We start from the raw sequence: 115,343 nt of genomic DNA, 5'->3' as shown, positions 1-115,343 counted from the left end.
CCTCGGCAACGGCCTCGCCGTTGAACTCGGGCTGGAGGAGCACATCCCCTTCCGTACCGCCAGCCTCGCCAAGGCATTCGCCGGCCGGGCGGGGATCGTCGCGTGTGACCAACGGGTGGTCGACTGGCTGCCGTTCCACTCGCTCAACGCGATCTACAGCTCCACGCTGCTACCGCAGGACATCGCCGGCCTGCACGCCGCCCTGCACGTCATCCGCACCGACGACGTACGCCGCAAGCGACTGTGGCAGGTCACCGACCGGCTGCACACGGCTCTCCGGGACGTCGGCTGCGACACCCGGCCCAGCGCGAGCCCGATCCTGCCACTGCATGCCGGCCCGGACGCCAATCTCGCCGAGATCCAGCACCACCTGGACGAACGCGGCATCCTGGGCGCGGCGTTCCTGCCGCCCACCACCCCGCGCAACCGCGCGATCCACCGGTTGACCGCCCACAGCGAACTCACCGACGAGCACATCGACCGGGTGGTGGAGGCATGCGCGGGCATCGCCCACCTGATCCGTCCCCGCCCCCAGACCCGCCGCGCCTCCCAGCTCACCTGACCGCTGTTTCGGAACGCGTCGACGAGGCCTCGCTGTCCGGTGCGGTGCGGTGCGGTGCGGTGCGGTGCGGTGCGGTGCGGTGCCCGGCAGGGCACAGGGGCGCCGGAGTACTGGACGTACTCGGGTGCCCCGACCACGCCGCCAGGTGCGGTACCGGACATGGCGGCGTACGTCCGCGGCCACATCTGCCGGAACTGTCGGTTCGACACCGTCCCGGCCGTACTGGACCGAGCCGGGCACCAAGGTATGGAGCATTGGCCAGGCGGGAGCGAGCCGCCGCTCAGCGCCGGCAGGCGGCCACGATGGCGAGCAGGACGAGCGCGACGGCCGCCAGCCGGAGGCACCCGTGACCTGTACCCGGGTCCCTCCTGCGGGTCTCGACCTGGCCGCCGGGGGGAGTGCCCGGGTGCCTGCCGGCGTAGTGCTCGATCTGCCGGCGCAGCCCCTCGGACTCCCCGAGCCAGGGGGTCTTGAAGCTGCACTCGCCGCACCAGTAGCGGTTCGCCACGTCCACTCCTCGCCGTCCCTCGGTGTGCGCACCGGACCCGACGGTGACCTTTGTCATGTTCGCTGTACAGGCCAGGGAACCGGCCATCCGTGACCGGCTGCCGCGGGTAGGCTCACCGCCGTTCGTACTGGTGGGGAGGGAGACGCTCGGTGACAGACGACCTCGGCTCGTTATTACGTACCCTGCGCGGTGCGGCGGACCTGACGCAGGAACAGGTCGCCGAACGCTCCGGGGTCAGCGTGCGCACCATTCGCCGGCTGGAGAGCGGTAGATCCACGAACCACCGGATGGGAACGGTGAACCTGCTCGCGGACGCCCTCGACCTCCAAGAGGACGACCGTCGACGTCTGGCGGCAACCATCGCCGGACCGCGTGGCGGACCGGCCGCCCGGACAACCGGACCCGAGCCGGTGCCCCCGCCCCGAACAGGATCCGGACTCCGCCCCGGACTCCGCGCCGAACACCGACCGGAACGCCACCTTGAACGCCGACTCGCGCGTGAACCCGGGCTCGCCACCCCCGGCACCCACGCCCGTCACCCGGGCGACGCCGGACCGCCGACACCCGCCGTTGCCGCCACCCGGGCGACGCTCACCCCACTCCTCGTCCACGAGGCTCCGGCAGGACTCGCCGACGTCGCGCGCGAGCTGGCGACGGAAGTGCGACGGCGTTGGCGCCGCGAGGAGGCGCAACGACGGGTCCACGACCCGTTTCCCCTGCCGGTCCGGTGGAAGCCGGCGCCGGCCGGTCTGACCGACCGCGCGGAGAACATCCAGCGCCTCGGGCCGGGGGAGACGCCGCGTGAGGTGGACCTGAACGGCGACCTGCGGCGCGTGGCCGACGTCTACCTTCGGATCCCCTCCGGGCGACTGGTGATCCTCGGCCGGGCGGGCTCGGGCAAATCGATCCTCACGATCAGGTTCACCCTGGACCTCCTGGAGACCCCGGCCGAGCACGGCCGCGTACCGGTCATCTTCAGCATCGGCTCCTGGGACCCGACGACCACCGCACTGCGGGACTGGCTGATCGGCCTACTGCTGCGAGACCACCCCCACCTGGCCCGCCGCGGCCCCCGGGGAACGACCCTGGCCGCCGCGCTGGTCGACGCCGACCTGATCCTCCCGGTCCTGGACGGGTTCGACGAGATCGCCGAAGGCCTGCGACGCGAAGCCCTGGAAGCACTCAACGCCACCTCCACACCGCTCGTCCTCACCAGCCGACGCGCCGAATACGCCGAAGCGGTCCGGGCGGCGCACACCCCGCTCGTCTGGGCGGGAGGCATCGAGCTCACCGATCTCACCCTCGACGACCTCGCCGATTACCTGCCCCGCACCATCCGCACCACCCGCACGATCCCGCCCGACAAGAACACCAAGAACACCAAGAACACCAAGAACACCAAGAACGAAAAGAACGGTGAGGACGGTGAGGACCAAAGCGCGGACGTCACCACCGGCGTCCCCGCGATGACGTGGGACACGGTCCTCGCGGAGCTGCGCACGCGGCAGACCGAGGCGGGCGCGAACCTCGCCACCGTGCTGACCACTCCGCTCATGGTCATCCTCGCCCGCACCCTGTACAGCGAGACACCCGGCCGCGATCCCGCCGAACTCCTCGACGCCACCCGCTTCCCCGAGGTGAAGAGCCTGGAGGACCATCTCCTATCGGGCTTCGTCCCCGCCGTCTACCGCCACCGCGCCCCCGAACGCGACGCCGCCGGTCGGCAGCCGAAAGCACCGTACGGGGACCCCGCGCGCGCCGAGCACTGGCTCGGCCACCTCGCCCACCACCTGGTCCGCCTCGACCGCGATCGGCACGACCTCGCGTGGTGGCAGCTCGGCGACTCACTGTCCCGCCCGACCCGCACCCTGGTCGTGGTCCTGGCCACGGCCCTGAGCATCACCCTGGCCGACTGGCTGGTCGGCCTGCTGCTCACCCCGCTCGCAATCGGCGAACTCCTTCTGCAGGGAACCCTCATGGGACCTGCCGCAGGCCTCGCATTCGGATCCGTCTACGCTTTGGCGGACAGGACCGGCGGCGGAGCGGCCGTCGAGCCGGCCCGTGTCCGGCTGACCCTGCGCGCCTCCCACGAGGGCCTCGGCCGCAGACCCCTGCACACATTCACCGTCCGGTTCGGACACGGTCTGTTCGGCGGGGCCGTCATGGGAATCGGCTGCGCCTGCGCACTGACCCTCGAACGCACGCTGTACACGAAGATGTCGCTCATCGATCCGCGCGTCGTCGAAGGCACCCTGATCGACATGCTGGTCTTCGGGTTGATCTTCGGCTCGGCCGCCGGTCTCGTCTTCGGGCTCATGGCCGCGCTCGAAGCGCCCGTGGACGTCACCGCGGCGGCCACCCCGGCCAGCCTCCTGTCCTCGAACCGCGCGACGGTGGGTCGCCAGTTCCTGATCCTCGCCACAGCGCTCACCCTCGCCATCGCCATCGGTGGTCACCTGATCGTCCAACTCCTCCAAGGCTCGATGGGACGGCTCAACTGGGGTTTCCGGGACGGTCTGTTCATCGGAGCCGTGGGCGGCCTCGGGGGAGCGGCCTCCTACGTGCTCGCCTTCACCGCCTGGGGACAGTGGCTCGTGCTGACGCGCCTCTGGCTGCCCCTGACCGGCCGGCTTCCCTGGGACCCCGCCGCCTTCCTGGACGACGCCTACCACCGCGGGGTGCTGCGTCAGACCGGCGCCGTGTACCAGTTCCGCCACGTCCGGCTCCAGCACCATCTCGGAAGCACCTTCCGCCGACGACACGCCGACTTCGCACCGGCCACCTACCCGCCCCCTCCGACCGGCGCCACGTGACCCGGGAGCATGACACCGACCGACATCGAAGCCTCGGGGACCTCGTGTGCCTCGGGTGCGGGCCCGGACAGAGCGGGCTCCCGGGACGGCCGGTCACGAGTGGCCGGTGGCATGGCCTGTCCGTCGAGGGGTGCGGGGCTCCAGCATCGGGGCGTCCGCTCGCGGCGGTTCACCCCGCCGCGGGCCCTCCTCGACGAAGGGCTCCCGATGACGTCCCTGCGCCTCACCGTGTTCGGCGCGGTACTGGCGTTCGCCGCGCTGACGAGCACGGGCGCGGCACACGCCGACGCCCCGAACGCCGACGCCCCGAACGCCGCCCCCGCAGCCACCATGCCCACGGCCTCCGTCCCCGCCTCCGTCCCCGCGTCCCTTCCCGCCTTCAGTGACGGCCAGGGTCTGACCCTCGTCCCCGAGGCAACCGAGGTACACAGCCCCGTCGACTTCACGCTCACCGTCACCACCAAGGAACTCTCCGGGAAGCACAAGATCCGCGTCCTCCTTCCCGCCGGGTACGACGCCGACCCCGGCCGACGCTGGCCGGTGACGTACTTCCTGCACGGCGGTGGCGGAACCGTGGACGATGTCGCGGCGGCACCGGCGCTGCACGCGGACTCGATGATCACAGTGGTGCCGGACGGCGGGCTGAAGGGCTGGTACGCCGACTGGCAGATGCAGAACACCGCCGAGGGGAAGGCGAACTGGGAGACCTTCCACCTCACCCAGGTCGTTCCGTTCATCGACGCGAATCTGCGCACCCGTCCCGATCGTGCCCACCGGGCCGTCGTCGGACTGTCCATGGGCGGCTACGGCTCCCTCCACTACGCCCAGGCCCGGCCCGACCTGTTCGGCCATGTGGCCGCGCTGTCGGGAGGCATCGACTTCGGCATGTGGAAGATCCGCGCCGCCGTACTGGCCACCGAGCTCAACATCACGGGAGCGTGGTGCGCGGTGAGCAGCTCTTCCGGCTCGTCCGGATCCGGTGACTGCACCGGCTACGGCCCCTACGTGGACAGCGACGCGATCTTCGGCTCCCCCTACCCCGTCTTCAACGCCGACCGGGTGTGGAGGGCGGTCGACCCCGCCGCGCCGGACAACCTCGCCAAGCTGGCCGGAACCGGGATCACCCTCTACACCGGCAACAACGACATCATCGACGTCCACACCGAAGCGGCCTCGAACACCGTCAAGGGCCGCTTGGACCGGCTCGGCATTCCGAGCCGTCTCGTCGACTACGGCAACGGTGCGTCTTTGGCCCCGAGCTGCAACGGCGGCCACAACTACGGTTGCTGGGCCCCGGCCTTCGCCGACTACGTCCCGCGCCTCGAAGCCGCCTTCGCCGCTGCGGGTTGAGCGATCCGCAGGGCACGGCCCGCACGCCCGCCCGCGCCGAGCGACCCGTCCCACGCCACCGCACACGTCCACACCCGTCCTCTCCCGCGGAGGAAGAACCATGCCCGAACCGTCCCGACCCGGCCGCCGCCCCCCGGTCTCGCGCCGTACCGTCCTCAGGGCCGGCGGTGGCCTCGCCCTCGGTGCGGGCCTGGCCGCCTTCGCCCCGGCCACCGCCGCCTGGGCCGCGCAACGCGGCACCCCCCTGTGCGACGAGCCCGGCGACTCCGCCGCCGCCCAGGGGCTGGGCTCCGGCGACCTGGGCATCCCGTACCACCGCGAGCACGACGGCACCTGGGGCTACGTCTTCGGCGACAGCTGGTCCGAGATGCAGCAGTACGGCGACTATCTCGGCTCGCCGGTCATGCTGTGCCAGTCTGGCTTCGACCCCTCGGGCGCGACCCCCGTCTCGTTCACCTGGGCGATGCCCACCGGCGGCCGGGCGGGGCAGATGTTCGACTACCGGACCAACGCGGACAACGGATTCGGCTTCGAGGTGAGCCGGATCCCCAACGACTGCATCGAGTTCGGCGGTCGTACGTACATCCAGTACACCTCGGTCGGCACCTGGGAGCCGCCGGCGGGCCACGACGGATCCGTGATGTCCGGCGTCGCCTACTCGGACGACCACGGCGTCACCTGGCACGACCACCCGTACCACTGGGCGGGCGACATGCAGGGTGTGAACCAGTCGATGTACGGCATGTGGTCGTTCGCGGGCATCGACCCCGACGGCTGGTTGTACGTCTTCTCCAAGCGCTGGAACGGCACCCATCGCAACACGGCCGACGGCGGGGCGATCCAGCTCTTCCGGATCCGACCCGACGACTTCCGGGCCGGGAACTTCGGCGCCCAGCAGAACTGGGCCCACCTCGACGGCCGCTGGCAGTGGACCGTCGCCGCCGCGCCCTCTCCCCTCCTGACCGGCGACAACATCGGCGAGTTCTCCGTCAAGCGGGTCGGCGGCCGGTACTGCATGAGCTACTTCAACGTCACCGACTACTCGATCTGCACCCGGACCGCGTCCCGGCCCGACGCCGTGTGGAGCGCCCCCAAGCCACAGATCGTCGGAGACAACCGTTGGCCCGCGAGCCACTGGGGCAAGCCGCAGGTCCCGACCCTGTACGGCGGATACATCCACCCGGGCAGCGCGAGCCCGGACTCGCTGACCCTCATCGTCTCCCAGTGGCCCGGCGGAATGCACCAACCGCCCTATCGAGTAGTGCAGTTCGACGGCATCAACCCTTAGGCCACTGAGCGGACAGTCCGCCCATTCTCGCCCGACAGAGGAGAACAGAGTGAAGCACAACGGAAACCGTCTCTCGGCCGTCATCGGCGCGGCGGCAGCGGCGGTCGTCATGCTGACGACGACAACGGCACACGCCACCCCGGCCGATGACCACCCCGCCACGCGTGAGGCGCTGAAGACGTTCCAGGCCGCCGCCGGCCCCGGCGCCGCGGTCCACGCCGGCGACAGCGCCGGCTCCTGGACGCTGTCCGCCGGCACCGGCACCATCAACACCACCAAGCCGATCCAGTCCGACGAACACTTCCGCATCGGCAGTCAGACCAAGACCTTCACCGCGGCGACAGTCCTGCAACTGGTCGACGAGGGAAAGGTCTCCCTGGACACGTCCATAGACACCTACCTGCCGGGCATCGTCACGGGCAACGGATACGACGGCACCCGCATCACCGTGCGACACCTGCTCCAGCACACGGGCGGCATCGCGGCGTACGACCCACTGGCCTCCATCGCCCTCGTCGAACCGGACGGCACCTACAAGCCGGCCACCCTCGTGAAGGAAGGTCTGAAGCGCGCCCCGGTCTCCGCACCCGGCGCCGGCTTCACGTACTCGAACACGAATTATCTGATCCTGGGCATGCTCATCGAGAAGGTGACGGGGACACAGGTCCACGAGGCCGTCACACGCCGGATCATCGAGCCCCTCGGCCTGACCGGAACCGTGTTCCCCGCCCCCGGTGACCGCACTCTGCCCGCACCCGCGGTGGGCGGCTACCACGGCGCCCGGATCGGACCGTTCTACTTCTGGAGCCCGGTCCTCTCCTACGACCCGTCCCTCTTCAGCGCCGCCGGCGCCGTGGTCTCCACGTTGGAGGACCTGGGCACCTTCTACGGGGCGCTGACGGCCGGCCGGGTCGTGTCACCGGCGGCGCTGGCCGAAAGGGAGAAGGTACGAGACCTGAACGGCGCCGGCTACGGCCTCGGCATCACCAAGGTCGCCCTGTCGTGCGGTGGTGAGGCGTGGGGGCACAACGGCGCGGTGCCGGGCTATCTCACCGAGACCATGGTGACCAAGGACGGTCGGCACGCCGCCGTGATGACCAACGCCTACCTCGCCACCAACCCGCCGCTCCGGCAGTTGACCACCCTGCTGGACGCTGCCCTGTGCGAGGGCCGCCCCTAGGCTCTGTCGTCGAAATGTCGACTGGCCCGCGGCGTCCGCTGCCACTTCGAGGACAGGGCCGGGAGACCGTTCCCGCGTTCCATCCATCGACTTGTTCCGGGACCACGCGCTCGCATCCGTCCTTGCGGTCGGTGGCCCCACCCACGCCGCATCGGTGACGCCCGGCGACCATCGGCCCCACCGCTGGTCGCCGGGGTACGCCGTCCGGAAGACAGGCGCTGGACACCGTCATACCCGGGAAATGGTGTACTGCGGACCCGCCTCGGTCGGGGCCCGGGGCGACTACGGCACGGCACACGCATCCGGGGGAAGGCGCGGGGCTCATGTACCGACGCACCCGACGCGTCTGGCTGGTCCCGTTTTGAGCTTGGAGGAGCCGGGGCGCCGCAGTTCTGCGCCGGCCGGATCTACCCGGCAGTGCCGCGGTCGCGATCCCCGGCAGCATCCCCGGCAACCGAAAGGGCCCGACGGGCACGGGCTCGGTCGCGGAACCACGCAAGCGCCCCCACCAGCACGGCCACTCCCACTCCGTACATCGGAAGCCACAAGGTCGTCGTGGCCGCCAGGCACTCGCCGACGGCGTTGCGCGCCTGGGTGTCCTGTGCGAAGGCCAGGGCAGGGCCGTCGGCTTCGGCCAGGCTCCCCAGCGCGGCCTTCACCTGGAGAGCCTGGTACCTGCCCATCAGGTCGCACGTGCCGCGCGTGCCCGGCATCGGGAACAGCCAGGCCTGTCGCTGCAGCAGGGGCGCGAGTGCCACCGCGACGCACAGGCCGACGACCAGCGCGTACGCGACCAGGCCGCGTATGTACGCCGAGCGGATGTCCGGTGTCCACTGCGCGCGTCGTTGGAAGGCGACCATCACCGCGAGGAGCGTCACCCCGATGAACGTGGCGAACCACTGCCACGAGCCCTGGGCGAGCGCGAACGTCAGTACCGCGGCGAGTCCGATGCCGATGACTCCCGGAGCGGGAACGCCATCGCTCACCGTGCCGAAGGTCGGTCTCGGGGTCACGCGAGGGCTGGGATCGCTCACGGGCCTCTCCTGTCGCGGGGACACCAGCATCCGCCGCAGGGCACCGTCGCCCCCGGCACCATGCCCTACGGGCGCGGGGCCTCGCCCGGATGGCGCGCACACGGTCGGCCCTTCGGGCCACCGGACGGGGGCGCACAGCGGGCATGCCTCCCCCCTCGGGCGCCTTCGTGACCGACCAGAGAACCGGGTCCGGCATCCGCCTGTGCCCTGCCGCAGACGGACTGTCGTCCCCGGGCTCGCAGGGGGTGGATACGCGCAAGGATCAGCGCCGGCGGCTGAACTCGACGTTCTCCAGGACGCCGAGCCCGTCGGGCTCGAGGACCGCGACCGAGTGAATTCCGATGTCGAAGGGGCGCACCGACCTCGGAAAGCTCAGAGAACGGCGTACGGAGTTCTCCTCACCCCCGCACCGACCTGTTGCCCATCCATGCACGTGCTCGCCCCGGGGGCTGTCACCCACTTTGGGCGCGTCGTCAGTACCACCCCGGCGCCGACCCGAGGAACGCGCCGCTCGCGTTCGTGTCCCGTGCCGCACCGGGCAACGTTCGCCCGTCCCTGCGGACGGAAATCGAGCTGCCAGGGCTGACGTTGCCGCATAGCCTGCGTCCAACGGCAGAAGGCATCAGCCGGCGACTGGGCCTCCTGGGCTGCCGATGTCAGTCGCCGTGCCCCGGAGAACCGATGAAGCTACCCGTCACCATCCACCAAGCACGTTTCGGAGCCACGGAGTTCAAGGTCATCCGACCGGCCCGTCCCCTGGTCCACGCAGTGCTCTACGAGGACGGACCGGCCCAGGGCGTCCGCAGACCGTGACGCTGCCCGGCCCAGGACACACCGGTGAAGCCTTGATTGATCACGAGGCACGGCACTACAAGGAGAACCGGGATCTGTTTCACCAGCATCTCCACGCCGAGACCCTGTTCATGACCGGCAGCGCGAAGGTGTTCAGGGACACCGCCCGGCACTTCTTCGACGTGGCCCGAAACGGTCCCGGTTACGTCCCCGTCCATCCGGGCTACCCGCACTTCTGCACCGAACTCCACGCCAACGACGGCATTCTCGGCGACGCGCGCGAAATCCACATCGAGTACTGCGACCAGTGGGACTCACGCCCCCGACCGACAAGACCCCACCGAGCATGACGTTCGGTCACCTCCGGCATCTCGTCGAGGGCCCCCGCTGTTCATCCCCGTCACGCCTGCCGTTCCTCTTGGGCGTAGCGCAGCAGGAGCAGGGCGATGTCATCGGTACGGGGGGCTCCGCCGCGGCCCTGGCTGATGAGGCTGTCCGCCAGGGCGCTCACCGGATGGAGTGCAGGGGCCGCGGTGATGCGGGCGGCAACGGCCGCGATGCCGACCTCCAGGTCTTCGCCGGGAACCTCGACCAGCCCGTCGGTGTAGAGCGCGAGCAGGGTGCCGGGCTCGAACGGGATCTCGACGGCTGTGTAGGAGGCGTCGGGGTCGATGCCGAGGAGCAACCCGGGAGGCAGGTCCAGCCTCTTCGCCGGGCCGCCGGCGTGGAGCAGGAGCGGCGGCGGGTGGCCGGCCGTGGCGAGGTGGGCGGTGCGGGCCGCGAGGTCGATGTGGGCGTACACGCAGCTGGTGAACAGCCCCGGTTCGAGGTCGGTCAGGAGCCGGTTGGTGCGGGCGAGGACCTCTGCCGGATGCGCTCCGGCGGTGGCGTGGACGGCCGTGCGGACCTGACCCATGAGGGCGGCGGCGTTCACGTTGTGGCCCTGGACGTCTCCGATGGCGGCCGCGACGGTGGTGTCGTTGATCCGGATGAGGTCGTAGAAGTCGCCGCCGATGTCGAGTCCGTGCGCTGCCGCACGGTAACGGGCGGCCACTTCGAGGTGGGGCACGGTGGGCAGGGCGCGCGGCAGCAGGCCGGTCTGCAGGCTGTGCGCGAGCTGGTGAGTGGCGTCGTAGAGGCGGGCGCGGTCCAGGGCCTGGGCGATGAGTCCGGCCAGGGAGGTGAGGATCGCGCGTTCACCGGGGACGAACGAATGGGGACGCGCGTAGGCCAGGATGAGGGTGCCGATGGGCCGGCCGGACGCGATGAGGGGCAGGAAGGCCCACGCCGCCATGTCGTCCCCGATCACGACGCTCGGGAAGGCGGCCGCGAGTTCACCGGCGTCCGCGAAGAACAGCGGCTCGCCCGTGCGCAGGCCATGAGTGCTGGCCGTGTGGATGCCCAGCGGGATGCCGTCGTAGCGGGCCATGAGCTCGGCCGTGTAGCCGCGGGAGCCGACGATGCGCAGGCGTTGTTCCTCGGCCACCAGAAGGGCCAGCGCCTGGGCGCCGAGCGCGGGGACGAGCAGGTCTGCGGCGTGGTCGACGACGTCTCGGGCGTGGACGGCCTCGGTGAGGGCGGCTGCCAGGTGCATGAGCTGGTAGAGGGCCGTCGCCCGACTGGGTGAGGGTTCCTCGGGGGCGGCCGTCGGCGCGGGGGACGGGGCGACGGGCTCGTCGGCGGTGACCGGGGTGATGCGGACGCTGATTCCGGTGTCGTCCGGGTAGAGGTCGAAGCGCAGGTAGTGGCCGATCGGGGGCGCGGCGGTGAAGCTCCGCGGCAGCCGGCTGATCGCCGCGGCCCGGTAGTGGTCCTCGATGGCGGGGGTGTCCATCCAAGGCAGCGCTTCCCAAGGCAGGGCTCCACGGAGCCGCGAGACGGGCGCGCCCAGCATCTCGGCGGCCTCGGCGGTGATGAAGTTGATCGTGCCGTTCAGATCGAGGGAGCAGTTGCCTCCGGGCAACCGGCGGATGAACGCCATGGCGGCGGCCGCCTCGACCGGTCCGGGCGTGGGAGGGGGAAGCGGCCGCAGCATGACCGGTTGAGCCGGTGGACGGACCGGGTGTCCGGCGTCGGCGGCCCAGCGCAGATGGTTCGCGAGGCGGCCACAGGCCGAGTCCACGGCGTCGCGTTCCGGGTCGGTCAGGTGGGGGGAGTGGGAGCCCGGCCACAGGAGAACGAGACCGGCTCCGTTGGGTTCGGCGGCCTCGGGCGCCGGGTGGGGGACGAGCGGAGCGGCGGCGAGGGCGAAGTCATAGGGCAGGACGAGGCCGAGGCGGGGATAGCGGCGAGCCGTCTCCTCTTGGCCGCCCAGCCATACGAACCGCCCGTCGCGGACCGCGTCGGCCACCGGAATGGAGTCGTCCATGGCGACCCGGGACCAGGGCAGCGCGAACTCGCGGGCCAGACCGAGGGTCATCGCCAGATGTAGGACGCGCCGGGTGGGGTCGGGCAGGTAGAGCATCCCGATGGACGCCCCCGTAGCCGCGCAGACCTGGATCAGGGCCTGGCCCAGCGCCCGCCGGCCGGCTCCCTCGGCGGGTCCGACGAGTCCGGCGGGGTCGGGTGACTCTGCCTCCTCGTCACGCCCGGGAAAGTTCTGCATCCGTCCATGATCCCCTCACACCCCGGCCGTGCTTCGGTACCCGCCCACCTCGGCGAGCCCACACCCGCATGGCTGCGTCCGGGCGCGAACAGTGGCCGTTCAGCGCCGCGCAACGGCCGAGGCCGGCCGAGCCCCTCGGGTGACGGTGACGGTGACGGCGTTCTGCGGCGGTCGGAGGGGTCGGGGGAGCGCCGGCCCTGGGCGACAGTAGCGGAATCGGCCGGACAACCCGGCTGGTCCCGGCGATACTGCGACGGGCGCGTCGTACATGTCCGTTGACCAGCGACGGAGTTCGGGGAACACGCCCGCGCGGGAGGGTGCATGGCCGGCTGGTGGCGGCGAAAGCACACACCGGAGAAGGACGTACCGGGGGCCGCGATGCCCGAGGTTCCAGCCGGTCCGGTGTACGGCACGCTGTCCGGGGAGATCGTCGGGCCCGGCGGGCCACGGGCCGTGGTGGTCTCCGTCCTCGGCGACGGCGTCGTGCCGGACGGCACGGTGATCACGCAATGGATCCACGTGCTCCGGCTGGAGTTCACCGACGGCACGGTCGTGGCCTCGAGACTGGCAGACCCGCCCGTGGTCACACCCGAGCCCGTCTTCCGCTCGGGCAGGATCTCGCCCTCGCCCCCCTCCGTGATCGCACCGCTGCTGAAGCGCGTCAGTGAACCGGTGACCGAACTGCACCTCGACAGGGCGAGAGAGTCGCTCGTGGCCGGCGAGCAGGTGGACTTCGGCCCGCTGACCGCCACCCCGGACGGGCTGCGCCATGACGGTGGACAGATCCCCTGGCGCGACGTCACCTCCTGTCGCTGCAGCGTCGTCATCGCCGACGAGGACGAGAGCGAGCTGGGCGCGATGCTCCGTATGGAGTACCGCGTCGAGGGTGGAGCGCACGGGCTCCCGTTCGACTGGCTGCGGATCCCGGCACTCGACGTACCGGACATGGACGTCGTGGTGCGGCTCGCCGAGGAGAACCGCACGTAGTCGAGGGCGGCGCGCGGGCACGCGCCGCGCGGAACACGACGCCGCCCCAGGGGCCCATGGCACTCCCCGACTCCTCCAAGTGCCGCCCAACGAGGAGCGGGTGAGTACCGGGAACGGTGCGTCGGACTCCTGTCGAGAAGGGATCCGCCCCGTTCCCTCCTTCGAGGTCGCCCGTGCGCGACTACTCCCGGATCGACGGTACGGGGAGCGGTGAGTAGCGAACGCCGGTGAGCCGCTCCGAGAGTTCCCACAACCACCTCGCCGTGGCGCGGTCTCGGGAGGCGCGGTCTCGGCTGCGGAGGACGGGCTCGCCGCGGAGCTGGAACGGCCCGTCCGGGACGACATGGCTCCCGCCGGCCAGGTGCGGGACGGTCGCGGCGTACAGCGAGGTCTTGGCGCCCTCCGGTGTGGGGCGGAACGCGGTACGCAGGAGCAGGCGGGTGAACGATCCGTACACGCGTCCTCGGGCCCTGTTCGCACCGCCGGTGAGCACGTTGGAGCGGGTGAGCCCGGGGGCGACCACCATGCTGCGCAGCCTCAGCCCGGCCGCGTCCGACCACATCTGCAGTTCCATGGCGAAGTGGAGATTGGCCCGCTTGGACTGCAAGTAGGCGCCCATCGCCCGGTAGCGGCGCTCGGCATTGAGGTTCGCCAGGTCGAAACGGGCGAATCGCTGGCCCTCGCTGCTGACCGTGACCACGCGCGGCTCGGCGGAGGCCAGCAGGTGAGGCATGAGAAGGCCGGTCAGCGCGAACGTGCCGAGGTGGTTGATGCCGAACTGGGACTCGAAACCGTCGGCGGTCCGGGCGAACGGGACCATCGCGATGCCGGCGTTGTTGACCAGGAGATCGAGCCGGTCGTGATCCCAGCCGTCGGCGAATGCGCGGACGGACTTCAGGTCGGCGAGGTCGAGCGGGCGCCACTCGACGTGGGCGTCGGGGACTTCGGCTCGCATCCGCCGGACCGCCTCCAGTGCCCGCTCACGGCTGCGACAGGCCAGGACGACCTGGGCGCCGCGGCGGGCTAGTTCGCGCGCGGTGACGTATCCGATGCCGCTGTTGGCGCCGGTGACGACGGCCAGGCGGCCGGTCTGGTCGGGAATGCGATCCGGCGTCCAGTCGACGCTCGCAACGCCGCGAGGACCCGCGTTCGTCGACCGCGGGCCGACCGGGCCGGGGCGGGGCTGGACGTCGTGGGCGGACGAGTCGTCGTGGTCGGTCAGGGGGGCTCGGGCAACGGCCCGGGAGTCGCGGGTCATGAGGACCTCGATCCGTACGTCAGCAGTGCCCGCGGGTCCGAGGGAACGCAGCCACATTGCAACACCGTGTTGCGATAGGCTGATCCTGTCATTCGTCTCGCCATCAACGCAACTGGGAGTTGCAATGGAGCCTGCCGGTTCGACCCCGAAGCGTGCCCCCGCCGTCGGGCGAGGCATCAGGATGCGCAGGGCCGTGCTGGAAGCAGCCCTGATCGAACTCACGACGACGGGGTACACGGCCCTGACCGTGGAGGGCGTCGCCCGACGAGCAGGTGTGCACAAGACGACGATCTACCGGAACTGGAAGGACTCCGACGGCCTGGTCGTCGACGCGCTGACGAGCCACTTCGCCACGGACATCCCGATTCCCGACACCGGTGCCGTCGAGAGCGACCTGCGCGTCCTGGCCCGCTCTCTCGTCGCCACCATGACCACGCGGGCGGGCCGGGCCCTGCTGAGCACCGTCCTGTCGGACGCCGTGCGCATCCCCCGGCTCGCCGAGGTCAAGCGGACCCTCTTCGAGGACCGGTTCCGGCGGGCGGAACCGGTCGTCACCCGAGCCGTCGAGCGCGGCGAACTGCCTGAGGACACGGATCCCGCCGAACTCCTCAAAGCCCTCGTCGCACCGATCTACTTCAGGCTCGTGTTCACCGGCGAGCCGGTCGACGACACGACGGCGGACCGCTCCGTACGCGTCGTACTGGCCGCCGCGAACGCCGGTGCGCTGACGGCCCCGTGAGCCGGCACCGGCCGCTTACGCGTGCGTCGCCGGGTCCGGCCACCGAAGCCGCTCGCGGGTCCGGCCACCGAAGCCGCTCGGCGGGGTGGGGCCATCACCGCTCACCCCCGACGGCCGCCCGTCCTTCCGCCTGCCTTCCGGCGCGCCTTCCGTTCCGCCTTCCGCCCCGCCCTCCTCTCCTCGGCGCGCCGCCACTCCTCCGCCCGCCGGGCCCAGGCCGCCGAGTCGATCCGCGGCGGGTGCGCCTTCGACGCCTCCAGGTGCACCGTCCGCATCCACAGGACGACTGCCGCCAGCAGGAAACAGCCCGCCAGCCCCAGCACGGCGTCGACACCCTCGGACCGGGACGCGGCGTCCGCGCCGAAGAACGCGGGCGGACCGTCGACGACCATGCTCACCCACCAGGCGAGGGAGGCGTTGAACGCGAGCAGGGCCGCCCAGTACAGGACCCGAAGGGACCTCGCCGGGCCGCTGCCCAGGGGGCGGATCAAGAGCAATCGCCGCAACCTCCCCGGCCCTCCGTCCTGGCGGTTCGTCGCGGCCTCGAACCGACGCACGGACGCGTAACACTCGTCCAGCCAGCTGCCCGGCCCCGGGTCCGCGGTCGGGGCCGCGGCCGCGGTCGGGTCCGCGGTCGGCGCGAGTTTCTTGGCCTCGATCCAGCTGATGATGAACTGGACCTCCATCTGCGCCTTCTCCAGGCGTCTGCGGTAATGATGGTCGGCGCTCCGCGCCTCGCGACGGTCCCTGATGACGATGCTGATCCCGCCCACGAGGCCGGTGATCACGGGCACGAAGAACGGTGCGAACGACACCAGGGACTCCACACCAGGCACCCGAACGCCTCCTCCCCGGTCCGGCTTTGACTCAGGGCTTTCCCTCCAGCCTCGCACCCTCCACGACAGGCGCCACCGCGCGGCTCGGTGCCCCGGGCACGCGGACGGTGGGCGAGGGCCCGAACCGAGCGCGGGGCGGGTTGTGGCGCGGCGCGTGTACCGGAGGGGTGAGGGGCCCGTCGGAGATCTGCGAAGGCGCCCGGCGGGGACAGGCGCGTGCGAGGGGCCGCGTCGTCCCCGTGTGTCACTCCGGGTTCACGGGGGTGGGGGCGGGCCACGGGTGGTCGGGGGTCACGATGGAGGTGACGGTGTGCGCGACGAGGGAGGACAGGTTCTTGTCCTGGTGGTTGACGTTGGAATTGAGAAGGATGACGAGTACGGCCTTGTCGTCGGGGTGCCGGACGGCCACCGCCTCGTATCCGGGCAGGTCTCCGTTGTGGCCGATCCAGCCGGCGGTGTCGAGGACGCCGAGGCCGTAGGAGATGCCGGGAACGCCGGTGGGGAGGGTCTTCAGGCGTTCGGCCTGCGTCTTCTTGGTCAGGAGCTTTCCGTCCAACAGGGCCGGCGTCCAGGCGCGCAGGTCGTTCATGTCGGAGACCGCCGCGCCGGTGGCCCAGGCCCAGGAAGGGTTCCAGGCGGTGGCGTCGGTGATGGCGCCGTCGGGCGTGAAGTCGGTGTATCCGTGGGCGTGCGGGTCGGGGATGGCGGCCCCGGTGGGCAGTGACGTGCTCTTCAGTTTCAGCGGCGCGAACACGTGCTCCTGGAGGTAGTCGGAAAGGTGCCGTCCGCTCACCTTCTCGACCAGCATGCCCAGCAGGATCAGGTTGGTGTTGCTGTACTGCCATTTCGCGCCGGGCTTGAAGGTGGGCGGGTGGGCGAAGGCGATGTCCAGGAGACGGCGCGGGTTGTAGGCGCGCTCCGGGTCGTCGCGCAGGTCGGTCTGCCACTGCTTGTCGTCGATGTAGTCGAACAGGCCACTGCGCAGTTCCGCGAGTTGGCGAACGGTGATGTGCTCCCCGTTCGGGACGCCGGTCACGTAGCGGGAGATGGGGTCGTCGAGGCCTACCTTGCCCTGGTCGACGAGCTGCAGGACACCCGTGACGGTGAACGTCTTGGTGATGCTGCCGACCCGCGAGTAGAGGTCGGTCTTCATCGGTGTGCCGGTCTTGGTGTCGGCGACGCCCAAGGACTTCACGTACGAGCCGCGGCCCGGGATCCACAGCCCGACCGTGACACCGGGCAGGCCGGTCTCCTTCAGTAGTTTCCCGAGGGCCCCATCCACCCTCTCCACGGTGGTCGCGTCGAAATCCTTCGCGGGTGCGGAGCCGTGTCCCGCGGGGGCGGTGCCCGTGCACAGGGCGGCGAGAAGAACGGCCACCGTGGCGGGCACGGCCGCGCGGCGGCGGCGGGGCGCGCGGGCGGGCCGGGACCTGGACATGGCCGGTCACCTTCGATCCGGAGAAGCCCGGACGCCATCGGACCCCCGAGGGCGTCCCACCCATCGTAGGTCTGTTCCGGAAGGGAGGCAGGACTGCCCGTCCCAGGCAACGCTGCGGGCTGTTCGCCCCCACGGCTCGTCCGGATCTCGCCCACCCGCTCACCGCATCCTGCGTCCACAAGGAAATTTCGATGTCGGGGTCGCGAATGCACGATGAGACCCCAAGACCATGCTCAAGTGCGACTTCGTATGAGGGGTGCTCGTCGAAGCCCTTCGCCCGGATCCCCCAACGTCAGGAAGACAAGGAGGGCAGTGCCTTCGTCCTCGGCCTCGGTCTGGGACTGCTCTACGTCCCCTGCGCCGGACCGGTCCTGGCAGCGATCGGCCCTGCGCGGGAAAGCGGTTCTCATCGACTTCTGGACGTACTCCTGCATCAACTGCCGGCGGAGCCTGCCCCACATCCAGGCCTGGGACCGCGCCTACCGCGATGAGGGCCTGACCTTCGTCGACGTCCACTCACCCGCGTTCGCCTTGCCGTCGCCCGCGCGAACCTTGACCGGGTGGTGAACTCATCGGGCGTCGTCAGGCGGCGGGTTGCTCGGTCGCGGGCTCTTCGGTGCTGTGGGAGTCGGTCAGGCTCAGCGCGCCACCAACCGTGATCAGACCGACGGCCACTGCGAGCAGGGCGTAGGTGATCCGTTCGCCGTGGAAGAACGACGCGACGAGGTCACTGCTCCAGGTGCCTGCCGGGAGCTGAGTGGTGACCAACGCGGCGATCAGGGTGCCGACGACAGCGGTTCCGACGCTGGAGCCGACCTCCTGGGCGGTGTCGTTGAGGGCCGCGCCGATGGAGGTGCGGTTGCTCGGCATGGCGTCGACGAGTGCGATGGCGCAGATCGTCATCACGGTGCGCAGCCCCACGGTCATGAGCACCATGCAGACGGCGATGGCGGCGTAGCCGTGGTCGACCCCCCAGGAGAGACCTGCCAGCGATCCGGTCAGGCAGGCCGCGCCGGTCAGGCAGGCGATGCGGTGGCCGAAGCGGCGCGCGAGCCACTCGGACAGGGGAGTTGCGGCGATCATCGTGACGATGATCGGCAGGTTGGCCAGGCCGGCCCGTACCGGGCTCCATCCGTAGGCGTACTGGAAGTGGAGGATCAGCCCGAACATCACGCTGGCCATCGCCATCGACGTCCCGATCTGCGCGATGGCCGCACCGCGGACGGTGCCGCGTGAGAACAGGCTCAGATCCAGCATGGGTGCTGCGTTGCGCCGCTCGTGTCGTACGAACGCGATGGCGGCCGCGACGGCGCCCGTGATCGACGCGAGGGTGATCGCGGAGAGCCAGCCGTGTTCAACACCGCTGGTCAGCGAGTAGCAGGCGAGTCCGATGGCGCTGACGCTGAAGGCGGCGCCGGGCAGGTCGAGCGGGTCCTTGGTCAGATCCTCCGGTCGGTCGGCCGGGACGCCGAGTCGCACGCCGATGCAGGCGGTCACTGCGATGGGAGCGTTCACGACCAGCAGCCACTCCCACCGCAGATGAGCCAGCACGGTGCCACCGAGCAGCGGTCCGAGGACGAAACCGGACATGCCGACGATGATCATCAGTGTCATGGCGCGCATCCGCAGGGCTTTGTCGTCGAACAGGCGGAAGACGAGAGAGTTCGTGATCGGCGCCATCGCCGCGGCGGCGATGCCGAGCGCGGCCCGCAAGGCGATGAGCTCGCCGGCCGTGGTGACGAGGACCACGCACAGGCTCAGCGAGCCGAACACGGTGAGACCGATCAGGAGCACCCGGCGGCGGCCGAGGCGGTCGGCCATCGAGCCGGCCGTGAGCAGCAGCCCGCCGAAGGTGAGGGAGTACGCCCCGGTGACCCACTGCAGTGCGGTCGTCCCGCTGCCGAGGTCGCGGCCGATCGTGGGCAGTGCGATGGACAGCAGCGTGTTGTCGACCATCTCGACGAAGAAGGCCAGGCAAAGGGCGGCCAGTGGTACCCACGCGGCGCGCAGGGACGGATAGGTGCGTGGCGGGGTGTGAAGTGTGGCGATGCTCATGGAGGCCCTTCCATCGAACGGCGTTCGGTCATCGAACGACGTACGAGAAGATAGAACAACGTTCGATGCTGCGCAAGATGTGATTGGATGCAAGCCATGGCACGCCAGCAAAACCGATCAAGCGAGGGACGCCGACGGGCCTCGCACTCGATGGAATCCGTCCTCACCGAGGCGGTCGCCCTGCTCGACGAGGCCGGCGCACCGGCGCTGACGTTCCGGGCCCTCGCGCAGCGCCTCGGCGGCGGCGTGGCCAGCATCTACTGGTACGTCGCGAACAAGGAGGAACTGCTCGACCGCGCCACCGACCACGTGATCGGCGCGGCACTGGCCGACGTGGAGAAGCTCCCGGGCAGCGGCGACCCGATCGACGACCTCCGCGCGATGGCGGTGACGCTGTTCGACGCGATCGTGGAGCGGCCGTGGCTGGGCTCCTACTTCATGCGCAACACCGTCGTCCAGAGCAACTCCTTGCGCCTGTACGAGAAGCTCGGCCAACAGACCCTCCGTCTCGACCTCAGCGCGCAACAGCGGTTCCACGCCGTGTCCGCGATCGTGGGAGTCGTCGTCGGCTCGGCCGTCGACCTGGGACAGGAACCGTCCCAGGAACTCCTCGACGGCGCCGTGGACCGCGACGAGTTCCTGGGCCGCCACGCCCAGGCCTGGCGGGAACTCGACCCCGAGGACTTCCCCTTCGTGCACGAGATCGTCGACGAGTTCGACGGCCACGACGACGTCGACCAGTTCCGCTCCGCACTGGAACTGACCCTGACCGGCCTGCGTCTTCAGGCAGGAGCCTGAACAGCCCCGCTTCCATGCCGTCGCCGAGCCGAGGCTCGCCACGCCGCTCCTGCGCCTCGGCCTCAACGGCGCCCAAGTCGCCCCCGCGCGCGACATGGCGTTCGAAGCCGACGGCGGGGCGCAGGGAACGTGGTCTTCCGTTGCCCCGACTGTCAATCACCTGTCAATTACCACGGTGCTGTTCGAGCGACTGGATCGGCCCGGCCGACAGCATGCTGGTGTGGAAGGTGCGGCGGTAGGACCTGGAAGCGACGCATTGGCGGGCGGGAACGATCGGGAACGATGACGCTTCGCATCCGGGCACGGGTCGTGGTCGCGGTGACGACGTCGGCGCGGGCAAGGGCAGGAGCCGCGGCCGGCACGCCAGTCCACGCCTTCGCGGGCCCACCGGACGCCCTGCACTCCGGAGCCCGCGGCCTGCCGGCCGCACGCGATGCCTGACGCCCGGTCACCGGGCCCCTCAGAACGGGGCGGGAGACGCCGTGAACCGGTCCCGGACGTCCCCGGCGAGGTCGATCCCCGCGGGGTCCAGCGTCAGGACGGGAGAGCCGGGCGACAGGTCGAAGCGGTCGAGCTCGGCCCACAGCAGGCCCGGGCTGGTGGCCAGTTCGAAGAAGTACCGCTTGTGGGTCAGGTCGCAGACGGTGCGGTATTCGGTGTTGTAGGTCCGGAACCGCCCCTCGCGGTACGGCGCCCCGAACGGGACCGAGGAGTTGCGGGTGACGGCCAGGATCCCGGCGACGGCTTGCCGGTCGTCCGCCGGTTCGGGCAGCAGCGCACTGAAGTAGGCGGCGCGCTGGAACCGGTCGACCGCGTTGACGTTCCCGGGCAGCGGGACCTCACTGCTCGGCCCCTCGTGCCCGAGCTCCCGCACCAGACGCACCTGTTCCCGCAGCAGGCGGAGCTGTTCCTCGTAGGCGGGCTCGTTCGTCATGATCGTGTAGCCGCGGTCGTGGTGGACCTGCTGCCGGCCCCCGACGTACTCGATGATCGCGGAGTCGCCCGACGCGTCCTCCAACGCCACGTGCACCGTGGCCCGGAAGCCGCGCAGCTCGACCGGTACCAGCTGGCAGGCATCGAGCAGGTCCAGGGCCTCCCGCACGGTGCCCGCGACGTCCAGCAGGTACTGGATCCACAGGGCGATCTGCAGGCCCGGTCGGGCGGGATCGCGGGGGCCCAGGTCGGTGCTGTCCAGGTACAGCATGTGGGCCGCGAGACCGGCTTCATTGAGGCCGTCGGCGGTGCCCTCGCCGTAGACGGTCGTGACCAGACTGCCGTACCGGCTCGTCCACAGCAGCGGGTTCTCGCCCACGACGGTGGTGCCCGCCAGTGCGCCGCCGTCGCGATCGAGGCCGCGGGGGAAGACGGTCAGGACCGGCTCGGTCGACTCCGGCCAGTCCATCGTCCGGCCGGAGAGCACGGCGTGCTCGTTGGTGTTCCACAGGATCCGCGTGCACATGATGGGTCCTCTCTTTCCACGGATCAGGACTGCCACGCGCGAGGGGGATCCGCTACCCGACCGGCCTCGAAGTACCTGATCGGCCCTCACGGCGGACGCCTGGCGCGGCGCCGGCAGCGGCGGGCGCCGTGTAGCCACACCCTCGGAACTCGCGGTCGAGAGCCTGCAAGGCCGGCGCACCGCCGATACCGCCGCCTCCCGCCCACCTCCGTGGCCCAGCCGTGCGACCCTGGACGCAGGGGTCAACGACGACACCGCCGCCTGGCCGTCAGCGTGTCCCACTTCGAACGCGAAGAGCAGCTGCGAGCCGGCTGGAAGTCCGTTTCCCGCCGGTGAGCCGGCGTCCCCGGCATCGCGAGCACAGGAGCCGTCGGAGAATCCATCGCCAGGTCGGCGGGTACTACGGCTCGGCCTCCAACCGCCTCTGACGACGGCCCCTACTGCGAGACCCGGGTCGAAGCGCAGACATCAGTTCCTGCTGGTGATGGCTGTGTCGGGGGTTTGGTCCTGTTGGTAGATGTCGGGGATGCCGTCGTGGTCGGCGTCGACCGTTTCCTCTTCGTACAGGTGGCGGTAGATCTTGTTGCGCCGTCGCAGCAGGACGGCCGCGACCGCGGCGGCGGTGAGGGAGGCGATGAGGACGGCGGCCTTGACGTGCTCGCCGGTTTCCTGGCCGGGGAAGGCGAGTTCGCCGACGAGTAGCGCGACGGTGAAGCCGATGCCGGCGAGGACGGAGAGGCCGAGTACGTCGGCCCAGGCCAGGTCGGGGTTGAGGCGGGCCTTGGTGAAGCGGGCGGCGAGGTAGGTTCCGGCGAAGATGCCGATCACCTTGCCGGCGACCAGGCCGATGACGACGCCGAGCGGTTCGGGCGTGGTGAACACCTTCGCCAGCGCCGGTCCGGAGACGCTGACGCCCGCGGCGAAGAGCGCGAACAGAGGAACGGCGACGCCCGCGGAGAACGGGTGGAGCAGGTGGGATACCCGGCCGGCGGGGGAGACGTTCTCGTCCTTGTCGCGGGTGGTGCGCAGGATCAGGCCCATGGCGACGCCGGCGACCGTGGCGTGGACGCCGCCGTTGTACATCAGCGCCCAGATGGCGATGCCCAGCGGTACGTACCACCACCAGCCGCGGACCCGGAACCGCTGGAGCAGGTAGAAGAGCCCCAGTCCTGCGAAGGCTCCGCCCAGCGCCCAGAAGTTCAGATCGCTGGTGAAGAAGACCGCGATGATGAGGATGGCGCCGAGGTCGTCGACGACGGCGAGGGTGAGGAGGAACGCGCGCAGGGCGGAGGGGAGGTGGGTGGAGATGACGGCGAGGACGGCGAGGGCGAAGGCTATGTCCGTGGCCATCGGCACCGCCCAGCCGTCGAGGTTTCCGCCGCCGAGAGCGGACGTCATGGCGTAGAGCGCGGCGGGGACGGCCATGCCGCAGACCGCGGCGATGACGGGGAGTGCGGCGGTGGCGGGGGTGCGGAGTTCACCGACGACGAGTTCGCGTTTGAGTTCGATGCCGGCGACGAGGAAGAAGACGGCGAGGAGACCGTCGGCGGTCCAGTGGCCGACGGACAGGTCGAGGCCGAGGGCCGGTATCCCGAAGTGGAAGTCGCGGATCTGCTCGTAGACGTCGCCCAGTGGGCTGTTGGCCCAGATCAGGGCGACCAGGGCGGCGCCGAGGAGGACCATGCCGCCGACGGTCTCGGTGCGTAGCGCGGTGGCGATGGCCTGGCGTTCGGGCCAGGGCAGGATGCCGAGGAACGGTGCGCGTTCGCGTGGGGCGGCCATGGGCGTTGTACCTCCGGGGCGTCGGCGGAAGAGGGCATACGGCCCCTGGGACGCCGACCAGACTTCCCGGCACACCCCGCGCCCGGCTGACCAGCAGCCTCTTTGACGCGTTCTTTACACTCTAGCCGGGTGCTGTCGATCTCACCAGAGGGCTTTCCACCTGCTGAAACGTGTACGTGTGGGTGAGCGGGCCCGCCGTCCACCAAGGCGCGAGGTGGAGGGCGAGCCCGCTCGAGGAGCCGGGCCGCGGGGGCGGTCAGACGGTGGTCTTCACCGGCTCCTGGTCTTGGTCCTCGGGGGCTTCGGTGTGCTCGCCGGCGTCGCGACGGCGGACGAAGTCGAGGAAGCTGTTCAGTTCGCGCTTGACGACGGGGGCGAGCAGGTACAGGCCGATGATGTTGATGACGGCCAGCATGAACAGCACCGCGTCGGCCATGTCGATGAGGGTCTGAAGCGTGAGCAGCGAACCGGCGACGGCGAACAGGGTGTACATGACCTTGAAGGTGAGCTCGCTGCCCTTGCTGCGGCCGAACAGGTGCGTCCAGGCCTTCATGCAGTAGTAGCCCCAGGTCAGCACCGTGGAGATGGCGAACAGCATCACCGCGATGGTGAGGATGTAGGGGAACCAGGGCAGGACGGTGCCGAAGGCGTCGGAGGTGATGGTGACGCCGCCGATGGACTCGCCCTTGCGGGCCTCGCCCCAGCTGGCCGGGTTGGCGATCACGATGGTCAGCGCGGTCATGGTGCAGATGACGACGGTGTCGATGAAGGGCTCCAGCAGGGCGACGAGGCCCTCGCTGGCGGGGTGCTTGGTCTTGACCGCGGAGTGGGCGATCGGCGCGGAGCCGAGGCCGGCCTCGTTGGAGAACGCGGCACGCTTGAAGCCGATGATCAGCGCGCCGAGGACACCGCCGGCGACGCCCTCGGGGTTGAACGCGCCCTCGATGATGCTGGAGAGCGCGGCGGGAACCTCGGCGACGTTGACCAGGATGACGACGAGGCAGGCGGCGATGTAGATGCCGGCCATGGCGGGGACCAGCTTGCTGGTGACGGAGGCGATGGAGCGGATGCCGCCGAGAAGCACGATGCCGACGACGGCGGCGATCAGGATGCCGAAGAACAGGGCGCCGGAGGAGGAGCCGATCATGCCGTCCTCGCCGCCGGTGACGGACACCAGCTGGGCGTAGGACTGGTTGACCTGGAACAGGTTGCCGCCGAAGAGCCCGAAGAAGAGGATCATGACGGAGGCGAGCAGGCCCAGGACCTTGCCGAGCGTCTTGCCCTTGGCTCCGAAGCGTTCGGCCAGGCCCTTGGGCAGGTAGTGCATCGGGCCGCCGGAGACGGTCCCGTCGGCGTGGACCTCGCGGTACTTCACGCCGAGGGTGACCTCGACGAACTTCGTGGCCATGCCCAGCAGGCCGCAGAGGATCATCCAGAACGTGGCGCCGGGGCCACCGATCGAGACGGCGACGGCGACCCCCGCGATGTTGCCGAGCCCGACCGTGCCGGAGACGGCGGCGGTCAGTGCCTGGAAGTGGTTGACCTCGCCGGCCGACCCCTTCTCGTCGTACTTGCCGCGCACCACGTTCACGGCGAGCCGGAACTTGCGTATCTGGACCAGGCCGAACCAGCCGGAGAAGACGAGGCCGGCGACGACGAGCCAGGCCACGATCAGCGGGAGATCGGTGCCTCCCACGGGCACGGAGTAGAAGACGATCTCGCCGAGCCACTTGGCTATGGGCTCGAAGAAGCCGCTGACGGCATCGTCTACGGAGCTGGTGATGGAGTCGAGTGACATCAGGCTTTACCTCGATGGCGCAGAACCGGCGCTGTGCGGTGCGACGGTTGTGAAGGCGGGGCATGAGCGAACGCCGATGTCCGATCGGCGACCCGGGCTGTCTCGGTCCGCGGACTCGGACCGTGACCTCCTGGTCGTGCAAAGCCGGTGCGTGCCGGCATTCCGCGGTCCGGCGAGGGGTGGGCCGAAAGCGGAGTTGGGCATTCTTAGCACGCCCTTTACCGATCCTTTAGTGACGTGGATCACGGGAATGCTTGCCGGTCGCAACTTTCCGGGGGTCGGTGATGCGATCGTTATCCGGATCTGAGGTTCTGCTGAGCGAACGGATCAGGCTCCGGAGGCGCCTCGCAGAACCCCGAAGGCCTCGTCGACGAGGTCCGGCAACTCTCGGGCGCCGTCGTTCTCTACCCAGAGGGTGAGTGCCGTCGTCACGGCCGCCAGGGCGGCGCCGGCAAGGACCCGGACGGTCGGCTCGCTCTGCCCGCGGCGGGTGACGCAAGTGGATCACCGCACGGCATCCTGAGACCGTGTCCTCGATACCCACGCACCCCCAACAGCCCTACGCCGCAGGCCGGATGGTCATCTGCGGCGACGACGGCCTCGCCCGCCGACTGGCAGCCGAGCTGCGCGACGTCTACCGGGAGCACGTGACCCTCGTGGCCCCCGCGACCGTTGGTCCCGAGCCGAGCGCGGCGCGGCGACCGGACCTCCTCGGACGCGTGCCCGTCGCGAGGGGGCGGTCCCGGGTCGGGGCGCGCCTTGCCGAGGACGCATTGCGGGTGCTGGACGCCGCCGAACCGGACGAGGAGGTGCTGACCGCGGCCGGGGTGGCGGAGGCCGCCGCGCTGGCCCTCGTCTACGAGGACGACGAGATGAACGTACGGGCCGCCCTGGTGGCGCGGCGGCTCAACCCCCGGCTGCGCCTGGTGATCCGGCTCTACAACCGCAAGCTCGGCCAGCACCTGGAGGAACTCCTCGACCAGGCCGCCATGGTCGCCGAACCCGGCATCGACCTGCGCGAGCTGGATTCCTCCACCACGGTCCTCTCCGACGCCGACACGGCCGCGCCGGCCCTCGCCGCCTCGGCGATCGCCGGCACCGGCAAGGTGGTACAGGCGGACGGCCTGATCCTGCGCGCGGTGGAGCGCACTCCGCCCGGTCGGGGCGAGGTCGCCGACCCCGGCCTGTGCACCCTGGCCCTGCTCTCGGCTACCACGAGCGACCCGGCAGGAAGCGAAGGCTCGGAACTGAGCGGGGACCGCGGCCCCCAACTCCTCCCCGACGCCGGCGCCGTGACGGCCGCAACCGGGCGCGGCATCGTGGCACTCGAAGCGGTGGCGTACGAGGGACCGGCGCGCGGGGGCAGGGGGCCGGCTCCGGTGTCCTTCCCGCTCTCCTCGCTCTTCTCCCGACGACTGAACTGGTCCCTCGCCGGAATCGTGGCCGCCGTCGCCGCGCTTGCGGTCGGCGCATGGGTGGCCACCGGGGTTCCTCCGCTGCACGCCGCCTACGTCACCCTGCTCGACATCTTCGCGATCAACGACCCGGCCGTCGAGGAGCCCCCGGAGCGGAAAGTCCTCCAAATCCTGGCCGGGTTCGTGGGTCTGCTCCTCCTGCCGGTCCTCGTGGCGGCGGCACTCGAAGGCCTCGGCGCATTCCGCACGGCCACCGCCCTGCGCCGACCGCCGCGCAGGCTGTCCGGCCATGTCGTACTGCTCGGGCTGGGCAAGATCGGAGCGCGTGTGTTGGCCCGGCTGCGGGAGCTCGACATCCCCGTCGTGTGTATCGAGTCCGACCCCGAAGCCCGGGGCGTCGCGCTCGCTCGCCGCCTGCACGTCCCGGTGGTCATCGGGGACGTCACCGACGAAGGCGTGCTGGAAGCGGCCCGCATCCACCGTGCCCACTCCCTGCTGGCCATGACCAGCTCGGACACCACGAACCTCGAGGCCGCCCTGTACGCGCGTTCAGTGAAGCCCGAGGTGCGGGTCGTGATGCGGCTGTACGACGACGACTTCGCCACCGCCGTCTACCGCACGCTGCGCGCCGCCCATCCGGGCGCCCTCACCCGCAGCCGCAGCGTCACCCATCTCGCCGCACCCGCTTTCGCCGGCGCGATGATGGGCCGCCAGATCCTCGGCGCCATCCCGGTGGAACGCCGCGTCCTGCTGTTCGCGGCGGTCGAGGTGGCCGGGCATCCGGAGCTGGACGGGCGCACCATCACGGAGTCCTTCCGCCCCGGCGCATGGCGGGTCATCGCCCTGGACACCGCGTCCCCGGACGATCGTCGCCCTGACCTTGCCACGGCACCCGGCGACGACGCCGTACGGCATCCTGCCCTCGTGTGGGACCTACACCCCGGCTACGTCCTCAAGCCCCAGGACCGCGTGGTCCTGGCCGCCACCCGCCGCGGCCTCGCCGAGCTGCTCGGCCACGGACGGGTGAGCCCCCCGGTGCCTGAGCGGCCGGCGTGATGAAGCGCGGCCGAGGAAGACGCCGGCGGTCGGATCCAACTCGGCGTCCACTACCCGTGGGACGCCGCCGACGGCCTCGGCCTCGGTGGCAACGTCGTGGGCCACGCGTTCACCACCAAGCGCCGCACCTTGTGACGCGCGCCGAGGGGGGCGGGCCTGTACCCCGCCCCCGCGGCATGGGACGCTGGGCCTGCCTGTTCCTCCTCCCTGCCAGGAGATCCTTCGCATGCCACGCCGAGCCCGGCCCGGTCCGCTCTCGCCCCTGCTCGCCTTCGGGATCATCCTCACGGCGGCCGGAGCGGTCATGTACGTGCTGCCCGGCACCCCGGGGATGCCACTCCTCGCGCTAGGAGCTCTGGCCCTGGCGGCCGCGGTCGCGGTGTGGCTCGCTTCGCGCCGGCGTTGAGGCGGAGCGGCCGTAGGAGCTGCGCCATCGGCCCGGGCACGGCCGAGCCGAACCCGTGCCGACCAAGACCTGACGCCCCTTGCGAGGAGGCGCTCGCCGGCCGTGGCCCCGTGGCCTTGGCGCGATGGCGTACGGAGTGCCGTCGGTTTCCGTCACGAACGGGCGGGCAGATCAGAGCCGGCTCGGAACTTCGAAGGGACGTCCTCACTCCGTGGCGCCCTCAATCGCTCCAGCCGAGAGGGTGGATCGCACGGTCCTGAACCGGTGGTTCCCCGCCGGCGTCGCTGAACGCCGTGAGGGCGTCGACGAGCGCGGTGCGCTGCATCGGATCCATGCGTTCCACGATCGAAGTGATCTCCGCACGCCGACGCGCGGTGACCTGTTCCACGAGACGTCGTCCGTTGTCCGTGACCGTAAGCGCCGTCTCGCGACGGTTGGTCGGATTCGTCTGCCGGTCGGCCAGACCTGCCGCGATCAGCCGGTCCACCATGCGCATCGCGGTCGACGGATTCACCCTCAGCAGCTCCGCCAGCCCAACCAGCTTGGTCGCTCCACGCGTGGTCAGCACCACCAGCATGCGGAACTGTGGGAGGGTCACCCTGTCCTCGACCGAGGACAGGGAACGGGCCGAGACGGCCACAAGGAGCCGAGAGGCGGTCAGGACGGCGCGGGTCACGTCGTCCACGTCGGTGCCGGACACGGGATCCGCCGGCTGCGGGTGCTGGGTCATGCCTCTCTTTGTACCGCTCGTCGGCCCTTCCCCGCTGACCGGGCTGCCATCAGCAGCGCAGAAGCGACAGGGCGGTCACCGGACCTGATCATCAGGGCGGGGCCACGGGAAGGGACCGTCGAGCCGTCCCAGAGCCCAACGGAGTGCGGGTACCAGGAATCCGACGGCCGGGGTGCGGCCATCCGCCGGTCCGCCGGGCGGTGTTCGGTAGTTCGGGTACCGGGTGCGCGCGGCGCATCGCGGACGCGTCGGCCGGCGGGCAGCAGCCGGACAACGCCGCTCCGGATGGGCACCATGAGGCTCGATCAGGCGGTGGGACAGCGGTGTCGGGCACCGGAAGCGGTGACGAAAGCGGTCAGCAGACGGTTCAGCGGCGCCCGGTCGTCAGTGCCGGGCTGCCCGGAAGTGCCGTCCGACGAACGATCGTTGGTGCGGGCGAGTTTGAAGTACGCCGTCCCGATGCGATACCGGCCCGGCGCGGAACTCACGGCCGCCGGAACGTTGCCGACACCCGGCAGCCACCGCGAATCGGGCCCATACACGTCGCCTTGACCGTCGCCACGCAGGGCAGCCGCGACATCCATGGTCTGCGGGCAGGCGCCTGCCAGGACTGGCGCAGGATCGTCCACCTGATGGCTGCCCGGCGGGCCGCGTCATCGCGCCGTCGCCGCTCTCATGCGACGGGTGCGGGGGTATGTGTTCCGGTGGCGCCGTGACGGAGCGCCCGTTGTGCCCGTGCGAGCCTGCGGATCCCTTCGGTCAGTTGCTCGGGTGAGAGCGTGTACGGCAGTCGGATGTTGCGTTCGAAAGCGCCTCCGACCCCGAAGCGTGGGCCTGCCGCGATCGTCACCCCGTGGTCGGGCGCCACGGCTGCGAGTCGCGAACTGATGGGCTCGCGGAACGTCGCCCAGAGCGTCACACCCCCGACCGATTGCAGGGTGTGGACGTCCGGGAGGTATTCGGTGAGTGCTTGCCTCAGGGCTTCACGTTGCGCTTTGAGGTGCCGGAGCGAGTCGGACCGCCGCGTCTGATGTCCATTCAGAAGCACTGCTGTCGCGAGCTGTTCAACGACGGGGGTGCCCAGGTCCGTGGTGGGACGGGCTTGCGCGACGCGGTCCAGGAGGGAGGGCAGCGCGCGGATCCACCCCGTGCGCAGGCCGCCCCAGACGCTCTTGGACACCGAGCCGATACTGATCGCTGTCGGCATGTGCAGGGCCAGGGGTTCCGGTCGCGGAACGTCCAGAGCCAGATCGGTCATCGTCTCGTCGACGACGGTGGGGCACGTGAGCGTGAGCTCTCGGCGTACGCCCACGGGCATGCACATTCCCGTCGGATTGTGGAAGTCGGGGATCAGGTAGGCCAGGTGCGCGGCTCGCCCCGCGGCGTAGAGTTGCTCGATGTCCCAGCCGGCAGAGCCCACCGCGGCTCCCACGGGGACGGGCAGGAGACGGGCGCGCGCCTCGGTGAAGGTTGTGATCGCGTGCGGGTAGGTCGGATGGTCGACGAGGACCGTGTCGCGCGGCGAGACGAGTACGCGCGTCAGGAGCGCCAGCGCGTGCTGCGCGCCGTTGGTGATCAGGATGTGATCGGGTCGGGTGGGCAACCCCCGCCGTTCGTACCACCGGGCCACTGCTTCGCGCAGCTCCGCGGTGCCGTACCGGTCGTAACCGTGCCGCTCGAAATGGCGTGGCAGCTGTTCGAGCGCCGTCGCGAACGCCGCGTGGAGGATCTCGACGGGCGCGGCCGGCGCGGCGAACGACAGGTCGATGGTCTCCGCGTCCGTGCGCGGCGGGTTGCGGGGTGTCGTGTCGCCGGGCAGCCGTACCGTCGCCCTGGTACGAGCCTGAGTGGCGAGGTATCCGTGTTCGACCAGCGTGCGGAACGCGGCACCCACCGTGGTCCTGCTCGTGCCGAGTGCGGTGGCCAGGTCGCGCTCGCTCGGCAGGACCGCACCCAGGCAGACGCGTCCGTCCAGGATGAGCAGACGCAGCCGGTCGGAGAGCCGTTGGTGCGCCGGCCCCGGCCCCTCCTGCCACGTCCCCAGCATTCGGGCCACCGCGTGCGAGCTGATCTTCACCCGACCAGCATAGGCAATCTGGCTATGGAACCCAGGGCCAGATGACCCGGAGACTCACCGCATGACACCTCCGGCACTTCCTTCCTCCACGGAACGCACCCCCGCCACGGCTCCTCACGACCTGCCCGTGACACCCCTGATCCCGCGCATGAACGCGTTCGCCCAGGTCCGGGCAGCCCGGAAAGCGCGTCGCATCCCCCAATTGCTGCTCGGCCTGGCGGGGTACGGGGCCGCCGTGATGCTCCTCGTCCAGTCCGGACTCGGCGCCGCCGGCTGGAACGTGCTCACGGAGGGGACGGCCAAGTCCGTCGGAATTTCCTTTGGTTGGGCGACCAACCTGATCTCACTGCTCGTGCTCCTGGCATGGATCCCCCTGCGGGAACCGCCCGGGCTCGGCACGCTCCTCAACGTGGCGATCGTCGGGTTCGCCGCCGATGCCACGGCTGCCGTGCTACCCCAACCCCAGGGGCCACTCACCCGGATCGGATACCTCGTCCTCGGCCTGGCCGCACTCGCGTTCTTCGACGCGCTCTACCTCGGCGCGCAGTTCGGCTCGGGACCACGCGACGGCATCATGACCGGACTCGTACGCCTCACCCACTTGCCTCTCGCCGTGGTCCGCACCGGCATCGAAGTCATCGTCGCCGGCGCCGGCTGGCTACTGGGCGGAACCCTCGGAGTCGGAACGGTACTGATCGCACTGTGCATGGGGCCTCTCGTCGGCTGCTTCCTGCCCCTGGTGGCGGTCCGCCTTCCCGAGGCTTCCGCGCCCACCACACGGCGCAGCCGATGAACTCCCACCGCACCTACCGCTCTCACCCGCCCCCGACCGTCACGAACGGCCGGCCCAGGCCTTGGCTCAGCGGTCGCGGATCGTGTGGGAGTGCGCGGATGGGCACTCGGTGACGGAGGTGTCGCGCCGGCTGCGGATCGCTCCCGACACGGTCCGCAGCCGGCGGCGTCGTTTCGGCTTCTTGACGCAGGTGGTGCCGGTCATTTGGGAAGGGTGGACGCGACATCGTCCAAGGTGGCATCAGTGACCAACCCGGTGTCCTCCAGCACATCCATGTGGTCCTGGACGGTGGTGTTGGCTTGAGTCGCAAGTCGTCTCACCAGGGAGTTCTTGGTGGATGCGCGGACCTCACCGATGGTGATGAACACCTTTCCGTGGGACGAGCGGAGCAGGTCCACGAAGAGTTGGTCGAAGGCGCTTCCCCGAGTGCTTCGCAACTGGTCAACCCAGCGTTGTTGTTCGGCTGTGGCTTGGTCGGGGATGGGTACGTGGAGTGCCTCGGAGTCCTCGCGGACCAGTTGATCGAGCTTGCTGTGTCCATCGAGCAGATGCAGGCCGGCCCGCTTGATCGCTTCGCTCGATGCGTTCGTCTGGGCGAGGCGGCCCGCCGGTATCTCCCACAGTCCGGCCTGTCGGACCTTGGTGAGGAAGGTCTTGTCCAACGCGTTGACCGCGTCGGTGTCGGCGGCCTGAGGCACTGCGAGGCCTGAGCTCGACGTCGGGAGGTTGGCGGAAGCCGACTCGTCGACTGAGTCGTTCTTGAGCGAGAGCCACCCGGCCGCAGTGGCGATGACCGCCACGGACGCGACAGTCGCGGCCATCAGGCGGCCACGGCGATGACGGGACGGGGGCCGGGTACTGCGCGCATGAGATTTCATCATGCCTCCTGGAGTGCACGACGGTTCGCCGGCGCCGGCGCTGTGGCGCCCGGAACCTTGGGCACGGCCACGCTAACCTTTGCCCTGGGCAAACAAATTGATTTAGCGATCGTGCACAAAAGCTGGAGGCGGGTGGCGGACACCGGATAACATCCCGGCTCGAAGCGCCGACCGTCCCCCGCCCCTTGCGCTGAGGGCTCTTCCCCGCACGGTGGTTTCCAGGCCCTGTCGTCACAGTGGCGCCGCGGGTCAGGCGAGCCTTTGACGACAGAGCCCGGGGGCCTTCTTCCTGGGTGCCGTCGGTCATCAGCCGAGGTGTTGCTCGTCGACAGGGTCGACGTGTGCACCCTTCGACGGTGAGGTCGGCTCGAACCGTCGCCTGTAGCGCGCGTGGACCAGGACGGCGTAGAGGACGGCGAATGCCGTCCAGGCGAGGTAGAGGCCGGGAAGACCGAGTCCGGTGTGGAGGCCGAGGAGCCATCCCAGGGGGATGAGCAGGACGTAGTCGCTGGTGACCGAAGCGATCATCAGGGCCCGGGTGTCTCCCGCGGCCCGTAGCAGGGCTCCTCGGGACATCGCCGGCACCATCGGCGCCATGCTCAGCAGCGCGAGGGGCGTTGCCCGCCAGGCCAGTTCGGCGACCGCAGGGTCGGAGGTGACCAGCGAGATCAACGGCCGGCCGAGGGTGAGCGTGAGGGTGGCGGGCACGGCGAGGAAGAGCAGGAGGAGTCGTGCCCCGCAGCGGTGCCAGGCGTCGGCCCGTTCGCGATCACCGCTGCCCAGCTCCTGCCCGGCCAGGATGGTGACGGCGGAGGCGCCCGACGCCAGGACGGTGAAGACGACGAGGAGCAGGTTGTCGACGATCCGGTACGCCGCCAGGTCGAGGGTGCCCATGCGGGCGGCGAACCCGGCCAGCAGGGCCTCGTTGAGGTAGCCGATGCCCATCGTGCTCATCTCCGGCCATCCGATCCGCCACAGCGCGCGCCGGATGTCACGCGTGTCCCCGGCCCCCGGGGCGGCTCGCGGCAGCCGGCTGCGGCCGTACAGGAGGAGGTAGCCGGTTCCTGCCGCGGTGGCGGCGAGGGTCGCGAGGGCGGCGCCGGTGACGCCGAGGTCCGCGCGGAAGATGAGGAGCAGGCCGAGGGGCAGGTTGACCAGGTTGACCAGCAGGGCGTGGTACATCGCGACCCGCGTGGCGCCGATGCCCGCACAGGCTCCTTGCAGGGTGAAGGAGACGGCGGCGAAGGGCACGGCCCAGGCGAGGACGCGCAGGTACGTGGTCCCCTGGTCGAGTACGTCGTCCGGTGCCCCGAGGAGTACGAGTACCGGTGTGGCGGCGGCGTACAGCACCGTCCCGACGGCGACGCCGGCGCCGAGCGCGGTGAACACGCCGGTACGCACGACCTGGGCGACCTCGTCGGGGCGTCCCGCGCCGTGGCGCTGGGCGACCTGGACCTGTACCGCGGTCGACCAGCCGCGGACCACGATCAGCGCGATCAGGTACACGGGGGCGGCGAGCGCGAACGCACCGAGTGCGTCCGTGGAGAGCCGGGCGAGCAGGACGGTGTCCACGATGTTGAGGGTGATCTGGGTCAGGCCCGCGATCAGCAGCGGGTAGGCGAGGTTCCAGACCCCGCGCACGCTCGGTGGCCGGTGTGCGGTCACAGGGCGGCCTGGGCGGCTTCCAGGAGTTCGGTGTCGCGGCTGAGGAGGACGAGGGTGTCGACGCGGGAGTCCTTCCAGGCGAGAATGCGGTCGACGATGGCGGGCAGCGGGCCGGGGAGGGCGACCTCGTCGAGCAGGGTGTCGGGGACCGCGGCGAACGCGTCGGCTTTGTGGCCCTTGGCGATGTGGGCGCGGATGGTGCGCGCGGGGCCCTCGTAGCCCATCTGGCAGGCGACGTCGAAGTAGGTGTTGCGTCCGCCGGGGCCGACCGCACCGATGAGGTGTGCGAACAGGGGGCGCAGCTGGTCGCGGCCTTCTTCCACGGTGCCGGCCCGGGCCACGTAGAGGATCGGGCTGATCTTCACGTCGGTGGGCTTGCGGCCGCTGAGGGCGAGGCCCTCGTCCAGGGGCGCGGTCAGCGCGGCTTCGTGTTCGGGGGCGTACATGCCGGCGAGCCAGCCGTCGCCGATCTCGCCGGTCAGGGTGACGTTGCGGGGTCCGATGGCGCCCAGGTAGAGGGGGATGTCCGGGCGCAGCGGTGTCATGTCCGACTTCACCGGGCGGGCGGTGCCGCTGGAGCCCGGGCCGCGGTAGGGGACCTGGTAGATCCGGCCGTCGTGTTCCACGCGGGTGTCGTGGGCGACGGCTTTGCGGACGATCTCGACGTACTCGCGGGTGCGGCGCAGGGGTTCGGCGTAGGGCTGCCCGTGCCAGCCCTCGACGATCCACGGGACGGAGAGGCCGAGGCCCAGTTGGAAGCGACCGCCGGAGAGCATGTCGAGGGTCATGGCGGTCATGGCCGTGGTGGTGGGGGTGCGGGCGGGGATCTGCATGATGGCCGTGCCGAGCTTGACGCGTTGGGTGACGGCGGCCAGGTAGCCGAGGATGCTCACCGCGTCGGGGCCGTACTCCTCCACGCTCCACACGGAGTCGACGCCGATCCGCTCGGCGCGGTCGACGATGGGGAGGAGTTCTTCGATCGGCTCTCCGCCGTAGCCCAGGGCCAGCCCGAGGTGCATGCAGGTGCTCCTTCTCGTGTGGGTGGAGGTGTACGCCCGGCCCGCCCGGTGTCAGGAGAACGGCAGGGGCGCGAGGATCAGGTCCGACTCGTGGGTGGGGCGGGGGATCCAGCCGCGGGTGACGGGTTCGCGGTGGAGGCGCCGGCCCCCGAGGAACGGGAAGGCGGCGGGCGCGTTGCAGGACAGGCCGGGCACGATCACGCGGGCGACGTACAGACCTGCGGTCCGGACCTGCGGGTGGGTCAGGTCCACGGCGATGGCGCGCAGTTCTTGGGCGGCCAGCAGGCCGAGGTACTCCTGCAGGCCTGCCTGCCGGCCGGCGTCGTGCGACGCGTATCCGCGGTGTTCGGTGCGGGGGGCGCGGAGGCGGTGCAGTCGGGAGTCCTGCATGCGGGGGTCGAGGTGGACCTGGACGTGGAGGCGGACGTCGTTGACGTCGCGCCAGTCCGGGCGGAAGTCCCGCAGGTAGGCGCGGTCGTTCCGGTGGCGCCGGTAGGGGCGGTGGTCGATGCGGCCGGCGCGGACGGCGGTCCAGAAGCCGCTGCCGCCCTCCAGTAGGTCCAGGGAGGTCTCGTGCATCCCGATGGCCTCGGTGAGGGCCTTGGCCGCGGCGGCCTCCGGTGTGGCGCGGCAGGCACTGCCGAAGGCGACCAGACGCCGCGCCGGATCCTCGATGAAGGCACCGACGACCGTGATGTTGAAGGTGGAGGGGATCCGCAGGAGCGTCACGCGCAGTCCGGAGGCCGCGGCCTCGCCCAGTGCGAGGGTGAGCCGCTCGTCCGCGGCCGGCGGCAGCGGGGCGGCCGGGGCGCCACTGAGCCACCACAGGGTGACCGCGTCGCGTTCCAGGACCTCGCGCAGGGCCGCGAGTCGGGCATGCTCCGGGGTCGGGCCCGCGGCCGTGCCGGCCAGGACGGGATAGTTGGTCGGCGGTTCACCGCGACGCGCACCCCGGAAGTAGTTCACGTACGCCAGGGAGGCGGGGACCAGGACCTCCTCGCCGTCACGGAGATCGCGTCCGGTCGTCCAGGCGATGGGCAGGTCGGATGTCATGGCGACGAACGGAAAGCCGCGTTGGGCGTACTGGGTGGGGGAGTACAGGGCGAACTCGCGCGGATCCACGGCCGTGCGACCGGCTGCGACCAGCTGGGTGTGGGAGGCGGTCGGCAGCGCATCGGGGACGAGATTGCCGCAGTAGCGCTCCACCGCCTCGCCCACCGCCGCTCGGCGTGCCGCCGCGTGGTCCCCGAGGGCGGCGCCGCCGGTGACGGTGTCGACCGCGGCCGACGCGGCTGCGGGGTCCGTGGACAGGTGGGCGCTGTACGAGACGCAGCTCGGCACCGTCTCCACCCGCGGACGGTCCTGGACGACTCCTCGGATCAGGCGCAGCCCGGCGTCCGCGAGCCGGTCGGTCACCTCCGCGTCCTCGGTCGTGCGTTCCGCCGGTGTTGTCCGGCCGGAAGGGGCCACAGGCATCTCCACACTCCTCGGTCCGCAGAACAGGTGATGCGCTCACGGGGCGACTTCGCCCGCAACGACATGCGGTGGGAAGCGACGCGAGGTCGCCTCCCACCGCACGGTTCAGCTGCCGCTCTGCTCTTCCTCGGTGTCCTCGCGCCACTCGAACGGCGCGTCGACCGCCGGGGTGTGGGACTTCAGGCAGCCCGATTGCGGCTCTTCCGGCTCGGCCCAGCCCGCATGCGCCATGTGCGTCCTCCTTGGGATCGGCGCAGGAGACGCTGTTGCATATCCTGCGCAATAACAAGTGACATGCGGAAATGTAGGGGCGGGGTGCGCGGCGGCTCAATACCCCCTGTGGGAGCGTGGCGCCATCCGGCCGTTCCCACTGACGGGGACGCTCGTCTTGCGCACCCGGCTGCCGTGACGGGTTCGTAGCGGATGGGTCGGGGGTGGCGGGCGACAACGCATGAGCCGTCGGCAGTGCCGATCCGCAGGCTCGGCCCGCCTCGCCCCTCCGCAGAGTCATGGAGTCCGGTTGGCTTGATTTCCTCCGTCTGCCCGATTCATGTTCGAGTGGCGTGATTCAGGAAGCACCGTGACTTGGGGGATCCCGGTGCCCGGATGCGGGGAGACCTCCGCCTCGACACGGTAGATATCGGCCAGCAGGTCCCGGGTGAGGACCTCCTCGGGTGTTCCGGTCGCGACCGCGCGGCCGCCGTCCAGCACGCAGATCCGGTCGCAGAAGGACGCGGCGAGGTTGAGGTCGTGCAGGGCGATCACGGCAGTGACTCCGACCCTCCGGACGAGCCGGAGCGCGTCGAGTTGATGGCGTAGGTCGAGGTGGTTCGTCGGCTCGTCCAGGACCATGGTCCCGGTGCGCTGGGTCAGTGCGCGGGCGATCAGGACCCGCTGCTTCTCCCCGCCCGAGAGACGGTCGAACGGGGCGTGCGCCAGGGCATCGACGTCGAGTTCCTCCAGCGAGTCCATGATGATCGCGCGGTCCTCGGCGTCGTCGCCCGCGAAGGCGCGTTTGTGCGGTGTGCGTCCCATGGCCACGACGTCGTAGACGGTGAGTTCGAAGTCGCCCGCGGACTCCTGAAGTACGGCCGCGAGGCGCTGCGCGAGGCGTTTGCCGGGCATCCGCCACACGTCCTCGCCGTCGAGCAGAATCCGTCCGGAGGTGGGGCGCAGCGCGCGGTAGAAGGTCCGCAGGAGGGTGGATTTGCCGGCGCCGTTGGGCCCTGCGAGGGCCAGCACCTCGCCGGGTGCCACGTGTAGGGAGACCCGGTCGACCAGGGCCCGGCCGTTCACCACCACGGTGACATCCTCGGCATCGAGGGTGCCGGGCTCGGGTGTCGGGCGGTCGGTCATCGCACCGCCTTGCGTCGCATGAGCCAGAGGAAGAACGGGCCGCCGACCAGGGCGGTGAGGATGCCGACGGGTATCTCCTCCGGGCTCATGAGCGTGCGCGCCCCCAGGTCGGCGGCGATCAGGAAGCTCGCGCCCAAGAGGGCGGCGGCGGGTAGCGCACGCCGGTGGTCGGCGCCGACCAGGAGGCGTACGACGTGCGGCATGATCAGCCCGACGAAGCCGATCTGGCCGCTGACGGCGACGATGGTGCCGATCATCAGGGCGACCAGGGTGAACAGGGCGCCGCGGAAGCGGTGGACGTCCAGGCCGAGCGCCGCGGCGGCTTCTTCCCCGGCCAACAGCAGATTGAGGGAACGGCACACCCCGAGCAGGACGGCCGTGCCGAGGAGCACGGCGGCTACGGGGATCCATACCGTCGTCCAGGCGGTGCCGGCGAGTCCGCCGAGCATCCAGCGCAGGGCCGACTGGGTCTTCTGCGGGTCGTTGGAGGTGACGATCAGGAAGCTGGCCACCGCGGAGAGGACCTCGGCCATGGCCACGCCCGCCAGCACCAGCCGTACGGTGGTCATCCGTCCGCCGGTGCGCGCCAGGAAGTACACCGCGACCAGCGCGGCCAGGGCTCCGCAGAATGCCGCCAGGGGCAGGGAGAACATTCCGAACAGGGTCACGTGGAAGACGAGGACCAGTACCGCGCCGACCGATGCACCCGAGGAGACGCCCAGCAGCATCGGGTCGGCCAGCGGGTTGCGGACCAGGGCCTGCAGCGCCATCCCCGACACCGACAGGCCCGCGCCCACCACACCGGCCAGCAGCACGCGGGGGAGCCGGACGTCGACGACGATCGTTTCGCGGACCGGCGTCCAGGTCGGATCGGCGAGGACCGGATGGATCCGGTGCAGCAGGATGCCCCAGACCTGGCCGGCCGGGACGTTGATGGAACCGATCGCGATGCCCGCTGTTGCCGTCGCCGCCAGCAGGATGGCCAGTGCGGCGAGCAGCAGCGAGTAGGGAACGGCCCGGCGGCGGGCTGCCCCGGACGCCGGGGTCTTCGCCGGATCGGCTACCTGTGCGGGCGCCTTGGCCGGGTCCGTGCCCATGTCCGTCACATCGGTCACTGGAATCGGTCCGGGTGGATCTGGCGGGCCAGCGACTCCACGGCCGCCGGGACGCGGACCCCGAGCACGGTCGACGACAGCGGCAGCACCGCGAACCTCTTGTCCCTGATCGCGGGGACGTCCTTGAGGGCCGGGTTGGCGAGGAGGAACTTCTTCTTGTCCTCGACCGGCTGGTCACCGTAGTCGTAGATGACGATGACGTCGGGAGCGCGCTCGGCCACCTGCTCGAACGACACGTCACCGAAGGCCTTGTCCACGTCGGCGAAGAGATTGACCCCGCCGGCCCTCTTGATCAGCTCGTTGCCGATGCCCTTGCTGCCTGCGGTGAAGGCGGTCTTGTCCCCGCTGTCGTAGACGAAGAGCTTGGTCGGGGCGACGCCGGCCAGTTCGCCGTCCACTTGGTCGAGGGTGCGGTGCAGCTTGTCCACCTGCTGCTCGGCTCGGTCCGGCACCCCGAAGATCTTGGCGAGGGTGCGGATCTCCTCGTCGATGGTGGCCATGGTCACCGGCCCGGCCGGGCACTCCTCGATGTTGAGGTGGGTGTTGATCCCGGCCTTGGTGAAGGCCGCGCGGCTGCGGCCCTCCTTCTCATCGAAGGTGGAGGCGAATCCGCCGTAGATGAAGTCCGGCTCGGCGGCCAGTAGCGTCTCGAAGGACGGGTACTCCTTCGACAGCACCTTCACGGAGTCGAAGGCGGCCCGGTATTCGGGCAGGATCCTGTCGTCGAGATAGCCGGTGCCCACCATCGACCTCTCCAGCCCGAGCGCCAGCATGACCTCCGTGGCGTGCTGGTTCAGGGATACCGCGCGCTGCGGCGGCCGCTGGTAGGTGGTCTTCACCCCGCAGTTGGTCACCGTGACGGGGAATCCCTTCGCCCCCGGTCCGTGCGAGTCGGCGCGGTCCGGGATCTTGCTGCCGCAGGCCGGGACGAGTAATACGGCGGCCACGGCCAGTAGCGCAGGCAGCGAGCGTGTGCCCCTCATGCGGTGGGTCCTCTCACCGGGTCTGTCGGATGGTCACGGAAGACCACGGAGCGATCCTCACCGGACGCGGCGGGCCCACTGATCTCCTGACTTCGGACTCCTGCAAGTTATGCGCAACTGCACGCCCCCTGCAACGAGTTGGATTGCAGAGGAGGGGCGTACGGCTGCACGGCGGGTTGTGCGCGGGAGCGTGTTCGTCGTGCGAAGAGCCGGCTTGCCCGTCGGATGGCCCCCTCGCAGCCCGCGCCGGCGACTACGCCCCGGCGACCAGAGGGCCCAGCCCGGCGAGTGTGCCCGGGAGGTCGGACGCCGGGATGCCGCCGCCCTGTGCCACCTCCGCCGAGCCGCCACCGCGCCCGCCGAGAAGGCTCTTGACCAGGTGGCCGGCTTGCAGTCCCGCCTCGCGGGCGGCGCTGTTGAGGGCGAGGACCACGGCGCCCTTGTCGCCGGTGGCCGCACCGACGGCCACCACGGCGGGCTGCCCCGCGGGGAGCCGGTCGCGTACGGCCAGTGCCAGGGCCCGGGCCTCGGCGGCGCCCCCGTCGTCCGTGGCGGTGACGACCAGGGTGCCGTTCACGTCGGTGGCCCGGTCGGCCAGTTCGGCGGCCCGGGCGCTGGTGGCCTGCTGCTTGAGGCGGGCGTTTCTCCCGGTCGGCGGCCTTGAGCCGGTCCAGGAGACCGGCGATACGCTCGGGCAACTCGGCGCGCGGGGCCCCCAGCTGCTCGGCGATCCGCGCCACCAGGTCCCGCTCGCGGGCCAGGTAACCGAAGCCCTCGATGCCGACGGCCGCTTCCAGTCGGCGCATGCCCGCGCCGACCGAGCCCTCGGAGGTGAGCGCGACCGTGCCGACCTGAGCGGAACGTTCCACGTGCGTGCCGCCGCACAGCTCGCGCGACCAGGCGCCGCCGATCTCGACGACGCGGACCTTCTCCCCGTACGTCTCGTCGAACAGGGCCAGCGCCCCGAGTTCCTTCGCCTCGGGCAGGGTCATCCACTGCACGCCGACCGGCAGGTCGCGGCGCAGCGCGCGGTTGGCGGCCTCCTCGACCTCGCCGCGTACGGTGGCGGACAGGCTGCCGCGCCAGGGGAAGTCGAGGCGGAGGTAGCCGGGCCGGTTGTAGGAGCCGGCCTGGAGGGCGGTGGGGCCGAGGACCTCGCGCAGGGCGGCGTGCAGGACGTGGGTGCCGGAGTGGGCCTGGCGGGCGCCGAGCCGCCATTCGGCGTCGACGGCCGCGTGCACGGTGTCGCCCGGGGCGAGCTCGCCGGCCGTGATGCGGACCTGGTGGGCGACGAGCCCGGGCAGGGGCCGCTGGACGTCGAGGACTTCGGCCTCCACCGAGGTGCCGGAAAGCAGTCCGGCGTCGCTGTCCTGGCCGCCGGACTCGGCATAGAACGGCGTACGGTCCAGGACGACGGTGACGAGGTCACCCGTACGGGCCGCCGGCACCGGACCGGCCGGTCCGAGCAGCGCGAGGACTCGGGACTCGGTCTCCAGGGTGTCCCAGGCCCGCCAGTCGGTGGGCCCGTGCGCGTCGAGGACCGTGCGCAGGGCCGTGGTGTCGACGGCCCCGCCGGCCTTGCGGGCCCGGGCGTCGGCGCGGGCCCGCTCGCGCTGGGCGTTCATCAGGGCGGTGAAGCCCTCACGGTCGACCTCGACACCCTGCTCGGCGGCCATCTCCAGGGTGAGGTCGATGGGGAAGCCGTACGTGTCGTGAAGCAGGAACGCCTTCGCGCCGGGCAGTGACCGCCCGCCGTCGGCCTTGACCTGGGCGACGGCCGTGTCGAGGACGGTGGTGCCCTGCTTGAGGGTGGCCCGGAAGGCGTCCTCCTCGGCGCCGGCCTGGTCGGTGATCCGCGCGAACGATTCCGCGACCTCCGGATAGCTCGGCGCCATGCAGTCACGGGCCACCGGCAGCAGCTCGGCCAGCGCCAGGTCCTCGTAGCCCAGCAGCCGCATGGAGCGGACGGCGCGGCGCAGGATCCGGCGCAGCACATAGCCGCGGCCCTCGTTGCCCGGGGCGGTGCCGTCGGCGAGGAGCATCAGGGCGGTGCGTACGTGGTCGGCGACGACCCGCAGCCGGACATCGGCCTCGGCGTCGGCCCCGTACCGCACCCCGGCGAGGTCGGCAGCCCGCTGCAGGACGGGGCGGGTCTCGTCGATCTCGTAGAGGTTGTCGACGCCTTGGAGCAGGGTGGCCATGCGCTCCAGGCCCATGCCGGTGTCGATGTTGCGGCGCGGAAGCTCGCCGAGGATCGGGTAGCCGGTCTTGCCGCTGCCCTCGCCGCGCTCGTACTGCATGAAGACGAGGTTCCAGAACTCCATGTAGCGGTCCTCGTCGACCGCCGGCCCGCCTTCGCGGCCGAGGGCCGGGCCGCGGTCGTAGTACAGCTCCGAGCAGGGTCCGCACGGGCCGGGGACGCCCATGGACCAGAAGTTGTCCTCGTCGCCGCGCTCCACGATCCGCGCGTCGGGCAGGCCTGCGATGCGCCGCCACATGCCGCGGGCGTCGGTGTCGGAGTGGTGGACGGTCACCCAGATCCTGTCCGGGTCCAAGCCGTAGCCGCCGTCGGCCTGTGCCTTGGTGGACAGGTCCCAGGCGTACGCGATGGCCTCTTCCTTGAAGTAGTCCCCGAAGGAGAAGTTGCCGTTCATCTGGAAGAAGGAGCCGTGCCGGGTGGTGCGGCCGACCTCCTCGATGTCCAGGGTCCGGACGCACTTCTGCACGCTCGTCGCCCGCTCCCACGGGGCCGTCACCTCACCGGTGAGGTACGGCTTGAAAGGCACCATGCCCGCGTTGACGAACAGCAGCGTCGGGTCGGGCGTCGGCAGCGGGGCGCTGGGGACCACGGTGTGGCCCCGGGCGGCGAAGTGGTCCAGGAAACGCTGGCGGATGTCGGCGGTACGCATGGCGGTGCTGCTCCGATGGTCGGTCGTCAGATGGGCAGGGGGGCGGCCGTGCGGGCCGGGTGTCGGGGGCCGAGGAAAGCCGCGTGACCGGCTCCCCCGGGTGTGGGGTGGGTGGCCTGGCTCCAGCCGAGCCACCGGTAGAAGCCGGTGGCAGCCTGCGTCCGTACGGGAGCCATCAGCCGGCACCGCCCGTCATCGGCGGAACGCGCAGCTCGATCCCCGTCGCCGCACACCGCTCCTCCGCCAGGGCCCTGACCCGCGAGTTCGCGGCCACGCCGCCGACCACGATCAGCGTCGTCACGTCGTCGGCGCGGCAGGCCGCCGGCGCCTTGCGGGTCAGCACATCCGCGACGGCCATCGGGTCGCCGGCGCGCGGCCCGGTCGATGGCGGGCCCGCCGGGATACGGCAGGCCCAGGATCCGGGCGACCTTGTCGAAGCACTCGCCGGCCGCGTCGTCGAGGTGTCCCCGAGGTGCAGGATCGGCTCGCGCACGAGATCGCGCGCGAGATCGCGTACGAGGAGCAGCGAGGTGCGGCCGCCGGGGACGATCAGCACCACGTACGGCTGGGAGCTCACCACAGCACCCCTCTTCCCGCCTGAGTGACGTTATTGCGACCTCTTCGCAATAAGGATAGGGCACGGCTCTCGGTGGCGACGGGCGTGTTTCCGCTGGTCAAAGTCTGACCGCCGCTTTACTGCACATATGTTGCAAGTACTCGACGGGCGCAGAAGGGTACTGGTAGGGCCTGACCGCACCAGGCTGTGCTGTCCGAGGAAGGTCGTTCGCCCGTGGTCACCACATCCGGCCCCCGGGGCCGTGTCCGTCGCATCCGTCATTCCCTGACCCGCAGGGAATGGGCCGGCCTGGGCGGGATGGCGGTCTTCATCCTGGCGCTCCACCTCATCGGCTGGTTCACGCTCATCGCGATCGTGACACCGGAGCACTACAGCATCGGTGCGCAGACCTTCGGCATCGGGATCGGCGTGACCGCGTACACCCTCGGGATGCGGCACGCCTTCGACGCCGACCACATCGCGGCCATCGACAACACCACCCGCAAGCTCATGAACGACGGGCAGCGCCCGCTGTCGGTGGGCTTCTGGTTCTCCCTGGGGCACTCCACGATCGTCTTCGGCCTGGCCGTCCTGCTCTCCCTCGGGATCAAAGCGCTGGCCGGGCCGGTCCGCGACGATGATTCCGAGCTCCACAACGTCACCGGGCTGATCGGGACCAGCGTCTCGGCGACGTTCCTCTACGTGATCGCCGCGATCAACCTCGTCATCCTGGCCGGCATCTGGAGGGTCTTCCGCCAGATGCGTTCCGGTGCGTACGACGAGGCCACCTTGGAAAAGCACCTGGACAACCGCGGCCTCATGAACCGGCTCCTCGGCCGCACCATGAAGTCGATCACCAAGCCCTGGCAGATGTACCCGCTCGGCCTGCTCTTCGGCCTCGGCTTCGACACCGCCACCGAGATCGCCCTGCTCGTCCTCGCAGGCTCGGGCGCAGCATCCGGACTGCCCTGGTACGCGATCCTCTGCCTGCCCGTCCTCTTCGCCGCAGGGATGTCCTTGCTCGACACGATCGACGGCTCGTTCATGAACTTCGCCTACGGCTGGGCCTTCTCCAAGCCGGTCCGCAAGGTCTACTACAACCTCACCGTCACAGGCCTGTCAGTGGCCGTGGCCCTCATCATCGGCACCGTCGAGGTCCTCGGTCTCCTCGCCGAGAAGCTCGACCTCCACGGCCCCTTCTGGGACTGGGCCGGCGGTCTGGACCTCAACACCATCGGCTTCGTCATCGTCGGCCTGTTCTTCGTCACCTGGATCCTGGCGCTGGTGACGTGGAAGTACGGCCGTATCGAAGAGAAATGGACCGCCCACCTCCAACCTGCCGGAGAGGCAGCTCCGCAGGGGGAAGCCGAGTAGAGGGAAGTGAGGACGTCGGCCGGGCATCCGCGGCATATCAGGCGTGCGAACCGGTCACGGGGCTCTCCGGTGAGGCGGCGGCATGCCCGTGGCCTCTGGTTCCTGCGGGGTTGAAGCGGATGGGGGCTTGGAAGCGGGCCTTGCGGGCCGCTCGGCGGAAGGTGGTCAGAACCGCGGGGCCGGCCAGGCAGATGCAGATGAAGTTGGTGACGGCGCGGCCGGTGTCCCAGCCCAGGGACGTGGCCAGGTCGAAGGCCAGGTACCGCTGGAACTGCTCGGTGAAGGGGAGGCCGGGCAGGTAGGCGATCGAGCTGTTGGGGTCGAGGGAGAAGGGCCAGAAGGAGAGGTTGAGGAGGAAGCCGAAGAGGTAGCCGGAGACCGATCCGTACACGGCGAGCAGGGCGATCTCCTTGCGACCGCCGGCCCTGGGGAGGAAGCCGGCGAGCATGCCGACGAAGGCGCAGCCGAACATCTGGTACGGCATCCAGGGTCCGACCCCGCCGGTGATCAACGCGGAGGCGAAGAGCGAGGTGCAGCCCAGGGTGAACCCGAAGCCGGGGCCGTAGACGCGCCCGGCGAGGACGAGGATGAAGAAGACCGTCTCGATGCCGGCCGTGCCCGCGCCCAGGGGGCGGATCGCGGCGTTCACCGCGGACAGCACGCCCAGCATGGCCAGGGCCTTGGAGCTGATCCCGCCCTCGGCGATCTCCGAGATGACCACACACAGCACGATGACCAGCAGGACCCCGAAGATCAGGGGCGGCGCGTAGTTGGAGCCGAACTTCCCCGGCGCCACCAGGAACGGCCAGAAGAAGGCGACGATCCCCAGGAAGGCCGCCATGGCGATGACGATCCCGGCGCGCGCGTTGATGCGGATGGCAGCGGTGCGTGCGGCCATGGTCATGAGGCGGGGTCCGTCTCTTCGTCGGGGAGGGCGGAAGTCACCTGGGCGACCGTGAGGTAGGGGAGCGGGGAGAGGATTTTGGCGGTCTGCGGGGCGAAGACGGGGGAGGCGACGATGACTTCGGTGGTGGGCCCGTCGGCGACGATGTCGCCCTCGGCCATGACGACGACCCGGTCGGCGGCGCGGGCGACGAACTCGACGTCGTGCGTGGAGATGACGACCGCACGTCCTTGCGCCGCGAGGCCGTCGACGATGGTGATGAGCTGTTCCTTGGCCCGGTAGTCGAGGCCGCGGGTGGGTTCGTCGAGGAGCACCACCCGGGGGGCCGCCGACAGCTGGATGGCGAGGACGAGGGCGAGTTTCTGGCCCTCGGACAGGTCGCGGGGTGGGTGGCGTCGTTGATGCCGGGCGCGAGGCGGTCGAGGATCTCGCGTGCGGTCGGCGCGTCGGCGCCGACCTCGGATTCGGTATCGGCCTGGTCGAGTTCCTGCTTGACGCTCTCCAGGTAGAGGAGGTCGGTGGGCGTCTGTGGGACCAGGCCGACGAGGCGGCGGGCCTCGGCGGCGGACAGTTTCTGCGGGTCGGTGTCCTTGCCCCCGTCGGTGGAGGAGATGTGCACCGTGCCGGCCTTGCGGGGTCCGGAGCCCTGGAGCGCCCACAGCAGGGAGGACTTGCCCGAGCCGTTGCGGCCCATGAGCGCGGTGATCTCCCCGCCCCGGAGGGCGAGGTCTGCCGCGCGGACAGCCGGGACACCCTGGTAGGTCACCGTCACTCCGCGGGCCTTGAGCAGTCCGGGGCGGTCGGCCTGTGGCGCGGGCCGCACCGGCGGGGGAACCGCATCGGCCAGCCGGGTGCGCAGGGGTGCGGCGGCGCGGCGGGCGTCGCGGATCGAGAGCGGCAGCGGGTCCCAGCCCGCCGCACGGCCCAACCGCACGATCGGCGGCGCGATGGACGAGGTACGGAAGATCTCGGCGGGCGGACCGGACACCACGCGCCCGTCGCCGGGCAGGTGGATGACGCGGTCGGCGTACTGGACGACGCGCTCCAGGCGGTGTTCGGCGAGCAGTACGGTGACGCCGAGGTCGTGAACGAGGCGGGTGACCGCAGCCAGGACCTCCTCCGCGGCCGTCGGGTCCAGGGCCGAGGTCGGCTCGTCCAGGACGAGGACACGGGGATGCGCGGTGAGGACGGAGCCGATCGCGACCCGCTGCTGCTGGCCGCCCGAGAGTTCGTGCAGGGCCCGGTGACGGAGGTCGGCGAGGCCCAGGAGGTCGAGGGTCTCCTCGACGCGCTTGCGCATGGTGGCGGGCGGCACCGCCAATTGCTCCATGGCGTAGGCGAGTTCCTCCTCGACGGTGTCGGTGACGAAACCGTCGAGGGGGTCCTGTCCGACGACTCCGACCACGTCGGCGAGTTCGCGGGGCGGGTGCTCGGCCGTGTCACGGCCGTCGACGAGGACGCGGCCGTGGAGAGTGCCTCCGGTGAAATGCGGGACGAGCCCGTTGACCGCGCCGAGGAGGGTGGACTTGCCGACGCCGGTGTGACCGACGACCAGGCACAATTCGCCTTCCTCGACGGTGAGGTTCACGTCGCGCAGGACCGGTTCGGCCGTGTCCTCGTACTGGACGGTGACCTGGTCGAAGTGGATCACTTGGGTTCCTCGGTGCGCTGTGCGGGAACGGCCGGCCGGGCGGTGGCCGTCGGGGGTGGTGCCAGGAATCCGGCCGTGCCGGCGAGGAGGATCGCCGCCGCCGGTACGAGCGGCAGGGTCGGCCAGCTGAGTGGGTAGATGGAGGGGTTGAGCTCGGCGGCGTTGAAGCCCGCATTGCTGAACAGCAGGACGGCGGAGAGCACCCCGCAGCCGGCGACCGCCCATTCCGCGGCTCGCCACGGGTCGGGCCGGTAGGTGGTACGGGTGATGCGGCGCCCGCCGAGCCGGAGCCCGGCGAAGCACAGCAGGGCGCCCGCTGCCATCGCGGGGAGCCCCAGCAGCTTCGGGGCGGTCGCGTCGAGGAGTCCGTAGGCCCCGGCGCACAGACCGCACATGCCGAGCAGCATGAGCGCACCGGTCAGGCGGCGGGAGCGGCGGGTTGCGGTGCCGGCGCGGCCGTAGCCGCGGGAATCCATGGCGGCCGCGAGGCGCAGCGACCGTTCCAGGGCGTCTTCGAGTACGGGGACGATGATCCCGCGCAGGGCGCGCAGCCCCTTGGAGCGGCCGGCCCGCAGCCGCCGCGCGCGGTGGACTCGCTGGACGCTCGCCACCAGCTGCGGGGCGACGCTGATGGAGACGGTGACCGCGACACCCAGTTCGTACAGGGCACCGGGCAGGACGCGCAGGGCCCGCTTCGGGTTGGCGAGGGTGTTGGCGGCGCCGATGCAGCACAGCATGCAGGCGAGGCGGAGTCCGTCGGTGGCGGCGGAGAGCAGCGCTTCGAGGGAGACCGGGCCGCCGAGTTGGATGCCCGCGTACCAGTCGGGGGTCGGGATGTGGGGGAGCGAGAAGAGGAAGTGGTCCCGGGGGGTGATGCCGGTGGCGAAGATCGCACGGAAGGTCACCCGGATCGCCACGACCGTGAGGGCGAGGTACAGGTAGTACTTGAAGCCGCGCGCCCAGGGGGCCTCGGTGCGGCGCATGGTGATGACGTACCCGAGGACCGCGAGGACGAGGAACAGCAGCAGCGGGTTGTTGGTGCGGCTCACCGCGGTGGCCAGGGCGAGCGCCCAGATCCACCAGGCGACGGGGTGCAGGGTGCGGGGCAGACGGCGGCCGCCCACGTCCGGCGCGAGGCCGGACACGGGCGGCTCGACCGCGGCTGTCGTGGCGGTGCGTGACACGCGCGGCTACTCCGTACGGCGGCGGCGCTTGGCCGCGTACACGGCGGCGGCGCCGATCAGGAGCACCAGTGCTCCGGTGGCGACGGCGGGCAGGTACGAGCCCACGTCGTGCTGCGCGTCCGCGGCGGGAGCCGCCTCGACGACCTGGGGCCCGGGGGCCGGAGCGGCCACTGCTGCCGTACTGGTCGATGGCGACGGTGACACCGAAGGAGTGGGTGAGGCGCTGTCGGTGGGCGAGGCCGAAGGGGACGCAGAGGCGGCGGGCGTGGTGCCCGTTGCAGGCGGGGTGACCGCGGGGGATGTGCGGTCGGCCGGTGGCCGGTTCTCGGGCTTCGGGCCCGTGTTGACGTTGGGCGGCAGGGGAGCCGCGGTACGGGTGTCCTCGGGCTGTGGCGCGCCGGTGGGCCGAGCGTTGTGGGCGCGCAGTTGGTCCGGGGTGACCTGCGGCCGGCCCTGGCTGCCCTCGATGTCCGTGGCGCCGAAGGTCCACAGGTCGACGCTGCCGGGCTTCGGCTTGTAGAGCATCGCGCCGAGTTGGCTGTACTCCCAGGTGTTCTGGCCCGGGTTGGCGTGCCAGTACGACCAGTAGGCGGAGGCGGGCGGGGTCAGTACGCAGTCGTCCTGCTGCGGCGTCGGGTACTGCTTGCCGCCCTGGTGGCCGCTGTAGCCGATCCGGCAGATGAAGGCGGGGCCGTCGTGGCCGGTGCCGGTGGTGGCCCAGCCGCCCTGGTTGAGGAGTTCGTAGCCGGTGGTGGGGGCGGTGCCGCAGGAACGGTAGACGGGGCCACCCCAGTGGCTGAAGTCCACCGCGAGGACGGCTCCGGAGGAGGTCGTGCACTGGCCCATGGGCTGCGGGGCGGCGCCGGCCGGGGGCGCGGTGGCGGCGAAGGCCGCCATCGTCAGCCCCAGGGCGGCCGCCGCGCGAGCCAGGGCACGCGTGACGCGGAAGCTCATCGGCCGGCCTCCGCCGGGTTGCGACGGGAGCGCGCCATGACGACGAGTCGCCAACCGGCCAGGGACAGGGCGGCCGCGGCGCCGGCGAGGATACCGACCTGGACGCCGGTGGACGCGAGGCTGCCACCGGTACCGCCCTGTGCGACAGTGCCGCCGCTGCCCGATCCCCCCGTGGTCTCCCCCGGAGTCACGATGACAGGGGTACCGCCCGACGTACCCGCACCGCCCGTGATGTTGGGGATGGGCTGCGGGGTGGTGCCTTGCAGGCTGCGGGTGAGGGTGGCGAAGGAGATGCCGGTGGTTCCGCCGATGGCTTGGGTGGAGGCGCGAACGTCGGAGCCGGGCTCCTTGTCCGCGGTGATGTTGAAGCCGCCGTCGCTGTTCTGTTGGGTCGCCAGGAACTTGCGGGCCTTGGCGATCTGCGCACCGTACCTGGGCGTGTCCAGGGACAGTCCCTGGATGGCGAGCGCGGCGGAGTTGACGGAGATGCCCGAGGCGCCGCGGAATCCGCCGTCCGCCAACTGCTCACCCGCGAGCCAGGCAAGCGCCTTGTCCACGGCGGCCTGCGAGTCGGCGTCCGGCAGCAGGTCCACGGTCATCGCGGCCATGGCCGTGGAGTCGACCTCGTCGGGGCTCTTTCCGACGAGCATGCTGCTCCAGGACCCGTTGGGGTGCTGAAGGCTCTTCAGATAGGCGATCGGCTCGACCGCGGCGGTGTTCTCACCCGCTCGGACCTGGGCGATGACGCCGAGGGACTGGTCGAAGACGGACTTGGCATTGCCGTAGGCGCCCTTGCCCCCGCAGTAGGGGACGACATCGGTGTTCTTTCCCGCGCAGGTGTCCTTGGCGAGCGCGGCGATCAGGTTCTGGCCGCCGAAGCTGCGCGGATCGCGGCCGACGCTCTCGGCCAGGAGCGCGGTCTTGCCGATCGCGCCGCCGACGGCGTACTTGGTACCGATCATGGTCCAGGCGTGGATGCCTCGGCCCTCGCCGTCCTTGCCGCCCTTGTCCATGAAGTCGACGATGTTGCGCAGGGTGGTGTCGTCCCCGCCGGTGGCGGCCAGTGCGTAGGCGCCGTCGATGGTCATTCCGTAGTCCGCGCGGGCGGGGGAGCCCTCGTAGTAACGGCCCTGGATCAGATTGCCGGGCCTGGTGAGGTACGCCAGCCCCTTCTTGATGTCCGGTCCGTCGCCCGGCGGGACCGTCGGCTTGGGGTCGGTGGGCTTCGGGTCCGTCGGCTTGGGGTCCGTGGGCTTCGGATCGGGCTGCTTCGTGGTCAGTGCCACCAGGTCGCTCTTGGCGGCCGCGACGACGGCCGGCGCGGTGGGGTACAGCCGCGACTCGGTGTCGCCCTCCTCGAAGCCGAAGCCGCCCGCGGGGAACTGCTGCTTGGAGAGCCAGAAGAGGCCCGCGTCGGCGTGCGCGGTGTCGCCGAGAGCGCGCAGGGCCTGGGCCGCCCAGCCGGTGGCGGCCGGGCTGCCGGTGGTCATGTAGGCGGCGGCGGGCCAAGCGCCGGTGGGCAGCTGCGTCTTCCGCAGGTTGGCGCGGGCCTTCTCGACGACCGCCTCGTGGCCACCTGCCCGCTTGAGGGCCAGCACGATCAGCGCGGTGGAACTCGCGTCGCTGTCACACCACCCGCCGGTGCGGATGAGAATGCCGGTGAATCCGCCGTCCTCGCATTGGAGTCCGGTCAGTCGCTTCACGGCGTCGGCCGGGGGCGTCACACCGCCGTTCAGCAGGGCGATGACGGCCATGGCCTGGGCGTCGGACTGGCCGGTGGTGCGGAAGTCGCCCTTGGTGAGGCAGCCGTCGATCGTCTCGCCGTCGCCGATGTCGCGCGGGCAGACGTACTTGACGAGGTCCCCGAGCAGGTCGTGGCCGCCGAAGGCACGGGGATCCCTGCCGGTGGCCTCGGCGACGAGTGCGAGCCGCGCGGCGGCGGTGGCGTCGGGAATCCCGTCCTTGCCGGCCGGGTAGGCATACGCGTCCGTCTGCGCGGGCGTGGCCAGGAAGTCGGCGGCCTTGCGGGCCGCCGGGCTCTGCCGATCGGCGCCCGCGAGGGCGTAGACGACCTCGGTGGTGAGGAGGTGGTTCGGGGTCGTGGCGCCCTCGTCGACGATCCGTTCCCCGTCGGTCAGCCTCCCGCTCACCCAACGCGTGGCAGCGGGCAGGTCCACCGTGCCCGGGGGAACGGACGGGCCCGTGGGGCCGGTCGGGTCGGGGGAGGGCTGTGCGCCGCCCGCGCGGACGTCGTCGGGGGTGAACGTGGGTTTGCCCGACGAGCCGCCGATGTCCGTGCCGCCGAACACCCATGCGTCCACGTCGCCGGGCTTGGGCTTGCGTGCCATCGCTCCCAGGGAGCTGTAGGTCCAGTTCTTCTGGCCGGGCGAGGCGACCCAGTACGACCAGTAGGCGGTCGCCTGCGGGGTCAGGACGCAGTCCTCCTTGTCCGGGGTGGGGTACTGGGTACCGGAGTTGAAGGAGCCGGTGCCGATGCGGCAGATGAAGGCGGGGCCGTCGTGACCGGTGCCCTCGGTGGTGAAACCGGCGTCCCGGAGCAGTTCGTAGCCCGTTGTGAGAGTGGTGTCGCAGCCCCGCTCGACCTTCCCGCCGAAGGGCCCGAAGTCGACGGCGACGATCGCGCCGGTCGTGGCGGTGCACCCCTCGATCGGGTCGGCGACGGCAGAGGTCGTCCCGGTGACGAAGGCCACGCCCGCGCTGACGGTCAGCAGCGTCGCCGATATCAGCGACACCAGCCTCTTTCTTCCCATACGTCGCTCTGCTTGCTCTGCGGTCCCCACCACGGCCCCTCGTGTCAGCCGGGCGGACCAGTACGTGGCAAAGGGCGTCCCTCGCAGGCAAACGCAGCGGGAGCCTTCGAACCACGCCGTAGTCCGCGACGGCGTTTCTCGCTGAAAAACTTGGCTCCAGGCATTCCGGCTCGCCCGGTGGTACCGGGCCTACGGTTGCGGGTCAGCGCCGGAATTCGACCGGCTTCCCCTGGGGCTGAGTGCGTATCAGTCGGAGTGGAACACGCGGATAAAGACAGCGTCAAGGTGGCCTGCGTCTCAGGGCACAGCCCCCGATCGATTCCTTTCGACCTTCCTGACGGTGGCTGGCGGACCCTTGATCACTCGGGTAGCGTCCTGGGCTGCCAGATGGGGGAATCCGGTGGGAAGCCGGAGCTGACGCGCAGCGGTGTGGGACGGCGGGGGCCGTCTCCGAGCCCGAATGCCCATACGGCGTTTGCAGTACAGGAAGCCGTACCACGCGTTCCGGACGGCGGCCCCTCCGGCATGCCCGGCCGTGCGTCCGCACGGTGCCGGGGCGACGGATGCGGTCGGCGTCCGCCGATTCCAGGAGCAGGCCATGTCCCGTCCCCGTACCTCCCGCCGCCTCGCGCTAGCCGTACCCGCCGCGCTCGGCGCGTTCACTCTCACCGCGCTGCCCGCGTTCGCGACCTCGTCGCCCGCGCAGATCGCCACGTCCAAGACCAACGGCATCGCCTACCTCAAGTCCCTGCAGGCGGCAGATGGTTCGTACGCCGGCAGCGGTCTGTCCAACGAGTGGGCGTTCAGCACCTTCGCGGCAACCGGTACGGCCGTCGTCGACGTCTACCCCGCCGGCGACACGACGAAGAATGCCCGTACCGTCTACCGCAACCTGCTGTCGACGGCAGGCTGGCCGTCGGCTTCCCCGGTCGTCACCGACTACGAGCGCGGCACCCTCAACGCGTACGCCGCCGGCATCGACCCGGCCCGCGTCTCGGCCTCCCGCAACCTCGTCGCGAACATCTACTCGCACTGGCAGACCGCGGAGGCGGGCTACTTCGGACCGTCCGGCAACTTCAACGGCACCGTCTTCGCCGCCCTTTCGCTGGGCGGCGCCAAGACTCAGGCAGGGGGCGCCCGTGTCCCGCAGGCACTGACCACCTCGATGGTCACCCGCATCCGCGCCAACCAGCACGTCGACGGGGGCTGGACCTACCAGAAGGGCGAAGGCAACCCCACCGTCCTGAACTCCGCGAGCGACGTCGACATGACCGGCGCCGCCATGGCGGCCCTCTGCGCCTCCGGCGTCCCCAACACCGACACCGACGTCGTCCAGGCGAAGAACTTCCTCAAGAGCACGCTCGTCTCCAACAGCGGCGCCTTCAACTCCCTCTACGGGATCAACACCAGCTCCAACGGCTGGGGCGTCGCGGGTCTCAACGCATGCGGATTCAACCCGCAGACCGGGGACTTCCTCACCGGCAGCGGCAAGACTCCGATCGACTTCCTGATCGCCAACCAGTACAACCCGGCCGGTGGCTTCAAGTACAAGCCCTCCGACACCGTGCCCTCCGCCTATTCCTCCATCGACGCGCTGCGCGCCGTCGCGGGCGGGGGCTTCACGACGGCCCCGCCGGTGCCGGTCACCCCCGGTGCTCCGCAGTGGGTCGCCCAGAGCACCTTCACAGCGGGCACCGCGACCAGGTTGGCGCTGACCGTCGACGACGGCGCGGGCAACCTCAAGGTCTGCTCGGTGGCTTTCACGCCCACCGGTACGACCACGACCCTCGGGGACGTCTTGGCCGCTGCTACCAGTGGTGCAACCCCGTCGGGCTGCGTCACGAGCGTCACTCCCTCCTCGGGCACCGGCACCATCACCAACATCAACGGCAAGGCCAACAGCGGCTCCAACACCTGGAAGGTGAGCGTCGACGGCGCGGCCTTCGCGGGCGCGGCTCGCAACAAGGTGATCAACGTGGGCGACACCATCGCCCTGCGCTGGGGCGCCTGACCTTCGTACACCGGTCGGGGCTGCGGACCTTCGGGACCGCGGCCCCGCCGTGTTCGGATTGGTGAACACACATGCCGAATCAGGGCTGTTTACCCATGAGCCCGGGAGGTCCAAGTTGACGAAGATCGTGCCGCGTCCCGTCGTCATCGACGGGGTGCGGCTGGTGGCCCTCACCGAGGGAGAGTTCGAGAGTCTCGCGGCCTCGCGACGTCAGTTCGGCTCCCACGTCGTACGGTTGCGGATGACGCGTGAGGCACTGATCTCGTTGACCGAGGTCGCCGAGGCCATGTGTTCCCTGCTGAGAGCGGGAGAGCCACCGGCGGGGTCAGCGACCCGGGCTTCCACGAAGACGACGGGTGTGCCTCCGACGGGCCTGCTCAGCGCCTTGGAGGGAGCTGTGGAGCGGGCCCGTCGGGTGGTTGGGACGCGTCCGGACGGGCCCGCTCCAGGAGACCGCAGGCGAAAGCGCTGAACGGGTGACCGTGGCCGACTGGGGCGTGTATCGGAAATGCCTGGTCGCAGATCTCCGCTCGGCGGGCTGTGCTTCCATGCTTTGGTGAATAGCGAGAGTGGTCCTGGAGCCGGCGGAGCGCCGATCCGGCATGTCCGGCGTCGAACAGACTCCGACCTGGGCGCGTGCGTTGAGGTACTTGCCGACGTCCATGGGCAAGACGGCTACCCAGTGAACTGGCCGGACTCTCCCGGCGGCTGGCTGTCCCAGCCGGCACTGCTCGCGGCCTGGGTAGCGGAGCTGGACGGGCGGGTCGTTGGTCACATCGGTCTGTCCCGCAGTGAGCCAGGCGATGCAGCACCGGTCCTGTGGAGCAGTCGCGAGGGCGCGAGCAGCGCACCAGCCGTTGTGGTCAACCGCCTGTTCGTCGCTCCGGCGGCACGAGGCCATGGGATCGGCGCACTCCTGCTGGCCCAGGCGATGCGTGACGCGCAGGAACGCGATCTGCATCCCGTGCTCGACGTCGTGGCCTCCGACGCCTCAGCAGTAGCTCTTTACGAGCGTCTGGGCTGGGAGTTGTTGGCCGCGGTCGAGCAGCAGTGGAGCCCGGAGCAGGCGGTAGTCGTGCATTGTTATGCAGCAGCCGGTTGACCAGGCAGGTCGTAATCGCCAGGTCATGGGCACTCGTTGATGGCCTGAGGCCACACATCGCGAAAGGGGACTGGTGCAGCCACCGCAGTGTGCGAGAGGCTGATCCATCCCAGAGGATCTTCAGCACACGGACACTACGCGCTCATGGCGATACCTGGAACGTCAGAGCAGTCTTGTCGTCCACGTGGATGAGTTCGCCGGGCCGCTCGCGTTCGTAGCGGCAGCTGCCTACCGAAGACGGTCAGGCGGGCACTACGGTGGGAAACGAAGTCAAAGGCGGGCCGGATGGCGAGCGTGATGAACAGCCGTTGGATCTCGTTGCAGGTGAGCGGTATGAGGGCGTCTGGTGCGGGATCGCGGTCGTGTTCGTTCGCGCGGACGACGGCGAGGAAGGCGTGCGCGAGCATGGCCAGGGTGACCCAGCGGGACCAGGACGGGTAGCGGCGGACCTGGTGCTCGTCCAAGGCCGCCAGGCCCTTGCCGGACTGCAAAAACTCCTCGACCCGCCACCTTGATCCAGCGACGCGCACCAGGGTGGTTAGCGGCACTGCGGCGGCCGGCGAGTAGCAGCGGTAGTAAGCGAGTTCGCCGGTGCTGCGGTTGCGGCGGATCAGCAACTGCCGGCTCCCGGGCCGGGGGTCGGTGAGGTCGATGACGGCCCAGTCGTAGAAGCGGTGGCCCTTGGCTCCGCTCCCTGCGGACAGCTTCTGTCAAGCCCTCTTGGGCACCTTCCTGGCCAGCGTGTCCGCGCGGAACTTCCCGGCGCCTGTGGTGACTTCGTGCGAGCAGGCCACCGCGAGGACGTAGCCGGTGCCGCGTTCTTCCAGCGGGGCGCGTAGCGTCGGGTTGCCGCCGTAGACCTCGTCTCCCGCGAGCCAGGCGGCCCGGTGGCCGGCGTCCAGGAATCGGGTGACCATGCGGGCGGCAAGCTGCGGTTTGGTCGCGAATTCGGTCTTGTCACCGAGTCCGGCGGCCCGGCAGCGGTCGGGGTCCGAGGTCCAGGAACGCGGAACGTACAGTTCCCGGTCTACCGCGGCGTGTCCGCGGCGGCCGGCGTAGACGAGATAGACGGCGACCCGCGCGTTCTCGATCCTGCCCGCGGTGCCGGTGTACTGGCGCTGGACACCGACGGTGTCGATGCCCTTCTTCACGTCGCCGGTCTCGTCGACCACCAGAACCGCCTGGTCGTCCCGCAGATGCTCCACCACGTGGGCCCGCACGTCGTCGCGGACCTGGTCGGCGTCCCACTTGGCCCGCCCGAGCAGGTGCTGCATGCCGTCCGGGGTGCTGTCTCCGGCCCACTCTGCGATGGTCCAGCAGTTTTTTGCGCGGCAGGTCCGACAGCAGCCCGAGCATCAACCGCCCGACTCGACGTCGGGGTTCGACCCGTGCGAACCGGCCCGTGATCCGGGCCATCAGGCCCTCGAACGCCTCCTGCCGGCGGGCAGGGTCTACGCTGTGACCTGCGGCCACCGCATGATCTTCAGTCTTCACACACCGATGATCAACGGTGGCCGCACCCGTCTCCACAGCGCGTCAGGGTCGCGCAGCGTCTGCCTGCCGTCATGTGTCTGGAGGACTTGTGCAACGTGGCGAAGTCTGGTGGGTCCAGTTCGACGAGCGGAGGTTGGTCGTACTGCTGTCGGGAGACGACACGTCCGGGATCCGGGTGATGCAGGTCGTCGCTCCGGTGGGCGTCGACATCAGCGGTCTGGGCATCGAAGTGACGGTCGGCGCCGGTGAAGGACTGCCGTTCGAAGGCGTGCTGCGGCTCGCGTTCCCGCGTCCAGGCTTCGCCCCGTGCACGTGGCTGACCACTGTGTCCCGGGACGACCTGATAGAGCGGGCGGCCGTCCTGTCCTCGGTGAAGCTCAGCGAGATTGACGACGCCCTCCGACTCGCTGAACAAGCGCAGGAGCGGACCCCGGCCACGACCGCGAAGCTCAGCGAGATAAGGGATGCCCTCCGTCTCGGTGAACTCGGGTAGACGGAGAAGGAGCCGACGTCCGCGACGGCGTGGGCGATATCGGGCGAGATGATCGACGCCGGCCACCTGCCACCTCAGCGCCCCTCACCACCGAAATCACGATCTACGGCTGGAGTACTAGTGCCGTATCAGGCAACGTTCGCCTGTGTTCGATGTGAGATATGGTCCTCAGCCATGGGCGAATTGGTGCTGATCAGGCACGGCGAGACCGCATGGAGCCGGACCGGCCAGCATGCTGGCCGCACCGACCTGCCGCTGACCGAGGCGGGGCAGGACGCGGCGCGTGCGCTCGCACCTCGGCTGGTCGAACGGGAGTTCGTCGCCGTCTACAGCAGCCCGCTGACTCGCGCCGTACGGACCGCCGAACTGGCGGGGCTGAGCGGCGCGGAGCCCGACACCGACCTGATCGAGTGGGACTACGGCCGCTACGAGGGGCTGACCGCCGAGCAAATCCAGGAGCTCAAGCCCGGCTGGGAGCTGTGGCGCGACGGCGTCGACGCCGGCGAGGACCTCGGGCACGTGACGGTGCGGGTCGACGCTTTCCTCGGCCGGGTCCGGCCGCTGCTGGACAAGGGCGATGTGGCCGTCGTTGCGCACGGTCACCTGTCACGCATACTCACCGCGCGCTGGCTCGGGCTCGACGCGTCGGCCGCGCGGCAGTTCGGGCACCCGCATCCGGGGACGATCAACACGCTGGGTTACGAGCACGAGCTGCCAGTCGTGCTCGGGTGGAACGTGCCGTAATGGCGGCTGCCCGTATCCCGTCCAAGCGGTAGCTACTGCCGTGCCATGAGGCGACGTTGGCCCTGTCGACGACGGAGCGTGGGCGCCGGTCTTCGGCGTGGCGATCTCGCCAGATGATGTAGCGGCGGATCATGCTCCCCTGCTCCTTGTGGCTGACGTGGTCGGTGCCATCGAGGGTGAAGTACCGCAGGGCGGTGAACCGGGCTTCCATGCGGTTGAGCCAGGAGCTGTTCGTAGGGGTGTAGGCGATCTCGACGTTGTTCGCCGCGGCCCGGGTGCCAACCCGCCGGCACCTCTTCGTGGTCAGGTGCGGGGAGGAGTTGTCACAGAGGATCGCGATACGGACCTCGGGCGGGTAGAGGGTTCGCAGGTGGCGGCAGAACTCCAGGGACTGGGTGCGCTTCTTGACCGGCTTGATGTGGCCGTAGAGCTTGTCCTTGGCCAGGTCCAGGGCGGCGAACAGGTGCCGTACTCCGCCGTGCGGAGCAGGATGCGCAGGCCCTCGTGGCTGATGTCGTCGACCACCCCCTCGGCGACCAGGAAGTCCGCCGGCTTGGTCAGGCTCCAGGTCGAAAAGGGCAGGCCGTGTTCAGTCGGCTTGGACTTCGCGATCTTCTTGATCTCGCGCCGCTCGGGCAGGGTGAACGTCCTGGGCCGACCGCCCTTGTACTTCGGATACAGGGAGTCGAAGCCGTCGGCGTTGAAGTTGTGGATCACATCCCGGCCCCGGTCCGCGCTGGTGAACGTCACCTCGGCAATTCTCGCCACCGTCATGCCCTGGGCGGACAACAGGACCATCTGGGCCCGCCGCCAGGTCACTACCGACCCGGTTCCCCGGCGGATGATCCGAAGCAGCCGTCTGCCTTCGGCATCGTCGATCTCGCGTACACGTACTCGTTCTGCCACCCGGACGGGGCGACGGCCACGCGCCGCCCGGCACAGCACCGGGACGGCGCGTCACATCACAACAGGGCAGACGTTGCCTGATACGGCACTAGAAAGCCGTCCAGGTGAAGTTCACCTGGTCACCGGCGCTTATCTTGAACTGGCAGCCGCCGACCGGGGTGGGAGTGCCGTTGACGGCGATGCTCCAGTAGGCGGCACCGCCACCGCTCACGTTCTTGATCGTGTCGATGGAGAAGTCGTCGAAGGACGCGTACCAGGTGCCGTCCCAGGTGAAGCCCTTCTTGTGGGCGGCGTCGTCTAGGGCGGCGGTAGGGGTGGGGACCTTCGACGGGTTCGCGCCGCCGTTGGTGCCGTCGCACTTGTGGGTGCCTCCGGTGGCCGTGGTGACGTCGTGGCCCTTGGTGTTGACCTTGCCCTTGAACAGCAGCCCGTCGGGGCCCTGGACGGTGACGGTCACCCTGACGGCCTTGTTGGTGTTCGGTTTGGCCTGCGCCACGGCGGCGGGGGCGGTGGCGAGAGCCAGGGCGACCGTGGTGATCGCGGAGCGGCGGGCGAGGGACTGGCGCATGGAGGTGGGTGCCTTCCTGGTGGGATCTTCGGGTCTGCTGACGCGAACCCGCCGACCCGCACCCGCGCATACCCCGCAACGGCGTCCCTTGGCAGGACGCACGGGAGTGCCGAGCCAGGCTGGGGCTTCGTACTGCAGACCGTGACAGTGAGAAGCGGTGCACATCGCACCCCGGGTTCTCCGACTCACGGCATACCAGGCGCCGTTCACGGTTGCAGGTCAGCGCCGGATTCCCACCGGCTTCCCCCAGTCGTGCATGCATTCGGTTGTGGGCTCAGGCCGTGGGGGCCGGAGCAGAACGCATCGTACGGCCTGAGGAGGGGCGCTCGGAAGCGAATGCCGATTCAGGTGGCCGGGCGCGAAGTTCGACGGAGCGGAGCAGGGCACGTCGGAGCAGGGCACGCCGGAGCAGGGCACGCCGGAGCGGGGCGTGACGACACCACTCGTCACGCCCCGCTCCTCCTCAGCTGCCGGGACCCTCGGCCCGGGCGGCGAACCGGGGCCCCTCAGCCCCGGTCGTACAGGTGGAACCCCCGGCCGCTCTTACGGCCCAGCAGGCCTGCCTGGACCATCCGCTGGAGCAGCGGGGGCGGGGCGTAGAGGGGTTCCTTGAACTCGTCGTAGAGGGATTCGGCGATGGCCGCGACGGTGTCGAGACCGATGAGGTCGGCCAGCTTCAGCGGGCCCATGGGATGGGCGCAGCCGAGTACCATCCCGGCGTCGATGTCCGCGGCACTGGCATAGCCCGACTCGGCCATCCGGATCGCCGACAACACGTAGGGGATCAGCAGGGCGTTGACGACGAACCCGGACCGGTCCTGGGAGCGGATCGCGGTCTTGCCGAGGGTGTCCCGGACGAAGGACTCCATCGTTTCGACGGTGCCCGGCGTGGTGTGGAGCGAGGAGACGATCTCGACCAGGGGCAGGACCGGGACCGGGTTGAAGAAGTGCAGGCCCAGTACGCGGTCGGCGCGGCCGGTGGCCATGCCCAGGCGCATGATCGGGATGGCGGAGGTGTTGGACGCGAGGATCGCTTCCGGGTCTTCCACGATCTTGTCGAGGGCGGTGAAGATCCCGGTCTTCACGTCGGCGTTCTCGACCACGGCCTCGATGACCAACTGCCGGTCGGCGAGGTCGTCGAGGTCCCCCGTGAAGACCATCCGAGCCTGTGCGTCCTCGGCGGAGCCCCGGTCGAGCTTGCCGCGTTGGACAGCGCGTTCCAGGGAGAAGGCGACGCGTTCCCGGGCGGCGCGGGCACGGTCGGCGTCGGACTCGGCGACGACGGTGTCGAGTCCGGCGCGGGCGCAGACCTCGGCGATCCCGGCGCCCATCTGGCCGCCGCCTACGATGCCGACGCGGCGGATCGGGGTGCTCATGCGGAGGTCTCCGTCCGGCGGACGAGGTGGCGGGTGTAGGCCTCGGGGGTGAAGAAGGCGGGCAGGCGCGGGGTGAGCGCGGTGTCCACGAAGACCTCGCGGGCCTCGGTGACCAGGGCCTGCGGATCCTCCTCCGCCAGCGCCTCGCACTCTGCGTCGAGGAGGGTGAGGACGGTGGAGCGCTCCACTCGGTCGTGGCGCAGCCACTGCCAGATCTGGACGCGGGCGATCTCGGCGGTCGCGGCGTCCTCCATCAGCCCGTTCAGGGCGACGGCGCCGCGGCCGCGGAGCCAGGCGTCGAAGTAGCGCAGGGCCACGGCGACGTTGGAGCGGATGCCCTCGGAGGTCGGCGGAGCGGCGATCCGGCGGACCGCCAGCAGGCCGGCGGCGTCGACTTCGACGTCCTCGCGGGTGCGCTCCACCTGGTTCGGTCGCTCACCGAGAACGTTGTCGAAGACCTCGCAGCAGACGGGGACGAGGCCAGGGTGGGCGACCCAGGAGCCGTCGAAGCCGTCCTCGGCCTCCCGCTCCTTGTCGAGGCGCACCTTCGCCAGAGCTGCGGTGTTGGCCTCCGCGTCCCTGCTGGGGACGTGGGCGGCCATGCCGCCGATGGCGTGGGCGCCCCGCTTGTGGCAGGTGCGGACGAGGAGTTCGGTGTAGGCCCGCATGAAGGGTGCGGTCATGGTGACGGCTGCCCGGTCGGGGAGCTGGAAGTCGGTGCGGTGGCCAAAGGTCTTGATCAGGCTGAACAGGTAGTCCCAGCGGCCGGCGTTGAGCCCGGCGCCGTGCTCGCGCAGCTCGTAGAGGATCTCCTCCATCTCGAACGCGGCGGTGATCGTCTCGATGAGGACCGTGGCGCGCACGGTGCCGCGCGGGATGCCGAGCAGCTCCTGGGCGAACACGAAGATGTCGTTCCACAGACGCGCCTCGTACCGGTTCTCCAGCTTGGGGAGGTAGAAGTACGGGCCGTACCCGGCGTCGATCTGCCGCTGGGCGCAGTGGAAGAAGTACAGGCCGAAGTCGACGAGCGAGGCGGACACGGGCCGGCCGTCGATCTCCAGGTGCTCTTCGAGGAGATGCCATCCGCGCGGTCGGACCATGATGGTCGCGAGATCCGCGCCGAGGCGGTACTCCTTGCCCTCGGGGGTGGTGAAGTCGATGCGCCGCTCGATCACGTCGAGCAGGGTCAGCTGGCCGCCGATGACGTTGCCCCAGGTCGGGGAGGTGGCGTCTTCGAGGTCGGCCATCCACACGCGGGCCCCGGAGTTGAGGGCATTGACCGCCATTCGGCGGTCCGGCGGGCCGGTGATCTCGACCCGACGGTCGGTGAGGCCCGGCGCCGGCGGTGCGACTCTCCACTCGGGGTCCTGTCGGATGGCGCGGGTGGCGAGGGGGAAGCCGAGGGGGGTGCCGCCGGCCAGGTGGGCCGAGCGGCGGATGCGCTCCTTGATGATCTCCAGGCGGCGGCCGGCGAACGCGTCGTCGAGTCGGGCGATGAAGTCCAGGGCTTCGGGGGTGAGGATCTCGTCGTGGCGGTCGCCCGGTGTCCCGAGGACCTCGACGCGGCGGGTCGGTGCGTGGATGGACATGCGGGTCTCCTCCAGGAGAGGGGAGGGCCGGACGGAGGTGGTTCCTCCGGCCTTCGGGGAGCGCGGGGTGACGGTGCCGGCGGGGCGCCCGGGTACTGCGTGTACTCGGGCACCCCGGGCCCTACGGCGAGGTGGTGCGTCGGGCGTTCCGGGCGGTCGACGGCCCGGAACGGTCAGGTCCTAGTGGAACTGCTCTTCCTCGGTGGAGCCGGAGAGCGCGGTGGTGGAGGAGGTCGGGTTGACGGCGGTGGAGACCAGGTCGAAGTAGCCGGTGCCGACCTCGCGCTGGTGCTTGACCGCGGTGAACCCCTGCGCCTGGGCGGCGAACTCGCGCTCCTGGAGGTCGACGTAGGCGGTCATGCCGTGCTCGGCGTAGCCGCGGGCGAGGTCGAACATGCCGTGGTTGAGGGAGTGGAAGCCGGCCAGGGTGATGAACTGGAAGCGGTATCCCATCGCGCCGAGTTCGCGCTGGAACTTGGCGATCTGGTCGTCGTCCAAGGCCGCCTTCCAGTTGAAGGAGGGCGAGCAGTTGTAGGCCAGCATCTGGTCGGGGTACCGGGCGTGGATGGCCTCGGCGAACTCGCGGGCCTGGGCCAGGTCCGGTGTGCCGGTCTCGACCCAGATCAGGTCGGCGTACGGGGCGTAGGCCAGGCCGCGGGCGATGACGGGGGCCATGCCGTTCTGGACGTGGTAGAAAGCCCTCGGCGGTGCGCTCGCCGGTGCAGAACTCGGCGTCGCGCTCGTCGACGTCGCTGGTCAGGAGGGTCGCGGCGAGGGCGTCCGTACGGGCGATGATCAGGGTCGGGGTGTCGGCGATGTCGGCGGCCAGGCGGGCCGCGTTCAGGGTGCGGACGTGCTGCGCGGTCGGGACGAGGACCTTGCCGCCCAGATGCCCGCACTTCTTCTCCGAGGCCAGTTGGTCCTCGTAGTGGATGCCGGCCGCACCCGCCGCGATCATCGCCTTGGTCAGTTCGAACGCGTTGAGCGGGCCGCCGAAGCCGGCCTCGGCGTCGGCGACGATCGGCGCGAGCCAGTCAGTGGTGTCCGTGCCGTCCTCGGCTGTGGCGATCTGGTCGGCGCGCAGCAGGGCGTTGTTGATGCGACGGACCACCTGGGGAACCGAGTTGACCGGGTAGAGGCTCTGGTCCGGGTAGGTGTGTCCGGCCTGGTTCGCGTCGGCCGCGACCTGCCAGCCCGAGAGGTAGATCGCCTGGAGGCCGGCGCGCACCTGCTGGACGGCCTGGCCGCCGGTCAGCGCGCCCAGGGCGTGGATGTAGTCCTGCTCGTGGAGATGACGCCACAGGCGTTCGGCTCCTCGCCGGGCCAGGGTGGCCTCCTCGCGGACACTTCCGGAGAGCCGCACCACGTCCTCGGCCGAGTAGGTGCGCTCGATGCCCGCCCACCGGGGGTCCGTCGCCCAGCGTTCGGCGAGGGCCGCTGCCGCCGTGTTCGTCGTGTCTGCCATGACCGTCACCGTCTCCATGAGTAGCTGAATGTCTGGGTGGCACCTCCGCACCCGTCATGAGTGCGAAGGAATGGCACCAGGTGCCATATAGATGGGTCGCGGCCCGCCGTACCGGTGTGGAACGAGCTGAGCAATGTTGCCGAACCACTCGCCAGAACCTGCCGAACATCCGACATCAGGGCGTGAATCGGGCCCGGAGGGTTCTGTCGCTGCCGCCTGTTCCGGCGGGCCGCAGGACGACTCTCTCAGCGACACCCAGTGCCATCAATGAGGGACGTCTGCCAAGTTCTGCGAATCTTTTCGCGCCGGATTGCCAAGTCTGCGAAGACTTCGAGGCTCGGATGTACACGTAGGGTGAGTCAGGTCCCGGAGACGAGGGAGACGACGCGGTGAGCAAGACGTACGCGGGCGCGCGGCTGCGGCGGCTGCGCGAGGAGCGCCGGATGAGCCAGGCGGATCTGGCTCGGGTCCTCGCCATTTCGCCCAGCTACCTGAACCAGATGGAGCACGACTCCCGCCCGCTGACGGTGCCCGTCCTGCTGCGGCTGACCGAGGCCTTCGGGGTCGACCCGGGCTTCTTCTCGGAGCGGGACGCGAGCCGCCTGGTCGCGGACCTGCGCGAGGCGCTGGCCGGCGAGGTCGCCGAGGCCCGGGTGTCCGCCTCGGACCTGGCCGAGCTGGCGTCCCGGATGCCCGCCGTCGCCCAGGTGCTCCTCGACCTCGGGCGGCGCAGCCAACTCCTCGCCGAACGGCTGGCCGGCGCCGATGACGACCGGGAAGGGCCGCCGGGAGCCGGTGGCCCGCGCTCTCCGCACGAGGAGATCCGGGAGTTCTTCTACCGCCGCCAGAACTACCTCCACGACATCGATCTCGCCGCCGAGGATTTGGCTCGCACCCTTCGCATCCGGCCCGGGGAGGTCGTCCGGGTACTGTCGACGCGCCTGGCCGACCACCACGGCGTGCGGGTGGCCACGGACTCGGAGAAACTCCACCACTACGACGACTCCGCCCGCGTGCTGCACATGTCAGCGGGGCTGAGGCCGGGGCAGCAGGCGTTCCGAATGGCCACCCAGCTCGCGCTGCTGGAGCACGCCGACGAACTGGACCGGCTGGCCGCGGAGGACTTCGCGGCCGGCTCCACGGCGCACGGGCTGGCCCGGATCGGCATCGCCAACTACTTCGCCGCCGCGCTGATCCTCCCGTACCAGGCGTTCCACACGGCCGCCGAGGAGTTCCGCTACGACATCGAGCGGCTCACCGACCGGTTCGGCCTGGGCTACGAGACGGTCTGCCACCGGCTCAGCACCCTCCAACGCCCCAGGCTGCGTGGGGTTCCCTTCTCGTTCGTCCGGGTGGACCGGGCGGGCAACATGTCCAAGCGGCAGTCCGCGACCGGATTCCACTTCTCCCGTGCCGGCGGCACCTGCCCACTCTGGAACGTGTACGAGGCCTTCACCGCTCCCGGCCGCATCCACGTCCAGGTCGCCGCCATGCCCGACGGGCAGCGGTACTTGTGGACCGCCCGCGCCGTCACCCGCCACCGCGGCGGTTGGGGCCAGCCCGGCAAGACCTTCGCCATCGGCCTGGGCTGCGAGATCCGGCACGCCTCCCGGCTCGTCTACTCCGACGGGCTCGACCTGGACAACACCGCGGCCGCCACCCCCATCGGCATGGGCTGCCGCCTCTGCGAACGCCTCGACTGCCCCCAGCGGGCCGTCCCGCCGCTCGGGCGCCCGCTGGCCGTGGACGAGAACACCAGCACCTTCATCCCCTACCAGGTCGCTGATCGCCCGAAGTAGGACCGTTCGGGGGACAGGCGGGACCGCCTGAGCGCCGATGCCGGTGGCCGCGGGCAGGAGCGAAACGATCCGCATTTCTCGACCGTCGGCCCCGGTCCGCGGGCTCTTTCGCACGTCCGCGCCGCAGCAGGGGGTGGACTTACTAGGACGTCCAACTATATGTTCGTGGAAAGCCCGCGGTGCAGGGAAGCCGGTGTGAATCCGGCGCGGTCCCGCCACTGTGACTGGGAAGTGCGCTCTTCAGCAGGTCAGGCCACTGACGGAATCCATCCGTCGGGAAGGTCGAAGAGCGTGCGTTGATCCAGGAGTCAGGATACCGGCCGTGGGGTGTTCCGTGTTGTCCACGAGGATGGAGCAGACACGCATGGCACCGGTACGTGACCACGGCCCAGGTGATCCGGCGGAGTACCCGAACAGCGCGGCCCTGTCCCCGCGTTCGTGACTCGACGAGGGCGCCCCACCCTCCCCTGTCCCGCGGTCGATCCCGCGGTGCGCACCTCGATCGGTGCCGTACCGCGACTGCGCCGCGCCTTCCTCGGATCCTCACCTGACGAGAGCAGGCTTCGATGGTCCGCGAGCTCACCCACTTCATCGGCGGAAAGCACACCACCGGCACGTCCGGGCTCTTCGCCGACGTGTACGACCCCAACACCGGAGCGGTCCAGGCCAGGGTCCCCCTGGCCGGCCGCGCCGACACCGAGGCGGCGATCGCCAACGCCGAGGAGGCCCAGCAGGAGTGGGGCCAGTGGAACCCACAGCGCCGTGCCCGCGTCATGTTGCGCTTCCTTCAGCTCGTCGAAGGTGAACGTGACGCGCTGGCCCGGCTGTTGTCGTCCGAGCACGGCAAGACGGTCGCCGACGCCCACGGTGACCTCCAGCGCGGACTGGAGGTGGTCGAGTTCGCCGCCGGCATCCCGCACCTCCTCAAGGGCGAGTTCACCGACAACGCCGGCACCGGCATCGACGTACATTCCCTGCGCGCTCCGCTGGGCGTGGTCGCCGGCATCACCCCCTTCAACTTCCCCGCGATGATCCCGCTGTGGCAGGCGGCCCCTGCCCTGGCCTGCGGGAACGCCTTCATCCTCAAGCCCTCCGAACGGGACCCCTCCGTCCCGCTGCGGCTCGCCGAACTGTTCCTGGAGGCGGGCCTGCCGCCCGGCGTCCTCAACGTGGTCAACGGCGGCAAGGAAGCCGTCGACACCCTGCTGGAGGACCCGCGCGTCCAAGCCCTCGGCTTCGTCGGCTCCACCCCGATCGCCGCGCACATCTACGCCACCGCCGCCGCCCACGGCAAGCGCGCCCAGTGCTTCGGCGGCGCCAAGAACCACATGATCGTGATGCCGGACGCCGACCTCGACCAGGCCGTGGAGGCACTGATCGGGGCGGGCTACGGCTCGGCCGGCGAGCGCTGCATGGCCATCGCCGTCGCCGTCCCCGTGGGGGAGGAGACCGCGAACGCGCTGGTCGCCAAGTTGAAGGAGCGGATCGCCACCCTGCGCATCGGCACCTCCGACGACCCGGACGCCGACTTCGGCCCCCTGGTCAGCCAGGACGCCCTCGACCGCGTCCGGCGCTACGTGGACATCGGCGTCAACGAAGGCGCCGAACTCGCCGTCGACGGAAGGGGTTTCAAGCTCCCCGGGCACGAGAACGGCTACTTCACCGGAGCCACCCTCTTCGACCGCGTCACCCCGAAGATGCGGATCTACCGCGAAGAGATCTTCGGCCCGGTGCTGTCCGTCGTACGGGCCGCCGACTACGAGGAGGCCCTGCGCCTGCCCACCGAGCACCCCTACGGCAACGGCGTCGCCATCTTCACCCGCGACGGGGACACCGCCCGCGACTTCACCCGACGGGTGGGCGCCGGCATGGTCGGCGTCAACGTGCCCATCCCCGTCCCCGTGGCGTACCACACCTTCGGCGGCTGGAAGCGCTCGGGCTTCGGAGACCTCAACCAGCACGGCCCCGACTCCATCCGCTTCCACACCCGCACCAAGACCGTCACCTCGCGCTGGCCCTCCGGGGCCAAGGAGGGCGCGAGCTTCACCATCCCGACGATGGGATGAGCGCCATGACCACCCTCACCGAGGACCAGCTCGCCCTCGCCGAGGTCACCCTCGACTTCGCCCAGGAGCACCTCGCGCCGCACGCCGTCGCATGGGACCGCGACAAGCACTTCCCCGTCGAGGTGATCCGGCGGGCCGCTGCCCTCGGGCTCGGCGGGATCTACGCACGCGAGGAGCACGGCGGCAGCGGCCTCAGCCGCAGCGACGGCGTCCTGATCCTGGAGACCCTCGCCACCGGCTGCCCCTCCATCGCCGGATACCTGTCCATCCACAACATGGTCGCCTGGATGATCGACCGCTTCGGGGACGACGGACAGCGCCGGCGCCGGCTGCCCGGCCTGTGCACGGCCGACACGCTGGGCAGCTACTGCCTGACCGAGCCGGGAGCCGGCTCCGACGCCGGCGCCCTGCGCACCCGCGCCGAGCGGGACGGGGACCACTACGTCCTGACCGGCGTCAAGCAGTTCATCTCCGGCGCCGGCGCCGCGGGCGTGTACATCGTCATGGCCCGGACCGGCGAGGCGGGCCCCCGGGGCATCTCGGCGTTCGTCGTCGAACGGGACGACCCGCGGGTCTCCTTCGGTGCCAACGAGGCGAAGATGGGCTGGAACGCCCAGCCCACCCGGCAGGTGATCCTCGACGGGGTGCGGCTGCCCGCCGACCGGCGGCTCGGCGCGGAGGGTGACGGCTTCCGCATCGCCATGAACGGCCTCAACGGCGGCCGCCTCGGCATCGCCGCCTGCTCCCTGGGCGGCGCCCAGAGCGCCCTGGACCGCAGCCTGTCCTACCTCGCCAACCGGGAAGCCTTCGGTACCCGGCTGCTGGACGCCCAGGCGCTGCAGTTCCGGCTCGCGGACATGGCCACCGAGCTGGCCGCCGCCCGCGCCCTGCTCCGTACGGCCGCCGAGGCCCTCGATGCCGGTGATCCGAAGGCGGCGGAACTGTGTGCGATGGCCAAGCGGTTCGCCACCGACACGGGCTTCGCCGTCGCCAACGAGGCGCTCCAGCTCCACGGCGGTTACGGCTACCTGAGTGAATACGGCATCGAGAAGATCGTCCGCGATCTCCGTGTGCACCAGATCCTGGAAGGGACCAACGAGATCATGCGCGTCATCGTCGCCCGCGGCCTGACGGAGGCCCTGCGATGAGCGAGGAAGAGGTCCTCGTCCACAGCGAGGGACGTGCCGGTCACCTGGTCCTCAACCGTCCCAGGGCCCTCAACGCGCTCAACCACGCCATGGTGCTGCGGATCGAGGAGGCCCTGACCGACTGGCGCGATGACCCCACCGTGGAAACGGTCGTGATCTCCGGAGCGGGGGAGCGGGGACTCTGCGCGGGCGGCGACATCCGCGCCATCTACGAGGACGCCCGCACCGGCGGCACCGCCTCGGCGGACTTCTGGCGCGACGAGTACCGGCTCAATGCCCTGATCGCCCGCTACCCGAAGCCCTATGTGGCCCTCATGGACGGCATCGTCATGGGGGGCGGCGTCGGCATCTCGGCCCACGGCTCGGTCCGAATCGTCACCGAACGCTCCCGGGTCGCGATGCCGGAGACCGGCATCGGTTTCGTCCCCGACGTCGGCGGCACCTACCTCCTCGCGCTCGCACCCGGAGAGCTCGGCACCCATCTGGCCCTGACGGGTGCGCCCATCGGTGCGGCCGACGCGCTGCTGTGCGGCCTCGCCGACCACTTCGTGGCCTCCGAACGGCTCGGAGCGCTGGTCGCGGACCTCACCCGGGTGCCCGTGCACGACGCGCTCGCCGCGCACGTGAGCCCGGCCCCGGCGGGTGAACTCGCGGCCCACCGGGAGTGGATCGACCACTGCTACGCCGCCGACACGGTGGAGGAGATCACGGCCCGACTCCTCGCCAGTGGCATTCCGGCGGCGAAGGAGGCCGCGGCCACCCTGGCCGCCAAATCGCCCACCGCGCTGAAGGTGACCCTGGCCGCCCTGCGCCGGGCCCGCGCACTCGGCCCGCTGGAAAGGGTCCTGGAGCAGGAGTACCGGATCTCCTGCGCGGCCCTGTCCTCGCCCGACCTCGTCGAGGGCATCCGCGCCCAGGTCATCGACAAGGACCGCAACCCGCACTGGAGGCCCGCCCGCCTCTCCGAAGTGACGGAGGCCGACACGGACCGCTACTTCGCCCCGCTCGGCGATGACCGCGAACTGGCCCTCGCCGCAACCGACTCGTTCCAGGAGGTGCCCTGGTGACCACCGTCATCGGCTTCATCGGCCTCGGCCACATGGGTGGCCCGATGGCCGCCAACCTCGTCGCCGCGGGACACCGCGTCCTCGGGTTCGATCTCGTCCCCGACGCGCTGGCAGCCGCCTCTTCGGCCGGGGTGGAGATCGCGGACTCCGCGGCGAAGGCGGCAGCCGGAGCGGACGTGGTGATCACCATGCTGCCCGCCGGCCGACACGTCCTGGCTCTCTACCGGGACGAGGGGCTGCTGGCGACCGCGAAGGCCGGAACCCTGTTCGTCGACTGCTCGACCATCGACGTCGCCGACGCCCGCGCCGCACATGAACTGGCCGTGGCCGCCGGACACCGGGCGCTCGACGCACCCGTCTCGGGCGGCGTGATGGGCGCCGAGGCGGCCACCCTCACCTTCATGGCCGGCGGCGGCGACGCCGAGTTCGCCGAGGCCGAACCGCTGCTCGCGGCGATGGGCAAGAAGACCGTGCACTGCGGGGGCGCGGGTGCCGGACAGGCCGCGAAGATCTGCAACAACATGATCCTGGGCATCTCGATGATCGCCGTCAGTGAGGCCTTCGTGCTCGGCGAGAGCCTGGGCCTGTCCCACCAGGCGCTGTACGACGTCGCGTCCACCGCCTCCGGGCAGTGCTGGGCACTCACCACCAACTGTCCCGTCCCCGGCCCGGTCCCGGCCAGCCCCGCAAACCGCGACTACCGGCCCGGGTTCGCCGCCCCGCTCATGGCCAAGGACCTCGGACTGGCGGCCAATGCCCTGCGCGCGGGAGGCATCGACGCCGGACTCGGTCTGCGCGCCGCCGAGATGTACGCGGCCTTCGCCGAAGGCACCGGAGCGGAACAGGACTTCTCCGCCATCGTCAACGCCCTGCGCGGTGCCACCGCAGCACAGAACGGATGAGCCTCATGACCGACACCGACACCGACACCGGCATCGCTACGGACGCTCCGTACGAGACGATCCTGGTCGAGCGCAAGGGCCGTACCGCCCTCCTCACCCTCAACCGGCCGAAGGCGCTCAACGCCCTCAACCTCCAGGTGATGAACGAGGTCGTGGCCGCCACCGAGGCCCTCGACCGGGACCCGGACATCGGCTGCATCGTCCTCACCGGCTCGGCGAAGGCCTTCGCGGCGGGCGCGGACATCAAGGAGATGCAGCCGCAGGGCTACATGGACATGTACCTCAGCGACTGGTTCACCGCCTGGGACCGCCTCGGCAACCTCCGCACCCCCACCGTCGCGGCGGTCTCCGGCTACGCCCTGGGCGGAGGCTGCGAGCTGGCCATGCTCTGCGACATCCTGCTCGCGGCCGACACCGCCGTCTTCGGCCAGCCCGAGATCAAGCTCGGGGTGATTCCCGGCATCGGCGGCTCCCAGCGGCTCACCCGGGCCGTCGGCAAGGCCAAGGCCATGGAACTGTGCCTCACCGGACGGACCATGGGCGCCGTCGAGGCGGAGCGGGCCGGGCTCGTCTCCCGTGTCGTGCCGGCCGACGAGCTGATGGCCGAAGCGCTGGCCGTCGCCGAAACCGTCGCGGGCATGTCCGCGCCCGTCGCGATGATGGCCAAGGAGGCCGTCAACCGGGCTTTCGAGACCACCCTCGCCGAAGGCATCCGCTTCGAACGACGGCTCTTCCACGCCGTGTTCGCCACCGCCGACCAGAAGGAGGGCATGAGCGCCTTCGTGGACAAGAGGTCCCCGGACTTCACCCACCGCTGACGCCGTCCCCCGAGCGGCTCCCCGCCCCTCCCGGAGCGAGGAACCGCTCGGGGCCCCCGCTGTGCACACACGCGTGGTCGAACTCAGGTATACAGCCGCAGATCCCCCTCACCACCGACCCGAGACACCTAAACATCCACCCTCCTGTCCGTCGGCAAGCCACTCAGGCACGTTCAGCCCGCCGTCCCGATCGCGTGGGCGACCCTGACCGCGTCGGCTGTCGCCCGGACGTCGTGCACTCTGACGGCCCAGGCTCCCTGGTAGGCGGCGATCGCGGAGAGGGCGGCGGTGGCGGCGTCCCGTCCGTGCGCGGGCGGCGGCGCGCCGTCCGCGTCGGCCAGGACATGCCCGAGGAACCTCTTCCGGGAGCCGGCGACCAGAACGGGGCGGCCGAGTGCGCACACCTCGGCCAGTCCGGCCACCAGAGAGAGGTCGTGCTCGGCTCGTTTGGCGAAGCCCAGTCCGGGGTCGACCACGAGGCGGTCCGGCGCGATGCCGGCGGCCACGACGGCCTCGACGCGGGCGCCGAGTTCGGCGACAACCTCACGCACCACGTCGTCCGGGTCGGAGGCTTGTGCCTCCGACCCGGACGACGAGACATCAGCCGTTGTCGGCCGGCAGCTCTGCGCGGACCTCGCGGGCCGCCGCCACCAGGTTCTCCAGGGAGGCGCGGGTCTCGGTCCAGCCACGGGTCTTCAGCCCGCAGTCGGGGTTGACCCACAGCCGTTCGGCGGGAATGGCCTCAAGTCCCTTGCGGAGCAGGGCTGCCGCTTCCTCCGTGGAAGGGATGCGCGGCGAGTGGATGTCCCACACGCCCGGTCCGGCCTCGCGCGGGTAGCCGTGCTCGGCGAGCTCGTCGGCTACCTGCATGTGGGAGCGGGCGGCCTCCAGACTGATGACGTCGGCGTCGAGGTCGTCGATGGCCTGGACGATGTCGCCGAACTCGGCATAGCACATGTGGGTGTGGATCTGGGTGTCCGGCCGGACGCCACTGGTGCTGAGGCGGAAGGATTCGGTGGCCCACTCCAGGTACTCGGCGTGGTCGGAGGCCCGCAGCGGCAGTGTCTCGCGCAGCGCCGGCTCGTCGACCTGAATAACTGAAGTGCCTGCCGCTTCAAGGTCGTTGACCTCGTCGCGGAGGGCGAGGGCGACCTGGCGGGCGGTGTCGCCGAGCGGCTGGTCGTCACGTACGAAGGACCAGGCGAGCATCGTGACGGGGCCGGTCAGCATGCCCTTGACCGGCTTCGTGGTCTGCGATTGGGCGTAGGAGGTCCAGCGCACGGTCATCGGCTCGGGGCGGGAGATGTCCCCGGCCAGGACCGGCGGGCGGACGTAGCGGGTGCCGTAGGACTGCACCCAGCCGTGCTGGGTGGCGAGGTAGCCCGTCAGCTGCTCGGCGAAGTACTGCACCATGTCGTTGCGTTCGGGCTCGCCGTGCACGAGGACGTCGATCCCGGTCTTCTCCTGGAAGGAGAGCACCTCGCGGATCTCGTTCTCGATCCGCTCCTCGTAGCCCACGGCGTCGATGCGGCCCGCGCGCAGGTCGGCGCGGGCCACCCGCAGTTCGTCGGTCTGCGGGAAGGATCCGATGGTGGTGGTCGGCAGGAGCGGCAGGCCCAGGTGGGCGCGCTGAGCCACCGTGCGCTCGGCGTAGGGCTGCGCGCGGCGTCCGTCGGCGTCGGTGATCGCGGCGGTTCGGGCCCGGACCGCCGGGTCGCGGGTGAGGGCGGAGGCGGCGCGGGAAGCCAGGTCGGCCCGGTTCGCGGAGAGCTCGGCGGTGATCGCCTCGGTGCCCTCGGAGAGGCCACGCGCCAGCGTGGCGATCTCGGTGGTCTTCTGGCGGGCGAAGGCGAGCCAGCGCCGGATCTGCGGGTCGATGTCCTGTTCGGCCGTTGCGTCCAGCGGGACGTGCAGCAGCGAGGAAGACGCGGCCACGTCCACCTGGTCCGCGAGACCGAGGAGGGTGCCGAGTGTGGTCAGCGACTTCTGGTAGTCGTTGATCCAGATGTTGCGGCCGTTGACGACACCGGCGACGAGCCGCTTGCCCGGCAGGCCGCCGACGGCAGCGAGGCCCTCCAGGTTCGCGGCGGCGGCTCCCGTGAAGTCCAGGGCGAGGCCCTCGACGGGGGCGGCGGCGAGTACCTGCAGGGCGTCGCCGAGCCGGTCGAAGTAGGAGGCGACCAGCAGCTTCGGCCGGTCGGTCAGCGTGCCGAGCCCGCGGTAGGCGCGGGCGGCCGTGTTCAGGTCGGCCGGGGTGCGGTCCTGGACGAGGGCGGGCTCGTCCAGTTGCACCCACTCGGCTCCGGCGGCACGCAGGTCGGCGAGGACTTCGGTGTAGACGGGCAGCAGCCGGTCCAGCAGGGTCAGCGGCTCGAAGTCATCGGCCACACCCGGGGCGGGCTTGGCCAGCAACAGGTAGGTGATGGGGCCGACCAGCACCGGACGGGCCGAATGGCCCAGCGCGAGGGCTTCCTTCAGCTCGGCGACCTGCTTGGTCGAATCGGCGGTGAAGACGGTGTCCGGGCCGAGTTCGGGGACCAGGTAGTGGTAGTTGGTGTCGAACCACTTGGTCATCTCCAGCGGGGCGACGTCCTGCGTGCCGCGGGCCATCGCGAAGTAGCCGTCGAGCGCGTCGGCGGCAACCGCCCGGCGGTGTCGCTCGGGGACAGCGCCGACCATGATGCTGGTGTCCAGGACATGGTCGTAGTACGAGAAGTCGCCGGTCGGAACCTCGGAGATGCCGGCGTCGGTCAGCTGCTGCCAGTTCGAACGGCGGAGTTCGGCCGCGGTCTCCCGGAGGGCGTCGGCGGTGACGCGGCCCTTCCAGTAGCCCTCGATGGCCTTCTTCAGTTCGCGGTTCTGTCCCTGGCGGGGGTAGCCGTACACGGTGGCTCGTGCTGCCGCGGCTGCGGGCTTCGCTGTCACGGAACTCTCCTTCGCGAGATGTGTCCACAACATCCCGGAGACGGGACGCGGACGCGAAGGGAACGACAGAACGGGCGGCCCACCCTGCGGGGAAACCCGCACGTGCCGCTCGCTGTGTACGCCGACCCGCCCACGAGGTCACCGAGATGTCCGCACGGGAATCGTCCACGTGCGGGCAACGGGCAGGTCTTCGGACTCGCGGGCACGCCGGCCGGAGTTTCCCGGCGGGCACCTAATGGCCGTCGCTTCCCAGGACCGTTGTCCGGTCCCAGTGCGTATGACGGCGGTCGTTCCCACTCACCGCTGCGGGGCAGTCCCGGATTCCCACCGGGTTCCCTCTTGCGACGCATCCCGCCTGGCGGACGGGGCGAACCAGTTGCAGGGACCACATTAGGTCGATCCGATCGAGGGAGGGCAAGGCCGTCCACATGTCGGACGCCGGAATTGAGACGTTCCGGCAAAGGAGCGCCGGATCCCAGCGGCGGGCGATTCAGTGCTCCCTGACGACCGGGTACGGCACGTAGGTGCGCAGATCGGGGTCGACAGCCAGACTGCCGCCGGCCGGGGGGCGGGCCCGCTGGGCGCAGTCCTGCCGTTCGCAGATCCGGCAGCCCAGACCGATGGAGGTGGTGGCGCGCGGGTCGTGCAGGGCGATGCCCTCCGCGTAGACGAGGCGGGGTGCGTGCCGGAGTTCGCAGCCGAGGGCGACGGCGAAGTCGGCTCGCGGCGCGTGATGGCCGAAGCCGCCGCGGGTGACCGTCCGCGCGATCCAGAAGTACTTCTTGCCGTCGGGCATTTCCGCGACCTGGGTGAGGATGCGGCCGGGGGAGGAGAAGGCTTCGTAGACGGTCCAGAGCGGGCAGGTGCCGCCCAGGCGGGAGAAGTGGAAGTCGGTCGCGGACTGCCGCTTGGAGATGTTGCCCGCGCGGTCGGCCCGGAGAAAGGAGAACGGCACTCCACGGTGACCGGTGCGCTGGAGGGTGGACAGACGGTGGCAGACGGTCTCGAAGCCGACGCCGAAGAGTGCCGAGAGAAGTTCGATGTCGTAGCGCACCTTCTCGGCCGCCGTGTGGAAGGCGGTGTACGGCATGAGGAGGGCGCCGGCGAAGTAGTTGGCGAGTCCGATCCGGGCCAGCCCCTCCGCCTGGGGAGAGGCGAGCTCGGCGGATGCCACCAGCTGGTCCAGCAGCGGGCCGTGCTCCAGTAGCGCGAGTTGGGTGGCCAGTTGGAAGGCGCGCTGCCCTTCGCTGAGCCAGGGGGACAGCAGGAGCAGACCGCTGCCGGCGTCGAAGCGCCGCGCGTCGGCGGACCGTTCCGGCCCCGCGCGGAGCACCTTGATGCCATGCCGGGTCGACAATCGGCCGGTGAGCGCATCGGCGGAGCGGCCGACCTGACCGAGGCCGAGGTCCGCGGCGGTCTGTTCGGCCTCTGTCTCCAGGGCGGGGAAGTGGTTGTGGTGGGCGTAGAAGAAGTCCCGCACCTCGTCATGAGGCTCGGCGGGCAGCAGGCCCGCGGTGTCCTCGGGGGAGGCCAGGGCGGCGACCCGCTCGGAGGATTCCCGGTAGCGCCGGTGGAGGGCGACGAGCGCCCGGGCCACCTCCGGATGATCGCGAGCGACGTCGGCGATCTCCTCCTGCGGTACGGAGGTACCGCATGCCTCGTCACCGAGAGCGGTGCGCAGATCGGTGGCCAGCCGCTCCTCGCCGGCCTCGGAGAAGAACTCGGGATCGACGCCGAAGACCTCGGCGATCCGCAGCAGCACGGGGGCCGTCAGCGGACGCCGGCTGTGTTCGATCTGGTTGAGGTAGCTGGTGGACAGGCCGAGGGCGCGGGCGAGCTCGACCTGGTTCATGCCCCGCTCACGGCGCAGCCTGCGCAGCTTCGCGCGGGCGTAGATCTTCTGTCCGGCGGCCCGACCCATGGTGATCAGACTCCTCTCAGCGCCCTCTTCCGTGTGAAGTTATCATTCGCAGATTTTGCAAAATTTGCAGATTCGCACGTTTCGCATGGACGAATTACGCAATGTGGAGCCATCGCGCCGGGCTCGCCGCGTGGGAAGACTCAGTGGCGTACGACCCAACCACCGCACGCCGCGAGGAGTCCCGTGATCGACCACCAGGTACGCGTCCACCCCAGCGCCGACCGTCTGCCCCGCGAGGAGCAGCTCGCCTGGAAACTGGCCGCCGTCGCCACCGGTACCCAGGACGTGCCGAACCTCGACCCCGAGGCCTCGGAGATGGTGATCAACCGGATCATCGACAACGCGGCGGTCGCCATCGCGTCGCTGCGCCGCCGCCCGGTCGCCGTCGCCCGCGCCCAGGCCCTCGGTCACCGGACGCCGTCAGGCGCGTCGGTCTTCGGAGTCGCGACCGGAACGCGGGTTTCGCCGGAGTGGGCCGCTTGGGCCAACGGCACCGCGGTCCGCGAGCTGGACTTCCACGACACGTACCTGGCCGCCGACTACTCCCACCCCGGGGACAACATCCCGCCCCTGCTCGCCGTGGCCCAGCGCACCGGCCGCTCGGGCGCCGACCTGCTGCGCGGCATCACCGCCGCCTACGAGATCCATGTCGCCCTGGTGAAGGGGATCTGCCTGCACGCGCACCGCATCGACCACGTCGCCCACCTGAGCGCCGCGACGGCCGGCGGGATCGGGGCGATGCTGCGGCTGGACACCGAGACCGTGTACCAGGCCATTCAGCAGGCCGTGCACACCACCACGGCGACGCGGCAGTCCCGCAAGGGCGAGATCTCCAGCTGGAAGGCGTTCGCGCCGGCCTTCGCGGGCAAGGTCGCTATCGAGGCGGTGGACCGGGCCATGCGCGGCGAGGGATCCCCCTCACCGATCTACGAAGGGGAGGACGGGTTCCTGGCCTGGATGCTGGACGGCCCCGAAGCCTCGTACACGGTCACGCTGCCCGCGCCCGGGGAGGCCCGCCGCGCCATCCTCGACACCTACACCAAGGAACACTCGGCCGAGTACCAGGCGCAGGCGATCATCGACCTCGCGCGCGGGTTGCGGGAGAAGGCCGGCCCGCTGGAGAAGGTCCGCTCGATCGTCCTGCACACGAGCCATCACACCCACAACGTCATCGGTTCCGGCTCGGGCGACCCGCAGAAGTACGATCCGGCCGCCGGCCGGGAGACCCTGGACCACTCGGTGCCGTACATCTTCGCCGTCGCGCTTGAGGACGGCGGCTGGCACCACGAGCGCTCGTACGCCCCCGAGCGGGCCCAGCGGCCCGCGACCATCGAGCTGTGGCAGAAGATCTCCACGGTCGAGGACCCGGAGTGGACCCGCCGCTACCACCACCGGGACCCGGCCCGCCGTGCGTTCGGTGGCCGCGCCGTGATCACCCTGGTGGACGGCACGGTCATCGAGGACGAACTCGCGGTCGCCGATGCCCACCCCGCCGGCGCGCGCCCCTTCGACCGCACCGGCTACGAGGGCAAGTTCCGCACTCTGACCGAGGCCATCGTCACCCCCCGGGCGCAGGAGGACTTCCTTCGGACCGCAGGGCGGCTGGCGGACCTCGCCACCGCCGACCTGGCGGGCCTCTTCCCGGCCGTCGACACGAACGCCGTCGCCGCCTACGACGCCCAGCTCCCGAAGGGCCTGTTCTGATGCTGCACACCCACACCACGCCAGGTTCCCGCCGCCGCCGATTCCGCGAACAGCTGGGCTCCGGAAGGCTGCTGAAGATCCCGGGCGCGATCAACCCGTACTCGGCCAAGCTCATCGAGCAGGCCGGCTTCGACGCCGCCTACCTCTCAGGAGCGGTACTCGCCGCCGATCTGGGCCTGCCCGACATCGGCCTGACCACCTCCACCGAGGTCGCCGCCCGGGCACAGCAGGTGACACGGGCGACCGACCTACCGGTCCTCGTCGACGCCGACACCGGCTTCGGCGAACCGATGAACGCCGCCCGCACGCTCCAGCTCATGGAGGACGCCGGGCTGGCAGGCCTCCACCTGGAGGACCAGGTCAACCCCAAACGCTGCGGACACCTCGACGGCAAGACCGTCGTGCCGCGTGAGGAAATGACCCGCAGGCTCCGTGCCGTCATCGACGGCCGCCGCGACCCGGACTTCCTGATCATGGCCCGTACCGACGCCCGCTCGGTGGAAGGGCTCGACGCGGCCATCGACCGGGCCAAGGCGTACGTGGACGCCGGCGCCGACGCGATCTTCCCCGAAGCCCTCGCGGACGAGGCGGAATTCGAGGCGTTCCGCAGGGCCGTCGACGTACCGCTGCTCGCCAACATGACCGAGTTCGGCAAGAGCCGCCTCCTCGATGCGGCCACCCTCGAGAACCTCGGCTACAACATCGCGCTCTACCCCGTCACCCTCTTCCGTCTCGCCATGGGCGCGATCGAGGACGGACTGCGCACGCTGGCCGTCGAAGGCACCCAGGAGTCCCTGCTGCCCCGCATGCAGACCCGCTCCCGGCTCTACGAGGTGCTCGGCTACGAGGACTACGACACCTTCGACTCGGCCGTCTTCAACTTCACCCTTCCGCCCGGCAACTGACATGCACCGGAGGCCATCATGACCGCCACCGCCACCGCCACCGCACCCGAGATCCACCGAGGTCTCTCCGGTGTCTTCGTCGACACGACCGCCATCTCCACCGTCATCCCGGAGACGAACTCCCTCACCTACCGCGGCTATCCCGTCCAGGACCTCGCCGCCCGCTGCACCTTCGAGGAAGTCGCCTACCTCCTCTGGAACGGTGAACTCCCCGACCCGGACCAGCTCCGCGAGTTCCAGGCCCAGGAGCGCGCCTTGCGCCCCCTGGACCGCACCACCTCCGAGGTGCTGTCCCGGCTCCCGGACACCTGCCACCCGATGGACGTGTTGCGCACCGCCGTCAGCTTCTTCGGCTCCGAGGACCCCACCGAGGACGACGGCAGCACCGAGGCCAACCGCACCAAGTCCCTCTCCCTACTGGCGAAGCTCCCCGTCGTCGTCGCGGCCGACCACCGCCGCCGACACGGCCTCGCCCCCGTCCGACCCGACCCCTCGCTCGGCTACTCCGACAACTTCTTCCAGATGTGCTTCGGGACCGTCCCGGCCCCCGAGGTCGTCCGCTGCTTCGAGATCTCCCTGATCCTCTACGCCGAGCACAGCTTCAACGCCTCGACCTTCACCGCCCGCGTCGTCACCTCCACCCTCTCCGACCTCTACAGCGCGGTCACCGCCGCCATCGGCGCCCTGAAGGGCCCCCTCCACGGCGGCGCCAACGAGGCCGTGATGCACATGCTGAACGAGATCGGCGACCCGGAGCGCGCCGCCGACTGGTTGGACGAGTCCCTGACGTCCAAGCGCAAGATCATGGGCTTCGGCCACCGGGTCTACAAGAACGGCGACTCCCGCGTACCGATCATGCAGGAAGCCACCGACCGCCTCGTCGCCCGCGCATCCGACCCCGACGTCACCCGGCTCGCCACCCTGCACGCCGCCCTGCGGCACGCCATGATCAGCCGCAAGGGCATCCACCCCAACCTCGACTACCCCGCCGGCCTCGCGTACCACCTCATGGGCTTCGACATTTCCACCTTTACGCCCCTCTTCGTGATGAGCCGCATCACCGGCTGGGCCGCCCACATCACCGAACAGCTCGAACACAACGCCCTGATCCGCCCCTTGAGCGCGTACAACGGTCCGGTTCAGCGCCCCCTCCCCTGAGGCCGGCACGGTCCCGCGGGAAATCGGGCAGCCGGCCCTTCCTGACCGCTGGTCGGCCCCCTCGGCTGGGCTCGGCATGGGAAGCCGCGATCGACGCGTATGGCCGGCACATCACCCCGATGCTGCGCGACGGACGCCGAACGCGTAGGGACTTGTTGTGAAAGTCCCGTCTTTCCCTCGGTCGAGCGGCGGGATCGTCGCGTCAGGTGCCAGGCATGCCGGGCAGCCCCTGCGGGGCCGGTCAGGTCGTGGTCGGCAGCGCGTTGGCGAGGAGGATCTCCGCCGCTGTCCGCGCGTGCCGGCCGTAGTCCGCCTCGTCCAGCACCATGGCGCGGCTGGCTGCGCCGTCCGCGAGGGTCACGAGTTGCTCGGCGAGGGCGGCGGGCTCGCGGCAGCCCAGTTCCGCCACGAGCTCGGCCACCAGCCGCACCATGAGCAGTTTCCGTTCGCGGGCGTAGGAGTGCACCGCGTTCCGCGGGTCGGGGAACTCCACCGCGGCGTCGATGAAGGGACATCCACGCACGGGATCCACGCCCGCCGGGAGCGGGTCGAACAGCGCGAGGATTCGCTCCCTGGCGGGGACGTCCTCGCGCGTCAGCGTTCCCTCCAGGGTGTGCCCCGTCGAGGAGAGGTCCTCGAGGTGGGCGAGGACAAGCTCGTCCTTGGTGCGGAAGTGCGCGTAGAGGGTGCGCTTGGACACCGGCGCCCGCTCCGCGATCTGTTCTATTCCGGTCGCGTTGATCCCCTGGACCGCGAACAGTCCGGCCGCGGCGGCCAGGATGCGCTCCCGGCCTCCGCGCCCCTGCCGTCGAGATGCCGTCGTCGCCGTTGTCGCCGTTGCCATGCCGCAAGTATACGTTCCCGTTTACTTCGGAGGTGTCCGTTGGTTACAGTGCCCCAGGTAAACGGTTCTGTTTACTTAATCGATCCTGGGGAGAGTTCCATGAGCGGTCCGGCCTTCACCCGAACGCGTACGAGCGAGGCGGCCACCGGCGGAACACGGACGGGCCGGACACGGACGGGCGAGTACGCCGAGCAGTTGATCCGCGGGCGCCGCGCGACCCGCGCGTTCCGACCCGACCCGGTACCCGAGGCCACTCTGCGCGCGGTCTTCTCCCTGGCCGGCGCCGCGCCGTCCAACTCCAACGCGCAGCCGTGGCGGGTCGAGGTGGTCGGCGGCGCACGGCGAGACCGTCTGGCCCACGCCCTGCGAACGGCCCGCGCCGAGCGACGCGTCACGGCCGACTACCCGTACTCCGAGGACATGTACGCCCCCGTCCACCGGGAACGGCGGGCCGCCTTCGGCGCCGATCTGTACGGAGCGCTGGGCATCGGCCCCGAGGACCATCAGGCCCGCGCGGCCTACGACGCGGAGAGCCTGGGCTTCTACGGGGCACCCCATGCCGCGTTCCTGTTCGTCACCGGCGACGGCGGGCCGCGACTGGCCGCCGACGCCGGCGCCTACCTGCAGACGCTGTTGCTGGCCATGACCGCGTACGGCGTGGCCAGTTGCCCGCAGGGCCTGCTCAGCTTCTACGCCGACACCGTCCGCGACCAACTCGGAGTGGACGAGGGGAAGCTGCTCGTGGGGATCTCCTTCGGCTACGCCGACGAGAACGCGCCGGTGAACCGGGTCGCGACCGGCCGGGCGCCTCTGGAGGCAACCACCACATTCCACATCTAGGGACTGGTGTGAAAGCGCTGGTCACAGCCACTCGTTGATGGCTGCGACCAGCACTGTCGCTTCGTAGCGGACGGCGAGTTCGTCGTACCGAGTGGGCTCTCCCCAAGGCGCCGGCGGGAGTGCGGGAAGGCGACTTCGGTGGCCCGTGTCCGAAGAGCGATCACGGATCCCCGCTGAGCGTTGACATGGCCCACGTAGGTGTCTTGACCAACCACCTTTCCACGGCCGGGTGTTAACCGACTCCATGCCGTCGCACACCGCTGACCAGGGGTTCCGGGGAAGCCCGCCGCGGCGGGGGATGGCCATCGGCCGCTCTCCCACGCCTGTCCTGTCAACGACCCCGCGTCGCGCAGACGGGTCCGCCCCCCGGTGCGCGCCGTGCGGCACCAGGTGCGGGGACCTGGTTGCGCGCGTGGGGGCCGAGAACTGGGCCTACTGGTGGGCTGCGCCGGACGACCCGTGAATGGTTTCCATGGCAAGGGAGGCTCGGGGGTATCCGACGTAGCCGGCCAGGAGCGTCATGAGAGCGGTGAGTGCTTCGTCATCGAGCCCGTGCTGACGGGCCAGTCGGAGGTGGGTGTCCAGGAGGTCTCCGGACACGCCTTGGGCGGCCAGCGTGGTGATGATGGCGATGGAGCGGTCCCGTGCGGTGAGGGCTGGGTGCGACCAGGCGGCTCCGCCGGCAGCCTGCAGCGCCTCCTCGGCGAACGGGAGCCCGACTCGCTCGGCGAAAGCGGCGGGGACCTCCTGTTCAGGCACGTCGAAGATCTTGGCGTAGGCCGAAATGCCGTGCTCCCGCCTGCTGCGCGCCTCCTGGTCGTCTGCGTTCGCTGAACCCGGGTGGGCCTGTGTGCTCATGGTGTCGGGGTCCCAATCTGCTCTGTTCACGCGGCCGGCCGGGCGTTTGCCTGCGCCGCGTCCCGCCATGCAGCGGGCAGGACGCGGTGGCCGGTTCCCGAGCGACAGGTGTTCGCACGGGAGTGTGCGGCTGTCTCAGCTCGTGGGGCCGGCTGCGTGGAACGCCTGGGCGGCGAGGCTGATCCATTCGGGCCGCTCCCATGTCTTCCAAAGCGAGCGGGCGGCCTTGTCGATCGTGGCCGCTGTCTCGTCCGCGGATGCGCCGCTTGCGCGCAGGCGCCCGGCTTCGTCCCGGACGTAGACCAGGTAGTCGCGTACGTCGCGGATCAGTGAGGTGTCCGTCACTTCACCGTGGCCGGGAACGACAATCTCGGCGTTGAGGGCGATGAGCTGATCGAGCACGGTGATCCAGCGCGCGCCGTCGACGTCGACGTCGTACGGCGGGAAGTACGGTGCGATCGGGAAGATGCGGGTTTCGAACAGGTCTCCGCCGAACAGCACCCGGTCGTCGATGAGTACGGTCTGGTCGGAGGCGGTGTGCGCCGGGCCGACGGTGCGCAGCACCGCCGTACGGCCACCGAGGTCGATTTCGGCCCGATGGTCGTAGACGAGGTCGGGGTCGACGAGCTCGACGCCCTCGATCTCGGCCGCGACGGCGGGACTCAGGCCCCTGAACATGTCGAGGTAGGCGGCGCCCTTGCGGTGCAGCTCGTCACGCTGGGCACGGTTGTAGACGATCGTGGCGGCGCCCTTGAATGCCTGCGCGCCGAAGCCGTGCTCGGGATGGAAGTGCGTGATGGTCAGGTAAAGCGGCAGGTCGCCGGCCAGGCGCCGGGCCTGCTCCAGGACGTAGGCGCCGTTGCGGGGGCCGATGCCGGTGTCGATGACCAGTGCGGCCTTCTCGCCCACGACGATGCCGACGTTCGGGACGAGCTCCACGCGCTGGTCGGGGATCACGAAGACGCCGTCGGCAATCTGGACCGGCTCGCCGTTTACGACCGGCGCCGGCGCCCGGCTCACGTCAGGCGCACCCTGCGGGTCGACGTTCCCCATGTTCCCCGTGTTCACCGAAGGTTCTGTGGTGCACATGCCCTACTCCAATCTAAGCAGTGTTCAGATGGCACTCGAATGTACCATCGATCTGAGCGTTGCTAAGATCGAGGTATGGCGAAACAGCACTACCACCACGGGGAACTCCGGACCGCACTCCTTGATGCCGCGGAGGCGCTGGTCCGTGAACGCGGCGTCGACGGCTGGTCACTGCGCGAGGCGTCGGCCCGTGTCGGTGTGAGTTCGAGCGCCGCCTACCATCACTTCGCCTCACGCGACGTACTGGTACGCGCACTCTCCGGGCGGGTGCTCTCCCAACTGGGCGAGCGCATGAGCCACGCCGCCGGCCTGGTCACCGATCCGGGGGCGAGTGTCGATCCCCAGCGGCGCCTGGTCGCCGTCGGCCGCTGCTATGTCCACTGGGCCCTGCAAGACCCCTCGGTTGCCCACCTCGCTTTCGGCGCCGGCACCTCCGGTCCCGGCACCGAAATCTCGCCGCACCCGCACGACGTCCTCGACGCGGAACTCGACCGGCTCGTCGAGGCCGGCGCACTGGCGCCCTCCGCTCGCTCGGGAGCCGACTTCGTCGTGTGGGCCGCCATCCACGGACTCGCCACTCTGCTCGCCGACGGGCTCGCCCAACTCGACAGCCAACAGGCCATCGCCCGCGAGGCGGAGCGCGTCGTCCGAGCCGTCCTCGCCGGCCTGGGACAGGAAACCGCACCGTCCCAGGACTGGCCGGCCGTACGCTCCACCCACACCGAGCGCCGCACCGAACGACAGGGCGGCGACTCCGCCATCCAGTCCCCGGCGAATGCACCAGCCCAGCCCGAGGACCGGCCGCAAGCCCCGGGCTGACGCCCGACGTGACGGCCACTGGCGTACCCGTCGGCGGTGGCATCCGGGGCGTGCGGCGACTCCCGTGGTGTGGACACTCTGACAGTCGAGGGGAGAGGTCTGTCCGCATCCATCCCGGCAGAACATGTCGACGGCGTCATCGGCGTCGATACCCACCGCGACACCCTCGCGGCCGCAGCCTTCAGCCCCATCGGCGCGGTTCTGAACAGCACCGATGCCCCTGCGAACACCCGCGGTTACCGGCGCCTGCCGGACTTCGCCCGCCAGCACATCCCCGGCCGCCGCTGCTGGTCCCTGGAAGGCATCGGCAGCTACGGCGCCGGCCTCGCGGCCTTCCTCGACCAGGCCGGCGAGCAGGTCGTCGAAGTCTGCCGGCCCAAGCTTGCAGGCGACCACGGCGGACGCAAGACCGACATGCTCGACGCCATCCGGGCCGCGGTGGAGGCCCTGGCCACCGAGCACCTGATCCAGCCCCGCCTCCGCGGCGAACGCGAGGCACTGCGCGTCCTGCTCGCCACCCGCCAGGGTGCGGTCCTCGCCCCCACAGCGGCGATCAACCAGCTCAAGGCCCTGATCGTCTCCGCACCGGACAACCTCCACGCCGAACTGCGGAAACTCAAGCGCCCGGCGCAGGTCACCCACTGCGCCCAGCTCGGCGACCGCCCCGCCCAGGACCTTGAACACCGGATGACAGCACGGGCCCTGCGATCCACTGCCCAACGCATTCAGGGCCTGCAAGCGGAGGCAAAAGATCGCGAAAAGGAGACCCTGACGCTGGTGAGTCAGACGGCCCCGGAGCTTCTCGGACTGCTTGGCATCGGGCCGATCACCGCGGCCCAGGTCCGGGTCAGCTGGTCCCGTCAGGTGAGGTCCGCTCGGAAGCAGCTTTCGCCTCGTTCGCAGGCGCCTCTCCGATCCCCGCATCCTCCGGACTCACCAACCGGCACCGCCTCAACCGCAGCGGAGACCGGCAGCTCAACCGGGCCATGCACACCATCACGCTGATCCGCATGCGCCTCGACCCCGCCACGAATCCGTACGTCGCGCGCAGGATCAGCGAGGGCAAGACCTCCCGGGACGCACAACTCCGACTGCAACGCGCGATCTCCGGGCAGCTGTTCAAGATCCTCGAAGGGATCGAGCCGAACGAAGGCGGGCAGCCCCACAACCTCCCCCAACGGCTTGACTCGATATAGCAGCCTCGGGGCTGTGAGCAGCCCGACGGACAGGATCTGGCACGGATCGCCCTGCGTAAAACGCCATCCACGGCGCCAGGTACAGCCGAGGCCCCACCCGCCGGCGGCGCTCGCGCCCCGTGGCGCCGGCGCGGCGGGCGGCAGTCTGCGCCGCTGGAGGTGACGGTCGCCGAGGCGGTCGAGCACTTCGGCAGGCCTGTCCCCGAGAGCAGCGCCGTGGTCATCCAGTGGCCGGTGCTCACCGACGACCTCGCCACCGGCCTGGTCGCCGTCCGGTTCGATCCGATGCACTTCCTCGGACCGCCGCTGGTGGCCTTCGGCGGACCGCCTGATCGTGGTGGGTTGCGTCGAGGCCACGGGCGCCGCCGGGCAGGGCGATCCGCTCCCCTTCCACGAGGGCCGGTTCGGCCGCTTCAGCGACTGAACGGGCCGACCGGGCATGGCCCGAACGGGCTTTGACCCTGCGGCCCGATGTTCCTCCGGGCATTCACTACGTAAGCTCCCGGAAGGGGAAGGACATCTCGACGTCCCTCCCCTTCGGAAATGCTTCGGATACGCGGGGATTTGACTTGATATTGAACCTCATGCGCCGCACGCGCGGCGCGGTCGCCGTCACGGTAGCCACCGGAACCCTCCTGGTCGCCGCCTCGACGGTCTCGTCGGCGGCTCCGGTCGCCGCACCTCCCACCACGGCCGCCGGCGCGATCCTGATCGACGGCGGCACCGGGGCCACGCTCACCGGCAAGGCCCCCGACACCCAGCGCCAGGGTGCGAGCACCACCAAGATCATGACCGCTCAGATCGTGCTGAGGGCGCCCGGTGTTGACCTCAACAAGAAGGTCACCGTCAAGAAGGAGTACGCGGACTACGTCGTCCGTGAGGGCGCGAGCACGGCCCATCTCAAGGTCGGGGCCACCCCGACGGTCCGCCAGCTGCTGTACGGGTTGATGCTGCCGTCGGGCTGTGACGCCGCCTACGCGCTCGCGGACACCTTCGGCAAGGGCGCGACCACGTCGGCCCGTACGGCGGACTTCATCGCGCAGATGAACGCCAAGGCCAAGTCCCTCGGCATGACCAAGACCACGTACGACTCCTTCGACGGCATCTCGCCGACCGGGAAGAACCTGACGACCCCGCGCGACCTGGCGAAGCTCACCCGGTACGCCATGAAGGGCAAGGTCTTCCCGCAGCTCGTGAAGGCCACGACGTACAGCACGGGCGGCACGTCCACCGACGCCACCTGGGGCAACAGCAACCTGCTGATCCGGGAGCGCCCCACCGGCTACGCCTACCCCGGCGCCATCGGCGTCAAGACCGGCACCGGCACGGCCGCGGGCAAGTGCATCGTCTTCTCCGGCACCCGCAACGGCAAGACCGTCATCGGTGTCCTGCTGAACGACGAGGAGCGCTACCCGGACGCGATGAAGCTCATGGACTGGTCGCTCGGTTCGGCGGCCGGCTCCGGGGCCGCGCTGCAGCGCAGCAACACCGACCCGATCCCGGACGTCCTCGACTGACGGTGACGCGGTTCACGGCTCCTCCGTCGGCGGGTGCGAACCCGCCGACGGAGGAGCCGAGCCGTTTCCGGGCGGCTCACAAGGTGAGCACCCCCCGAGCCACCCGCCCGCGGTGGGCGCATCGTTCGCCGCTTTCGCGAATTCCATCACCGGACCGGGACCAGCGTCGCCGTACCGCGTCACCCACCTTCGGCGCGGATGAAGCGTCCCCGTATCACCCTGCCCGTTCGGGTCGCTGCCGGCGGCGATGCCGGTAAGGCTAAGTGGTCGGCTTCGGAAGTCCTTCGGGGGTTGACTCTGACGTCGGCTTCACGTCGGTCTCGAGGGCAGCTGTCGAGAGTTGATGGCACTGGTGGAAGCGACCACCTGGCGATCTGAGGTGACCCAGAAACCTGCCTGTCGGACTCCTCAGCTGTGGGCCGCTGGCGTCCGTGGGTTCGGGTCAGTGGTGCGGTGTCGTCCGGCTGCGGTAGGAGTGCGCGGCGATGAGAAGGCCGATTCCCCATACCAAGAACTGTGGGATCCCGTAGACGACGATCCATCGGCTGAAAATGCCGGGGTCGTTCCACTGGATGCCGGTCAGGATGGCGGACCAGACGGTGTACAGAAGCAGGAAGGCCGCGACTGTTAAGGCTGTGTAGGCCAGTGTCCGTGGCGGGACTCTGCGTCCCGCCGCAAGCGGCATCCAACTCGGGAACACCAGCCCCCACGGCCGGACCAGGCTCAGCGCCAGGACGCCGGCCATCACGGCCAGCGCGCACAGCACGAACAGGTAGGGGCCGCCGCCGACGGCGTACCAGTCGCGGAACTTGCTCTCGTCGGCCCACAGCGGAATACCGAGTGCCCACACCGCGTGCAACGGGATGAAGCCGACAGTCGCGGAGAACGCAGATGCGTAGGCGGCCCTGACGGCCCGCCGTGACGGCAGCGGAACATCGACTACTGCGGGTTCGGGGCGAAGAACGGCGACCTTGGACATGTACGGACCCTCCCGGAACGGGCAACGAATAGCGTGCTCACGTCGCACTGTTCCAGAGACCCTCCGACCTCCACATCCGCGCTCAGGTCGACGACCACTCATGCCTGAGAGCGACTCCGGCGTCGGGTTCCTCCCCCACGGAGGGGAGGCCGGGCTCCAGCCATCGGCAATCCTCTTCGCAGTTGTCCCAGGCGTCTGGCCGCTGTGTATGCGCGGCGTGTCGCGCGGGCCAGCTTCTTCCGAGGCGTCAGGCTGCGGTTCGTCGTGATCCACTTCTCTCGATCGGCCTGTCTGCTATGGCCGTTGCCGCCGCCCGCCCGATATCTCCGACGGCCGCCGAGCGGCACCGGTTGAAGAAGGCGGCTTGGGGCCACAAGACACCCCACCAGCTGCGGCAACGCGCTCACATCGTCCTGCTGGCTGCGCGTGGGCGTTCGAATGCGGCCATCGCTGCCGAGATGGGCGTGCACCCGGACACCGTCCGCCGCTGGCGCGGCCGGTTCGCCGACCAGCGACTGCCGGGCCTGGCCGACCGCAAGCGATCCGGCCGACCCCGCTCCTTCACCGCCTTGCAGCGCGCCCAGGCCAAGGCGCTGGCCTGCCAGCTCCCCGCCGAGACCGGAGTACCGCTGTCGCGCTGGTCGTGCCCCGAACTGGCCGTCGAACTGGAAGGCCGGGGCATCACCGGCCCCATCTCGCCCTCCACCGTCCGCCGCTGGCTGCGCGAGGAGGCGATCAAGCCCTGGCAGCACCGCTCCTGGATCTTCATCACCGACCCCGCCTTCCGTCCCAAGGCCGAGCGCGTGCTGGACCCGTACGTCATCAGCGCGGACGAGAAGACGTCCGTCCAGGCCCGGTGCCGCTGCCACCCCACACTCGCCCCAGGCCAGGCCCGGGCGATGCGCGTCAACCACACCTACGGGCGTGGCGGCGCGCCGGCCTACCTGGCCGCCTACGACGTCCACCAGGCGAGGGTGTTCGGCTGCACCGCGCCGCGCACGGGCATCGACCCGTTCATGGCCCTGGTTGCCCAGGTCATGAGCCAGGAGCCGTACGCCAGCGCGAAGCGAGTGTTCTGGATCGTCGACAACGGATCCTCCCACCACGGCCAAGCAGCCGCCGACCGACTGGCCGCAGCATTCCCGAACGCGGTGCTCGTGCACACCCCAATACACGCCTCCTGGATGAACCAGGTCGAGGTCTACTTCTCCGTCGTCCAGCGCAAGGTCGTCTCACCCAACGACTTCACCGACCTTACCCAGGTCGGGGACCGGCTCCGAGCCTTCGAAGACCGCTACAACGCCACAGCACAGCCGTTCCAGTGGAAGTTCACCACCTCCGACCTGGACGATCTACTGGCCAGGCTCGACCGGCACACCGCCGATCACCCCGAAGAATCCTCGCGCCGCCTCGCCGCCTGATCAACCCCCGAAGGACTTCCGGGAGCCGACCACTAAGGGATTCGGTAGCGGTGGTGGAGGATCGTGATCGTGTCGGTCCGCACGCTGTCGGCCTTACGGGGCAGGTGTCGGCTGGCGTGGTCGGCCAGCCGGCTGTAGAACGGGTGCATACGTCCCGACTCATCGGTGATCAGGGTGGTGAGCACAACTGGGCGTTGAGGCCTCGCGCTGCGCGGACGAGCAGTCGGCCTGACTCGACGAAGCACCTGCACCTGACCGGACTCCGCCAGTTCGACCAGACCCTTGACCTGGGCACACAGGCTGATGAAGGGCCCGTCTTCCCCAGCCGGGCGCGTGCTCCAACACGTCCCGAACACCGTCCCGAACACCATCGACGAGGCCTGCCACGTCGACGGGCTCGGGACCGGAAACGGCGGGTGGCGTACGCGTTGGCGGGCCGGGCAGCCGGGAGTCACGCGGTGTGGGGACGGACTGCTGGAAACGGACGACGTGGGAGCGGACAGCGCGGGAGCGCCCTGCCATGCCTGGATCTGGGTGCGTTGGGAATCGGTGAGCCAGCTGGATGCCTCCTGCGTGGCCTGCGAGAGCTGGTCGCGCCGGCAGACCGATGGCCGGCAGACCGATGGCCGGCAGGCGAAGTTCGATGCGGAATGGCGGGCGCCACGTGGGCGACCCCGAGGAGATGCCGGCCCGTTGCCTGCCGCTGCAGTTCACCGCGGAAGGCGAAGCCCTTCGACAGCCGTGTCGAACACGGGGCGGTAGCGGTTCCATTGCACGTCTGGTGCGGAGAAGTAGACGACGTACTGGGTGTCGGACGCGTCCGTGAGTGCCACCTCGACCGCACGGAACTTTTGTTTCCTGCCGTCGAAGGTGAATTCCCAGTAGCCCGCGGGTCTGCCGTTGACCGTGCTGGCCGCCATCCGTACACGCTCGTATCCGGGATTGTCGCGGCGCGTTTGTGCCTCTTCGGTGGTTCGCCAGTGTTCCAGCGGGTCGGATCCGGCGAACGCGGCGACTTCGACCCGCAGTCCGACCAGGTCCGATGGATCGATGAACGCGATTGCGGCGCCTGCTTGTTCCTTGCGTGTCCAGTCGACGGGTATGGGCAGCGATAGGCCGCCGCCGCCCTCCTGGAGGCGGTACCCGGTTGGGGGCGCCGGTTCCGTCGTGGTCTTCGCCCCTTGCGTACGGGGGGCGGAAGGGGCACCCGAGTGCACGGTAGGCCACAGCAGTGCGGCGGCGGTCGCACAGGCTGCTGCGGTGACCAAGCCTGCGGACCACAGGACCGTACGCCGTCTGCGCCCGTTCTCGACGCTGCGACGTGGGGGGCGCGCAGCCCGATGGGAGCGCGTGGTCGCCGATGCGGAATCCTCGACGACCTTTTCGAGTGTTGCGCGGCGCAGCACGCGTTGGGTCTCGTTCAGATCGGTCCGCTGCTTCGGGTTCTTCGCGAGCAGTCCTTCGATGAGGGGCGTCAGCGTGCTCGTGGAGCTCTGCGGGCGGGGCGGATCGCTCACGATGGCGTAGGCGGTTTCCATCACGGCTTCGCGTTCGAAGGGATGGTGGCCCTCGACAGCCTGGTACAGCGTCACTCCGAGGGACCACAGATCACTCGCGGGCTCCGCGCTGGTGCCGTGCAGTCGTTCCGGAGCGAGATAGGCGAGAGATCCGATCAGCTCTCCGGTTCTGGTCAGTGTCTCGGTGCCGCGCTGAGCCGCAATCCCGAAGTCGGTGAGTACGATCCGGCCGTCCTGCCCCAGCAGCACGTTGGCGGGCTTGATGTCGCGGTGCAGCACTCCGATGTCGTGCGCGGCGCGCAGCGCGGCGACCACCGCCAGACCGATCCGGGCGGCCTCAGGCACCGGGAGGATGCGCCGTTCTTTCAAAGCGTCGTCCAGCGTTATGGAGGGGATGTACTCCATGACGATGCACGGCAGGCCCTCGTCCTCGACGACGTCATGTACCACGATGACGTTCGGGTGGGTGATGCGCGCCGCGCTGCGGGCCTCTCGGCGCGTGCGTTCGTGCAGAGTGTGGATCGTGGCGTCCGGAAGGTGCGGTGGGACGTGGAGCTTCTTCACCGCGACGTCCCGGCCGAGGAGTTCGTCCTCGGCTCGCCAGACGGTTCCCATGCCTCCGCGGCCGACCTGCTGCACCAGCCGATACCGGTCGGCCACAAGTCGTCCTTGATCAGACACTGTCCCATTTCCCCACGGTCGCACATTTCTCAACAAGTTTGGACGGCAGCATATCCGTGCGGTCCACCGGCTACCAAGGCCTGGTGGGTTGCAATCCGGGGCGTCTCGGCTGACCGCCTGATCACGCACGTCCGCGCACGGAACACCGAGGGGTCCGCTTCGCCGTCGAGCGGGGGAGTCCTGCCTGGTCTCATGTGGGACGTCTTGCCTCCGGCCGGACCTCGCTGCCGCTCCAGAGGGTGCCGGCGTGCAGGGGCCGGATCGGGTGAAGGGCATGCCGCTCGCTGTTCCTCTGCGCGTGGCGGGTCGGCGGGCGGGGAGCGTTGGTCCGGAGCGGGCGGATTACGTTCCGTTGTCCCTGGGCGAGGTCGATCGCCTGCCCGGCCGCGCTCCGCCTCGCCGCCACCCCTGTCTGCGTGCGGCGATGGCCTTTCAGCGATCGGCCACCCAGCGTGCGTCGGCCAGGTTCCCGTGCCAACGATCTGCTTCGGCCAGACTCGGGACAGTTCAGCGGTAGGTCATGCGGTCGATCAGGAAGTACTGGCCGCCGGCCTTCACCAGTTTGATGACGTGGACGCCGTACCGCAGGTCGTCGATGGTGAAGACGCGTTGTTGGGCGTTGCGGGTGGCGGCGGTGGCATTGACCGTGCCGCAAGGCCGGCCGTCGACGAAGACCGCGATCGCGCCCTCGTCGCTGTTGGTCTCGGTGACCACGTCGGCGCCGGTGCCGGTGAAGGTGGCGGTGACGAAGTCGCCGTCGGTGGTGGTGTAGTGGACATCATCCTGGTGATCCCCGAAGCCGCGGGCGGTGTGGCGGTTCCAACTGCCGGTGTAGGCGAGCGACGGGTCGTCGTCGTTGACCGAGCGGTCGAGTTGGAAGCCGTCGATGGTCGCGTGTCTGCCGCCGTTCTTGGCCAGCGTCAGGGTGTGGCTGCCATAAGGCAGGTTCTGCGTTCGGTAGATCACGGCCCGGGCCTGTCGTGGCCCGGCGGTGTGGGCGGTCACGGTGCCTGCTGCGGCGCCGTCCAGGGTGACGGTCAACGGGCCCTGGTCGTCGGAGAGCTCGCCGAGCACCCGGATGCCGGTACCGGTGAAGGTCACCGTCACGAAGTCACCGTCGGTTTGCGTGTAGTGAACATCGCCGGCCAGGTCGCCGTACGGTCGAGTACTGGAGACGCCCCAGTTGCCGGTCCAGGCAACGGCGACGGGGGCACCCGTCAGCCCGCCGGCCGGTTCGCCGTCGTTGAGCAGGTCTGCCCGCGCTGGCATCAGGGATCGGTAGGCGGGTTCGAGACCGCTCGCGGCGGCGATGTCACGCGCGACCTGCGGCCAGAGACCGTCACCGACGACTGTGGTGTCGGTGACGGAGACGTTCGTTCCCTCGTTCCGGATCCGGTCGGTGTCGGTGAGATTGTCGTGGATCGTGATGTCGTGGATTGATCCGGTCCATTCGAACGTCCAGTGGCCGCCCACCTGGCTAACCACGTTGCCGTGGGTGTTCCAGTGGGAACTGCCCTCGTCGTGGTACAGCCCCTGGGCCCCGCCGGTGCCCGAGGCGATCGTCATCACGTTCCCTGCGACGGTGGACGGCGCGGATCCAGTCGCGTCGCCGTTGCCCTGACCGCCGAGCGTGTAGATCGCACCTCCGTCGGTGAGGGTCCGCATGGAGTCGTGGATGGCGTTGTTCAGTATCCGGTTGCCGCCGGAGTAGATGCTGCCGCGTCGGTTGCCCGGTGAGGCCCAGCCCCAGCCCCAGCCGAGCGAGATGCCGGAGTACGGGGTGTGCGCGATCTCGTTGTGGGCGAGTGTCACGGTCCGGGAGTTGCCGACCATGATCCCGACGGCGTCCTCGTACTCGACACCGATGTTGAAGATCGCGTTGTTCGAGACGATGTCGCCGGACGTCATCCGGGCGGTGTCGGTGAGGTAGTAGTCGTCGACCTCGCCGACCGACACGCCACCGCCGGACACGTCATGGATCCGATTGCCGGTCACCGATGACCCTTGCGTGCCGTCGGCGAAGTCCACCGCGAGGCCGCCGACATGGCTGATCTCACCGCCGGTGATCTTGATCTGCCGCCCTCGACGGATGGAGACCGCTCCGGGAGTGCGAACCACCTCGGCCGATGGTCCGGACCACAGCACGCCGGCCTGATTGTCGGCGTAGCCCTCTGCGCTTCCGGGCCGCAGCCAGGTGGCGTACGAGAAGGTGACGCCCTCGAAGGTGATGTCGTGCACCGGGGCGAGCGCGTCCGGTAGCACGGTGAAACCGTCGACGGTCAGGAACCGGCCGCCGGTCTTGACCAGCTTCACCGTGTGCCTGCCCTTCGCAAGGCCGGTCACCGACGCGATGACCTGCTGGGCCAGCCGAACGGGGCCGTCGGCAGACGACCGGGCGGTCCGAATGCCGTCGACGTACACGTCGAAGCCGCCTTCGTCGCCGTTGGTCTCGCCCAGGACATCGACCCCGGTGCCGGTGAACGTGTAGGACATCGAGTCGCCGTTGACGGCGGTGGCGTGCACGTCGTCGGCGAGGTCGCCGAAGCCGCGCCCCGCAGCGACCGCCCAACTGCCTGCGTAGACGGCGCCGGCCGCGCTGTCGTTGACGGGGGAGAGGTGACCTGGGGTGCCGGACGCGTTCACCAGGCTCTCCAGTACGGGCAGTTCGACGTCCGCCGTGGCAGGGTTCTCCCCACTGCGCGGGATGTAGTAGACCTGCGGCGTCCCCGCGCCGCTGACCGATCCCGTCCGGTCCAGGTAGAACTGCCCCGGGCTGTGCAGCAGTTCATGGGCATTCTCAAGCCAGCTGATCGAGTCCATGCTCACGCTGCCCGCGCCGTTGAACGGGAACCCGGGGTTGGGCGATGCCGTGGTGTTGCCCCAGCACGGCTGCGCCACGTACAGGTTCGAGCCGCCGAGGGAGCCGATGCCGGAGAGCGGGCACCGTAGGTGCTTCCACTCCTTCCGGGCGATGACCTGGACGTCGGATGGGTTGTGCCAGGTGCTGTACGAATCGTCCGACGTGGTGAAGCCTGTGGACGTCTTGGCGAAGCCGGCCGGATTCGCCACGGACCGGGTGCGATCGGCGCGCTGCCCGTTCACGTAGAGCTGCAGGCCCTGGGCATCGGCGGGGGCGGGCGCGCGCCAGATGTTCTTCGCCGCGTCGACCTGGACGAAGCCGGTGATCCGTTTGGCGCCACTCAGCAGCGGCTGCTCGCCCGGGTAGGCCTGGTAGATCACGGTGTGCCCGCCCGTGCCCGAGTCGGCGGGGCCGAGCTGGAACGGAGCGGACAACCGGTAGGTCCCGCCCCGGAGCCGGACCACGAGATCCCGGGTCATGTCGGCGACCAGGGTGCGGACTTTGTTGCGGGCGCCCGTAAGGCTGCACGGAGCGGACAGCGTACAGGCGCTGCCCCCTCCCGACGGAGAGGCGTACAACGTGGTTCCGGCGGCCGCCGTTGGCTGCGACGTGGATCCGATGCCGGTGGTGGCGAGGAGTGTGGCCGTCACAAGCGTGAGCGCTGACATCGAGTAGCTGGGCGCCCTCAGGCGGACCGCGTTGCCTCTGAGACAAGTACCCATGAGTGACTCCGTAGCGAGTGGGAGGCAGAAGGGCGCCTGGGCATCCGGCGGTGAGCATGCGAGGTTGCGCGCGGAGGAGATGTGCGCGGCCGGTCGCATCCGGGATCTACCAGGTCACAGCGTCAGTGCGGGAATGTTGGATCGGTCAGGCCCGATCAGGTACGACCAACATGTTCACACACATGAGGTGCACGTCGTTCTTCGGTGGAGTGGTCTGCCGCGTGTGGGGGAGCGATGGGGAAGTGTTGAGGTGAACGTGCTCGTCGGCAGCCATTTCGACCTCGGAAGTCCTATGGGGTTTTCGCTCCCTCCGCGTCAGGCACTTGATATGTTTGCGTTAACAGCTGATGTTGGACGAGTGTCGGGCTGCGGCGCGGCAGTGTCAAGGGAGCCGGCGGCGAGGCTCGTTGAGTGCGTCGCCGCCGTGTGAACGTGCAGCCGGCGGACAGCCTTCGGGCCGTGACGGATCGCGTGCGACTGTCCCACTGCCTGCGGCGCCGGGGGGCCAGGCGCTGAAGACGGGATCCGAGCCACGTTGTCGATCAGGTGTGTGGACGTCATTCCCGCAAGGTGTGGTCGCTGCTCTCTTGTTCGCAGCGGTCACCCGCATGGATCTCATGGAGCGCCGGCGATCATCACCGGGGCGGGCGGCCCTCGGGCACGGATCAAGCTCCCGGACTGCGAGGATCGCAAGGGCGTAGCCTTCACCGCCCGCGCCTGGCCGCGCGAACCATCCGCACCTTGGCCTGTGGTTATCGCCCCCGAGAGAGAGGGAGTTGGGACGGATGAAGTAGAAGGATCGGAGTCCGCCGCGGCTTTGCCGGTTCAGCTGCGGGGTCCGACGGGCGCCCCCGGCACCTGGGTTGGGTTGGGGGGCTCCTGCGCCCGGCTCGCGGTATGTGTCCCGGGGGCGAGAGGTGAAGGACATGGCTGCCGTGCCGCCCGCCGGCTACTGCCCCCACAGCAACGCCTTCAGACGGATCGTCACCCATTCCGGACAAGCCGGTGCGCACTGGATCCGACGGTGTGACGCACCTGAACGTCACGACCGGATCTCGGCCTTCCGAATGCTCTTGACTCTCTGTCCGGATGGCGATGTCATATGCCATCACGTGTGAACCTGTGTGTTTGTGAGTGATTATGGTTTGGCGCGCGGGTCCTTGGGGGGCGGGTCGGTCACCCTTGGTTTCCGGGCATCGGGCCGCACTCATGCAGGGCACCCCCGCACCACCCTCATCTCAAGGACGGTTCATGTTCGAGCGTTTCAGTCGCGGACGTCGGGTCGGCGCGTCATTGGCGGCCGTGTTGGTGGTGGGGTTCGGGGCGACCGAGGCCGTCGCCGACCGTGCGTTGACTCCTGTTCCCTTCAAGGACGGGTTCGAGTCCGGCACCACGGGCGCGTTCAAGCGCAAGGGTATCGACGGGACGGGCGCCGTGAGTGTTACCGCGGCGCCCGGGGGGCGGGGCGGCAAGGCGGTCCGGTTCGTCATGCCGGATGACGGCAAGTCCTACCGCACCGAGATTGCCACAGAGCGTGTGCCTTACGGGAGTTACCGGTACACGTTCGCGAACTACCTTCCCGCCGACTGGATTTCCTTCGAGAATCAGACCATCGTCTCCCAGTGGCACGGTGGGACGGGCACGAACCCCGCGGTCGTCCTCGCCGTCAAGAACGACCGCTGGACGATGGTCGTCCACTCGAAGGTGGGCTCACAGCCGCTGAGCGAGGCCAGGTACGATCTCGGCCCCGTGCGGCTGGGACGCTGGAATCAGTGGTCCTTCGACATCACCTGGTCCACCCCCGCCGCCCCCACCGCCGGTTCCATCACCGCGCGGCTCGACGGGGCCCAGGTGGGATCGCACCGCGGCCCCAACAGCTACCACCAGGACACTGCCCCGTACCACAAGATCGGTCTGTACCGCCCCAACTGGCAGGCCTGGAAGGGGCACAAGGCCGGTGGCACTCCGGCGGTGGTGAACTACTACGACGACGTCAGCATCACCCCGATCTCCCCGGGAGCCGCCGTGCCGCCTGCCTCGGCCACCTCCCAGGCGTCCCCGGGCGCCACGGCGAAGTCCACGCCGAAGCTGCCCGCCGCATCGGGAGCCGCTTCGGCTCCGCCATCGGGGTCGGCCCCGGCAACCGGACCGGCGACGCCGGGCTCCGCATCCGACGCCGCGGACGAGGTCCCGGTGGACACCGGCACCGACACCGACAACGACGCCGCCCCCCTGGCCGAGACCGGCGCCTCCGGCCGAACCCCGATCATCCTCGCCCTCGCCAGCGCGCTACTGGCCGCCGGCATCGTCTTCGTGCTCCGCAGCCGCGCCAAGACGGGGCGGCGCCGGACGGACGGCTCCGGAGGGTAGCCCGAGGCGCGGACGAGCCTACCGAGGCGCCCCGCCCCTCAGGCTGTTGAATCGTGTTCGGTCGTATCGTCGGGTGGCCGGGCGCAGAAAGGGGACTGATTGCGCGTCTTGGGCGTCTCAAGTCGTGGAGTCGGGTGACGGGGAACCGGCGTGATCGTGACTTTGATCGAGACGATCATGTTGCTGTCGTTCGACGACGAGTCTGGTGCGGTGCGTGAGCGGCAGGCCTGCCCGTGGGCGGTTGAGGGCGGGATTGTTCTCGATCTGGTGCCGGCCGGCCGTGTATCCGTGGACAACTCGGCTTCCCGACAGGCGCGGACGCCTACCGCGTTGAGCAGAGCGTGATGTGCCGGCTCAGGGCTGAGGGACACCCCGTGTTCCTCAGCGACGGGCAGATGCCGATCGGCGGCTACAAGGAGACGTTCGACGCGACCTTCGTATCCGTTGAGCGGCTACTCGCGCTGGCGGAGGCCGGGAGCACGGGAGACGCGCCTGTCTGCCCGCTCTCCGCTGCAAGGTCACATCGCTGCCGGTTCATGATCATCCCTGACGGGCGGCGCACAACCTGCGATGGCCGCCGGGAGGAGGGCTCCGGCGGCCACAGCGGCAACGGTGCCAGGAACGCGTCAAGAGTTCGGCGCGTGGTGTGCCGGGAAGTCTGGTCGGCGTTCGAGGGCCCGTTTGCCCTCTTAGTCGTCGGCCGGGCCCTGCGCGCCGGAATGGGCGTGGGCAAGCGGTAGGTAGCAGGTCAGCGCCCTCTGAGAGTTCCGGCAGTGCTTCCCGTGCGCTCGCGCAACAGGATCCGCAGGGTGTTCGCGTGCTCGTAGCCGACCTTGCCCGCGATGGCGTCCATGGGCAGGTTGGTGGTGCGCAACAGGTGCGATGCGTGTTCGACGCGCAGGTCCTGGACGAAGCGCACGGGGGAGGTGCCGAGGGTACGTCGTACGGCCCGCTGAAGGGTGCGCTCGCTGATGCCGAGGGCGTCGGCGGCGTCTGACAGGGTGATCGGCTGGTTGAGGTGTTGCCGTGCCCAGCGTTCGAAGGCGGAGACGACCGGATCGTGTTGGGCGAGGGCGCCGGCGATGGTGTACGCCGACTGGGAGGGCCGTTCGTCGACCACCAGGTACCGGGCGATCAGCTCGGCCAGCACGGGGCTGGTCATCCGGACGATCGCGAGCGCGAGGTCGACGTGTCCGAAGGCCGCACCGGCCGTCGTCACACCGTCCGACGTGGTGACCATCCTGCTCTGGTCCACCGTCACTGTCGGGTAGCGCTCACGGAAGACGGGCGCGAGCCACCAGCTCGTTGTCGCCCGTCGCCCGTCCAGGACACCCGACTCCGCAAGGAGGAACGTGCCCGTGCACGCGGAGGCGATGTGCGTACCCCGGCCGAGGGCCTGTGCCACCAGGTCTCGTACCGGCGCCGACTCGGGCCCGGAGACGTGGGAAAGAAGCGCGTCCGGCCGCCGCTCGGCGAGGGCGGGCACGAGCAGTAGATCAGCCGCCCCGGCGCCGGCGGCCGGCTCCGTCGCGACCATGTGGCCCATACCCGTCCGGATCCGGCGTCGGAAGCCGACGGTGGTGACCTGCCAAGGGGGTGGTGGCTGGGGAAGCTCGTCTCTCATCGCGTTGGCGCTGTGCAGCACGTCGAGGACCGCGGAGAGCCCTGAGTCGAACACTCCGTCGTAGGCCAGCACTGCCACGTCCATGTCGGAAACGGTATCAGAGTCGTCGTTTCCGCCACTCGGCTCTTCCTGGTGGCGGCCTTAGGTTGGAGATGCCGCTCGGAACCGGTGGCATTCCACGGAAACCGGCGGATAACTGATGAAATCCTTCCAACCCTGACGGACAGGGACAGCCGCACAGAAACACGGAGTGACACACGATGAACATTGGTCTGTTGGCCAGGATCGAAGCCAAGCCCGAGTACGCGGACAAGGTGGGAAGCGATGCTGCGGGATGCGGTGCGGCTCGCCAACGAGGAAGCCCACACCATCGCCTGGTTCGCGTTCCGAGTGGACGCCACCACATTCGGCGTCTTCGACACGTTCGAGAACGAGGAAGGACGCTCAGCGCACCTCCAGGGCAGGATCGCAGCCGCGCTGATGGACGCGGCCGAGACCATGCTGAACTCGGCTCCCGACATCCGCCCGATCGACATCCTGGCAGCCAAGCTTCCCTGACCCCCTGACCCCCTGACCCCCTGACCCCCTGACCCCCTGACCCCCTGACCCCCTGACCCCTGTGCCGACCGGTGGGCGAGGACGTGCCGTGGAACAGACGCACCAGCCCGAGGCCCCGCCCCGCGACAGCCTCCGCTCACCGGTCCGGCACAGCATCGATACCGGCACCGCCACCGACACAGAGAAGGAACCTCGCCATGACGATGCCCGCCGCCCAGGCCGTCTCGGCCGACAACGCCGCGACACGGTCGCGCACACACCACTGGGCAGCGCCCACTTCAGGCGAGTACGGCGGCCATCGCTCCGGCCTGGAAGTACTGCGACTCATGCTGGAGGGGCGGATCCCCCAGCCGTCAATCGGAAGCACCCTCGGATTCAGGCTCGTCGACGCCACCCCCGGCCACGTCGCCTTCGAGGGCGAGCCAGGGGAGCACCTGCTCAACCCGATGGGCGCCGTCCACGGCGGCTTTCTGGCCGCCCTGCTCGATTCAGCCCTGGGCGGCGCGGTCATGGCAGCCCTTCCAGCCGACCGCGCCTACACCGAAGCCCCGGCCGCTCCTAGCCCCGATCCGACGGCCGGAGCCGGAACGCCTGACAGGTCGTCCGCCGCTTCCGCACGATCCGTCGGGCAAGAGTGGCGGCAGCTCGAGGAACGGCAAGCGCTCCAAGACCATCGTCACGGACGCCGGCCCGGTTGAGATCGAGGTGCTGCGGGACCGTGCGGGCGCCTTCGAGCCGAAGATCGTCAAGAGGCGTCGGCGCCAACTGGCCGGCTTCGACGAGATGGTGCTGTTGCTCTCGGCGAAGGCTCAGACCCGCGGAGAGATCTCCGCCCATCCGGCCGAGGTCCATGGATGGCGCTGAGGTCACCACGACATCCTCGGCTTGTGGGCCGGTGGCGAGGGAGGCGAGGGAGGCGAGGGCGCCGAGTACCGGCTTGTCCGTGACCTCCGGCGACTCGGGTGTCAGGCTGGCGACCCCACTCTCTGGTCCTGACTGGTGCCTGGTGAGGGAGCTTCGGGCGGAGACGTCATCGACTGCGCAATGAGATCCGATGATTCCATGAGGGCCGCACTGCCAGTTGGCGGAAAGTGGCTCTCTTGCTGGAACGTTAAGAAGAGCGTCGTGCAACCTCTAGTCGATACATCGGATCTATTGCGCACTCGGCTCCTGGAACGGCGCCCCATGACGAGCCGCGGCTCCGTTCCTGAGGAGGCATGAGAGATGAGACGACCCTTCTGGAACCCGGCACGGACCGGCTTACTGGCAGCCGCCCTGGTGGCCGCGACATTGATCCCGGTCAGCCCACCCGGGGCCTCGGCCGCGACGACACCCGACCCGAACACCCTGTGGTACGCGCAGCCCGCGTCGGGCTGGGAGGCGGAGGCCCTTCCGATCGGCAACGGATCCCTCGGCGCCATGGTCTTCGGCGGCGTGGGATCCGAGCAACTGCAGTTCAACGAGAAGACACTGTGGACGGGCGGCCCCGGCTCGCCCGGCTACAACCACGGCAACTGGACCTCACCTCGGCCGAACGCGCTCAACGAGGTCGTCGACCGGATCAACACCACCGGCAAGGCCGATCCGGACTGGGTGGCCGGCAAGCTCGGCCAGTCCAGGAGCGGATACGGCGCGCACCAGACCTTCGGTGATCTGCGCCTGGACATGGCCGACGCGGACCCCGGCTACTCCGGCTACCGCCGGTCGCTCGACATCTCCAACGCCCTCGCGAAGGTCAGGTACACCAGCGCCGGTGTCGTGTACGACCGGGAGTACTTCGCCGGCTACCCGGGGAACGTGGTGGCGGGTCGGCTGGGCGCCAACAAGGCCGGGAAGGTCTCCTTCACCCTGCGGTACACGTCCCCGCGCAACGACTTCACCACCACCGCCAACGGCGGTCGGCTGACGATCCGCGGCGAACTCGCAGACAACGGGCTGGCGTTCGAGTCGCAGGTCCGGATCGCCACCGACGGCGGAACGGTGACCAGCAGCAACGGCCAGGTCAAGGTCAGCGGAGCCGACAGCGCGGTGTTCGTGATGAGCGCCGCCACCTACTACGCCCAGTCCTCCCCGACCTATCGAGGGCCGGACCCCCATGCGAAGGTGACGGCCGCCGTCGACGCGGCCGTCACCCGCTCGTACACCGATCTGAAGGCGTCTCACATCGCGGACCATCGCGCACTGTTCGACCGGGTACGACTCGACGTCGGCGGGGTGATGCCCGACAGTCCGACCAACCAGCTCCTGGCCGGTTACACCACGGGAACCTCTCCGGCCGACCGGGCTCTGGAGACCTTGTTCTATCAGTACGGCAGGTACCTGCTCATCGCCTCGTCGCGGCCCGGGTCCCTGCCGGCGAACCTGCAGGGCGTGTGGAACAACTCCGCCACACCGCCGTGGAGCGGCGACTACCACACGAACATCAACCTCCAGATGAACTACTGGCAGGCCGCTCAGGCCAACCTGGCCGAAACCGCCGAGCCGTTCACCGCGTTCGTCGAGGACCTCAAGCAGGCGGGCACGTCCAGTGCCACCCAGATGTTCGGCTCCCTGGGCTGGGTGGTGCACAACGAGACCAACCCCTTCGGGTTCACAGGAGTCCACGACTGGTCCACCGCCTTCTGGTTCCCCGAGGCCAACGGATGGCTCGCCTCCCAGGTCTACGACCTGTACCGGTTCAACCAGGACAAGGCCTACCTCCGCGACCGGGCGTATCCGCTGCTCAAGGGCGCGGCAGAGTTCTGGCTGGCGAACCTTCGGACGGACCCCCGTGGCGGCAGGCTCGTCGTGACCCCGAGCTATTCGCCCGAGCACGGCGACTTCACCTCCGGCGGTGCCATGGCCCAGCAGATCGTCCAAGGCCTGCTCACCGACACCCTGGCAGCGGCCGAGGAGCTGCATACCGACACCGACCTGCAGGGTCAGCTCACCGCCGCTCTCGGCAGGCTCGACCCGGGTCTGCGGGTCGGCTCCTGGGGTCAGCTCCAGGAGTGGAAGGCCGATCTGGACGACCCGAGCGACACCCACCGGCACGTCTCCCATCTGTACGCGCTCCACCCGGGCCACCAGATCTCGCCCGACAGCGACCCGCAGTTCACCGCGGCCGCCAGGGTCTCGTTGAACGCCCGTGGTGATGGGGGCACCGGCTGGTCCAAGGCATGGAAGATCAACTTCTGGGCGCGACTGCTCGACGGGGACCACGCCCACAAGCTGCTCACCGAGCAGCTCAAGAACAGCACGCTGTCCAATCTGTTCGACACCCACCCTCCGTTCCAGATCGACGGCAACTTCGGTGCCTCCTCCGGGATGACGGAGATGCTCGTCCAGAGCCAGAACGGCGAGATCCGCATGCTGCCCGCACTGCCCTCCACGTGGGCCTCGGGCTCGGTCACCGGCCTCAAGGCCCGCGGAGACGTGACCGTTGGCGCCGTCTGGCAGGCCGACAAGAGCGCGAAGTTCACCCTCATGCCCGGGAACAGCGGGCCGCTCACCGTCCGCAGCTCCCTGTTCACCGGCTCCTACAGTCTGGTGGACACCACGACCGGGCAGGCGCAGAAGGCCACCCGCAGCGGCGACCGGATGACGTTTACCGCGGTCGCCGGTCACACGTACCGGGCCACGGGCACGTTGGCAGTGGTCCCGCAGAGCGGCAGCACGTACACACTGACGAGCCCGTCCAGCGGCAAGGCGGCCGACGTCCGGGACGGCTCCACCGCCGACGGCGCGGCGGTGATCCAGTACGCGCCGGGCGGCGCGGCCAACCAGAAGTGGAAGCTTGCCGACGCCGGGAACGGCGCTTTCACGCTGGCCGCCGCGCACAGCGGCAAGTGCCTCGAAGTGCCGAGCGACGCGATCGGCACCGAGGGTACCGGCGTCCGGCAGTGGAGCTGTGGGGCGGGTGACCAGCAGCAGTGGCGCTTCGAGCCCGCCGGGCAGGACACGTACCGGCTGGTCTCGGTGGCCGGTGGCGGGTGCCTGGACGTCCCGGGCGCTTCAACCGCCGACGGCGCCCAACTGATCCAGTGGACGTGCAGCACCACGGCCGCCAACCAGAAGTGGAGACTCACCCGAGTCGGCTGACTCACCCAGGTCGGTCGACCCCGAGGCGGGTTCACGGGCCCGAGTCGGTCGTCCACCCGGGTCGGCTGATTCAGCTGATTCATCTGGCCCTCCCGGCGCTGCCCATTGGGCGGCGCCGGGACCCGTCGGTCACCGCCACGGGAGCCCCTCGCGCCTGTCGTATGCGATGCATGCGGCCGGGTGGAGCCGTGTCGGCCGCCGGTACGGGGGAGGAGAGGTCGAAGAGCGGCGCGACCTTGCCGGTCGCGCCGCTTCGACAGCGGTGCACGGCCCCCGGCCGCCGGAGTCACTCCTGCTTCTCGCCGGAGGCGAAGCGGGAGATGATCAGCGCGACGATGATGATCGCGCCGTTGAGGAACTGGTTCCACAGTGGTGGCACACCGGCGAGGGTCATGACGTTGACCACGAGCTGGAGGGTGAGCACACCGGTGAGCGCGCCGAACAGCGTGCCGCGGCCACCGTTGAGGCTGACGCCGCCGATGACCGTGGCGGCGAAGACCTGGAAGATCCAGCCGCTGCCCTGGTCGGCGGAGATGGAGCCGTAGTGGCCGGTGTAGAGGATGCCGGCGAAGGCGGCGAGGAGACTGCCGAGGATCAGGACGACCCAGACGATCCGGTCGACGCGAATGCCCGCAGCGCGGGCCGCCTCGGCGTTGCCGCCGATCGCGTAGAGCGCACGCCCGTGGCGCAGCCAGGCGAGAGCGCAGCCGCCGGCCAGGAAGAGCGCCGCGCAGATCCACAGTGCGGCAGGGACGCCGAACCAGCCGGCGCTGCCGAGGTAGCTGAACGAGCGGGGCACGTTGACGATGGACTGGCCCTCGGAAATGGCTATCTGCAAGCCGCGCAACAACGTGAGGCCGCCCAGCGTGACGATGAATCCGTTCAGGCGCAGCTTCAGGATGAGGAACCCGTTGATCGCTCCGATGACTGCTCCGACCAGGAGACAGAGCGGGACGGACATCCATTCCGGGAACAGTCCCAGGCCGTTGAACCGAGCGCCGTGGTCGGGGAGCACCAGCCAGACGGCGACGACGGGGGCGAGGCCGATGGTGGACTCCAGCGAGAGGTCCATCCGGCCGATGATCAGGATCAGGGCCTGCGCCAGCACGAGCAGGCTCAGTTCCGTCGCCTGCTGGCCGACGCCGAGGAGGTTCTCCGAGGTCAGGAACGCGGGCGAGACGATGAAGCCGATGACGCCCAGTACAAGCAGCACGGGAACGAGCGACAGGTCGCGGAACCGTGCCAACTCGAAGCGACGACGCGCCGGTTCGGAGGTGCCGGTCGCTGGCAGCCCGCCCAGCTCAGTGGTGGAGGTCATGCTGTTCCTTCTCGGTCGGGTCGGTCATGCCTTCCATGGCTGCGACCAGCTGTTCGTCACTCCACCCGTGCTCGAACTCGGCGACGACCCGGCCGTGGAACATGGCCATGACCCGGTCGCAGACGCGCAGGTCGTCGAGTTCGTCGGAGACGATCAGGGCGGTCTTCCCCTCGTCGGCGACCCGGCGGACGGTGCCGAGCAGGGATTCCTTGGACTTGATGTCGACGCCGTTCGTGGGTCGTATCGCGACCAGGACGTGCGGTTCGGTGGCGAGGGCGCGGGCGATGACGATCTTCTGCTGATTGCCTCCGGACAGCGCCGCCACGGGGGTGGCCGGTCCGGGGGTCTTGATGTCGAGGTCGCTGATCATGCGTGCGGCGAAGGCCCGGGTCCGGGAGGGCAGCACCACACCGTAGGGGCCCAGCCGGCCGGTGACGGTGAGGGTGGCGTTCTCGGCGACACTGCGCTGCGGGATGAGACCTTGGATGTGCCGGTCCTCGGGGACGAAACCGATACCGGCAGCGAGCGCGGCGGGGACCTGTCCGGTGCGTACCGTGCGGCCCGCCACGGTGATCGTGCCGCTGTCGGGCCGCCGCAGACCGGCGACGGTCTCGCCGAGCTGCACGTTGCCGCTGGCGGCGGCGCCGGCGAGTCCCACCACCTCGCCGGCCCGTGCGGTCAGGGAGACTTCCTGGAACGTGTCCGCCAGGGACAGCCCGGCGACATCGAGCAGCGGTGCTCCCACCGTTCGCTCGCGGCGGCCGACCGACCAGCTGGGCTCGGCTCCTCGGGACCGTTCCCCGGTCATCGCCTCCACCATGGCCTGCTGACCGAGCTCCGCCACGGGGGCGGTGACGATGTGGCGGGCGTCCCGGTAGACGGTGACCGTGCTGCACAGGTCGTAGACCTCCTGCAGGTGGTGCGAGATGAACAGGAAGGCGACGCCCTGCTGCTGGAGTGAGCGCAGCTTGGCGAAGAGCCGGTCGATTCCGCGTGCGTCGAGTTTGGCGGTGGGCTCGTCGAGGATGATGAACCGGGCACCGAAGGACAGCGCCCGGGCTATTTCGACGAACTGGCGCTGTTCGACGCTCAGGTCTTCCGCGCGTGTGGAGGGGGCGACGTCCACACCGTATTCGGCGAGCAGGTCCGTGGCGCGACGGCGCAGCCGCTTCCAGCTGATCGGGCGCAGCGCACTCCCGCTCTGGCGGTCGAGGAACAGGTTCTCGGCGACGGTCAGCGCCGGGATGATCGTGGAGCGCTGGTAGACACAGGCGATCCGGGAGCGCCAGGCGTCGGTGTCACCGAGGGCAGGGGCGGGTTCGCCGCCGAAGCGCAGGCTGCCACTGTCCGGACTCTGCAGGCCGGTGAGGATGGAGACGAGGGTGGATTTGCCGGCCCCGTTACGACCGACCAGGGCGTGCGACTCGCCGGGAGCGACCAGGATGCGGGCGTCCCTGAGCGCCACTGTGGCGCCGAAGCGCTTGCTGATCCCGTCTGCCTCGACGACGGGTCCCCGGATGGGGCTGGGCTCCGCCATGGCGGTGTCTTCCTTTCCTCGAGTGGCGTGAGCGGCGGGCGTGCGGGTGGGGTGACGGATTGACGCCGGCCGCTCACGAGTGATGGGGGTGTGAGGATGTCGCGGCTCCTCAGCCGATGGTGTTGCCCCAGAACGCCTTGTCATCGACGTTGGCCTTGGTGACCAGGGGCGCGGGAAGCTGGTCCTCAAGTCCGTTGGGCAGCTTGACGATGGTGGACTGGTGGTCCGTGGCGCCGGGCTGGAACGTCTTCCCTTCGGTGGCGGCCTTGGCGTAGTACAAGGCGTACTTGGCGTAGAGGTCGGCCGGCTGGGAGACGGTGGCGTCGATCTGCCCCTTGCGTATCGCGTCGAACTCCGCCGGGATGCCGTCGTTGGAGACGATGGCGATGTGTCCGGGCTGTCCGGCGGGCTTGAGCAGCCCCTTCTGTTGCAACAGGGTCAGGGTCGGCTGGAGGAACACGCCTCCGGCCTGTATGTAGATGCCGTTGAGATCCGGGTGTGCGGTGAGGGTGGACTGGAGCTTCGCGGAGGCGATGTCGCCCTTCCAGTCGGTGGGCAGCTCGATCACCTCGATGCCCGGGAACTTGTCCTTCATACAGGCGGCGAACGCCTCGGACCGGTCACGGCCGTTGACGGAGTCCAGGGCTCCCTGCAGCTCGGCGACCTTGCCCTTGCCGCCGAGCTGCTGGCCGAGGAACTCGCACGCCTTGGTGCCGTACGCCTTGTTGTCGGCACGGACCACCATGTACACGTTCCCCTTGTCGGGGCGGGTGTCGATGCTGATCACCGCGATGTGCTTGGCGGCGAGCGTGTCCAGGGTGGAGGCGACCGCGCCGGTGTCCTGCGGCGCCATCACGACGGCCTTCGCACCGGTGCTCTGGAAGACCTGGACGTTGGCGACCAGCTTGGTCACGTCGTTCTGGGAGTTGCTCACCGCCAGGGTGTTCAGCCCGAGCTTCTTCGACTCCTGGTTGATGTACATGGAGTACGAGTTCCAGAAGTCCGAGTCCGCCCGAGGCAAGTCGATGCCGATCGCCGGCTTGCCACCGGAGGCGGCACCGGGACTCTCGCGGTTGCAGCCCGTGGCAAAGCCCGCGACGACGATCACGGTGGCGGCCGTGGCCGCGATTCTGGCGGAGCGAAGACTCATGGTGCTGATCTCCTTGGCTGGGATGCCGGTGCCCGCTCCGGGACGGGAGCGGGCACCGGCCGGCTCGGTCCGGCAGGTCGGAAGAGACCGCGACCCCGTCCCGTGAGCTGATGCGAGGGGAACCGGCCTGCGCTCCCGTCCCCTGGGGAGAGGAGAGGCTCGTGGCCGTGGGGATCCGCATCGGACGCAGAACGGATCTTCCCCGCAGTCATCGGATGGCTTGCGGCAACGAGGACATTACGAGGTCGTAAACCAGCCTGACAAGAGAGGAGGTCGGAGGATTTTGAAAACCAGGGTTCTGGAGAGGTCGCCCCCCATGCCGCAACTGGGTGTCGGTTGGCGCCTTGAACTGTGCTGAGTGCGAGGGGCAGTCATTGCCGCCAACAAACATCGGATGTCTTCTTGTGGTCGTGAGGCTGAGACTCGTATGGTCATGGCACTTCGGATTCATCTGACGTGTTGGCCGCGGGGCCTCGCCCCCCGACGCAGCGACAGGAGACAAAGGCATGAGGCTAGTGCGCATCGGGGCTCCAGGAGCGGAAGTACCCGCGGTCCTCGGCGACGACGGAGTCACGTACGCCATCACCGGGCTGACCGACGACATCGACGGGGCCTTCCTCGCCTCCGGCGGAATCGAGAGGGTCCGGCAGGCCATGACCGAGGGCGCCCTGCCGCCCCTCAACGCGACCGGCCGGCGTATCGGCGCTCCCGTCGCCCGGCCCGGCAAGGTCGTCTGTGTCGGCCTCAACTACCGCGACCACGCGGAGGAGACCGGCGCGGCCGTCCCGGAGCGGCCGGTCGTCTTCATGAAGGACCCCTCCACCGTGGTCGGCCCGTACGACGAGGTCCTGATCCCGCGCGGTTCGGCGAAGACCGACTGGGAGGTCGAGCTTGCCGTCGTCATCGGGCGCGAGGCGCGCTATGTGGGAAGCCCCGCCGAGGCGCTGGAGTACATCGCCGGCTGCGCGATCAGCAACGACGTCTCCGAGCGCGAGTTCCAGCTCGAGTACTCCGCCCAATGGGACCTCGGCAAGTCCTGCGAGACCTTCAATCCGCTGGGCCCCTGGCTGGTCACCCTCGACGAGGTCGGCGATCCGCAGGCGTTGGGCCTGCGCCTCACCGTCAACGGCGACACACGCCAGAACGGCACCACCAAGAACATGATCTTCGACGTGACGTACCTCGTCTGGTACCTCAGCCAGTACATGGTGCTGCGCCCCGGCGACGTCATCAACACCGGCACCCCCGCCGGCGTGGCCCTGGGCCTGCCCGGCACGCCGTACCTGCGTGACGGCGACACCGTCGAACTGTCCATCGACGGCCTCGGCACCCAGCGCCAGACCTTCAGCAACGCGTGAAAGGCACCGAGTTGTCCGCGAACACCGCACGGATCACCGCCGTCGACACCTACGACATCCGCTTCCCGACCTCGCGGGAGCTCGACGGGTCCGACGCGATGAACCCCGACCCCGACTACTCCGCCGCGTACGTCGTCCTGCGCACCTCCGCGGGCGGCCACGAGGGGCACGGCTTCACGTTCACCATCGGTCGCGGCAACGATGTCCAGGTCGCCGCCATCGACGCGCTGAAGGACCATGTCACGGGCCGGTCGGTCGCCGAGCTGTGCGCCGATCCCGGCCTGCTGTCCCGCGACCTCGTCGGCGACAGCCAACTGCGCTGGCTCGGCCCCGAGAAGGGCGTGATGCACATGGCGATCGGCGCCGTCGTCAACGCCGTCTGGGACCTCGCCGCAAAGCGCGAGGGCAAGCCGCTGTGGCAGCTCCTCGCCGACGCCGACCCCGCATGGCTGGTCTCCCAGATCGATTTCCGTTACATCAGCGACGCCCTGACCCCCGACGAGGCACTCGACCTCCTGCACAAGGGCAAGCACGGTGCCCCCGCACGGGCCACCGACCTCCTGCGGCGCGGCTACCCCGCCTACACGACCTCCCCGGGCTGGCTCGGCTACTCCGACGAGAAGCTCACCCGCCTCGCCCAGCAGGCCGTCGCCGACGGCTTCACCCAGATCAAGCTCAAGGTCGGCGCCGACCTCGACGACGACATCCGCCGCTGCCGCGCCGCCCGTCAGGCCGTCGGACCACACATCCGAGTCGCCATCGACGCCAACCAGCGGTGGAACGTCACCGAAGCGATCGAATGGACCAAGGCCCTCACCGCATTCGACCCGTACTGGATCGAGGAGCCCACCAGCCCCGACGACGTCCTCGGCCACGCCGCCATCAGGCGCGGCGTCCACCCGGTCAAGGTGGCCACCGGCGAGCACGTACAGAACCGCATCGTCTTCAAGCAGCTCCTCCAGGCCGAGGCGATCGACGTCCTGCAGCTGGACTCGGCCCGCGTGGCCGGCGTGAACGAGAACCTCGCCATCCTGCTGCTCGCCGCCAAGTTCGGCGTCCCCGTCTGCCCGCACGCCGGCGGCGTCGGCCTGTGCGAACTCGTCCAGCACCTGTCGATGTTCGACTACGTCGCCCTGTCCGGCACCACCCAGGACCGGGTCATCGAGTACGTCGACCACCTCCACCAGCACTTCCTCGACCCGGTCGTGATCAGCGGCGGCCACTACCGGGCACCCACCACGCCCGGCTTCTCCGCCACCATGGACCCGGCCGCCATCGCCACCTACACCTACCCCGACGGAGCGTTCTGGGCGGCGGACGAGGCGTCCGTCACCGTGCCCGGCAAGGACTCGGAGGACCACGCATGACGACCGAACTCCACGGCCTGACCGCCCTCGTCACCGGAGGCGCCTCCGGCATCGGACTGGCCACCGCCCGGCTGCTCGGCGCCCGGGGAGCGGCCGTCGCCGTCCTCGACCTGGACCCCGCAGGCGCCCCCGCCCCGCTGCACGGCTTCACCGCCGACGTCGCCGACGACAACTCCGTACGCTCCGCCGTGCAGAACGCCGCCGACGCGCTCGGCGGGATCGACATCCTGGTCAACAACGCCGGCATCGGCGCGGCCGGCACCGTCGAGGACAACGCGGACGAGCAGTGGCACCGCGTCCTGGACGTCAACGTCCTCGGCATCGTCCGCACCACCCGCGCCGCCCTGCCCCACCTGCGCCGCTCAGGCGCCGCCTCGGTGGTCAACACCTGCTCCATCGCCGCCACCGCGGGACTCCCGCAGCGTGCCCTGTACTCGGCGAGCAAGGGCGCCGTCCTCTCCCTCACGCTGGCCATGGCCGCCGACCACGTCCGCGAGGGCATCCGGGTCAACTGCGTCAACCCGGGCACCGTCGACACACCGTGGGTCGGCCGTCTCCTCGAAGCGGCCCAGGACCCGGCCGGCGAGCGCGCCGCGCTGAACGGCCGCCAGCCGACCGGCCGTCTCGTCACCGTCGAGGAGGTCGCCTCCGCCATCGCCTACCTTGCCTCCCCTGCCGCCGGCAGTACCACCGGCACCGCGCTCGCCGTCGACGGGGGCATGGCGGGCCTGCGCCTGCGACCGGAGCCCAAGCCGTGACCCTGCGCCAGAGCACCCTCGGACACAGCGCGGTACGCGTCACCGAACTCGCCTTCGGCGCGGCGGGCATCGGCAACCTCTTCACCGCCGTCAGCGACGCCGACGCGGAGCAGGCCGTCCACGCCGCCTGGGAAGCCGGCGTCCGCTTCTTCGACACGGCTCCGCACTACGGCCTCGGGCTGTCCGAACGTCGCCTCGGCGCCGCACTGCGCACCCGGCCCCGACCCGAGTACGTGGTGTCGACCAAGGTCGGCCGCCTCCTCGAACCGACTCCGCAGGCCTCGGGCGGCGACCGCGCCAACGGCTTCGCCGTTCCCGCCACCCACCGTCGACGCTGGGACTTCAGTGCGAGCGGCGTACGCCGCTCGATCGAGGCGAGCCTGGAGCGGCTCGGCCTCGACCGGATCGACGTCGCCTACCTCCACGACCCCGACGACCACGCGGAGCAGGCCCTCACACAGGCCTACCCAGAGCTCGCGCACATGCGCGACGAAGGCATCCTCGGCGCGATCGGCGTCGGCATGAACCAGGCCGGGCTCCTCGCCCGCTTCGTACGCGACACGGACATCGACACCGTGCTGCTGGCCGGTCGCTACACCCTCCTCGACCAGCAGGGACTCACCGAACTGCTGCCCCTCGCGGCCGGGCGCGGCGTCGGCGTCGTCATCGGCGGCGTCTTCAACTCCGGCCTGCTCGCAGACCCGCGCCCCGGTGCCACTTTCGACTATGCGGCCGCACCCATGGACCTGTTGGCACGCGCGCTTGACCTGAAGGCTGCGTGCGAGCGGCACGGGGTCCCGCTCCGTGCCGCCGCCCTGCGCTTCCCGTTCGGACACCCGGCCGTCGCCGCCGTGCTGGTCGGCACCCGCAACGCCACCGAGATCCGCGACGCCGCCGCCATGCTCCGACACCCCGTACCGGACGCACTGTGGACGGAGCTGAAGGAGCACGGCCTGCTCCCCGCCGACCTCCCCACGCCCCGGGAGGCGGGCTGATGCGCATCGCCCTGTTCATCACCTGCTTCAACGACACCATGTTCCCGGGTACCGGCCGTGCCGTGGTGACCGTACTGGAGCGGCTCGGACACAGCGTCGAGTTTCCGCAGGACCAGACCTGCTGCGGACAGATGCACTTCAACACCGGCTACCGCCCCGAGGCCGTCCCGCTGGTCACTCGCTTCGCGCGGACCTTCGCCGAGTACGACGCCGTGGTCACCCCGTCCGCCTCGTGCGCCGGAATGGTCCGCGACAGCCACCCCGTCCTGGCCCGTGACCACGGGTCCGCGCCACTCCAGCGTCAGGTCACCGAACTCGTCCCCAGAGTGCATGAGTTCACCGAGTTCCTTACCGACATCCTCGACGTCACCGACGTCGGAGCGCGCTTTCCGCACCGCGTCACCTACCACCCCACCTGTCACTCCCTGCGCGGACTCCGTCTGGAGGACCGCCCGCTGCGGCTGCTGCGAGCCGTCAAGGACATCGAACTGGTCGACCTCCCCGCCGCCGACTCGTGCTGCGGCTTCGGCGGCACGTTCGCCCTCAAGAACGCCGAGACCTCCGGCGCGATGCTCGCCGACAAGACGCGAGCAGTCCTCGACAGCGGCGCCGAGGTCCTGTGCGCCGCCGACAACTCCTGTCTGATGCACATCGGCGGCGGACTTTCCCGGCAGTGCAGCACCGTACGAACCATGCACCTGGCCGAAATCCTCGCCACCGTCGAAGGAGCGGCGCCATGACCGATCCCGGTGACCGCGGCGTCGTCTGGCTCGGCTCGCCGTCCTTCCCCGACGCCGCCCGCGACGCGCTCGCGAATCCCCGGCTGCGCGCCAACCTGAAGCGGGCGACCGCCACGATCCGCGACAAGCGCCTCGCCGTCGCCGCCGAGCTCGACGACTGGGAAGCACTGCGCGAGTCGGCCGCCGCCATCAAGAAGCGCACCTCGCGTCACCTCGACCGCTACCTTGTGAGCCTGGAGGAATCCATCACGGCGGCGGGCGGCACCGTGCACTGGGCCTCGGACGCCGGTGAGGCCAATCGCATCGTCACGGAGCTCGTACGGGCCACGGGCGAGCGGGAGGTCGTGAAGATCAAGTCGATGGCGACCCAGGAGATCGGCCTCAACGAGCACCTGGCAGAGGCCGGCATTACTGCGTACGAGACCGACCTCGCCGAGCTGATCGTGCAGTTGGGCGACGATCGTCCCTCCCACATCCTCGTCCCCGCGATCCACAAGAACCGGACCGAGATCCGCGACCTGTTCACCGCCGAGATGGGCCACTGGGGGCAGCCGGCGCCCGACGGCCTCGGCGACGACCCGGCCGAGCTCGCCGAAGCGGCCCGACAGCACCTGCGGCGGAAGTTCCTCACCGCGAAGGTCGCGATCTCCGGCGCCAACTTCGCCGTCGCCGACACCGGCACGCTCGTCGTCGTGGAGTCCGAGGGCAACGGTCGGATGTGCCTCACCCTGCCCCAAACCCTCATCACCGTCATGGGCATCGAGAAGGTCGTCCCCACCTGGTCCGACCTCGAAGTCTTCCTCCAACTGTTGCCCCGTTCCTCCACCGGCGAGCGGATGAACCCCTACACCTCCACCTGGACCGGTACCACCGGCGGCGACGGCCCGTCCCGGTTTCACCTGGTACTCCTGGACAACGGCCGCACGGACACCCTCGCCGACGAGGTCGGCCGCCAGGTCCTCGCCTGCATCCGCTGTTCCGCCTGCCTCAACGTCTGCCCGGTCTTCGAACGCACCGGCGGCCACGCCTACGGCACGGTGTACCCCGGACCGATCGGCGCCGTCCTCACCCCGCAGCTGGTCGGAGTGGAGAACGCCTCCACCCTGCCCTTCGCCTCCACTCTGTGCGGGGCCTGTTACGAAGCCTGCCCGGTGAAGATCGACATTCCGGAGGTGCTCGCCCACCTGCGGGCCGAGGTCGTCGAGAGCGAACGGGCCGCCAATCGCCTGCCCACGGCCGAGGCCGCCGCGATGAGGGCCGCCGCCATGGTCCTCGACTCCCCGAGACTGCTCGCCATCGTGCAGAAGGCGGCGAGCCTCGGAGGACGCGCCCTCGCCCGGGACGGGCGCATCGGCCGGCTGCCGGGCCCCCTGGTGGTCCGAAACGCGTGACACCCCCGCCCCGCCCACCGAGTCCTTCCGGACCTGGTG

Annotated in this window: 86 protein-coding genes, 9 pseudogenes and 4 riboswitches (2 of these 99 cut by a window edge); of the genes and pseudogenes, 47 read left to right on the top strand and 48 right to left on the bottom strand. The window is 70.1% G+C overall.

The genetic code is table 11. From position 1 onward, the window contains the following. Positions 1-562 carry the 3' end of an alpha-hydroxyketone-type quorum-sensing autoinducer synthase gene (gene cqsA / locus ACQEVM_RS18260; protein ID WP_433080315.1) on the top strand. 650 nt of this gene lie to the left of the window's left edge, so the window shows 562 of its 1,212 coding nt (coding positions 651-1,212); the start codon falls outside the window, past its left edge; it ends in the stop codon at positions 560-562. 280 nt (positions 563-842) lie between these two features. Here cqsA and ACQEVM_RS18255 read toward each other — a convergent pair whose 3' ends face one another. Then, on the bottom strand, positions 843-1,127 hold the full coding sequence (locus ACQEVM_RS18255; protein WP_433080313.1) for a hypothetical protein: 285 nt from the start codon (positions 1,125-1,127) through the stop codon (positions 843-845). Between the two features lie 92 nt (positions 1,128-1,219). Between ACQEVM_RS18255 and ACQEVM_RS18250 the strand changes: the two genes are divergently transcribed. From ACQEVM_RS18250 to ACQEVM_RS18235, 4 genes are all read left to right on the top strand, one after another. Then, a complete protein-coding gene (locus ACQEVM_RS18250; RefSeq protein ID WP_433080311.1) occupies positions 1,220-3,883 on the top strand; it encodes a helix-turn-helix domain-containing protein in 2,664 nt (887 codons plus the stop codon). A gap of 207 nt (positions 3,884-4,090) precedes the next feature. Next, a complete protein-coding gene (locus ACQEVM_RS18245; RefSeq protein ID WP_433080309.1) occupies positions 4,091-5,233 on the top strand; it encodes an alpha/beta hydrolase in 1,143 nt (380 codons plus the stop codon). Positions 5,234-5,333: 100 nt separating this feature from the next. After that, the gene (locus ACQEVM_RS18240; protein ID WP_433080307.1) at positions 5,334-6,521 is read left to right on the top strand and encodes a DUF4185 domain-containing protein; all 1,188 of its coding nucleotides are present in this window, start codon (positions 5,334-5,336) and stop codon (positions 6,519-6,521) included. Between the two features lie 49 nt (positions 6,522-6,570). Next, on the top strand, positions 6,571-7,701 hold the full coding sequence (locus tag ACQEVM_RS18235; RefSeq protein WP_433080305.1) for a serine hydrolase domain-containing protein: 1,131 nt from the start codon (positions 6,571-6,573) through the stop codon (positions 7,699-7,701). Between the two features lie 407 nt (positions 7,702-8,108). Here the strand turns inward: ACQEVM_RS18235 and ACQEVM_RS18230 are convergent, their stop codons facing one another. Further along, positions 8,109-8,687, bottom strand: coding sequence for a hypothetical protein (locus ACQEVM_RS18230; RefSeq protein WP_433080303.1), 579 nt, complete (start codon positions 8,685-8,687; stop codon positions 8,109-8,111). A gap of 729 nt (positions 8,688-9,416) precedes the next feature. On the opposite strand from ACQEVM_RS18230, the gene ACQEVM_RS18225 reads away from it, so the two are divergent. After that, positions 9,417-9,548 carry a hypothetical protein gene (locus ACQEVM_RS18225; RefSeq protein WP_433080301.1) on the top strand — a complete coding sequence of 44 codons (132 nt, stop codon included), beginning with the start codon at positions 9,417-9,419 and terminating at the stop codon, positions 9,546-9,548. Beyond that, positions 9,545-9,877: a hypothetical protein gene (locus ACQEVM_RS18220; RefSeq protein ID WP_433080299.1), complete on the top strand. Its 333-nt coding sequence runs from the start codon at positions 9,545-9,547 to the stop codon at positions 9,875-9,877. The genes ACQEVM_RS18225 and ACQEVM_RS18220 overlap by 4 nt, the downstream gene beginning before the upstream one ends. A 50-nt stretch (positions 9,878-9,927) precedes the next feature. Here the strand turns inward: ACQEVM_RS18220 and ACQEVM_RS18215 are convergent, their stop codons facing one another. Further along, positions 9,928-12,132: a PP2C family protein-serine/threonine phosphatase gene (locus ACQEVM_RS18215; protein ID WP_433080297.1), complete on the bottom strand. Its 2,205-nt coding sequence runs from the start codon at positions 12,130-12,132 to the stop codon at positions 9,928-9,930. A gap of 378 nt (positions 12,133-12,510) precedes the next feature. Between ACQEVM_RS18215 and ACQEVM_RS18210 the strand changes: the two genes are divergently transcribed. Continuing rightward, entirely contained in the window at positions 12,511-13,119 is a 609-nt protein-coding gene (locus ACQEVM_RS18210) for a hypothetical protein (protein ID WP_433080295.1), read from the top strand. Positions 13,120-13,300: 181 nt separating this feature from the next. Here the strand turns inward: ACQEVM_RS18210 and ACQEVM_RS18205 are convergent, their stop codons facing one another. Further along, positions 13,301-14,434 (bottom strand): oxidoreductase, encoded by a 1,134-nt coding sequence (locus tag ACQEVM_RS18205; RefSeq protein ID WP_433080293.1) that lies wholly within the window; start codon positions 14,432-14,434, stop codon positions 13,301-13,303. 136 nt (positions 14,435-14,570) lie between these two features. Between ACQEVM_RS18205 and ACQEVM_RS18200 the strand changes: the two genes are divergently transcribed. Then, positions 14,571-15,116, top strand: a complete 546-nt coding sequence (locus tag ACQEVM_RS18200; protein ID WP_433080291.1) for a TetR/AcrR family transcriptional regulator — start codon at positions 14,571-14,573, stop codon at positions 15,114-15,116. A 101-nt stretch (positions 15,117-15,217) separates the two neighbouring features. On the opposite strand, the gene ACQEVM_RS18195 is transcribed toward ACQEVM_RS18200, so the two are convergent. The 3 genes from ACQEVM_RS18195 to ACQEVM_RS18185 all read right to left on the bottom strand — a co-directional run bounded on the left by ACQEVM_RS18195 (position 15,218) and on the right by ACQEVM_RS18185 (position 19,445). Further along, positions 15,218-15,952, bottom strand: a complete 735-nt coding sequence (locus ACQEVM_RS18195; RefSeq protein ID WP_433080289.1) for a hypothetical protein — start codon at positions 15,950-15,952, stop codon at positions 15,218-15,220. Between the two features lie 244 nt (positions 15,953-16,196). Beyond that, entirely contained in the window at positions 16,197-17,390 is a 1,194-nt protein-coding gene (locus ACQEVM_RS18190; RefSeq protein WP_433080287.1) for a serine hydrolase domain-containing protein, read from the bottom strand. A gap of 582 nt (positions 17,391-17,972) precedes the next feature. Next, complete coding sequence (locus tag ACQEVM_RS18185; RefSeq protein ID WP_433080285.1) at positions 17,973-19,445, bottom strand: MFS transporter; 1,473 nt, start codon at positions 19,443-19,445, stop codon at positions 17,973-17,975. Positions 19,446-19,595: 150 nt separating this feature from the next. Here ACQEVM_RS18185 and ACQEVM_RS18180 point away from each other — a divergent pair, with 150 nt between their 5' ends. Continuing rightward, complete coding sequence (locus tag ACQEVM_RS18180) at positions 19,596-20,243, top strand: TetR/AcrR family transcriptional regulator (RefSeq protein ID WP_433085253.1); 648 nt, start codon at positions 19,596-19,598, stop codon at positions 20,241-20,243. Between the two features lie 460 nt (positions 20,244-20,703). Here the strand turns inward: ACQEVM_RS18180 and ACQEVM_RS18175 are convergent, their stop codons facing one another. The 4 genes and pseudogenes from ACQEVM_RS18175 to ACQEVM_RS18160 all read right to left on the bottom strand — a co-directional run. After that, complete coding sequence (locus ACQEVM_RS18175) at positions 20,704-21,702, bottom strand: linear amide C-N hydrolase (protein ID WP_433080283.1); 999 nt, start codon at positions 21,700-21,702, stop codon at positions 20,704-20,706. 468 nt (positions 21,703-22,170) lie between these two features. Then, complete coding sequence (gene nhaA, locus ACQEVM_RS18170; protein WP_433080281.1) at positions 22,171-23,484, bottom strand: Na+/H+ antiporter NhaA; 1,314 nt, start codon at positions 23,482-23,484, stop codon at positions 22,171-22,173. A gap of 256 nt (positions 23,485-23,740) precedes the next feature. After that, positions 23,741-25,282: an alanine/glycine:cation symporter family protein gene (locus tag ACQEVM_RS18165; protein WP_433080279.1), complete on the bottom strand. Its 1,542-nt coding sequence runs from the start codon at positions 25,280-25,282 to the stop codon at positions 23,741-23,743. A gap of 327 nt (positions 25,283-25,609) precedes the next feature. Further along, a pseudogene (locus ACQEVM_RS18160) lies at positions 25,610-25,750 on the bottom strand (hypothetical protein); the annotation flags it as partial. A gap of 107 nt (positions 25,751-25,857) precedes the next feature. Here ACQEVM_RS18160 and ACQEVM_RS18155 point away from each other — a divergent pair. Both ACQEVM_RS18155 and ACQEVM_RS18150 read left to right on the top strand, forming a co-directional pair. Then, positions 25,858-27,753, top strand: coding sequence for a potassium channel family protein (locus tag ACQEVM_RS18155; protein WP_433085251.1), 1,896 nt, complete (start codon positions 25,858-25,860; stop codon positions 27,751-27,753). Between the two features lie 226 nt (positions 27,754-27,979). Beyond that, positions 27,980-28,159 (top strand): hypothetical protein, encoded by a 180-nt coding sequence (locus ACQEVM_RS18150; RefSeq protein ID WP_433080277.1) that lies wholly within the window; start codon positions 27,980-27,982, stop codon positions 28,157-28,159. Between the two features lie 220 nt (positions 28,160-28,379). On the opposite strand, the gene ACQEVM_RS18145 is transcribed toward ACQEVM_RS18150, so the two are convergent. Together ACQEVM_RS18145 and ACQEVM_RS18140 are read right to left on the bottom strand one after the other, a co-directional pair. After that, positions 28,380-28,889 carry a MarR family winged helix-turn-helix transcriptional regulator gene (locus ACQEVM_RS18145; protein WP_433080275.1) on the bottom strand — a complete coding sequence of 170 codons (510 nt, stop codon included), beginning with the start codon at positions 28,887-28,889 and terminating at the stop codon, positions 28,380-28,382. Positions 28,890-29,562: 673 nt separating this feature from the next. Then, positions 29,563-30,966 (bottom strand): PLP-dependent aminotransferase family protein, encoded by a 1,404-nt coding sequence (locus ACQEVM_RS18140; protein WP_433080273.1) that lies wholly within the window; start codon positions 30,964-30,966, stop codon positions 29,563-29,565. 61 nt (positions 30,967-31,027) lie between these two features. On the opposite strand from ACQEVM_RS18140, the gene ACQEVM_RS18135 reads away from it, so the two are divergent. Both ACQEVM_RS18135 and ACQEVM_RS18130 read left to right on the top strand, forming a co-directional pair. Next, positions 31,028-31,759: a YczE/YyaS/YitT family protein gene (locus tag ACQEVM_RS18135; protein WP_433080271.1), complete on the top strand. Its 732-nt coding sequence runs from the start codon at positions 31,028-31,030 to the stop codon at positions 31,757-31,759. An 82-nt stretch (positions 31,760-31,841) separates the two neighbouring features. Further along, positions 31,842-32,006 carry a hypothetical protein gene (locus tag ACQEVM_RS18130; protein ID WP_433085249.1) on the top strand — a complete coding sequence of 55 codons (165 nt, stop codon included), beginning with the start codon at positions 31,842-31,844 and terminating at the stop codon, positions 32,004-32,006. Here ACQEVM_RS18130 and ACQEVM_RS18125 read toward each other — a convergent pair. From ACQEVM_RS18125 to ACQEVM_RS18075, 11 genes and pseudogenes are all read right to left on the bottom strand, one after another. Continuing rightward, positions 31,960-32,559, bottom strand: coding sequence for a DUF4142 domain-containing protein (locus tag ACQEVM_RS18125; protein WP_433080269.1), 600 nt, complete (start codon positions 32,557-32,559; stop codon positions 31,960-31,962). The two genes, ACQEVM_RS18130 and ACQEVM_RS18125, sit on opposite strands and share 47 nt — an antisense overlap. Before the next feature lie 384 nt (positions 32,560-32,943). Continuing rightward, positions 32,944-34,302, bottom strand: a complete 1,359-nt coding sequence (locus ACQEVM_RS18120) for an MATE family efflux transporter (RefSeq protein WP_433080267.1) — start codon at positions 34,300-34,302, stop codon at positions 32,944-32,946. Continuing rightward, on the bottom strand, positions 34,299-35,321 hold the full coding sequence (locus ACQEVM_RS18115; protein ID WP_433080265.1) for an LLM class flavin-dependent oxidoreductase: 1,023 nt from the start codon (positions 35,319-35,321) through the stop codon (positions 34,299-34,301). The genes ACQEVM_RS18120 and ACQEVM_RS18115 overlap by 4 nt, the downstream gene beginning before the upstream one ends. A gap of 51 nt (positions 35,322-35,372) precedes the next feature. After that, positions 35,373-36,797, bottom strand: a complete 1,425-nt coding sequence (locus tag ACQEVM_RS18110; RefSeq protein WP_433080263.1) for a YcaO-like family protein — start codon at positions 36,795-36,797, stop codon at positions 35,373-35,375. Between the two features lie 105 nt (positions 36,798-36,902). Then, the gene (locus ACQEVM_RS18105) at positions 36,903-37,028 is read right to left on the bottom strand and encodes a hypothetical protein (protein WP_433080261.1); all 126 of its coding nucleotides are present in this window, start codon (positions 37,026-37,028) and stop codon (positions 36,903-36,905) included. 276 nt (positions 37,029-37,304) lie between these two features. Next, a complete protein-coding gene (locus tag ACQEVM_RS18100) occupies positions 37,305-38,153 on the bottom strand; it encodes an ABC transporter ATP-binding protein (RefSeq protein ID WP_433080259.1) in 849 nt (282 codons plus the stop codon). Beyond that, positions 38,150-39,250: a FecCD family ABC transporter permease gene (locus ACQEVM_RS18095; protein ID WP_433085247.1), complete on the bottom strand. Its 1,101-nt coding sequence runs from the start codon at positions 39,248-39,250 to the stop codon at positions 38,150-38,152. Before ACQEVM_RS18095 ends, ACQEVM_RS18100 begins: the two co-directional genes overlap by 4 nt. A gap of 14 nt (positions 39,251-39,264) precedes the next feature. Next, a complete protein-coding gene (locus ACQEVM_RS18090) occupies positions 39,265-40,251 on the bottom strand; it encodes an ABC transporter substrate-binding protein (RefSeq protein WP_433080257.1) in 987 nt (328 codons plus the stop codon). A 253-nt stretch (positions 40,252-40,504) separates the two neighbouring features. Continuing rightward, positions 40,505-43,160: pseudogene (alaS, locus tag ACQEVM_RS18085) on the bottom strand (alanine--tRNA ligase). 26 nt (positions 43,161-43,186) lie between these two features. Then, the gene (locus ACQEVM_RS18080) at positions 43,187-43,336 is read right to left on the bottom strand and encodes a hypothetical protein (protein ID WP_433080255.1); all 150 of its coding nucleotides are present in this window, start codon (positions 43,334-43,336) and stop codon (positions 43,187-43,189) included. Between the two features lie 17 nt (positions 43,337-43,353). After that, positions 43,354-43,725, bottom strand: a pseudogene (locus tag ACQEVM_RS18075) (tRNA (adenosine(37)-N6)-threonylcarbamoyltransferase complex transferase subunit TsaD); the annotation flags it as partial. A 225-nt stretch (positions 43,726-43,950) separates the two neighbouring features. Between ACQEVM_RS18075 and ACQEVM_RS18070 the strand changes: the two are divergent. After that, the gene (locus ACQEVM_RS18070; RefSeq protein ID WP_433080253.1) at positions 43,951-45,090 is read left to right on the top strand and encodes a HoxN/HupN/NixA family nickel/cobalt transporter; all 1,140 of its coding nucleotides are present in this window, start codon (positions 43,951-43,953) and stop codon (positions 45,088-45,090) included. 37 nt (positions 45,091-45,127) lie between these two features. Here ACQEVM_RS18070 and ACQEVM_RS18065 read toward each other — a convergent pair whose 3' ends face one another. The 5 genes and pseudogenes from ACQEVM_RS18065 to ACQEVM_RS18045 all read right to left on the bottom strand — a co-directional run bounded on the left by ACQEVM_RS18065 (position 45,128) and on the right by ACQEVM_RS18045 (position 52,584). Continuing rightward, entirely contained in the window at positions 45,128-45,988 is an 861-nt protein-coding gene (locus ACQEVM_RS18065) for an ECF transporter S component (protein ID WP_433085245.1), read from the bottom strand. Between the two features lie 2 nt (positions 45,989-45,990). After that, positions 45,991-47,645, bottom strand: a pseudogene (locus tag ACQEVM_RS18060) (ABC transporter ATP-binding protein). Further along, positions 47,642-48,829, bottom strand: coding sequence for an energy-coupling factor transporter transmembrane component T (locus tag ACQEVM_RS18055; protein ID WP_433080251.1), 1,188 nt, complete (start codon positions 48,827-48,829; stop codon positions 47,642-47,644). Before ACQEVM_RS18055 ends, ACQEVM_RS18060 begins: the two are co-directional and overlap by 4 nt. Positions 48,830-48,835: 6 nt before the next feature. Continuing rightward, positions 48,836-49,783, bottom strand: coding sequence for a hypothetical protein (locus tag ACQEVM_RS18050; protein WP_433080249.1), 948 nt, complete (start codon positions 49,781-49,783; stop codon positions 48,836-48,838). Beyond that, positions 49,780-52,584: a prenyltransferase/squalene oxidase repeat-containing protein gene (locus tag ACQEVM_RS18045; protein ID WP_433080247.1), complete on the bottom strand. Its 2,805-nt coding sequence runs from the start codon at positions 52,582-52,584 to the stop codon at positions 49,780-49,782. Before ACQEVM_RS18045 ends, ACQEVM_RS18050 begins: the two co-directional genes overlap by 4 nt. A 323-nt stretch (positions 52,585-52,907) precedes the next feature. Continuing rightward, a riboswitch (cobalamin riboswitch) is annotated at positions 52,908-53,036 on the top strand. A gap of 116 nt (positions 53,037-53,152) precedes the next feature. Between ACQEVM_RS18045 and ACQEVM_RS18040 the strand changes: the two genes are divergently transcribed. Together ACQEVM_RS18040 and ACQEVM_RS18035 are read left to right on the top strand one after the other, a co-directional pair. Further along, complete coding sequence (locus tag ACQEVM_RS18040; protein WP_433080245.1) at positions 53,153-54,565, top strand: hypothetical protein; 1,413 nt, start codon at positions 53,153-53,155, stop codon at positions 54,563-54,565. Positions 54,566-55,121: 556 nt separating this feature from the next. Beyond that, positions 55,122-55,667, top strand: a complete 546-nt coding sequence (locus ACQEVM_RS18035) for a GNAT family N-acetyltransferase (RefSeq protein WP_433080243.1) — start codon at positions 55,122-55,124, stop codon at positions 55,665-55,667. Positions 55,668-55,801: 134 nt separating this feature from the next. Here the strand turns inward: ACQEVM_RS18035 and ACQEVM_RS18030 are convergent. Further along, a pseudogene (locus ACQEVM_RS18030) lies at positions 55,802-57,083 on the bottom strand (IS701 family transposase). Positions 57,084-57,249: 166 nt separating this feature from the next. On the opposite strand from ACQEVM_RS18030, the gene ACQEVM_RS18025 reads away from it, so the two are divergent. Further along, positions 57,250-57,654 carry a type II toxin-antitoxin system PemK/MazF family toxin gene (locus tag ACQEVM_RS18025; RefSeq protein WP_433080241.1) on the top strand — a complete coding sequence of 135 codons (405 nt, stop codon included), beginning with the start codon at positions 57,250-57,252 and terminating at the stop codon, positions 57,652-57,654. Positions 57,655-57,828: 174 nt separating this feature from the next. Further along, positions 57,829-58,398, top strand: coding sequence for a histidine phosphatase family protein (locus tag ACQEVM_RS18020; RefSeq protein WP_433080239.1), 570 nt, complete (start codon positions 57,829-57,831; stop codon positions 58,396-58,398). Between the two features lie 49 nt (positions 58,399-58,447). Here the strand turns inward: ACQEVM_RS18020 and ACQEVM_RS18015 are convergent. The 5 genes and pseudogenes from ACQEVM_RS18015 to aceA form a co-directional block, all read right to left on the bottom strand. Next, positions 58,448-59,304: pseudogene (locus ACQEVM_RS18015) on the bottom strand (helix-turn-helix domain-containing protein); the annotation flags it as partial. 88 nt (positions 59,305-59,392) lie between these two features. Further along, positions 59,393-59,872, bottom strand: coding sequence for a DUF4430 domain-containing protein (locus tag ACQEVM_RS18010; RefSeq protein ID WP_433080237.1), 480 nt, complete (start codon positions 59,870-59,872; stop codon positions 59,393-59,395). Positions 59,873-60,045: 173 nt separating this feature from the next. Then, positions 60,046-60,119: riboswitch (cobalamin riboswitch) on the bottom strand. Between the two features lie 259 nt (positions 60,120-60,378). Next, positions 60,379-61,248: a 3-hydroxybutyryl-CoA dehydrogenase gene (locus tag ACQEVM_RS18005; protein ID WP_433080235.1), complete on the bottom strand. Its 870-nt coding sequence runs from the start codon at positions 61,246-61,248 to the stop codon at positions 60,379-60,381. Beyond that, positions 61,245-62,837: a malate synthase A gene (aceB, locus tag ACQEVM_RS18000; protein ID WP_433080233.1), complete on the bottom strand. Its 1,593-nt coding sequence runs from the start codon at positions 62,835-62,837 to the stop codon at positions 61,245-61,247. Before aceB ends, ACQEVM_RS18005 begins: the two co-directional genes overlap by 4 nt. Before the next feature lie 180 nt (positions 62,838-63,017). Further along, positions 63,018-64,302: pseudogene (gene aceA, locus ACQEVM_RS17995) on the bottom strand (isocitrate lyase). 389 nt (positions 64,303-64,691) lie between these two features. Between aceA and ACQEVM_RS17990 the strand changes: the two are divergent. The 6 genes from ACQEVM_RS17990 (at position 64,692) to ACQEVM_RS17965 (ending at position 72,102) form a co-directional block, all read left to right on the top strand. Continuing rightward, positions 64,692-66,101 (top strand): short-chain fatty acyl-CoA regulator family protein, encoded by a 1,410-nt coding sequence (locus tag ACQEVM_RS17990; RefSeq protein WP_433080231.1) that lies wholly within the window; start codon positions 64,692-64,694, stop codon positions 66,099-66,101. Positions 66,102-66,261: 160 nt separating this feature from the next. Beyond that, positions 66,262-66,440: riboswitch (cobalamin riboswitch) on the top strand. 227 nt (positions 66,441-66,667) lie between these two features. After that, positions 66,668-68,167 carry a CoA-acylating methylmalonate-semialdehyde dehydrogenase gene (locus tag ACQEVM_RS17985; protein ID WP_433080229.1) on the top strand — a complete coding sequence of 500 codons (1,500 nt, stop codon included), beginning with the start codon at positions 66,668-66,670 and terminating at the stop codon, positions 68,165-68,167. Then, a complete protein-coding gene (locus ACQEVM_RS17980; RefSeq protein WP_433080227.1) occupies positions 68,164-69,315 on the top strand; it encodes an acyl-CoA dehydrogenase family protein in 1,152 nt (383 codons plus the stop codon). The genes ACQEVM_RS17985 and ACQEVM_RS17980 overlap by 4 nt, the downstream gene beginning before the upstream one ends. Beyond that, positions 69,312-70,382, top strand: a complete 1,071-nt coding sequence (locus tag ACQEVM_RS17975) for an enoyl-CoA hydratase/isomerase family protein (RefSeq protein WP_433080225.1) — start codon at positions 69,312-69,314, stop codon at positions 70,380-70,382. Before ACQEVM_RS17980 ends, ACQEVM_RS17975 begins: the two co-directional genes overlap by 4 nt. Next, entirely contained in the window at positions 70,379-71,284 is a 906-nt protein-coding gene (mmsB, locus tag ACQEVM_RS17970; RefSeq protein ID WP_433080223.1) for a 3-hydroxyisobutyrate dehydrogenase, read from the top strand. Before ACQEVM_RS17975 ends, mmsB begins: the two co-directional genes overlap by 4 nt. Positions 71,285-71,289: 5 nt before the next feature. Then, a complete protein-coding gene (locus ACQEVM_RS17965; RefSeq protein ID WP_433080221.1) occupies positions 71,290-72,102 on the top strand; it encodes an enoyl-CoA hydratase in 813 nt (270 codons plus the stop codon). 173 nt (positions 72,103-72,275) lie between these two features. On the opposite strand, the gene ACQEVM_RS17960 is transcribed toward ACQEVM_RS17965, so the two are convergent. The 3 genes from ACQEVM_RS17960 to ACQEVM_RS17950 form a co-directional block, all read right to left on the bottom strand. After that, positions 72,276-72,791, bottom strand: a complete 516-nt coding sequence (locus ACQEVM_RS17960; RefSeq protein WP_433080219.1) for a dihydropteroate synthase — start codon at positions 72,789-72,791, stop codon at positions 72,276-72,278. Beyond that, positions 72,703-75,027: a 5-methyltetrahydropteroyltriglutamate--homocysteine S-methyltransferase gene (gene metE, locus ACQEVM_RS17955; RefSeq protein ID WP_433080217.1), complete on the bottom strand. Its 2,325-nt coding sequence runs from the start codon at positions 75,025-75,027 to the stop codon at positions 72,703-72,705. The genes ACQEVM_RS17960 and metE overlap by 89 nt, the downstream gene beginning before the upstream one ends. Before the next feature lie 164 nt (positions 75,028-75,191). Then, positions 75,192-75,419, bottom strand: a riboswitch (cobalamin riboswitch). A 98-nt stretch (positions 75,420-75,517) separates the two neighbouring features. Beyond that, positions 75,518-76,948: a short-chain fatty acyl-CoA regulator family protein gene (locus ACQEVM_RS17950; RefSeq protein ID WP_433080215.1), complete on the bottom strand. Its 1,431-nt coding sequence runs from the start codon at positions 76,946-76,948 to the stop codon at positions 75,518-75,520. A gap of 183 nt (positions 76,949-77,131) precedes the next feature. Between ACQEVM_RS17950 and ACQEVM_RS17945 the strand changes: the two genes are divergently transcribed. From ACQEVM_RS17945 to ACQEVM_RS17935, 3 genes are read left to right on the top strand one after another with little or no spacing between them, the layout of a single operon-like run. Then, positions 77,132-78,652 (top strand): MmgE/PrpD family protein, encoded by a 1,521-nt coding sequence (locus tag ACQEVM_RS17945; protein WP_433080213.1) that lies wholly within the window; start codon positions 77,132-77,134, stop codon positions 78,650-78,652. Then, a complete protein-coding gene (prpB, locus tag ACQEVM_RS17940; protein WP_433080211.1) occupies positions 78,652-79,557 on the top strand; it encodes a methylisocitrate lyase in 906 nt (301 codons plus the stop codon). The genes ACQEVM_RS17945 and prpB overlap by 1 nt, the downstream gene beginning before the upstream one ends. 18 nt (positions 79,558-79,575) lie before the next feature. Continuing rightward, entirely contained in the window at positions 79,576-80,715 is a 1,140-nt protein-coding gene (locus tag ACQEVM_RS17935) for a bifunctional 2-methylcitrate synthase/citrate synthase (RefSeq protein ID WP_433080209.1), read from the top strand. A gap of 241 nt (positions 80,716-80,956) precedes the next feature. On the opposite strand, the gene ACQEVM_RS17930 is transcribed toward ACQEVM_RS17935, so the two are convergent. Further along, complete coding sequence (locus ACQEVM_RS17930; RefSeq protein ID WP_433080207.1) at positions 80,957-81,559, bottom strand: helix-turn-helix domain-containing protein; 603 nt, start codon at positions 81,557-81,559, stop codon at positions 80,957-80,959. 99 nt (positions 81,560-81,658) lie between these two features. On the opposite strand from ACQEVM_RS17930, the gene ACQEVM_RS17925 reads away from it, so the two are divergent. Continuing rightward, complete coding sequence (locus ACQEVM_RS17925) at positions 81,659-82,399, top strand: nitroreductase (protein ID WP_433080205.1); 741 nt, start codon at positions 81,659-81,661, stop codon at positions 82,397-82,399. A 432-nt stretch (positions 82,400-82,831) separates the two neighbouring features. Here the strand turns inward: ACQEVM_RS17925 and ACQEVM_RS17920 are convergent, their stop codons facing one another. After that, positions 82,832-83,257 carry a carboxymuconolactone decarboxylase family protein gene (locus ACQEVM_RS17920; protein ID WP_433080203.1) on the bottom strand — a complete coding sequence of 142 codons (426 nt, stop codon included), beginning with the start codon at positions 83,255-83,257 and terminating at the stop codon, positions 82,832-82,834. A 135-nt stretch (positions 83,258-83,392) separates the two neighbouring features. After that, positions 83,393-84,310 carry an MBL fold metallo-hydrolase gene (locus ACQEVM_RS17915; RefSeq protein ID WP_433085243.1) on the bottom strand — a complete coding sequence of 306 codons (918 nt, stop codon included), beginning with the start codon at positions 84,308-84,310 and terminating at the stop codon, positions 83,393-83,395. A 111-nt stretch (positions 84,311-84,421) separates the two neighbouring features. Here ACQEVM_RS17915 and ACQEVM_RS17910 point away from each other — a divergent pair, with 111 nt between their 5' ends. From ACQEVM_RS17910 to ACQEVM_RS17895, 4 genes are all read left to right on the top strand, one after another. Next, a complete protein-coding gene (locus tag ACQEVM_RS17910; protein WP_433080201.1) occupies positions 84,422-85,165 on the top strand; it encodes a TetR/AcrR family transcriptional regulator in 744 nt (247 codons plus the stop codon). 69 nt (positions 85,166-85,234) lie between these two features. Next, positions 85,235-86,170, top strand: a complete 936-nt coding sequence (locus ACQEVM_RS17905) for an IS110 family transposase (protein WP_433080199.1) — start codon at positions 85,235-85,237, stop codon at positions 86,168-86,170. Beyond that, positions 86,080-86,361, top strand: a complete 282-nt coding sequence (locus ACQEVM_RS17900) for a transposase (RefSeq protein WP_433085241.1) — start codon at positions 86,080-86,082, stop codon at positions 86,359-86,361. The genes ACQEVM_RS17905 and ACQEVM_RS17900 overlap by 91 nt, the downstream gene beginning before the upstream one ends. A gap of 584 nt (positions 86,362-86,945) precedes the next feature. Continuing rightward, positions 86,946-87,878, top strand: a complete 933-nt coding sequence (locus tag ACQEVM_RS17895) for a D-alanyl-D-alanine carboxypeptidase family protein (protein ID WP_433080197.1) — start codon at positions 86,946-86,948, stop codon at positions 87,876-87,878. Positions 87,879-88,320: 442 nt separating this feature from the next. On the opposite strand, the gene ACQEVM_RS17890 is transcribed toward ACQEVM_RS17895, so the two are convergent. Continuing rightward, positions 88,321-88,857, bottom strand: a complete 537-nt coding sequence (locus tag ACQEVM_RS17890; RefSeq protein ID WP_433080195.1) for a hypothetical protein — start codon at positions 88,855-88,857, stop codon at positions 88,321-88,323. Between the two features lie 296 nt (positions 88,858-89,153). Between ACQEVM_RS17890 and ACQEVM_RS17885 the strand changes: the two genes are divergently transcribed. Further along, positions 89,154-90,278 (top strand): IS630 family transposase, encoded by a 1,125-nt coding sequence (locus tag ACQEVM_RS17885; RefSeq protein WP_433080193.1) that lies wholly within the window; start codon positions 89,154-89,156, stop codon positions 90,276-90,278. A 710-nt stretch (positions 90,279-90,988) separates the two neighbouring features. Here ACQEVM_RS17885 and ACQEVM_RS17880 read toward each other — a convergent pair. Further along, positions 90,989-92,455 carry a serine/threonine-protein kinase gene (locus ACQEVM_RS17880; RefSeq protein ID WP_433080191.1) on the bottom strand — a complete coding sequence of 489 codons (1,467 nt, stop codon included), beginning with the start codon at positions 92,453-92,455 and terminating at the stop codon, positions 90,989-90,991. Between the two features lie 528 nt (positions 92,456-92,983). After that, on the bottom strand, positions 92,984-95,815 hold the full coding sequence (locus ACQEVM_RS17875; protein ID WP_433080189.1) for a hypothetical protein: 2,832 nt from the start codon (positions 95,813-95,815) through the stop codon (positions 92,984-92,986). A 1,494-nt stretch (positions 95,816-97,309) separates the two neighbouring features. On the opposite strand from ACQEVM_RS17875, the gene ACQEVM_RS17870 reads away from it, so the two are divergent. The 3 genes from ACQEVM_RS17870 (at position 97,310) to ACQEVM_RS17860 (ending at position 99,168) form a co-directional block, all read left to right on the top strand. After that, positions 97,310-98,428: a heparin lyase I family protein gene (locus ACQEVM_RS17870; protein ID WP_433080187.1), complete on the top strand. Its 1,119-nt coding sequence runs from the start codon at positions 97,310-97,312 to the stop codon at positions 98,426-98,428. Positions 98,429-98,578: 150 nt separating this feature from the next. Then, positions 98,579-98,773, top strand: a complete 195-nt coding sequence (locus tag ACQEVM_RS17865; RefSeq protein WP_433080185.1) for a GPP34 family phosphoprotein — start codon at positions 98,579-98,581, stop codon at positions 98,771-98,773. A gap of 29 nt (positions 98,774-98,802) precedes the next feature. Then, positions 98,803-99,168 (top strand): hypothetical protein, encoded by a 366-nt coding sequence (locus ACQEVM_RS17860; protein WP_433080183.1) that lies wholly within the window; start codon positions 98,803-98,805, stop codon positions 99,166-99,168. A gap of 8 nt (positions 99,169-99,176) precedes the next feature. On the opposite strand, the gene ACQEVM_RS17855 is transcribed toward ACQEVM_RS17860, so the two are convergent. After that, positions 99,177-100,136 carry a GlxA family transcriptional regulator gene (locus ACQEVM_RS17855; protein ID WP_433080181.1) on the bottom strand — a complete coding sequence of 320 codons (960 nt, stop codon included), beginning with the start codon at positions 100,134-100,136 and terminating at the stop codon, positions 99,177-99,179. 240 nt (positions 100,137-100,376) lie between these two features. Between ACQEVM_RS17855 and ACQEVM_RS17850 the strand changes: the two genes are divergently transcribed. The 4 genes and pseudogenes from ACQEVM_RS17850 (at position 100,377) to ACQEVM_RS17835 (ending at position 104,690) form a co-directional block, all read left to right on the top strand. Further along, positions 100,377-100,610, top strand: coding sequence for a putative quinol monooxygenase (locus ACQEVM_RS17850; RefSeq protein ID WP_433080179.1), 234 nt, complete (start codon positions 100,377-100,379; stop codon positions 100,608-100,610). A 197-nt stretch (positions 100,611-100,807) separates the two neighbouring features. Beyond that, positions 100,808-101,308 carry a PaaI family thioesterase gene (locus tag ACQEVM_RS17845; RefSeq protein WP_433080177.1) on the top strand — a complete coding sequence of 167 codons (501 nt, stop codon included), beginning with the start codon at positions 100,808-100,810 and terminating at the stop codon, positions 101,306-101,308. Continuing rightward, positions 101,226-101,465: pseudogene (locus ACQEVM_RS17840) on the top strand (transposase); the annotation flags it as partial. The gene ACQEVM_RS17845 and the pseudogene ACQEVM_RS17840, both read left to right, overlap by 83 nt. A 369-nt stretch (positions 101,466-101,834) precedes the next feature. Then, a complete protein-coding gene (locus ACQEVM_RS17835) occupies positions 101,835-104,690 on the top strand; it encodes a glycosyl hydrolase family 95 catalytic domain-containing protein (protein ID WP_433080175.1) in 2,856 nt (951 codons plus the stop codon). A gap of 286 nt (positions 104,691-104,976) precedes the next feature. Here the strand turns inward: ACQEVM_RS17835 and ACQEVM_RS17830 are convergent, their stop codons facing one another. The 3 genes from ACQEVM_RS17830 to ACQEVM_RS17820 all read right to left on the bottom strand — a co-directional run bounded on the left by ACQEVM_RS17830 (position 104,977) and on the right by ACQEVM_RS17820 (position 108,695). Next, positions 104,977-106,008 carry an ABC transporter permease gene (locus ACQEVM_RS17830; protein WP_433080173.1) on the bottom strand — a complete coding sequence of 344 codons (1,032 nt, stop codon included), beginning with the start codon at positions 106,006-106,008 and terminating at the stop codon, positions 104,977-104,979. Beyond that, positions 105,992-107,545, bottom strand: coding sequence for a sugar ABC transporter ATP-binding protein (locus ACQEVM_RS17825; RefSeq protein WP_433080171.1), 1,554 nt, complete (start codon positions 107,543-107,545; stop codon positions 105,992-105,994). Before ACQEVM_RS17825 ends, ACQEVM_RS17830 begins: the two co-directional genes overlap by 17 nt. A 109-nt stretch (positions 107,546-107,654) precedes the next feature. Beyond that, positions 107,655-108,695 carry a sugar ABC transporter substrate-binding protein gene (locus ACQEVM_RS17820; protein WP_433080169.1) on the bottom strand — a complete coding sequence of 347 codons (1,041 nt, stop codon included), beginning with the start codon at positions 108,693-108,695 and terminating at the stop codon, positions 107,655-107,657. A gap of 506 nt (positions 108,696-109,201) precedes the next feature. Between ACQEVM_RS17820 and ACQEVM_RS17815 the strand changes: the two genes are divergently transcribed. The 6 genes and pseudogenes from ACQEVM_RS17815 to ACQEVM_RS17790 form a co-directional block, all read left to right on the top strand. Continuing rightward, positions 109,202-110,053 (top strand): fumarylacetoacetate hydrolase family protein, encoded by an 852-nt coding sequence (locus tag ACQEVM_RS17815; RefSeq protein WP_433080167.1) that lies wholly within the window; start codon positions 109,202-109,204, stop codon positions 110,051-110,053. Positions 110,054-110,064: 11 nt separating this feature from the next. Next, entirely contained in the window at positions 110,065-111,420 is a 1,356-nt protein-coding gene (locus ACQEVM_RS17810; RefSeq protein WP_433085239.1) for an L-fuconate dehydratase, read from the top strand. After that, positions 111,417-112,178, top strand: coding sequence for an SDR family NAD(P)-dependent oxidoreductase (locus ACQEVM_RS17805; protein ID WP_433080165.1), 762 nt, complete (start codon positions 111,417-111,419; stop codon positions 112,176-112,178). The genes ACQEVM_RS17810 and ACQEVM_RS17805 overlap by 4 nt, the downstream gene beginning before the upstream one ends. Positions 112,179-112,180: 2 nt before the next feature. Next, the gene (locus ACQEVM_RS17800) at positions 112,181-113,173 is read left to right on the top strand and encodes an aldo/keto reductase (protein WP_433085237.1); all 993 of its coding nucleotides are present in this window, start codon (positions 112,181-112,183) and stop codon (positions 113,171-113,173) included. Next, a complete protein-coding gene (locus tag ACQEVM_RS17795; RefSeq protein ID WP_433080163.1) occupies positions 113,173-113,913 on the top strand; it encodes a (Fe-S)-binding protein in 741 nt (246 codons plus the stop codon). Before ACQEVM_RS17800 ends, ACQEVM_RS17795 begins: the two co-directional genes overlap by 1 nt. Further along, positions 113,910-115,343: pseudogene (locus ACQEVM_RS17790) on the top strand (lactate utilization protein B); it runs 52 nt beyond the window's last position. Before ACQEVM_RS17795 ends, ACQEVM_RS17790 begins: the two are co-directional and overlap by 4 nt.

The organism is Streptomyces sp. CA-243310, assembly GCF_050936775.1.
Classification (GTDB): domain Bacteria; phylum Actinomycetota; class Actinomycetes; order Streptomycetales; family Streptomycetaceae; genus Streptomyces.
The sequence above is the reverse complement of the archived record's forward strand: the minus strand, read 5'-3'. Positions and strand labels throughout refer to the sequence as shown.

Bases quoted from the DNA above. Each gene is read 5' to 3' on its own strand.
- ACQEVM_RS18205 (WP_433080293.1), bottom strand. From the start codon at position 14,434: ATGTGGCTGCGTTCCCTCGGACCCGCGGGCACTGCTGACGTACGGATC.
- ACQEVM_RS18115 (WP_433080265.1), bottom strand. From the start codon at position 35,321: ATGCACCTCGGGCTGGCCCTGGGCTACGGCGGAGAGCCGATCGAAGAA.
- ACQEVM_RS18150 (WP_433080277.1), top strand. From the start codon at position 27,980: ATGCCACGCCGAGCCCGGCCCGGTCCGCTCTCGCCCCTGCTCGCCTTC.
- ACQEVM_RS18040 (WP_433080245.1), top strand. From the start codon at position 53,153: ATGTCCCGTCCCCGTACCTCCCGCCGCCTCGCGCTAGCCGTACCCGCC.
- ACQEVM_RS17910 (WP_433080201.1), top strand. From the start codon at position 84,422: ATGGCGAAACAGCACTACCACCACGGGGAACTCCGGACCGCACTCCTT.
- ACQEVM_RS17825 (WP_433080171.1), bottom strand. From the start codon at position 107,545: ATGGCGGAGCCCAGCCCCATCCGGGGACCCGTCGTCGAGGCAGACGGG.
- ACQEVM_RS17935 (WP_433080209.1), top strand. From the start codon at position 79,576: ATGACCGCCACCGCCACCGCCACCGCACCCGAGATCCACCGAGGTCTC.
- ACQEVM_RS18155 (WP_433085251.1), top strand. From the start codon at position 25,858: ATGGTCATCTGCGGCGACGACGGCCTCGCCCGCCGACTGGCAGCCGAG.
- ACQEVM_RS18020 (WP_433080239.1), top strand. From the start codon at position 57,829: ATGGGCGAATTGGTGCTGATCAGGCACGGCGAGACCGCATGGAGCCGG.
- ACQEVM_RS17815 (WP_433080167.1), top strand. From the start codon at position 109,202: ATGAGGCTAGTGCGCATCGGGGCTCCAGGAGCGGAAGTACCCGCGGTC.
- ACQEVM_RS18215 (WP_433080297.1), bottom strand. From the start codon at position 12,132: ATGCAGAACTTTCCCGGGCGTGACGAGGAGGCAGAGTCACCCGACCCC.
- ACQEVM_RS18105 (WP_433080261.1), bottom strand. From the start codon at position 37,028: ATGGCGCATGCGGGCTGGGCCGAGCCGGAAGAGCCGCAATCGGGCTGC.
- ACQEVM_RS18080 (WP_433080255.1), bottom strand. From the start codon at position 43,336: ATGGCTCCCGTACGGACGCAGGCTGCCACCGGCTTCTACCGGTGGCTC.
- ACQEVM_RS17930 (WP_433080207.1), bottom strand. From the start codon at position 81,559: ATGGCAACGGCGACAACGGCGACGACGGCATCTCGACGGCAGGGGCGC.
- ACQEVM_RS17885 (WP_433080193.1), top strand. From the start codon at position 89,154: ATGGCCGTTGCCGCCGCCCGCCCGATATCTCCGACGGCCGCCGAGCGG.
- ACQEVM_RS18090 (WP_433080257.1), bottom strand. From the start codon at position 40,251: ATGAGGGGCACACGCTCGCTGCCTGCGCTACTGGCCGTGGCCGCCGTA.
- ACQEVM_RS18245 (WP_433080309.1), top strand. From the start codon at position 4,091: ATGACGTCCCTGCGCCTCACCGTGTTCGGCGCGGTACTGGCGTTCGCC.
- ACQEVM_RS18190 (WP_433080287.1), bottom strand. From the start codon at position 17,390: ATGTCCAGGTCCCGGCCCGCCCGCGCGCCCCGCCGCCGCCGCGCGGCC.
- nhaA (WP_433080281.1), bottom strand. From the start codon at position 23,484: ATGGCCGCCCCACGCGAACGCGCACCGTTCCTCGGCATCCTGCCCTGG.
- ACQEVM_RS18165 (WP_433080279.1), bottom strand. From the start codon at position 25,282: ATGTCACTCGACTCCATCACCAGCTCCGTAGACGATGCCGTCAGCGGC.
- aceB (WP_433080233.1), bottom strand. From the start codon at position 62,837: ATGTCCATCCACGCACCGACCCGCCGCGTCGAGGTCCTCGGGACACCG.
- ACQEVM_RS17875 (WP_433080189.1), bottom strand. From the start codon at position 95,815: ATGACCCGGGATCTCGTGGTCCGGCTCCGGGGCGGGACCTACCGGTTG.
- ACQEVM_RS17795 (WP_433080163.1), top strand. From the start codon at position 113,173: ATGCGCATCGCCCTGTTCATCACCTGCTTCAACGACACCATGTTCCCG.
- ACQEVM_RS17870 (WP_433080187.1), top strand. From the start codon at position 97,310: ATGTTCGAGCGTTTCAGTCGCGGACGTCGGGTCGGCGCGTCATTGGCG.
- prpB (WP_433080211.1), top strand. From the start codon at position 78,652: ATGCTGCACACCCACACCACGCCAGGTTCCCGCCGCCGCCGATTCCGC.
- ACQEVM_RS18010 (WP_433080237.1), bottom strand. From the start codon at position 59,872: ATGCGCCAGTCCCTCGCCCGCCGCTCCGCGATCACCACGGTCGCCCTG.
- ACQEVM_RS17830 (WP_433080173.1), bottom strand. From the start codon at position 106,008: ATGACCTCCACCACTGAGCTGGGCGGGCTGCCAGCGACCGGCACCTCC.
- ACQEVM_RS17895 (WP_433080197.1), top strand. From the start codon at position 86,946: ATGCGCCGCACGCGCGGCGCGGTCGCCGTCACGGTAGCCACCGGAACC.
- ACQEVM_RS18240 (WP_433080307.1), top strand. From the start codon at position 5,334: ATGCCCGAACCGTCCCGACCCGGCCGCCGCCCCCCGGTCTCGCGCCGT.
- ACQEVM_RS17835 (WP_433080175.1), top strand. From the start codon at position 101,835: ATGAGACGACCCTTCTGGAACCCGGCACGGACCGGCTTACTGGCAGCC.
- ACQEVM_RS18175 (WP_433080283.1), bottom strand. From the start codon at position 21,702: ATGTGCACGCGGATCCTGTGGAACACCAACGAGCACGCCGTGCTCTCC.
- ACQEVM_RS18255 (WP_433080313.1), bottom strand. From the start codon at position 1,127: ATGACAAAGGTCACCGTCGGGTCCGGTGCGCACACCGAGGGACGGCGA.
- ACQEVM_RS17920 (WP_433080203.1), bottom strand. From the start codon at position 83,257: ATGAGCACACAGGCCCACCCGGGTTCAGCGAACGCAGACGACCAGGAG.
- ACQEVM_RS18225 (WP_433080301.1), top strand. From the start codon at position 9,417: ATGAAGCTACCCGTCACCATCCACCAAGCACGTTTCGGAGCCACGGAG.
- ACQEVM_RS17820 (WP_433080169.1), bottom strand. From the start codon at position 108,695: ATGAGTCTTCGCTCCGCCAGAATCGCGGCCACGGCCGCCACCGTGATC.
- ACQEVM_RS18135 (WP_433080271.1), top strand. From the start codon at position 31,028: ATGACACCTCCGGCACTTCCTTCCTCCACGGAACGCACCCCCGCCACG.
- ACQEVM_RS18145 (WP_433080275.1), bottom strand. From the start codon at position 28,889: ATGACCCAGCACCCGCAGCCGGCGGATCCCGTGTCCGGCACCGACGTG.
- ACQEVM_RS17855 (WP_433080181.1), bottom strand. From the start codon at position 100,136: ATGGACGTGGCAGTGCTGGCCTACGACGGAGTGTTCGACTCAGGGCTC.
- ACQEVM_RS17805 (WP_433080165.1), top strand. From the start codon at position 111,417: ATGACGACCGAACTCCACGGCCTGACCGCCCTCGTCACCGGAGGCGCC.
- ACQEVM_RS18210 (WP_433080295.1), top strand. From the start codon at position 12,511: ATGCCCGAGGTTCCAGCCGGTCCGGTGTACGGCACGCTGTCCGGGGAG.
- ACQEVM_RS18100 (WP_433080259.1), bottom strand. From the start codon at position 38,153: ATGACCGACCGCCCGACACCCGAGCCCGGCACCCTCGATGCCGAGGAT.
- ACQEVM_RS17985 (WP_433080229.1), top strand. From the start codon at position 66,668: ATGGTCCGCGAGCTCACCCACTTCATCGGCGGAAAGCACACCACCGGC.
- ACQEVM_RS18065 (WP_433085245.1), bottom strand. From the start codon at position 45,988: ATGGCCGCACGCACCGCTGCCATCCGCATCAACGCGCGCGCCGGGATC.
- ACQEVM_RS18110 (WP_433080263.1), bottom strand. From the start codon at position 36,797: ATGCCTGTGGCCCCTTCCGGCCGGACAACACCGGCGGAACGCACGACC.
- ACQEVM_RS18050 (WP_433080249.1), bottom strand. From the start codon at position 49,783: ATGAGCTTCCGCGTCACGCGTGCCCTGGCTCGCGCGGCGGCCGCCCTG.
- ACQEVM_RS17980 (WP_433080227.1), top strand. From the start codon at position 68,164: ATGAGCGCCATGACCACCCTCACCGAGGACCAGCTCGCCCTCGCCGAG.
- ACQEVM_RS17925 (WP_433080205.1), top strand. From the start codon at position 81,659: ATGAGCGGTCCGGCCTTCACCCGAACGCGTACGAGCGAGGCGGCCACC.
- ACQEVM_RS18005 (WP_433080235.1), bottom strand. From the start codon at position 61,248: ATGAGCACCCCGATCCGCCGCGTCGGCATCGTAGGCGGCGGCCAGATG.
- ACQEVM_RS17850 (WP_433080179.1), top strand. From the start codon at position 100,377: ATGCTGCGGGATGCGGTGCGGCTCGCCAACGAGGAAGCCCACACCATC.
- ACQEVM_RS18185 (WP_433080285.1), bottom strand. From the start codon at position 19,445: ATGAGCATCGCCACACTTCACACCCCGCCACGCACCTATCCGTCCCTG.
- ACQEVM_RS17975 (WP_433080225.1), top strand. From the start codon at position 69,312: ATGAGCGAGGAAGAGGTCCTCGTCCACAGCGAGGGACGTGCCGGTCAC.
- ACQEVM_RS18180 (WP_433085253.1), top strand. From the start codon at position 19,596: ATGGAATCCGTCCTCACCGAGGCGGTCGCCCTGCTCGACGAGGCCGGC.
- ACQEVM_RS17965 (WP_433080221.1), top strand. From the start codon at position 71,290: ATGACCGACACCGACACCGACACCGGCATCGCTACGGACGCTCCGTAC.
- ACQEVM_RS17845 (WP_433080177.1), top strand. From the start codon at position 100,808: ATGACGATGCCCGCCGCCCAGGCCGTCTCGGCCGACAACGCCGCGACA.
- ACQEVM_RS17915 (WP_433085243.1), bottom strand. From the start codon at position 84,310: ATGGGGAACGTCGACCCGCAGGGTGCGCCTGACGTGAGCCGGGCGCCG.
- ACQEVM_RS17890 (WP_433080195.1), bottom strand. From the start codon at position 88,857: ATGTCCAAGGTCGCCGTTCTTCGCCCCGAACCCGCAGTAGTCGATGTT.
- ACQEVM_RS17950 (WP_433080215.1), bottom strand. From the start codon at position 76,948: ATGGGTCGGGCCGCCGGACAGAAGATCTACGCCCGCGCGAAGCTGCGC.
- ACQEVM_RS18095 (WP_433085247.1), bottom strand. From the start codon at position 39,250: ATGGGCACGGACCCGGCCAAGGCGCCCGCACAGGTAGCCGATCCGGCG.